Source organism: Pseudomonas umsongensis, from assembly GCF_012647205.1.
Lineage (GTDB): Bacteria > Pseudomonadota > Gammaproteobacteria > Pseudomonadales > Pseudomonadaceae > Aquipseudomonas > Aquipseudomonas umsongensis.
This window is the reverse complement of sequence record NZ_CP051487.1, coordinates 645906-761248: the sequence shown is the minus strand read 5'-3', so window position 1 is coordinate 761248 and position 115343 is coordinate 645906. Positions and strand designations below refer to the sequence as shown.

Here is a 115343-nt window from a genome sequence, read left to right as displayed (position 1 = left end):
CACCTGCCGCAAAGTGCTGGTGCAGCAATGCAGCGCCTGGGGCCTGAACGTGAGCGCGGCACCGTCGGGCAAGGAGGCATTGGCGCTGTTGCGCACCAAGGCGCACCTGCGTGACTACTTCGATGTGGTCCTGCTGGATCAGAACATGCCTGGCATGACCGGCATGCAACTGGCCGCCAAGATCAAGGAAGACCCGAGCCTGAACCATGACATCCTGCTGATCATGCTGACCGGCATCAGCAATGCGCCGAGCAAGATCATCGCGCGCAATTCGGGGATCAAACGCATCCTTGCCAAACCGGTGGCCGGCTATACGCTCAAGACGACCCTGGCCGATGAACTGACCCAGCGCAACAAAGGGCTGGCGGTGCCGCAACACCTGCCATCCGGTCCGCCTCTGCCGATCAAGGTCCCCAGCGATTTCCGCATTCTGGTCGCTGAAGACAACAGCATTTCGACCAAGGTCATCCGCGGCATGCTGGGCAAGCTCAATCTGCAACCGGACACCGCCAGCAACGGCGAAGAAGCCTTGGTGGCCATGAAGGCGCATCGCTACGACCTGGTCCTGATGGATTGCGAAATGCCGATCCTCGACGGTTTTTCGGCGACCCAGCAACTGCGCGCCTGGGAAGTCGGCAATCAAAGATCCCGCACCCCGGTAGTAGCGTTGACCGCGCACATCCTCGCTGAGCATAAGGAGCGTGCACGCCAGGCTGGCATGGATGGGCACATGGCCAAACCGGTTGAGCTCTCGCAGTTGCGCGAATTGGTCGAACACTGGGTTGCCCAGCGCGATCAGCAGAACCGCGCGACGACGCCCACGTCCTGAGCCGACAGACTCCACGGCGCCTGTTAGACTCCCCTCGACTTCCCCCACCAGTGAGCCTGCCCCATGCTCCACGTGTTGTTCAGCGTTTACCTGAAGATGTTGGTGCTCTATAGCCCGTTCTTCGTGTTGTCCTGCTTCATCAGCCTGACCCGCGGTTATTCGCGCAAGGAACAACGCCGACTGGCGTGGAAGGTGGCCATCGCCACGCTGGTCTCCAGCGTCCTGCTGTATCTGTTCGGACGCGTGATTTTCAGCGTATTCGGCATCACCGTGGATGCCTTCCGGATCGGCGCCGGCAGCGTGCTGTTCATCTCGGCGTTGGGGATGGCGCAAGGCAAGTCGGCGGTGCAGACCGATAATGTGCAGCAGGACGTGACCATCGTCCCCTTGACCATTCCGCTGACCGTCGGCCCCGGCACCATTGGCGCCCTGCTGGTGATGGGCGTTAGTCAGCCGCACTGGGACGATAAGCTCACGGCTATCGTCAGTATTGCCCTGGCCAGCTTCACCGTCGGCGTGGTGCTGTACCTGTCCAACCGTATCGAACGCATTCTAGGCGACCAGGGCTTGCAGATCGTCAGCCGGCTGATGGGCTTGTTCGTGTGTGCGTTGGCGGCGCAGATTATCTTTACCGGGGTGAAGGGGTATTTGGTGCCCTGATTGCACAAGGCACCTGCCAGGACCTGCTAAATCGTCAGGCTGGCGATCTCGAGATGTTCAGACTGCCGCCGTGCACCTAACCACTGCACGGTATCTGCCCTGTACTCGCCAAAGACGCCTGCATTGAAACGAGCGGTGTAAAAATAGGCGTTCACCGCGCCATGCAGATCACTGAAAGCAAAGTCACGCCCCGTGAATAGCCTGCCGACTGATCCGCGGGTATCAAAAAAAACCGAAGCGCTATTCAAGGACCCACGTTCATTGACCACACCAATGCACGCCCTGATGCGCTTCATCCCCTTCACATTCAGCGCTGCCTGTTGGCGGAAGATCTGCTCCAGGTTCATGTTGTCCGGCAACGCGGCGACCTTATCCAACACTGCCAGAAAAACAGTCGCCTGCTCACTATCCAGATTGTTTTCAAAGACCGTCGCAAACGCCTCTCTCAACGAGAACGTCTTTTCGGCAATGGATGTAAACGTACCGGTCGTCACATTTTGCCGATCGTAGACCCAGCCACACTCATACAAGATACTTTTGTAAGCCTCGAACCAATCCAGGCCGTTCGGCTCGTCAGGAAACTCTTCATCGGCAGCAAGCTGAGTAAAAAGCAAAGCATCAATCACATCTTGTTTCGTGGCGAACGACAATTCTTTTGATAAAGCCAGCATGCAACATCCATTGATGTAAATCGAATAGTCCATATGTCTATATCCATCGTGCAAACCAGAGGCAAACGCCTCCGGCCAAGGCTGGCTATCTTTTACTTCCTGTGCCGCGCAAATCGTTTGCTTCGCATCTCTTTGCGCCGCAACCCAAGGACAGACTCAATATCATCTTTTACTTCAGCATAGGCAAAAGGATTAAAGGTGAGATAATTCGAACCCTGGTAAATATCAACATTAGTGACTTTGAGATCAAAGAAAAGGACCTCACCACCGAACGTATTGCTTTCATGATTGATCGACGAAAAAGAAACAATAATGAGACCATTCTTTGCTTGCTCACACGGCAATATGGCCAGCTTCACACCTTTTGCTGTCACTACATCGTAATTGAATAGCTTGACTGTATCAGGTTCCTTTTCCAAAGCCGTCAAGGTAGAGTCTGCCACGGCACTCAACACCGTTGCACCGGGAATGGCGGCTACTGCCGCAGCAATCCCTGCCTGGACAATGGACGTGACGATATTTTTCATCGTCCCCGAGCCAGACTGCTTTTTGTATTCCAGACTCGCATGAATTGGAACAGAACATCCCATATCCAACATGCAATTGATAAATGCTCGATGCCAGGCCGCAGGGTTCGGATCATTTTTAGTTTCGTGATCAGCTTCCAGCTTCGAAAAACTGATGAGGTTTTCGATAATCATCATGTTCTCGAGCGAAATACCATCGCCGTAACCGATGAGTGAATTACCTAAAACCAAAGCATCCAGTTCCTTGGTAGGACTCGACGCCGCCAAATCAGCGGAACCCACCAGACCTCTTGCACGGGGAGCGTTAACCAACAGTGCCTTGGCCCTGGCAATACGCGCCTTTCCCAAATCCGTGCAACCCTTGAGAGCGCTTGAATCTTCAAAACTTTCCATATTCAACATTCCTTTAAGTTCGTCTACAGCCCTCCTGGGCGTATTAACGAATCTAACCCACCCCCTCACCGAGCAACAAACCCAATTAAATGACCATATATGTAAAGCCGGCACCACCCCGCGAACAGACGGATTATTCGAGCGAAACGACCCGAATAATCCGACCTATATGACCGCGACTTGTCTAGTTGATATCGACCAACTTGTCACCGTAGCTACGTGGCGTGTACACCCACAACGATCCCTGAGGCCGAGCAAATACGCGAGTCGTGGATGAGCCAATCAACACCATGGTTCGCATGTCGACTTGATCCGGCGTCAATTGACCGAGTGTCGTGACCCGCAACGTCTGCCCCGGGCGCCCTACATCGCGTCCCAACACGACGGGTGTGTCAGCAGCACGATGCAGCGCGACGATTTCCAGTGCACGCCCCAACTGCCAAGGCCGGGAACGTGAGATCGGGTTATAGAAAGCCATCGCCAGGTCGGCTTGCGCCGCAAGGTCCAGGCGCTTCTCGATGATGTCCCAAGGCTTGAGGTTGTCCGAAAGCGACAGTACGCAGAAATCATGCCCCAACGGGGCGCCTGCCTGGGCAGCCGTTGCCAGCGATGCCGAAACGCCCGGCAGGATTTCCAGATCAACGTTGTGCCACGCTGGATCGCGGGACTCATGCAGAGCCTCGAGTACCGCTGCGGCCATGGCAAAGACACCGGGGTCCCCGGAAGAAACGACCACTACGCAGCGACCCTGCGCCGCAAGCTCAAAGGCGTGGCGGGCACGCTGCATTTCTTCACGATTGTCGGTGCAGTGCAGGACCTGATCCGCACGGAACGGTCCCGCCATGCGCACATAGGTTTCATAACCGAGTACGTCATTGGCGCGGGCCAGCTCCGCCTTGACCGCAGGCACCATCAGATCGGCGGCGCCGGGGCCGAGACCGATCACCGCCAGGCGACCGCGAGGACGGCCAATCGACCAGGGGTCCAAAGGCTGCTTGGCAACTGCGATGGCAACGGCCTCATCGCCAAACACGGAAACAGGCTGTTCGATGGCGTTACGCATCAGGTTACTGGCCGCGCCAACATCATCGACAAAACGTAGCGGCACACCCAGCTCAAGCGCCGCTTCACGCAGTGTTGGACTCGACATTTCACTATCGGCAGCCAGCAGGCAGGCCAACGACTGCACGGCGATTTTTGCCTGATGCAAAGCCTCGCGAACTGCACCGGGAACATCAACCACGCCAGCACCGACCGCGACCAACACGTTGCGTGGATAAATCAGCAGCTCATTGGCAGCCGGCGTACGCTCGGCATGACCGACGTGAACGGCCAGCCGCGCTTGCGGGTTTTCCGGTAACTGCGCCTGCACTAACCAAGGCGCGGCCCCTTCGATTCGCACCGACTCACCGGCGAGCAAATCGGAAACGAAGCGTTTGCCCAGCTCAAGATCACCCAAGGCATAACCGCTGGGTGGATTCAGCAGGCAGGTACCAAAACGCAATTCGCCACTGGTGGTGATCGCCGCTGAAACGTCCAGTGCCGCAGCAACCTCCCGCGCCAACACGTTCACGCCAGCCAAACCACCGAGCAGCGGCACCACGGCGCTCCCGTCTTCGGCGACGGCGAGCACGGGTGGCTCGGCCCCCTTCTCCAGCAGCAACGGCGCCAGGGTGCGAATGACGATACCGGCTGCGCACAGGGCGATGATCGGCGTGTCTTGTTGATAAAGCTCACGCAATGTCGCACCGAACTCGCGGTAAGTGCGATCGGCACCGACGACACGTTCGTCCAGGCCGTGGATCAAGGCGCCGGGGTACAGTTGTTGAATGCTGCGCGCGGTGGCGAGGCTGCCATTGCCGAGAATGACAATGGCCGGAGCTGGACGAGTCATCAGCCTTGCCACCTTTCACCGGGAACGATGATCAGCGAGAAGTACGGCGACGACATAGGCTCGACCTGATCCAGCGGCACGATCTTCTGGTTGGCCATGGTCGCACGCTCCACATACAGCGCTCGCTCGGCCAATCCGAGTTCTTCCAGCACCTGACGGACTTTCGGGAAGTTACGGCCCAGTTTCATGATCACTGCCGCATCGGCGTCAGCCAGGCGACGCTTGAGATCCTCGTGAGGCAGCACGCCGGACAGCACCGACAGGCTCTGGTTGCGATACACCAACGGCGCGCCCAGTACCGAAGCACCGCCGAGCATGGAGCAGACACCCGGCACCACTTCGGCCTCATACCGTTGCGCCAGCCGATCGTGCAGGTACATGTAGGAGCCGTAGAAAAACGGATCGCCCTCGCAGATCACTGCCACGTCACGACCCGCATCGAGATGCGCGGCCAGCTCTTCACCGGCCGCATCGTAGAAATCGCTGATCACTTGCTCGTAGGACAGTGGTGCCGGCAACGCTTCGGTGGTCACCGGGTACACCAGTGGCAACAAGGTTTGGGCGTCCTGCAAATGCGCTTCGATGATGCCGAAAGCGTTGCCCTTCTTACCCTTGGCGACGAAGTACGCCACTACCGGCGATTCGCGCAGCAGGCGCAGCGCCTTGACCGTAATCAGTTCCGGGTCACCCGGCCCCACGCCAAGGCCGATCAAACGTCCAGGTTGCTGCATCATTCGATCTCCGTGGCGAGGGCATTGACGGCGGCGGCGGCCATGGCGCTACCGCCCAGCCGACCTTGCATGATAACGAACGGCACGCCACGACTGTCGGCGGCCAGTGCTGCCTTGGATTCGGCGGCGCCAACGAAGCCCACGGGGAAACCAAGGATCAACGCCGGTTTGGGCGCACCGGCGTCGAGCATTTCAAGCAGGTAAAACAGCGCTGTCGGCGCGTTACCGATCACCACGACACTGCCTTCCAGATGAGGACGCCACAGTTCCAGTGCCGCGGCGGAACGGGTGTTGCCCAGTTCACGCGCCAGCTGTGGAACGCTTTCATCTCGCAGGGTGCAGATGACCGGGTTGTTCGCTGGCAAACGCGCACGGGTTATGCCCTCGGACACCATCCGCGCATCACACAGAATCGGCGCGCCGGCGGCCAGCGCATCGCGCCCGGCCTTGCCCGCGCCCGTGGAAAACTGCAGGCCATCGATAGCATCGACCATGCCGCAAGCATGTATCACACGGACTGCGAGTTTTTCCAGATCCGCCGGAATGCGTTCGAGGCTGGCCTCGGCCCGGATGATCGCGAAGGAATTGCGATAGATCTCCTGACCGTCGCGGATGTAATCAAGCATCAAGGGGGCTCCGTGAGCGGGCATCGAGCAAGGCCGCGACCGCTTCAATAGTAAGATTGCGAGCGTGCAGCGCGCCGAAACCCGGCTGCGCGGCATCGCGAAAATAGAGGTCGTAGTGACCAGGGCGCGTCGCCAACAATGTGACGGGCGCCGTGTGCGCACACGCGCAGGAGCGCGAACAGCCAGACAAGTGAACCTGCACCTGTACGGTTTGATCACGCAGCCGTTCGGCCAGTTGCCGCGCGTCGTCCTTGGTATCCGCCAAGCCTTTGCCGCAACCGGCCGATCCGGTGCAGGCCACCAGATGGGCCAGGGTCTGATCGGCGTCGACCAGATAACCCAATGCCTGCAATTGTTGACGCAGGGCTGGTGAATCTTCATGGCGAATATTTGGCAGCAACAGGCTTTGCCAAGGGGTCAGGCGCAGGCTGGCATCGCCAAACGCCTCGGCCAGATGAGCCGCCCCCTTGAGCATCGTCGGGTCCAGTCGCCCCAGCGCAGGCACCGCGCCGACATACACAAGGCCTTCCTGACGCTGCGGATGACTGCCGATGTGCAATCGCGCACGTGCAGTCGAGCGCTGCCATGGCTCCATGGCAAACAAGGGCACGCGCTCGGCCAGCCGTTGCAACAGTGAATCCAGCGAATGCTCAGTCAGCAGATGTCGCATCCGCGTCTGATCCGGCCGTGCAAGTTCGAGAAACAACTCCAACACCGCTACCACCAACGCATGTCCGTCACGCAGCAATACCCCTGCCAACGGCGCATCGGTGGGGCACCCCGCCAGACCGAAGGCCAGCACAGGCTCGCCATTTCGATCAGCCGCACTCAGCCAGAGGTCATGGGGATGCTCGAGCATTGCCAAGGCTTCACCGCCATCCAGTTGCACGGCGAACTTGGCCGATAACTCATGGAAGCGCGCATGGGTTTGCAAGCTGTCGAGAATGTCTCGGGCCAAGGGCCTGCTGTCGATCAGCATGTGCCGGTCAATGCCGGCGCTTGGGCTGAGCATCAGATTGCGCACATCATCGCCAGCGACGTTGACCGGCCCCAACCCGACGGCCAGCAGACTCTCGATCAACGCGGTGGACTGCTGGCCAATTCCGCGAATTTGCAGATTGGCGCGGTTGGTCGCCTCTATCACGCCACCGGCATAGCGTTCGGCGGCATCAGCCACCGCCACGGCCTGATCTGCGCGAATAGCCCCGCCGGCAAGTTTGATCCGACAAATACCGCCATCCAGCGCCTGCACGACACGCAACAAACCGGGACAGGCCGATGGGCGCAAGGGACTGGATGTCTGAGGTGAATTCACGGGGATGACCGGCAACGGGACGAAGGGGCGCATTATGCCTGCTTTGTCCGGCGGGATGAAAAAGCTCAAGTGGATTGACGACGAAGCGTGCTCGCCCAAAGGTCAACGATCGCTCGCCCGAAGTCTGAAACGCCCACCGGCATTTGCGCTTCAAAGACAACTGCACAATGTATTTAACAGCCAGTAGCAGTTCTTCAAGCCAACGTTATTTTAGCCGCAGGCAGCCTGTTGTACTTTCTCCACTAGGAAGACCACTTCCTCCACTAAAATTTTATTCAAGGACTGAATATGAACAGTAGGAACTTCTCCGGCGTATTGACCGGCCCCACTCTGCTTTCAAGCATTGAGGACATATCACTTGCGGATCATGACGACCTGACCCACTGCACACAGATCGCCACCCAATCCGCCGACACGGCCTGCAGTCGCTTTGTCGATTCGACAAAGTGGCTGAATGAATACATGACGACGCTGAGTTTCCTGGGGTGGTCTGTCTTCCAGGATGCAATCTTTACCCGCACCCGTCACGATGTCTTGAGAAACGTTGCGGATTTCCTGGTCGAGAGCGCCGGGAAGATGCCCGACAGCCGACAAGGTAACGCGATGATCGACACGCTCGACGCACTGAAGCCCGACAAACCCGCGCTGCTCTCTCTGGACCAGGAAAGTCTCCGGGGTCGACACTTTCAGGTCATTCCCGCTCGCTATGACGCCAAGGGCTTTCTGGAAATTGCGGTTTTCAATCTTGAATTGGTAGCGTCTACCAATGAAAGTAACTTCCTGTACGTCGAATCAGAAAAGCGCTCCGCCACAATTATCCAGCAACGAGCTTATCTCAAACTGGATAAAAGAATACTTGAAACAAAAAGGACGCTTATTGATAAAAAGCGTCGCGAGATCAGAATGAAGAGATTCGACCTGCTAAAAAACAGCCCTAAGAAACCAGATTAAATCCCCATCGTTTTGCAGGGCAGTCATCGCCCTTGAACGCGATTTCATCGACGACGACGGGCGAATGCAATCGACACCGCGTTATGATGCCCCACCGCGCCGGTCGAGATGGACCTGGCCGCGGAGATGATTGGGCTTTGGTCGATAGAAGAGGAATGGCATGCCCCCTTGGCTGACAGTGGTAGGCATCGGTGAAGACGGCTTCAAGGGCCTGGGCAAGAACGCTCGGCACGCCCTGCTGGGCGCTTCGCGGATCATTGGCGGTCAGCGGCAACTGGATTTGCTGCCGGTGTGTATTCGTGCTGAACGGCAATTGTGGCCCAGCCCGTTTTCGCTGGCGCCGGTGCTGGAGCGGTACGGTGAGCCCGTATGCGTGCTGGCCAGCGGTGACCCCATGTTCTTTGGTGTTGGCGCCAGCCTCGCTCGGCAATTACCCAGCAGTGAAATGCTGGTCTTGCCAACGCCATCTTCTTGCTCACTTGCCGCCGCGCGGATGGGCTGGCCGTTGCAGGATGTGGTGACGCTGTCGGTGGTCGCTCGCCCCATCGCGGCGCTTAATGCACAGCTGTCCAGTGGCGTTCGTCTGCTGGTGCTGAGCAATGACGGCCAAAGTCCCGCCGCGATCGCGGCACTGTTGCGCGAACGCGGGTTCGGGCCGAGCCGCCTGAGCGTGCTGGAACATTTGGGTGGTGAGGCCGAGCGACGCATCGACGGTGCGGCCAACGACTGGGCCGACCCGGTTGTCGCCGACCTGAACCTGATCGCCATAGAATGTATCGCACAAGCAAACGCACCGCGTCTGTCGCGACTGGCCGGCCTGCCGGACTCCGCCTTCAGGCACGACGGCCAACTGACCAAACGCGATGTGCGCGCCATCACACTCGCTCGACTGGCACCGGTTCCCGGTGAGTTGTTATGGGATGTCGGTGCCGGCAGCGGCTCCATTGGCATTGAATGGATGCGCGCTCATCCCAGTTGCCGGGCGCTGGCCATCGAGGCCGACGAAGGTCGGCAGCTGTTGATCGAGCACAACCGCGACGCACTTGGCGTGCCCGGCCTGCAATTGATTCGCGGCAGTGCACCGCAGGCGCTGGTGGGACTCGAGCGTCCGGACGCGGTGTTCATCGGCGGCGGCGTCACCCGCGAAGGCGTGCTCGACGCTTGCTGGGCAGCGCTCAAGCCTGGCGGCCGCCTGATTGCCAATGCGGTCACGCTGCAAAGTGAAATGACCCTGATGGCCTGGCGGGAACAGCACGGGGGTGAGCTGACGCGTATTCATATCGCCCAGGCGCAGCCCCTGGGAGACTTCGACACCTGGCGCCAGGCGTTGCCGATTACCTTGCTGGACGTGGTCAAACCCTTCGATGCGTGACGAAACCGCCGAACAACCCGCACCACTGCGCAGCGGCCTGACCACGGGCAGCTGCGCCACCGCGACCAGCCTGGCAGCGGCTCGCCTGCTGCTCGGTGGCACTTCGTCGGATGCCGTGCACATCGTGCTGCCAAAGGGTAAGCAGGTGCAGATGCGCCTGGAGTTCTGCCGCCTGATCGACGGTGGCGCCGAGGCAGGGACGATCAAGGATGCCGGAGACGACCCCGACGTAACCCACGGTGCGTTGCTCTACTCTCAGGTGTGCCTGCGCAGCGAACCGGGTATCGGTTTTAATGCCGGGCGTGGTGTTGGTACGGTCACCCGCCCGGGGCTGGTGCTGGGCGTTGGCGAGCCGGCGATCAATCCCGTACCACGCAAGATGATCAGCGATCACCTGACGCTGCTTGCCAACGAATTCGGCTACCGCGGCGGTTTCGAGGTCACGGTGAATGTCGAGAACGGTGAGGCCCTGGCGCTGAAAACCATGAACCCGCGCCTGGGCATTCTCGGCGGCCTGTCGATCCTCGGCACCAGCGGTATTGTCCGGCCGTTTTCCTGCGCGGCCTATATCGCCTCGATCCACCAGGGCATCGACGTGGCCAAGACCAACGGCTATCTGCACATCGCCGCGTGCACCGGCAACGCCAGTGAAGACACCATGCGCCGGGTCTACAACCTGCCGGAAATCGCCCTGATCGAAATGGGCGATTTCGTCGGTGCCGTGCTCAAGCACCTGCGCAAGGTTCCGGTCGAAAAACTCAGCCTGTGCGGCGGTTTCGGCAAGATCAGCAAACTGGCGGCCGGGCACATGGACCTGCACAGTCGGCATTCGAGCATCGATCTGCCGCAACTGGCCGAATGGGCCGCCGCGGTCGGCGCCGATACGGCGCTGCAGCAAGGCATCCGTGAAGCCAATACCAGTCAACAGGCCCTGGCGATGGCCATCGCCGCCGGCATCGCCCTCGGCGATGCCGTGTGCCAACACGCCCTGGACTTTGCCCGCAGCGTGGTGCCGGCGCAGGTTCAGGTCGAAGTGTTTGCCATCGATCGCCAGGGCGGAATTGTTGGCCATGCAGGAGCTTTTCAATGAAGCGAATTCTGTTGCTGGGTGGCGTGACCGAGGCGCTGGCGATTGCCAGAACCTTCGGCCCGCAACACATCTATAGCCTGGCGGGTGTCGGTCGAGTGCCGACGGACCTGACCTGCCAGGTTCGAGTTGGCGGCTATGGGGGTGCCGAAGGGCTGGCGCAATTCATACGCGATGAAGGGATTGATCTGCTGCTCGACGCGACCCATCCCTACGCCGCCCGGATCAGTCAAAACGCCGCGACGGCGGCTCGGTTGAGCGGCATCGCCTGCTGGGCGCTGCGACGTCCGGCGTGGCAACCGCAGGCCGGCGATGACTGGCGCGAAGTCAGTGATTGGGCCGAGTTGATCGACGCGCTGAAACCCTTCCGTCGACCGCTGTTCACCCTGGGTCGCGAGCCCTTGCAACACCTGGACGAAATCCCGCCGGAGCAATTCTGGACCTTGCGCGCGCTGGACGTTTACCCCGGCAACGAACGTTGCGAAGTGATCGGTGCACGCGGACCGTTCCTGATCGACGAGGAACGCGCCTTGTTCGAACGTCGGCAGATCGACGTGCTGATCAGCAAGAACAGCGGCAGCAGCGCCACTGAGCCGAAGCTGGAGGTGGCGCGCGAGCGGGGGGTGCCGGTGCTGGTGTTGAAGCGGCCGGTGTTGCCGGTGGTAGAGCGCGAATTTGAGTCGGTGGCCGAGGTGTTGCGAGCAATGACAGAACAGGTTTTTATCTGAGAATTGTGAACGCCTTAGTACGTCTTCGCGGGCAAGCCCGCTCCCACAGGTTTTCTGTCTGGCATTGATCATGTGTCCGATGCCGATAACTGTGGGAGCGGGCTTGCCCGCGATGGCGTCATTGATAGCGATGCAAAAGTTAAAGTCTAAAAATCCACCAGCATTTACTTACACCCATTTAAAAGACGACTGACAAGTTTAAGTGACACTGGCATTTCGCTATTCGCAGCTATCATGATGGATATGAGAACCTCGTGCTGCGACACCACACCGCACGCGGTGTTTTTACTTATCGGCCCTGATCAGGCTAAATACCCACGCCTGATCGCCCACCCACCGGATTTGTCCCATGTCCCGACAACGGCTCGCAATTGCCTGGATAGCCTGCTTCGCAGTGCTGTTCAACATGCTCGCCATGCCGATGTCCGGAGCGATGGCGCAGATGGCGAAGGCGCCAGCCGAACAAGTGTTGTGGGGCAGTTTCTGCTCGTCCAGCGGCACCCGGGTGGTGGCGATCTCCTTGGGCGATATCGAGCAAAAAGCCCCGCAAAGCGACGATCATTCCAACATGCAACATTGCTGGTGCTGCAGCGGCTCCGCGCCATTGGTGGCGTTGCCCGGACATGAGCCACGGTTGTATTACACGCAGTTCGAAGCGAATCGAAGCCTGCCTCCCGCCGCATTCAATACCCCGACACCCCGCCAGCAATGGCCCAGCCTCAACCCCCGTGCCTCGCCTCTGGTGTGATGACATCTCGCAATTGATCTGCGTTTTGAATCGCCTGGAGAACTGCCATGTTGAACAGACTTATCGTTCTGGCCGCGTTGCTGCTGCCTGCCTGCTTTGCCAATGCCCACGAATACACGCTCGGCGATCTGCAGATCGCTCATCCCTGGTCGCAGGAATTGCCGCCCAATGCGCCCACCGTCGCGGCCTATTTCGTGATCCACAACGCAGGCAAGACCGCCGACCGCCTGCTCAGTGTCGACTCGCCGATCTCGGGTGAAGCGCAATTACATGAGCATGTGATGCAAAACGACCTGATGAAAATGCAGTCGGTACCGAGCGTGGAAATCCCTGCGGGTGGCGATGTCACCTTTGCACCGATGGCCTACCACGTCATGTTGCTGGGGCTGAAAGACCGAGGCCTGCTGAGCGATGGCAAGCGCTTCCCGCTGATCCTGCACTTCGAGAAGTCCGGTGACGTGACGGTCGAAGTGGCGGTGCAGAAGCAGGCGCCCGAGGCCACGCAAAAGCACGCTCACGCTCAATAATCCGCTGAGCTGAGGCCGCCCATGCGCCCGCCAGGCACCAGGTCATCCGCCCACCGTCGTCAGCCCTTGAGCCTGACGCGCGGCAGCTGGATCAGCCTGTTCGCCATGTTGATGATCTTTATCGGTCCACTGATTTCTCAGTCGATGCCGATGGATCAGCGTACCTCCATGCCCCTGGACATGAGCATGAACATGTCGATGGACATGAGCATGGACATGTCGGCGATGGATCACGCCGCTCACGCCGCTCAACCGACGGCCGAGCATTGCCCGCCAGCGTCCGGGCATCACGCAATCTGGGAAAAATGCGGCTATTGCAGCCTGCTGTTCAATTGCCCGGCGCTCACCGGTGGCGCTGCATTCACAGCGTTCGATACCCCGCTCGCCAACACGTACACCACGCCATTTCCTCGCCTGGGCCATGCCCGGCGAACCTTCTTCCCCGGCGCCCGCACCCGCGCCCCGCCCTTCGTCGCGTAAACAACCCACCTCTGGTTTCACACGGTCCTCCAGGAGCGACCGTGTCGTTTACGACTGTTCGATGGAAATTGTCATGTCCAGGTTTGCTGCTGTCCCCTGCTTGAGCGCTGCCCAAGCCACCCTTGCCCCGAACGAATCCAGCATTCGCTTCAGGCACGCCACCGCCCTCCTGTGCGGTGCCTTGCTCGCGCCTTCCGTGCTGGCCGATGAACACGCAGGTCATAGTGAAGAATTGACCCCGACGGTTATCACCGCGATTGCCCCGAACTCGCCACTGACCATCGTCACCAACCCCAGGGAGCCGCGCCAACCCGTGCCGGCCAGCGACGGGTCGGACTATCTGAAAACCATTCCGGGCTTCGCCCAGGTGCGCAATGGCGGTACCAACGGCGACCCGGTGTTGCGCGGCATGTTTGGCTCACGCCTGAACATCTTCACCAACGGCGGCATGATGCTCGGCGCGTGCCCCGGCCGAATGGACGCTCCGACCTCGTACATTTCCCCGCAAACCTACGACACACTGACCGTCATCAAAGGTCCGCAGACCGTGCTTTGGGGACCGGGGGCTTCGGCCGGCACCATCCTCTTCGACCGCGAACCGGAAAGCTTCGGTGAGCTCGGCACGCGGGTGAACGCCAGTGTGCTGGCCGGCTCCAATGGCCGTTTTGACAAGCTGGTGGACGCAGCCGCCGGCGGGCCACTGGGTTATGTGCGGGTGATCGGTAACACCGCCCAGGCCGACGACTACAAGGATGGCAACAACGACACGGTGGCATCGCGTTATGACAAGTGGAACGGCGACGTTGCGCTCGGCTGGACCCCAGACGCCGATACCCTGCTGGAGTGGACCGCCGGCAAGGGTGACGGCGAGGCACGTTATGCAGGACGCGGCATGGACGGTTCGCAGTTCAAGCGCGAGAGCCTTGGCCTGCGCTTCGAAAAGTCCAACATCAGCGACGTGCTGGAACAGCTCGAGGCGCAGGTCTACTACAACTACGCCGACCATGTGATGGACAACTACACGCTGCGAACGCCGTCCGGCACCGGGATGATGGCCGGCCCCATGGCGTCCAACGTCGACCGGCGCACTCTTGGCGCGCGAGTCAAGGCTACCTGGCGTTGGGCCGATGTGCAGTTGGTCAGTGGCATTGATGCGCAGACCAACGAGCACCGCCAACGCAGCGCCATGGGCATCGACACCTACAAGGACCAGCCGTACACCAAGGACGCCGACTTCCACAATTACGGAGTGTTCAGCGAACTGACCTGGTACGCCGCCGAGCGTGACCGACTCATTACCGGCGCACGCCTGGACCGCGCTTCGGCCAAGGATTACCGGCAAACCATCGGCTCGGGGATGATGACCCGCCCCAACCCAACCGCCGACGACACGCGTGCCGATACGCTGCCCAGTGGCTTCATGCGCTACGAACACGACCTGGCCGACAGCCCGACCACACTGTATGCGGGCCTGGGCCACACCCAGCGCTTCCCGGACTACTGGGAACTGTTTTCGCCCAATTCCGGCCCCGCCGGATCGGTGAATGCCTTCGATTCGATCAAGCCCGAGAAAACCACCCAGCTCGACTTCGGCCTGCAATACAAAGCTGAAGATCTCGAAGCCTGGGCCTCGGCCTACATCGGCCAGGTGCGCGACTACATCCTGTTCAACTACACGCCAGCCATGATGGGCATGACCTCTCAAGCACAGAACATCGATGCGCGAATCATGGGTGGCGAACTGGGTGCCGCCTACCCACTCAACGAGCACTGGAAAGCCGACGCCACCCTGGCCTACGCCTGGGGCAAGAACAGCAGCGATGGCAGCGCCTTGCCACAAATGCCGCCGCTGGACGCCCGCTTCGGCTTGACCTACAGCGAAGACAACTGGAGCACCGGCGCACTGTGGAGAGTGGTTGCCGCGCAAAACCGTATCGACCAGAACAAAGGCAACGTGGTCGGCAAGGACTTCGACAAGACCCCGGGTTTTGCCGTGTTCTCGCTCAACGGTGCCTATCGGATCAACCAGCACTGGAAGGTCAGCAGCGGCGTCGACAACCTGTTCGGCAAGGCCTACGCCGAACATTTGAACCTGGCCGGCAACGCCGGTTTCGGTTACCCGGCCAATGATCCGCAAGCCATCAAGGAACCCGGGCGCACGCTCTGGACCAGGATTGATATGAGTTTCTAACAACAAAAGTCAAAAGATCGCAGGCTCCTGCGGGAGCTGTCGAGTGAAACGAGGCTGCGATCTTTTACAGACAATTGATTCGCCAAGCGGAGCACAACCGATGAAACAGCCCAAAGTGAATTTCTACAACCTGGCCTGGCGCTGGCACTTCTATGCCGGATTGTTCGTTGCGCCATTCATGGTGATGCTGGCCCTGACCGGCACCATTTACCTGTTCAAACCGCAACTCGACTCACTGATGTACAGCAGCCTGCTCAACGTCCCTGCCGGACACCACACGGTGCCGGCCGATGACCTGCTCAACCGGGTCAAGGCCGCCTATCCACAAGGCACGATCAAACAATACCTGCCGCCGATAAACCCCCAGCGCAGTGCCCAGTTTGTCGTGCTCAACGGCGGTAACGAGCTGAATGTGTTCGTCGACCCGTATCACGGTGACATTCTCGGCGAGCAAGATGCCAAGAAGAACCTGCAGGCGGTCGCGCGAGCGATTCACGGCGAACTGATGATCGGCACCGTGGGTGACCGACTGGTGGAACTGGCCGCTGGTTGGGGGGTGGTGCTGGTGGTTTCCGGGGTGTTCCTGTGGTGGCCCCGTGGTCAGGCCGCAGGCATTCTCTGGCCTCGCCTGAACAGTCGAGGCCGGGTGTTGTGGCGTGACCTGCATGCCGTCACCGGCTTCTGGGGCGCCTCGTTGTTGCTGGTGATGCTGCTCAGCGGCATGACCTGGACCGGCTTCTGGGGCCAGCAATACGCCGCCGTCTGGAATGTCTTTCCGGCAGCGATGTGGGACAACGTGCCAAAGTCCGACGTCGAAGCGCGCAGCCTCAACAGCGCCACCCGCCAGACTGTGCCGTGGGCCATGGAAAATACGCCGATGCCGATGTCCGGCGATCATGCCGAACACATGGCCCACGGCGCAGCGCCAACCGGTCCCGCCGCGCCGACCATCAGCCTGCAGGATGTGCAGAACATCGCCGTGCAACGCAAGGTCGAGCCCGGCTACAGCATCACCTTCCCGACCACGGCCACTGGCGTATTCACCATCGCTGTGTTCGCCGATGACCCACGCAATGACGCCACCCTTCACATCGATCAGTACACTGGCGACGTCCTCGCCGACGTACGTTACGAGCACTACGGCGTCGTCGCCCGCGCCACGGAAATCGGCGTGATGCTGCACGAAGGCAAGATGTTCGGCACGCTCAACCAGATCATTGTCCTGCTGATCTGCCTGATGATCTTGCTCAGCGCGGTCAGCGGCGTCGTGATCTGGTGGAAACGCCGTCCGCAAGGCAAGTTCGGTGTCCCACCGCTGCGCCACGACCTGCCGAAATGGAAAACCGCGATGGTGATCATGTTCGCCCTGGCGGTGGCGTTCCCGTTGGTGGGGATCTCGCTGGTGGTGGTATGGCTGCTCGATCGGCTGCTGTTGTCGCGCCTGACCCGGCAAACTGAAACCGCCTCACCGTCATCCTGAGTCAGGCGAGATGCGCGGGGGCCCCGCGCATCTCACTGGCAATTGCGAATTTCCTTGCCAGCCGCACCACGACTGTAGACTCGAGATTACAGCTCATCCCGAGTCGGCTTATCGGAAACGTCGGGCACCTGTTGGCGAGCGACTCTCCAGTCCTGTCCCAGTCTGCCCGCCTGGTTCCAGTCAGCTGCCGTCTTGAGCACCCTCAGCCCACCAACAACCGCCAACTTCAGAACAAAATCTTCGGATGACGTAAAATGTCCGGTGAGTAAAAACCGGCCTTCTTCCGAGGAGTGGGTGGGGTCGTATTTGAGTAGCGCACCATGACGCGTCGAGTAGTAGAACGCGTCAATATCAAACCCTTTGGCTTTCAAGGCATGGGTGTGTGCATAGACCGACGCGGCGGACGCATACTCCACCTCCAGCGGGGCGGTGGGGATGGCGGGCGACAAGGACATCTCGTGGCCCGCCATCAGCGTGTAACCCTCAGGAAACTGTGGTGCTTTATTCCTGGGCGAAGTCGACGGGTCGTTCGCGGTGCGGAAGATACGGTGCAGCGCACCATAGGAGGAAGGTGTGTCCACAACGGGCTCCACGCCGACGTACGAACGGGTTGCGGTTTTGCCGAGCACGGCGCTGGTCAGCGCCGCGGGCTGCCCACCGACACCCGCCGCCCGATGCTGTGCATGACGAGCCGCATCGTCGGGATGGTGAAACACGGGTCCCAAAGGCAGGACGGGATTGAGTGCCCACCGTTCAGCGTCGGAAACAGCAGGCATCCGTGGAACCCAGTCGGCACCCACCACTCCCGGGCAAGACCAGTAGGGGCTTGTCACCAGGACCTCCAGTCGTCCGGCCACCGCCATGCGCCGAATGTAACCGGTCAGGCTGAACTTGCCCTGCTCGATGTCGCGCCAGTCCTCCTGCGCCTGTGCAGATGACGCGAACGGATTGTCCTTGAATTCGACCTGCCCAAACTTATCCAGTGTCATAGCCGAATCGAAGGCGCTCATCTTGAACTGTAACAAGGCACCGTCGGCGCAGGAGAAGTAAATCGACCGGTAGCCCTGGGCTGAGTTCGCAACAACACGTGCCTGACTCACATCGATTGGTGAAAAGAAGTGCCGATAATCATCGTCCGACAGATTCTGAGGCGCTTGCGCACCACACATGTACAAGCCGCTGGTGACGAAGCGGTAAGGTAACGCACCCGGAAAGACACGTTGGTAGTCGAACGTTGCGTTTCGTGCCTCAATGGGCAAGGTTGCCATGAAAGAACCGTCGCGGGCATTCCTGAGCAAGAATCCAAAACTCAGTGCGGCACGACTGCCGGCCCGCTCATGGGCACAGCGCGCGGCATCCTGCTCGCGAATATGCAACGGGCTGTAAGCGGGTTCCGACACCGCATTCCTGCGATTGCTCGGGCGGATAGCCGTTGCAAATGGCGCAAATTCTATGACCGCACGCGCATAGCCCCACAAGCGACTCCCCACGACCACTTGCAGATAACCGGACTTGGCCAGTTTTTTTACCCAGTCCGTCGGTGACAACCGGCCCAGATGGATCTGCTCCTTGATCCAGGCTCCATCCAGGTCGCTAGCCGGTTTACCCGAGGCACTCAATATCGCGCCCAGGTCGGCGCGGATTCGCTCCCACGCTCCGACTCGAAAACGGATGGTCGATCCGTCAGGTGCAAACAAGTACTCGTCGAGTGTTTGTTCCTTACGAGTAAATGCCGTGTAAACCACATCGACAGACAGCATGTTGAGATAAAGCTCTCTATCAGCGCTCGCCAATACCACAGGCAGCGCCCGCAGCACCCGTGAGCGATACCGCGCAACAATACTGCAGCCTGCCGGAAACTGGCCGGCAGTGACCGCTTCATCGGGAAACACCCACTTGATATCAAAGTCTTCCTGAGGAATGTCGATCGGATCGGTGGCTACGAAAAAACCGTCGGCGCGCTTGAGGATCAGGCCGCCAAACGCCCCTGTCTTGCCTTGCGGAACTTGCGAGCGAGCATGCAGCGCAGCGTCATCGGCCGAAAAGAAAACCGGACTCAAGGCTCGACGTTCCACGAACAGAGCTGGCGCCCAGAGGGCGTCGATCAGACCTTTCCTGTCCCAGCACTGACTGGTGCGCATCACCTGCAAGGTACCGCTGTTAGCGGCTACCCTGACAAAACCGGTCGACGTGAGCTTGCCATTGGCCAGGTGGGTTTGAATGTCTTCCAGGCCCAGGTTCGGGGCGTCGTTTTCGAACAGCTTGGAGCCCTTGCGTTGGACATACTTCAGCAGTGCCCCGTCCTGGGTAGAAATATAGAGAGGAATGGGCACAAAACCCTCCATCACCGGACGTCTTTTTGAGTTGTAAACAACAATATAAAGATCTCGTGGCACGATGAAGTGCTGGGCCAACCAACGCCTGGATTCGTCTCGCGCATGCTTGACGCGCTGACGCGAGTAAAAATAGGAATGCGGTATAAATGACTCGGGGTAGATAGTCCCCAGGGTTCTGGATTCGCTGAACAAACTGCGCAACGAATAAAGCTTGTCTCGCACACCACCAATCGGGACCAGTTCGGAGGCGACGTATTCCTCCTTGCCCTGTTGCTTGAGGATGAACCCGAACCAGGTCTGTTCCTCGTCGTGGTGCCCCGTGTCCCTGGAATAGCGATCAAGTGCCGCCTCATCGGCTGACGGGAACACCGCCCCAAAAGACACCCGCTCCGGCACGGTTCGCTCCCAGGGGCCCGGGACGCGTTCCCCGGTAATTTTGCCCCGTGGTCGCCAGCGACCGTTGCTGATGAGGACCTGCAGATTGCCGACAGCTGCCAACTCCAAAACCAGTTGTTCCGGTTTGACCGCCCCCGAGGCGAGAGCCTTGGCAAAAGCCTCCGGTTTTTCGTCCGTTCCGAGCATCTGCAGCAGCTTCAACTCGTGCGGGCTATCGGGCGTGAAACTGATCAAACTGTCTTCGGCTCCCGAAAGATAAGCCGGATAACTGGCGCTCAGGATGTTGTGCAACTCATGGACGCTGAATATCAGCAAGCTCGTCGCTGCATCTTCGACAGACCATTTCAGCTGCGCAACCTTGCCTGCGTCGAGCGTCGAAAGCGCAGGGTGAGAATAGAAACGACTGTGCAAGACGTGATTGTCGGGGATCACCTGGTGATGGGAAACGATACTGACCTGATGCTCGGCCGGTTCGGTGATGACAAATCGTAGATCGCTGCGCTGAAGGATATAGCCGAGATACCCGTAGTCGCGGCGGTGACCGACTCGCTCATGGGCATAACGGGCGGCATCGTCCGCCGACAGGAACTCCCTGGCCAGTACATGCAGTGCAGATCCCGCACCTCCCGAGTAGTGCTGTTGTGATTGTTCATCCATGAAGTGGTGCTCCTTTGATTCATTGATAGAGCCCCACTCTTGCACCGAAAAACAGTGTCCGGGCGGTACATATTTACTACCAGCAACGTTCGGCACCAGTTGGGCGCATCGCCATGCCCCACCTGCACTGTTGTGCTCGCTCACGGTGCAGGCGGCGCATTCGCCGAACGGTTTTCCCCCTCAGGTAAAGCACTTCGGGCGTTAGGCACAGCCCTTGCTAAAGACCCTTCAGTAGTCCGCATCTGCCAACCAAGAAAAATATCCAACGTTCATGGAGATCGCACAATGAAGCGTCGCAGTTTGATCAAGGCTTTCACACTCACGGCAAGCATTGCCGCGATGGGCATGACCTGGACTGTCCAGGCCGCCGAGACCATCAAGGTCGGTATCCTGCATTCGTTGTCCGGCACCATGGCGATCTCGGAAACATCGCTCAAGGACATGGCACTGATGACCATCGATGAGATCAACGCCAAGGGCGGCGTGAACGGCAAGATGCTTGAAGCGGTGGTGGTGGACCCGGCGTCGAACTGGCCTCTGTTCGCGGAAAAGGGCCGACAGCTGCTGACCCAGGACAAGGTCGCCGTGGTATTCGGTTGCTGGACGTCGGTGTCGCGTAAATCGGTGTTGCCGGTGTTCGAAGAGCTCAATGGCCTGCTGTTCTATCCGGTGCAATACGAAGGTGAAGAGATGTCGCCGAACGTGTTCTACACCGGTGCCGCGCCAAACCAGCAGGCGATCCCGGCCGTGGAATACCTGATGAGCGAAGAAGGTGGCAGTGCTAAGCGCTACTTCCTGCTCGGCACCGACTATGTCTACCCGCGGACCACCAACAAGATCCTGCGTTCGTTCCTGCACTCCAAAGGCGTGGCCGACAAGGACATCGAAGAGGTCTACACGCCGTTCGGTCACAGCGACTACCAGACCATCGTCGCTAACATCAAGAAATTCTCGGCTGGCGGCAAGACGGCGGTCATCTCGACAGTCAATGGCGATTCCAACGTGCCGTTCTACAAGGAACTGGCGAACCAGGGACTGAAAGCCACGGACGTGCCGGTCGTGGCGTTCTCGGTGGGCGAAGAAGAACTGCGCGGCATCGACACCAAGCCACTGGTGGGCAACCTCGCAGCATGGAATTACTTTGAGTCGGTGGAGAACCCGGCGAACAAGAAATTCGTCGCCGACTGGAAAGCCTATGCGAAGAAACACAACCTGCCAGGCGCCGATAAAGCCGTGACCAACGACCCGATGGAAGCCACCTACGTCGGCATCCACATGTGGGCGCAGGCCGCCGAAAAAGCCAAGTCCACCGACGTCGACAAGGTTCGCGAAGCGCTGGCCGGCCAGACCTTTGCCGCGCCGTCCGGCTACACCCTGACCATGGACAAGACCAACCACCACCTGCACAAGCCGGTGATGATCGGCGAGATCCAGGCCGACGGTCAGTTCAACGTGGTATGGCAGACCGAAGGGCCGATCCATGCCCAGCCGTGGAGCCCGTTCATCCCGGGCAACGACAAGAAGCCGGAGTATGCGGTGAAGAGCAACTGAGCCAATGGATGCCGGGCCTGACCGTACAGCTCAGGCCCGACACAGTTCCCTGTGGGAGCGAGCCTGCTCGCGAAGAGGCCCTGACAGTCGACATTGATGGTGAATGTCAGACCGCTTTCGCGAGCAGGCTCGCTCCCACATTGACCGAGTAAGGCTAACGATATGCCCACTGCCCTTTACCGCTTCATCCTCGCCATCGCACTTTTACTGCCCATGGCCACTTTCGCCGGCGATGCCGAAGACTTCGTTGCCGCCAATCCCGTGCAACAGGCAAAACTGCTGGAAGCCTGGGCCGCGCAGCCCGATCCGGCGCGTATCGAGCTGATCCACGCCCTGCAACAAGGGGTGTTGACCATCGATGGTGAACCGAAAACACTGCGTCTGAATAACCGCCTGCGGGGTCTGATCGACACCGCCCTGGCCAGCCATCAATTGCTCGCCGCCGATGCCAAAACTCGTCTGGCTGCCGCACAGCAATTGCAGAAAAGCGCCAAACCCGCGCAGCTGAAATTCCTCGACCAGCAACTCGCTGGCGAAAAAGATGAAGGCGTTCACGCCGCACTTAGCCTGGCGCTGGCCAACCTGCAACTGGTGGACACCGACCCGACGGTGCGCCTCGCGGCCGTAAGACTGCTTGGCGAAACCGGCGACCCATTGGCCCGCACCCGCCTCGAAGGATTGCTTGAGCCCGGCGTCGAAACCGATGCCAACGTGCGCACTGCTGCTGAAACCAGCCTCGCCCAAGTCAAGCGCAAACTGCTGATTGGCGAACTGCTGGGCCAGGCGTTCAGCGGTATGTCCCTGGGCTCGATCCTGTTGCTCGCCGCGCTCGGCCTGGCGATCACCTTCGGCCTGCTGGGTGTGATCAATATGGCCCACGGCGAAATGCTGATGCTTGGCGCCTACTCGACCTACGTCGTGCAGTTGATGTTCCAACGTTACGCACCGCAGGCCATCGAGTTCTATCCGCTGATCGCGCTGCCGGTGGCGTTCTTCGTCACCGCCGCCATCGGTATGGCGCTGGAGCGCACGGTCATTCGCCACCTCTACGGCCGCCCGCTGGAAACCCTGCTCGCCACCTGGGGCATCAGCCTGATGCTGATCCAGTTGGTGCGCCTGGTGTTCGGCGCGCAAAACGTCGAGGTGGCCAACCCGGCGTGGTTATCCGGCGGGATTCAAGTGCTGCCCAATCTTGTGCTGCCGTACAACCGAATCGTGATCATCGCGTTCGCGTTGTTTGTGGTGGCACTCACCTGGCTGCTGCTGAACAAGACGCGCCTGGGTTTGAACGTGCGTGCGGTCACCCAGAATCGCAACATGGCGGCCTGCTGCGGCGTGCCCACCGGGCGCGTGGACATGCTCGCCTTCGGCCTCGGCTCGGGCATTGCCGGACTCGGCGGCGTGGCGCTGAGCCAGATCGGCAACGTCGGCCCGGACCTCGGCCAAAGCTACATCATCGACTCGTTCCTGGTGGTGGTGCTCGGCGGTGTCGGGCAACTGGCAGGCAGCGTGTTGGCCGCGTTCGGCCTGGGGATCGCCAACAAGATTCTTGAACCGCAAATCGGTGCCGTGCTCGGCAAGATCCTCATCCTCGCGCTGATCATTCTGTTCATCCAGAAACGTCCGCAAGGCCTCTTCGCACTGAAAGGACGGGTGATCGACTGATGAACCAGCCCCTGATGCTCACTGCCAGCCAAAAGGCCGGTCCCAGAGTCACGATTGCCGTCGGTGCGGTAATCCTTGTTTTACTGTTGGCGTTGCCATTGCTGTCGTTGTTGTCGCCGGACAGCGTCTTCCATGTCTCGGCCTACACACTGACGTTGGTTGGCAAGATTCTTTGCTACGCCATCGTCGCCCTCGCCCTCGATCTGGTCTGGGGTTATGCCGGCCTGTTGTCCCTCGGCCATGGCCTGTTCTTCGCCCTTGGCGGTTACGCCATGGGCATGTACCTGATGCGCCAGGCCTCGGGCGATGGCTTGCCGGCCTTCATGACGTTCCTGTCGTGGTCCGAATTGCCCTGGTACTGGACCGGCACCGAAAGCTTCCTCTGGGCCATGTGCCTGGTGGTGTTGGCCCCGGGATTGCTGGCGTTGGTGTTCGGTTTCTTCGCCTTTCGCTCGCGAATCAAGGGCGTGTATTTCTCGATCATGACCCAGGCCCTGACCTTCGCCGGCATGCTCCTGTTTTTCCGCAACGAAACCGGTTTTGGCGGCAACAACGGCTTCACCAACTTCCGCACCATTCTTGGCTTTGGCATCACGGAACCTGGCACCCGTGCGGTGCTGTTTTTCGCCACGGTGCTGTTGCTGGTGGCGAGTCTGTACATCGGTTGGCGCCTGGCGCAGAGCAAGTTTGGCCGAGTGCTGACCGCACTGCGCGACGCGGAAAATCGCTTGATGTTCTGTGGCTACGACCCGCGCGGGTTCAAGTTGTTCGTGTGGGTGTTGAGCGCGGTGTTGTGCGGCCTCGCCGGTGCGTTGTACGTGCCGCAGGTGGGCATCATCAACCCGAGTGAAATGTCGCCGACCAACTCGATCGAAGCGGCGGTCTGGGTAGCCCTCGGCGGTCGCGGCACCTTGATCGGCCCCTTGCTGGGCGCGGGCGTGGTCAATGGCATGAAGAGCTGGTTCACCGTGGCCTTCCCGGAATACTGGCTGTTTTTCCTTGGCGCGCTGTTCATCATCGTCACCCTGTACCTGCCCAAGGGCGTGATCGGTTTGCTGAAGAAAAGAGGTGAACAATGAGAGTCACTGCAAGCGCTGAATTCATGCTCGAACCGGCATTTTTTCCGCCTCTGGAACCGAATAGGGACGCTGGCAGCAGCCGTGATGCCATCGGCATCGGCCAGCGTGCCGGCAAAGGCCTGAACACCCGCCACGGCACCATCCTGACCCTGGAAGACATCAGCGTCAGTTTCGATGGCTTCAAGGCATTGAACGATTTGAATCTGTACATCGGCGTGGGCGAGTTGCGCTGCATCATCGGCCCCAACGGCGCAGGCAAGACCACACTCATGGACGTGATCACCGGCAAGACCCGCCCCACCCACGGCAAGGCCTGGTTCGGCGAAACCCTGGACCTGACGCAAATGAGTGAAGTGCAGATTGCCCAGGCCGGCATCGGCCGCAAGTTCCAGAAACCGACCGTGTTCGAAGCCTTGAGTGTGTTCGAGAACCTGGAGCTGGCGCAGAAAACCGATAAATCGGTGTGGGCCAGCCTGCGGGCGCGCTTGAGCGGTGAGCAGAAAGACCGTATCGCCGAGGTGCTCGACACCATTCGCCTGACCGCGTCGGTCAATCGCCCCGCCGGTTTGCTGTCCCACGGCCAGAAGCAGTTCCTGGAAATCGGCATGTTGTTGATGCAAGACCCGCAATTGCTGCTGCTCGACGAGCCGGTGGCCGGCATGACCGACGCCGAAACCGAATTCACCGCCGAACTCTTCAAGACCCTGGCCGGCAAGCATTCGCTGATGGTGGTGGAACACGACATGGGCTTCGTCGGCTCGATCGCCGACCACGTCACCGTGTTGCACCAGGGCAGCGTGCTGGCCGAAGGGTCGCTGGAGCAGGTGCAGGACAATGAGCGGGTAATTGAGGTCTACCTCGGTCGCTAGACCTGATCGTTCCCACGCTCCGCGTGGGAATGCCGCCCGGGACGCTCCGCGTCCCACTGACAATGCAGGGCTCAATTCCTGCGCTAGGGTGACGCGAAGCGTCACGGTATGCATTCCCACGCAGAGCGTGGGAACGATCACCGGGAGAATTCGAACATGCTGCAAGTCGACAAGCTGCACCAGTACTACGGCGGTAGCCACATCCTGCGCGGCCTGACGTTTGACGTGAAGGTCGGTGAAGTCACCTGCCTGCTCGGCCGTAACGGCGTGGGCAAGACTACCCTGCTCAAATGCCTGATGGGGTTGTTGCCGGCCAAGGAAGGCGCGGTCAATTGGGAGGGTAAGCCGATCACCACGTTCAAGCCGCACCAGCGGGTGCATGCCGGCATCGCCTACGTACCGCAGGGCCGGGAAATCTTCGGCCGCCTGACCGTGGAGGAAAACCTGCTGATGGGTTTGTCGCGATTCCCAGGCTCCGAGGCGAAGGAGGTCCCGGCGTTCATCTACGAACTGTTTCCGGTGTTACTGCAAATGAAGCAACGACGCGGCGGTGATTTGTCCGGTGGCCAACAGCAGCAGCTTGCAATCGGGAGAGCCCTGGCCAGCCGTCCGCGGCTGCTGATCCTCGACGAACCCACTGAAGGCATCCAGCCGTCGGTGATCAAGGAGATTGGCGCTGTGATCAAGAAACTCGCGGCGCGCGGCGACATGGCGATTCTGCTGGTAGAGCAGTTCTACGATTTCGCGGCCGAATTGGCCGATCACTACCTGGTGATGTCCCGTGGCGAGATCGTGCAGCAGGGCCGTGGAGAAAACATGGAAGCCGAGGGTGTACGCGGCCTGGTTACGATCTAATCTGTGGCGTCTCGACGATAATCAGAAAATATGAATTTACCTCTTCCTGCTGCCCTGTTTACCCCGAGCTGGCATGCCGAGCTGGAGCTGGGCTATGCCCGATTCGGCGACAACACGCGTCCGGTCCATAGACGGCACAAAGGCCCGCTGCGCGTGCAGAAGCACCTGTATGCAGAAGGCCCCGAGGTGTGCCAGCACATCATTGTGCATCCGCCGGGCGGGATTGCCGGTGGAGACCGGCTGGACATCAGTGCCAGCGTCGGCCACGCGGCGTGGGCACAGATCACCAGTCCCGGCGCCGCCAAGTGGTATCGCGCAGCAGCGCCGGCGTATCAGAAACTCGACCTGAAAGTGGCCCAAGGGGCGACACTGGAGTGGCTGCCGCAAGAGACGATCATCTTCAGCGATGCCCGCGCCGAGCTCAGCACATCCATTGATCTGCAAGGCGATGCCCGGCTGTTCTACTGGGACGTGGTGGCGCTGGGTCGCCCGGCCAGTGGTGAGCGCTTCGATCTCGGTCATTTCCAGGCACAACTGGATATCCGCCGCGACGGCGAGTTGCTCTGGCATGAACGCCAGCGCATCGTTGGCGGTGACGGGTTGCTCGATTCGCCGATTGGCTTGGACGGGCAACCGGTCTTCGCCACGTTACTGGTGACTGGCGAGATTGATAGCCAATTGCTGGAGCAGTGCCGTTCGCTGCCCAATGACGTGCGCGGGGATTTGACTCAGTTGCCGGGGTTGCTCGTAGCCCGCTGCCTGGCCAGCGAGGCGCTGTTGGCGCGCGGCTGGTTGATTGAATTATGGCGGTTGCTCAGGCCTGCGTTGCTTGGCCGCGAAGCCGTGCCACCGAGAATATGGAGCACCTGAACAGCGCTCCTGCAAAAACCTTTTTAACTGCCGAAACTGGATGTCTACGATGGACCTGACCCCACGTGAAAAAGACAAGCTGCTGATCTTCACCGCCGGCCTCGTCGCCGAGCGGCGTTTGGCCCGCGGCGTGAAACTCAACTACCCGGAAGCCATGGCCTACATCTCCGCCGCGTTGCTCGAAGGCGCCCGCGACGGCCAGACCGTGGCCGAGCTGATGCACTACGGCACCACCCTGCTCAGCCGCGAACAAGTGATGGAAGGCATCCCGGAAATGATCCCGGAGATCCAGGTCGAAGCGACCTTCCCCGACGGCACCAAACTGGTCACCGTCCATCAACCGATCGCTTGAGGCTTCACCATGACCTACACCATTCGCGATGCCGTGCATGCCGACCTGCCGGCCATCCGTGATATCTACAACGATGCGGTGCTCAACACCACGGCGATCTGGAACGAACAGGCGGTCGACCTCGGCAACCGCCAGGCCTGGTTCAGCGCCCGGCAATCCCAGGGGTATCCGATCCTGGTCATCGTCGACAGCGAGAACAACGTGTTGGGCTACGCTTCGTTTGGTGACTGGCGACCGTTCGATGGTTTCCGACATACCGTCGAGCATTCGGTCTACGTGCGTAACGACCAGCGCGGCAACGGCCTTGGGCCGCAACTGATGGATGCCCTGGTCGAGCGCGCCAGGGCCTGCGGCAAACACGTGATGGTCGCGGCCATCGAAAGCGGCAACGCCGCCTCGATTCGCCTGCATGAGCGCATCGGATTCGTGACCACCGGGCAGATGCCTCAGGTAGGCACCAAGTTCGGTCGCTGGCTGGACCTGACCTTCATGCAACTGACCCTCAATCCTGGCGCGCAGCCTCCGGCCGCCAGCAAGGAGTGATACCCGATGAACCCCGCTCAACTGCGACGCGTCAACGTTGAAAGCTTTGCGCACTATCGCCAGGGATTGATTGACCTGCTGCTCGACGCCGTCGGATATGGCGCCAGCGTCGGCTTCATGGCCAACCTCGATGCTACGCAGGCCCGCGCGTATTTCGATGAAGTTCAGGAGAACCTGAACAAGGGCAACGTGTTGTTGTGGGTAGTGGTCAAGGACGAACAAGTGCAGGCCAGCGTACAGTTGACCCTATGCCAGAAGGCCAATGGCCTGAACCGCGCCGAGGTGCAGAAATTGCTGGTGCGCGAGCATGCGCGTCGTCGAGGCCTGGGCCAGCAATTGATGACGGCTGTGGAACAGGCTGCCCTGCAACACAAACGCGGCATGCTCTACCTCGATACCGAGGCTGGTTCCCCGGCTGAAGACTTCTACAAGGCATTGGGCTACACCCGCGCCGGTGAAATCCCCGACTACGCCTGCGACCCGAGCGGCTGCTACAAACCCACCGCCCTCTACTACAAGATTCTCCAGGGAGCCCATTGATGATTCCCGGTCAATATCAGATCCAGCCCGGCGATATCGAACTCAACGTTGGCCGCCGCACAATCAGTTTGAAGGTGGCCAACAGCGGCGACCGGCCGATCCAGGTCGGTTCGCACTACCATTTTTTCGAAACCAACGATGCCCTGACCTTCGACCGCGCCGCCAGTCGCGGCATGCGCCTGAACATCCCCGCCGGCACCGCCGTGCGTTTCGAACCGGGGCAGAGCCGCGAGGTCGAGCTTGTCGACCTGGCCGGGCACCGCCGGGTGTTCGGCTTTGCCGGCAGGATCATGGGTGACCTTGGTTAACCGATCGTTCCCACGCTCTACGTGGGCATGCATCCCGTGACGCTTCGCGTCACAAAAAGCGGACGCAGAGCGTCCACGGCGGCATTCCCACGCAGAGCGTGGGAACGATGAATTTGTGCAAGGAACTGTGATGAAAATTTCCCGTCAAGCCTACGCCGACATGTACGGCCCCACTGTCGGCGACAAGATTCGCCTGGCCGACACCGAGCTGTGGATCGAAGTGGAAAAAGACTTCACCAGCTATGGCGAAGAAGTGAAATTCGGCGGCGGCAAGGTTATCCGTGACGGCCAGGGCCAGAGCCAATTATTGGCCGCCGAAGTGGTCGACACCCTGATCACCAATGCGCTGATCATCGACCACTGGGGCATCGTCAAGGCCGATGTCGGCCTCAAGGACGGTCGCATTGCAGCCATCGGCAAGGCCGGCAACCCGGACGTGCAACCCAACGTGACTATCGCCATCGGTGCCAGCACCGAAGTCATTGCCGGTGAAGGCATGATCCTTACCGCTGGCGGCATCGACACCCACATCCACTTCATCTGCCCGCAGCAGATAGAAGAAGCGCTGATGAGCGGTGTCACCACCATGATCGGCGGCGGCACCGGGCCGGCCACCGGCACCAATGCCACGACCTGCACTTCCGGGCCATGGCACCTGGCGCGCATGCTCCAGGCCGCCGACGCCTTCCCGATGAACATCGGCTTGACCGGCAAGGGCAACGCCAGCCTGCCCGAGCCGTTGATCGAACAGGTCAAGGCCGGCGCCATTGGCCTCAAGCTCCACGAAGACTGGGGCACCACCCCGGCGAGCATCGACAACTGCCTCACCGTCGCCGACCAGTACGACGTACAAGTGGCCATTCACACCGACACCCTCAACGAATCGGGCTTCGTCGAAACCACCCTGGCCGCCTTTAAGGGCCGCACCATCCACACCTACCACACCGAGGGTGCGGGTGGCGGTCATGCCCCGGACATCATCAAGGCCTGCGGCTCCGCCAACGTGTTGCCGAGTTCGACCAACCCGACCCGACCGTTCACCCGAAACACCATCGACGAACACCTCGACATGTTGATGGTCTGCCACCATCTGGACCCAAGCATTGCCGAAGACGTAGCCTTCGCCGAAAGCCGAATCCGCCGCGAAACCATCGCTGCCGAGGACATCCTTCACGATCTCGGCGCATTCTCGATGATCAGCTCCGACAGCCAGGCCATGGGCCGCGTCGGCGAGGTGATCACGCGCACCTGGCAAACCGCCGACAAGATGAAAAAGCAGCGCGGCCCGCTGCCCCAGGACGGCGAAGGCAACGACAACTTCCGCGCCAAACGCTACATCGCCAAGTACACCATCAACCCCGCAATCACTCATGGCATCAGCCATGAAGTGGGCTCGATCGAAGTGGGCAAGTGGGCCGACCTGGTACTTTGGCGACCCGCGTTCTTCGGGGTCAAACCAACGTTGATCCTCAAGGGTGGCGCCATCGCGGCCAGCCTGATGGGCGATGCCAACGCGTCAATACCAACGCCACAACCGGTGCATTACCGCCCGATGTTCGCCAGCTACGGAGGTTCGCTGCATGCCACCAGCCTGACGTTTATCAGCCAGGCGGCCCATGAAGCCGGTCTTCCTGAAGCCTTGGGCTTGAAGAAAAAAATCGCTGTGGTCAAAGGTTGCCGCGAGGTGCAGAAAACCGACCTGATCCACAACGACTATCTGCCCGACATCGAGGTCGACCCGCAGACGTATCAGGTCAAGGCTGACGGTGTCTTGCTTTGGTGTGAACCGGCGGATGTGCTGCCGATGGCCCAGCGTTATTTTCTCTTCTGACCGGCACGCCGGCACGAAGATCGTCAGTCTTCGTGCCGGGCTGACAATCAGGGCTGCACGGTGAAGGGGATTTCCACCCGCTGCAGTTTTGCCCGGTCCATGGCCTGCTGGGTCAATGTCTTGAGCAACGTCTGTTTGCGGGCATTGAGCAGATTCATGTCGGTTTCATACGCTTGGGCGGTCATGACGCGACCGGGGGCGAACTCGCTTTCGGGTTTGCCAAGCTCCGCGGCGAGCACCCTGATCTCTTCCTTCAACTGCGCCTTTTCTTCCACGGAAAGTGACTCGGTCGCCCGTCTGTCCAGCGCCATGTAAAACTCTGTCGTCGCATCGAGCCGACGCCTGATCGCCTTGAACTCACCGCGATGGGAGCCCTGAATGTAAGACTCCCAGAAAGGCTGCTCGCTGATCGAATCGCGTAGCAGATCGCCCTCTTCCAACGCCAGCACACGTTTATAGGCCTCGTCGATCATCTGCGTGGTAACACCCGAATCCGCCCTGAACTGTAAGTCTCGCGATTGCCACGGCAAATCCAGCTTCTTGGCGAGGTCCGTCATATACGCCAGGTGAGTCTCGACTTCATCGATAGTCCCCGTGACATCCCCTTGCGCATTGATCCGTCTTAACTCCTCACCATTCTCCAGTCGCCGGGCAATTTTTTTATGGGCGATCCGACTCAACTCATCCAAACGGGATTTACCCTTGGCCAGCGACACCAGTTCGGCTTCGACCAGGCTCGGGTTAGCCAATTCGTAGGCTTCGTGAATCAGTACTTCAAGGCCCATGGCATTGAACAGCGATGCCCCGGCATCGACACAGTTGACCGGTTCACGTGCCAATTTGAAAATCTCGTTGCGCAGTTCGCTGTTCTGTTCCATGGCCTCCAGCATTCGCCAGACTTTGGCAGTCAAATCCACCCTGAAGGCGCGGTCATTTATAAAGTGGCTGGATTGGGTGAGCAGTCTTAGGTTATCGAAAAACGGCAGTGAACCGATCTCGTCTTCCACCTCATTCCATATGGGTTGTAACTCAACCCATTGCGCTCGCCTCAAGCCTTCCTCCCATTGAAGGGAGTCGCGCACGCCACGGGGCGGGTAAGGCCGATCAGGGTCCAGACCCACGGAGTGAATGTATTCTCTGAGCTGATTCAGGTTTGCTTGCGATATCCACTGCGGCTCACGGTTAAGTATCGTTCTGGCCAGCAACTCCGCTTCCATGGAACCGGGTAACACCTGAGGCACAAGGGTGATGACATTGTCCTGCAGGCTCAGATAGAAGTGCCGTAAACGGAGTATTGAAAACAGGCCAGCGGGCCAGGTATTGATCCCGGTGTTCGCCAGAATCAATGTGTGCAACATGCGCATGCGGCCGATGTTTGGCACCTGGCCCAGAGGATTGCGTCGCAGATCCACGGATTCGAGCAGGATGAGGTTGCTCAACTCGTCTGCGGTCTCCACAGTCAATTCGATCTGATTGTTGCCCAGGTACAGCTCGGTCAGAGTGCGCATCCGGCCGATCGCGGTTGGCAGCCGGGTCAGCGCATTGTCGTTCATGTTCAGGGCTCGCAGCCTCGGGAAATGCTCGAGAAACGCAGCATTGGCATCAGTCATTTCGGTATCAGGCAACTTCAGCTCGGTGACATGCTCGAAATTGGCTTCAAGCTTGGGCATTGTTTCCAAGTGCCGCCCCATGGGGATGTTGCTGAGGTCAAGGACCCAACCTCGCGGGTTTCCATGGACATCGAGGTCGCGGGGACCGCTGCGTTGCCAGCAGTTTCTGACGGCCCTGTACACACTATTACGTGACTGCCATTGTGCAACGCCTTCCGCACTCAGGCTGAACGAGTCGAGTGGCGAATCCAGCCAGCGCCGAAAGCTGCGGTTGAGTTGGTTGAACTCGGCTTCGAGGGCCACCACCCGTTCCTCGGGCGTGCTCCCGCTGTCGCTGTGTTCGAGAAATGTTTGAATATCGCCTTCGCCCCAGCCGGGGCGAAGCGACTGGATGCGCTCCTGCGCGGTCAGTTGCCCGGTGACCCGACGAAACTGTTGGGAAAAACCTTCCATGCCGCCCCGCAGCTTCATGGTTGCGGGATCGAACTTCGGTTTGCGCAAAGGATTGTCCGCCAGGATCGCCCTGAACCTGTCGTGGCTCAGCGGGAATCGCTGAACGGATTGCCTGAGCGTTCGCCATTGATTGATCTGGTAGCCCAGCGCATCGCGCTCTGCATCGGGCAAGGCATGCAGGACAGCGGCAAAAAGATTATCGGGGCCATGGAGCTCATGGTCGTCTTCATCGCGCGCCTCATACAAGCCGTCCTCGTTCTTGACCAGCACCTTGCGGATGGCGGCGTCAGCCGCTCCGATGCTGTCCTCCAGCGTGCCTGCCAGGGCATCGTTGCGCACTTCGATGCGCACGTCTTCTGACCAGCCTGGAAGCGATTCAAGCGATTGCAGAAGCAGTCTCTCAGTATCCGGGCTGTGCAGCTCATCGAGAAAAAGCCCCTCATAAGCGCGGTTCAGCCGCACCTCCAGCAACGCCGCCCGGGCCTGCTGCTTGAGACGCAAAGGTACGCGCTTGCGTTCGGCCATTACCGACAGCTCTTCTGGCGTGGCGCCCGCCAGCAGCTCCCTGGCGACGCTGGTCGGCAGCTCCTGGAACGCGTCCTGTAGCAAGGCCACGTTAGCCTCCGCTTCAACTTCTGCATTTTTATAGAATGACTTGAAGAGGCGCTTTTTCTGCTGCTCTGCACGGATGGCCAGGCGCTCCTGCAAAGCGTCGATTCGCACCTGTCTGTCACTGCCGATACTGCGGCCGAGCATCTGCTGGATTTCCTGTTCGTCGAAGCTGTCCACCACGCGCTCGGATAACTTGCCGGCTTTCAGTTCAGCAAAGGTCACCTTCACCCGGTTTGCAGCCAAGGCGCTCTGATTGCCGTGCACGATGGAGTCGCCCCATAACTGCGGCCCGCGGAAAAGCTCGATGGCCTTGGACTCGGGCCATCGCCGCAACTCCGTCATCAAGGGAGGCAAGTGATCCGCCCACTCCTGCGCCACCTGATTGAGCCGAATCTGATCCACCAGTTTGCCCACATCGGCATAAGCCTTGAAGCGCCTGAAGGTGTCGGCCAGTAACGCTGGTGGCGGCTGTGTATCCACTTGCAGCTTACGCAGCACATCTTCCTTGACGCCGCTGGCGATTCGGATCTGCTCCAGTGTTTCATCGGAGAACGCATCGGCCCGAGGGCCCAGGCGCCGCATCAGGCGGGCCTTGTCCCACTCGATGGGACGGTCGAGCTCGGTGTGCCAGGCACCCGCACCGTTATGCTCCATCCTTGGCTCATAGGCCGTCGTCCGGGCCGGATGCTTGAGTCGTGGCTGGCCGGTCTGCGGATTTTCCTTTACCTCAAAATGCTTGCCTCCCAACGGCAGGATGTCCTGGTCATTATGTCGATGGAGGCCTCGTTCGTTGGCTTTCGAATCCATGGACAACGTCACTTTGTGGTCATAGGGTCCCAGATCAGGATTCCACAGACGGGTTGTGCCATCGGGCAGCTCGATCTGTTTCAGCTGGTCGAGAAAAGGAGACGCCTTGACCGCCACCGGCTTGCCGCCTGGTAGCACGTGACCGGCCCCCATCAGCGCCAGTTGGGCGAAATTGATCAGTACCCCGGTCAAATGAGACGAGGCCTCTTCCTTGTCGCCTTTGGTCCAGTCTTCGATGCCCTCCAGGGTCTCAAGCATCATTTGGCCAACCATCACCGCCAGCACGGCTTCCCCTAACCCCGGAACCAACATGGCGCCGAAGTTGAAAACGTTCCAGCCAATGTCCAGGTAACTGGTCAGGCGTTTCCAGCGCACAGCAGCGTCTTCATCGCCAGTTGGCACGGCGATCTGTCGCGCATCGGCAATCGCCTTGTCGCTGCGCCAGAGACAGGATCGCTGCCAGAAATCGCCCTCGATCACGTTGCTGATCGGTTCGGCATCAGGATTCTCGACAGCGGTCTCGCGCCACCACGGGCCCATGTCCAGAGGCCCACGCTGAGTCCACTTGAACGTGGTAAAGCGCTCTTTGACGCGTGCAAAGAAGCGCCCCTTGTCCTTGTGAGGCACGAACCGGCTGAAGAATTGTTGGTAGTGCGCAGAGCGCAACTGGCTCGTCAGCTCCTTCATGAAGTCGGTGAACGATGCGTATTGCTTGAGGGGGTGATCCGGATCGTCGGGGATGTAGGCGATCAGGGTCCCGTCCAGCCGACTTTGTTCATGGATATCGTTGCGGCGAACCATTTCCTCGACCACACCCGTCGGGCCATTGGCAAAAAAGGCCTGAAGAATCTTGAACAGATCAAATTCCTGCCCCGGCAAAACCGCGAGGTGGCGGGACCACTCCACCAGGTGTTGCAGCTGTTCGGGCAGCAGTTGGTCAATTGCTTCTTTTATTGCCAAGGGGTCGCTCATCGCACTAAACAGCACGATGCCTGTCAACCGCGTGCCTAACAGTGAGAGTCGGTGTGCCTTTAAAGGACGGTTTCTATACAGGATGTTTTCCTGGCCATCGCGCACTTCTCCCAACTTGCCGTAGGCATAGGAATCCAGGTCGCTTTTTAACAACGCAATGAGCATGGTCTCACTGAAGGTAGCCCTCTCATGGGCCATGAAACCCCGCTCAAGTCTTGAGCGCGCAGTAACGTCAGCGGGTTCCAGAAGAGACTTTATGTGTAGCTGATACTGTTTGCCGATATCGAGCTTGCGACATAACGCGGCAAATTTTTCGACCGTTAATTCATGACGCTGCAGCTCTCCTTCAGCGTCCTTGACAAAAACACCTGATCCGTCGCGAAACGCACCGGCCACCGCTTCGGATTCCTCGAAGTTATGCAGCGCGGCTTCCAGCAGTGATGAATGCCGGATCCGACTGGCCTGGGTATCGATGCCAAACCCCAATGTGGCGGGAACGTACAGCCGCAATGAGGTCGTGGCGACGTCCAGCTCGAAGTTGAATTCATCCTTGATGGCCTGGACAAGTAGCGGTTTCGCAAAAGCGTTGATGTCCGTTTGCACGTTATCGACCCTGTCAGAGACAGTATCTTGTAAACGACAGCGCTCCTTGATGAGTTCTTGTAAATATTGACGATCAATGGGTCGAGCCTGGATATACCAATCCGGAAAATTAGGCTTTAACTCAGTTATCGATTCCAGCCTCGAAACGGGAGCGCTTTTAATCAGGCCTGGAATATTTTCCGCGAAATAAACCGAATGATTGCTATCGATTGAACCCTCAACTTTCGTAAAAGAATTCGATATGGCTTCTACCGGTACCACAGTCATTTTTGCATTTCCCTATGCGATGAACAGAATGCTCAGCTTATCCAACCTCCCTAATAACAAAAGCTTAAAAAACTGCTGGGAACTACCCGAAAAACCGGAATCAACATTGAACTTGAGAACCGTAAAATATAATTAAGTACCACCCCCGGCCCTCAGGAGGTGATCCGAATTCCCAGCGGTAGTTTTTACCCCGGCCCTAAAAAGGCTAAGATCGTCAAATTATCCAGGCAGGAATCCGGTCATGCACCTCCCCGAATTCATCAGGCAACACGCGGACCGTATCGTCGATGAATGGGAGGAGTTCGCCAGAACCATCACCCCAGCCGCCGAAAACATGGATCGAACGGCCTTGCGCGACCATGCCAAGGAGATCCTGCTGGCAGCGGCTCGGGACATGAGCAAACCTCAGACCGCCAGCGAACAACTCGCCAAGGCCAAGGGCGAGGGCCCGGAGAAAACCCCAAGCCTGGACGAAGCGGGCGCCAGTCATGGTGAATTACGCCATACGGTGGGTTTCGATCTGGTGCAGATGACCAGCGAGTTCCGCCACTTGCGTGCCTGCGTGATTCGTCTCTGGGTCGACAGCCTGGAGTCGCCGGACCTGGCCTACTTCCAGGACATGATCCGCTTCAATGAAGCCATCGATGAAGCGCTCGCAGAATCCACCGCGGCCTATGCCGAGCAGATGAGTCGCTCAAGAGATATTTTCCTGGCGATACTCGGCCACGACCTGCGCGCACCGCTGCAAGCGATGAGCATGTCGACTGAATTGCTGATGCGTAAAACAACGCTGGAAGGCGATGCGTTGGCCTGCGCGAACAACATCAAGCGCAGCGCTCGACACATGGCGGTGATGGTTAGCGACTTGTTGGAACTGGTGCGCTGTCGCCTGGGTAAGAGCCTGCCGATCGAACCGAAACCCATGGACCTTGCCGATGCCACACACGCGGCGATTGCCGAAGCCTGCGCCGGCAACCCGGAGTGCGATCCGACGGTCAGGGTGGAAGGTGACACGCGAGGCGTCTGGGATGCCGGACGGCTGGGTCAGTTACTGCAAAACCTGATCGGCAACGCTTTGCAGCATGGCCTCGACAAACGCGATGTGACAGTTACTCTCCACGGAGAACCCGACACGGTTCGCCTGACGGTCCATAACTACGGAACGCCGATTTCCGCGAATGCTATCGGCACGATCTTCGATCCACTGGTGCGCAGCGCAGATGAAGAACTGGGCCAGCCATCGACCAGCCTTGGCTTGGGGTTGTTTATCGTCAAGGAAGTGGTGGATGCCCATGCAGGGACGATCGATGTGAGCTCTAACGAAACCGATGGCACGCTGTTTACCGTAGTGTTGCCACGCAATTCCCTGTAGCTGCCGCAGGCTGCGATCTTTTGATCTTCGTGGATCAAGATCAAAAGATCGCAGCCTGCGGCATCTCCTATTCCACCAACAACCGCCCCAACCGCTGCTTGAGCATCCGGTTCTCGGCCCGCAGCTGTTGGACCTCTTCCAGCAGGTCCAGCGCAAGGGCGACACCTTCCCATTCCAGCTCCAGATCGCGCCGCAGCTTGGCGGCGCGCTTGGCCAGGGTCAGTTCGTAATCGGTGAAGCGCCAGTCCTTGGGCTGCCCTCCCTGAGGTTCGAGGATGCCGTGTTCGACGATTTCGATCACGTAGACGTCCGACAGGTCGGTCGCCTCACAGAATTCTGCCAAGTCCAGTTGAACGGTCAGGGGGCTGCTCATGATGGGCTACTCCGTCGCTGGGTTCAGAAATTTTCTCGTGGGTTGAAGGCGGCTTTTTTTGCCAGTTCCTGCCACAGCGCCTTGACTTCATCGTCTGCGGCCTTGGGCATTACGGCCTTGAACTGGATGAACAGATAACCGCGTTCACCCGCCTTGTTCATCAGGCCATGGCCCTTGGCACGCATGCGTTGGCCGTTCTGGCTGCCGGCCGGGACCTTGAGGTTGATCTTGCCGGTCAGGGTTGGCACGGCGACTTCGGTGCCCAATGCCAGTTCCCACGGTGCCAGCGGCAGCGTGATGATCAGGTTCTCGCCTTCGACGTCGAATTTCGGGTGTGGCGCAAAACGAATGATCAGGTACAGGTCGCCATTGGCGCCGCCGCCAACACCAGGAGCACCCTGGCCCTTCAGGCGAATGCGCTCGCCATCGGCCACGCCCGCCGGGATCTTCACGTTCAGGCTTTTGCTGGTGTTGCTCACATGCTGGCCAGCCGCGTTGTACTGCGGCACCTGAAAGGTGACCTTCTTCGACTCGGTCGACAGGGTTTCTTCCAGAAAAACTCCCAGTTCCATTTCCACGTCTTGCCCTCGACGTCCGGTGCTGCGACGCGAATGTTCGCCACCGCCGAAACCGGGGCCGCGATTACCGAAGATCGAACTGAAGAAGTCCGAGAAATCGCCAGTGTCCTGGCCACCGCCAAAGCCGCCACGGCTCTGCCAGCCCGGTGGTCCCTGGAATGGTTGGCCATGCTGGCCATAACGGCGCAATTCGTCGTATTCGGCGCGTTTGTCAGCACTTTTCAGTGCTTCATAGGCTTCAGAGGCGTCCTTGAACTTGGCCTCGGCGTCCTTTTCCTTGCTGACGTCAGGGTGGTATTTGCGCGCCAGCTTGCGATAGGCGGCCTTGATCGCCTTGTCGTCTGCCGTCGGCTCCACACCGAGAATCTTGTAATAGTCTTTGAAGTCCATCGCGGGAATCACCATCCGTTATCGAAATCGCGCCACCTGCCACAGCATGCGCCTGTTTGCAGCATAGACGTTGACCGATCTCAAGGTTGTGACCGGGCAGCGCGTAAGAAGTTTATCGGCAGCAGGCGGTGCGACTTTCGAGCGCTACGCGGCTACCGGCTTGATGCAGGGTAGTTTGGGGGTCACGGGCCATCTTTCAAGACATTGTTTCCAGGAATTAGCAGATAGTCGGCCTTCGAATCTGTCGCGCACTGACATACACTGCGCGGCCGTTTTTTAACCGGAACCGCAAAGACATGAACAACGCATCTCCAGCCCGTGCCGTGGGCATCGACTTTGGCACGTCCAACTCCACCGTCGGTTGGCTGCGCCCCGGCATGGAAACGCTGATTGCGCTGGAGGATGACAAGATCACCTTGCCCTCAGTGGTCTTCTTCAACATCGAAGAGCGTCGCCCGGTGTACGGCCGGTTGGCGCTGCACGAGTACCTGGAAGGTTACGAAGGCCGGTTGATGCGCTCGCTCAAGAGCCTGCTGGGCTCCAAGCTGATCAAGCACGACACCAGTGTCCTTGGCACGGCGATGCCGTTCAAGGACCTGCTGGGCCTGTTCATCGGTCAGCTCAAGAGCCGTGCCGAAGCCGCCGCCGGTCGGGAATTCGAAGAAGTGGTGCTGGGCCGTCCGGTGTTTTTTGTCGATGATGACCCGATGGCCGACAAAGAGGCCGAAGACACCCTGGTGGATGTGGCGCGCAAGATCGGCTTTAAGGAAGTCTCGTTCCAGTTTGAACCGATTGCCGCCGCGTTCGACTACGAGTCGACCATCGAAAAGGAAGAGCTGGTACTGATCGTCGACATCGGCGGTGGTACCTCCGACTTCTCGCTGGTGCGCCTGTCACCGCAGCGTCGGGGTGTGGATAACCGCCAGGATGACATTCTCGCCACGGGCGGCGTGCACATCGGCGGGACCGACTTCGACAAGCAGTTGAGCTTGCAGGGCCTGATGCCGCTGTTCGGCTATGGCAGCCGGATGAAGAGCGGCGCCTACATGCCGACCAGCCATCACATGAACCTGGCGACCTGGCACACCATCAACTCGGTGTATTCGCAGAAGTCGCAACTGGCCCTGGGCAGCATGCGCTACGACATCGAGGACACCGGTGGTATCGACCGCCTGTTCAAGCTGATCGAACAGCGCGCCGGGCACTGGCTGGCCATGGAGGTTGAAGAAACCAAGATCCAATTGACCCACGCCGACCACCGCCACGTGCCGCTGGACCGTATCGAAGCCGGCTTGAGCGTGGAGCTGAGCCGTGCACTGTTCGAATCGGCCATCGATAACCTGCTGGAGCGCGTGCGCAATAGCGTCACCCAGTTGCTGACCCAGGCCGACGTGCGGGTCGATCAGGTGGACACGGTGTTCTTCACAGGGGGTTCGAGTGGTATTCCAGCCCTGCGCAACAGCGTTTCGGCGATGTTGCCGAATGCGCGGCATGTGGAAGGGAATATCTTTGGCAGCATCGGCAGTGGTCTGGCGATTGAAGCGGCGAAGCGTTACGGGTCGATGGACTGATCCGAAAACCTGTGGCGAGGGGATTCATCCCCGTTGGGGCGCATAGCGCCCCCAAAAACCAGAAAAGCGGCGACTGCTACGCAGCCGAACGGGGATGAATCCCCTCGCCACAATTTGATCTGCTCAAACCATCCCCACCTGCTTCAACTCACTCTTCAGGTACGCGTAATAAATCGGCCCTGCCACCACCCCCGGCAGGCCGAACGCGGCTTCGAACACCAGCATTGCCAGGAGCAACTCCCACGACTTGGCACTGATCTGCCCGCCAACGATCCGCGCGTTGAGAAAATACTCAAGCTTGTGGATGACAATCAGATAGCCCAGTGCGGCCATCGCCACCCAGATCGACAGCGACAGGCCGACAATGGTGATCAGGGTGTTCGACATCAGGTTGCCGATTACTGGCAACAGGCCGAGCAGGAAGGTCAGCACGATAAGGGTCTTGGTCAGGGGCAGCTTGATACCGAACATCGGCAGCACCACTGCCAGGAATATCCCGGTAAAGAACGTGTTGAGCAGGGAAATCTTGATTTGGGCGAACACGATGTTGCGAAACGCCTGGACCAGCAAGTGCAGGCGGTCAAACAGGGCCGCGGCCAGCGGTTTGCGTTTGGTCAGGTCCGGAATTCGCTGCAAGGCGATGATCGCGCCCAGCACCATGCCGATCAGCAGCGTCACGAACATGTGCGCCGCGTCCTTGCCTACCAGTTGCAAGTCACTGAGGTGTTTACTGATCCACTCGCCAATAGCCACGCGAAACTCGGCGGCACTGGCCGGCAGGTAAGCATCGATGAAAGGTGGCAACTGACCGCGAGCGCGGTCGACCACGCCCATGAACTTGTCGAGGGATGCACCGGGGTTTTCCGCTTCGTGCAGCAGAAAGCTGATGGCACCGGCAAAGATCAGCGCCAACGCACTGACTATCAAAGTCCCCAACAATGCCACCGCCAGCCAGCGCGCACGTCGCCCTTCGATCAGCCGCTGCAATTGCGGGGTGAGCATGTTGACCAGTTCGAACACCAGCAACCCGGCCAGCAGGCTGGGCAGCAACCGTAGCGGAATCACCAACAGCAGTCCGCCGAAAATGATGACCCAGCTGATGACCAGCAAAACTTGACGCTGAGAAAACGTTGGCATACAGCCTCAAAACGAACGGCGTAAAAGGATTGGCAGTCTGCCAGCGATCCGGTGTCAGCACTAGGGATTGTGCATACCCGTATGGCCCGCGTAGATGCAACCTTAGGGCTGGTTTGCCGGCGATGGCGTCCTGCCTGCCGGACCACGTTGTACGTTTCGCCGGCGAGCCTGGCTCGTACAGGGCGTTTCTATTTTTTCTTCAGGCAATCACTCATGAACGCCTTACGTTCATCGCCCTTGAGAGCCTTGGTCGCGGCATCGGCATTGCAGGTTTTCATTTTCTCCTGCTGAGGCGTCAAGGCCTTGCCGGCATCATCGGCCGCGGGAGTCGCCTTAAGGCAGTTGCTCATGAAGGCTTTGCGCTCATCACCCTTGAGGCTTTTGGCGGTAGCGTCGGCATTACAGGTGGTCATCTTGTTCTGTTGGTCAGTGGCGGCGAAGCCTTGGGAACACAGCAGCAAACCGATCATCAAAAAAGGGACACGCAACATCTTCATGGCGTTCGCTCCTTGTTGCCGCGCCGAGCGGCGCGGCCTCAAGGGCAGTGTAGACAAGAGCTGTTACACCTTCATCCGCCAGTGCTCAATCAGCGTCCGCCTGCTCAGGCAGAAGACCTTCAAATGCGTTCAAGTAGCGGCTATACGCATCAACCCGATTTTCAATAACCGACGCGGGCAATCGCTCGAACGTAACCGGAGTACCGCCTTCCACACGGTAAGTTAGACCCAACTCCGTCACTGACGTCCACTGGGCATACGCTCCTGACTGGTAGAGCTTGTTGATTTTTATCTGCCTGAACGTGTTCGGCTCGGAAACAGCGGGTAATGTCGTCGGGCCTGGCGGGACGTCATTGATAAACGCGTATTCGGCGACGGCCGGACCTGGCGCCAGTGTTTGCACCGGCGGCATTTCAAACTCGAAGCTGCCTTTGCTGGCCAGATGCGCCGCAGGGAATTCCGGCCAGGAATCGGCGACGACCAGTCCTTCGGGATTACTCAAATCATCGCCTATTACCACATATTGATGGTCAAGCTCGGTGGCCTTGACAATGTGAATGCTCGACGTCCGGGGCTGGCTGGCGAGTATCGAAAAGGTCACTTTGGAGTTTTCCGAGCAGTTGCCGCCCTTGATTTCAATGGCTTTACGCGCCGCTTCAGCGATAGTCAGCTTCGCGGTAAAACCGCCTTCCTCCAGGTTCATCTCCCTGAGTCCCTTGATCTTGGCAATCGCCGAACCGCCCTTCTCCCACATGCTCGGCAATTGATTGCCGGAGAGAGGAATGAGCTCCTTGACGCGGCAGATTGCCTGTTGCGCCAATTTCAAGTCGTCCATGGTTCGCGGTGAAACCTGGATAGGCTCATCGGACGCCACCAGGTTTTTCGAAAGCTGATCGCCATAGCTTCGCAAATCAGCCAGTTCCGGGGTTAGCGTTACAGCGTCTTGCTGAACCGAACGCAACAGTGCCTGATAGTCATTGGCCCGTCCGGTGCGTTCCAGATTTCTCGCATTCATGGCCAGGTTGCGCCTGGTTTCTGGCAACGGGATCAGGCCATCCCTGGTGAACATCTGCTCGATCAATGGCGTGAACTGCTCGTCTGTCATGAGCTTCTCAAGATCCGGCAAGGCTTCGATGCTCTGCACGACGCGGGTATTGGCTTGTGCGTCCCGGGCTGCGTTGGCCTCGAATAATGCCTGCCAAAGTGATTGAAAGTACTCATCAGGAAAGGTGTCGTTCATCAACTTCACACCACGCAAGTAGTCATACCTTTCGTACGCCGAAACGGAAGGGTGAAATGCTCCCACAACGAGGTCCGGATAGAGATCCGCGATCCCCTGCAATGTGGCGGCCTCGCCTTCGCCAGTCGGAGCGCCGCCACGCAGGCGCATGACCCGGGGATCGAAAGTGAAGGGGTCAAGAGCGGGGAGTTCTGAAAGTACTTTGCCTAGTCGATACGGCTTCAACGCCCGGTTGCTAATCGCCTCTTTCAGTTGCCACCCTTTTCCGATGCCAATGTTCAGTGCGTTGCGCTCGGCATTCGGTAGTGCTTGCAGAATCGACAGATAAAAGTCGGAAGCAGAATTCAAGGTGTTGCCTTCAGCGTCATAAGCTTGAAAGCTCAGGTCTTCGCGTTCAACGAGGGTACGTCGAATCGTGGCGTTTTCCTTGCCGATGCTGTCGAGCAACGCTCCCCCAAAATCGAACTGGCAAACGTCGATTCGCACATCAGGATTCCAGCCGGGCAGGTTTTTCAGTGAGTGCAAGACCAGCCTGCGGGTATCGGGGTTGTCGACCGAATCCAGATACAACCCTTCATAGGCGCGAGCGTTGCGCACATCCCGAAGTGCCCATTGCGCGAGGCTTTCAAGCCTGTCGGACAGCTTGCCTTGCGCGATGTCCTGCAACTCCGAGCGAGTGGCAATCGCCAGCAACTCTTGCGCAACGGTGCCCGGCAGACCTGGCACTCGGTCCTGGATATTTCGAACCGAGGCATTCTTGGCGCTTCGGGCATTTTCAAGCTGACGGTATCGTGTGTCGAATAAGGATGTTTGCCTGTTTTTCGCCCGTTTCGCCAGTACGAGCCTCAGCTGTCGAGCATTCGCGTCGATGGTGGTTTCCGATGCGCCTGACGCCTGACCCATCAGCAATTTTGTATCAGCCTGATCAAGATGGGATAACAGCGTTTTGAGCAAATTGCCTTCGATCAAACGATCTTTTCGTATCCGCAGGGGTGCAGCATCGGCACGACCTATAACCCTTAGTACCTCGCCATCAGTCCCCGTCAGTTCGATTGCCCGACCGGGCCACACGCCGTCCAGCAGCTCAAACTGAAAGGCAAGGTCGGCTCGCAGATAGTCCTGCGGGTGATCACTGCCAATTTGTTGGATAAATGTCTGGATATCACGGTCGATCTGGAAACGCGTCACGGTATCGCTCAACAAGGGTAAAGCGCGTTCCTTGTCGACATACATTCGGCGGATTGTATTGACGTCACTGCGACTGACCGTGCGAATGTCATTGTGTGCGTCCCCTAACACTTGCATTGACTGGCCGAGTCGGTCCATCAAGGTATCGTCATCCCACAAGCGAGGCTGCTCACCCTCAACGATGAAGGCACATTCTCCATTGCTCTCGACCACGGGTTGATAGGCGTCCGGCCGAGTTGGATGCTGGACTCGATGCTTGCCGGTTTTCGCGTCTTTTTTGAGTTCGAAGTAGCGCTTACCAAGATTGAGAATGGGCTTGCCTTCGTGCCGATGCAGCCCGTATAGATCGGGCTTTGAATCGGCAGCCAGCGCCAGATTGCGCTGATAGGGACCAAGGTTCTGCCCCCACAGCCGCTTGTCCCCGTTGGCCAAAGTGACCGGTTTAGCCCCCTCGATGAACGGCGAGAGCTTGGGCAGCACCACCCCTGAAACAAGCTGCATACCGGCGCCGAACGTACCCAGCTGAATCAAACTTTCAACGAAGCCGATCAGGTGCTCGGCACCTTCCAGATAGATCCCCTCCGCCAGATCGACGACGCCTTCGATCACTTCGCTCGCCAGCTGATAAACCATGTAGGCCATCATGACTTCGCCCAGAAATGGGACAAATGGAGTTACCACCAGCAACGCGGCATTGAAGATGTCAGCCAACATCTTTGTCAGGTTATCGAACCAGGCCCCCCGCTCCTTGCGATCGGCGTCGGCAGTGGAAATCACCATCTCCCGTGCGTCGTTGAGGATTTTGTTTTGCTGCATCTGGTAGAGATACACCCACAGGTTGCCATTAAAGCGGGTTTCGGTATCTTCCTGAAATTTCAGCATGCCAAAATGAAGGCGCGGGTTTTCCACGGGAGTTTCACGCCAGACAGGCCGATCCACGCCCCATTCTTTTTCATGCTGCTTGATCTCGACCAGGCGACTGTTGAGCTCGGCAAAGAAATGCCCGCGTTGCTGATGGGCGACGAAGCGGCTGAAGAACTGCTGGTAACTGCATCGGGAGGGAAGGCCTTCAGGCGTAGACGTGGGGCCAGCGTCGCGCAACTGGCGGGTCAGTTCGAGCGCGAACTCTTCGGTCGAAGCATATTCTTTCAAGGGATGCACAGGGTCGTGAGGCACATAGGCAATGAGTCGCCTCTCGGCAACCGGGGCATCCAGGTCACCGGCGATCAGCACGATGCCGTACATTCGGGTGTCCAGTATTGTCAGGTGATAGTAACGAACCGGGAGGCCTTGCAGCTTCATGCCTTGAAGCCCTTCAAGCATGCCCATCACCACCCGATAGCCGTTGGCCGAAATATCTTTGCGCATCAAGGCCAGGTCTGTGGCGGCGCTCAGTGCGCTCTTCTGGCTTTTGGTGATTTTGTGCTGCAACACTCCCTGCGCCAGCCCATCGCTGGGGCGCAAATAATTCTCAAGATGTTTTTGGTATTGCGCGCCAATATCCAGTTCCCGACACAGGGTCTTGAACTGCTCAATAGACATCCGGTGTCTGATGTCGAGTATTTCGAAACGACCCAGTTCATCAGGCTTTGAAATAAACTGCGAGTCAGGAAGAAGCACTTCATGCCGGGCAAAGTTATGTAAAGCCGCATCCAGCATTGAGACTGTTCGAGAGCCGGCCCCACGCACAATGCTATTGGCCCACAGGGGCACACTTGCCGGAGCGAACAACTTCAGATAAGTACCTCTGACATCGACATCAATTCCATATTGCCTTTTCAAGGCCTGAATCAGCAAAGGTTCGGCAAAGTCGTAAACATCCTGTAATTCAGCCAGCATTCTGTCGACATCATTTTGCGCGTTCCAACTTGTCGTCATCGACTTTTTCAAACTTGTGTGTAATACCGCAGGGGCCTCCTTGATCCACTGAGGAATACCGGAAAGCCCCATCTTCAGCGCACCAACTCTTTTCAAGGGGGCGCCGGCCAGCCATTTTGGCAGAGCCCTCTTTATAAATTCATGATGAATACTTTTTTCTTGTTTGATGGGTTCTGCCGGTCCGCGAACCAGAACTGAATGCTCCATGCCTGATCACTCCAATGCCCCTGTAAATTCAGGCTGGAGAATACCGCGATGCCTAAAAGCTTCGGTGAGCGCATTTCAGACAAAACGTGTAGAACACCCCACAACAACGTCAATGCCAATTAAAAGCTAACAAATACTTGAACATGCAAACACACCTGAAAAACTTGCAAACATAATCTGCAAGTAGAACCATACCTCAGACAATCAAAACCCTCGGTGTCTGCGATAATGTTCCGGAGTACAACCCGCCTGGCGCTGAAACATCGCGATAAATGCCGAACCGGTGCTGTAACCCATGTCGAATGCGATTTCCTGAATGCTGCGGTGGCTGTCCAGCGCTTCGATCGACGCCAGAAATCGCAACCGCTGGCGCCACTCGCCAAAACTCATGCCCAACTCCCGGATAAATTGCCGCGCCAGGGTGCGTTCGCTGACATGTATGTTCGCGGCCCAATGCGCTAACGGCCGGTTGTCCCCCGGTCCCGCCTGCAAGGCTTCCAGAATTCCGAGCAAGCCAGGGCTGCTGGCGTAGGGTAAGTAGCGCTCGTGCACCGGCGCCTGTCGAAGTTGATCCACCAAGACCTGGGCCAGACGTTGGTCCGCTTCGTGCTCAGGGATCTTCACATCGCGGGCGGCAAAGTCCTTGAGGATCGCTTTGAGAATATCGCTGATCGCCAGGGTGCAGGCTTGCGCAGGCAGGTCACGACACACCGATGCAGCCAGGCAGACCGCACGGTAGTTGATCGGTTGGTTGCTGTAGAAGCTGTGCTCGGTCTGCGGGGGCACCCATACCGCGTATTGCGGCGGTGACATGAAGCGACTGCCGCCGATTTCCATGTGCAGCACGCCATGGGCCGAATACTCCAGCGTGCCCCACGGATGGCGGTGAGCCGAGGCATAGCGATGAGCATCAAAGTCGGCGTAGCGGAAATACACCGGGGCAGGCAGCTCACTGAACTCCAGTAGATCGATGGGTTTACGGGTCATGCTGTCCGTCATGAAGGGCGGGTTGTCTGGATCGAAGTATAGGCCTGTATCCAGACAATGGATAATTACCCCTCATTAACGTTCTGGTTTTTCCCATGCAATACGCTTACCCCCTGCTGGCCATTTTCATTTGGGCTGGCAATACCGTGATCACCAAAATGTCGGCCGGGGCGATCTATCCCGCCGAGATCGGTTTTTACCGCTGGCTCCTCGCCGGATTATTGTTCACACCCTTCATGCTCAAACCGGCTATTGCCCACTGGCCGTCGATTCGCCCGAACCTGGGCAAGATCTTTGTCCTCGGCGTGCTCGGCATGGCTGTGTACCAAAGCCTGGCGTACTTCGCCGCGAGCCTGACCTCCGCGACCAACATGGGCATCATCCTGTCATTGATGCCTCTGATGTCGCTGGCCATGGCGATCATCAGCCTTGGCCAGCGCCTGACCATCGGCGCACTGGCGGGTGCGGTGTTGTCGTTTGCCGGCGTGTTGGTGGTCGTCTCGTCCGGCAGCCTGGGTGTGCTGCTGGAACATGGGGTGAACCTGGGGGATGCGATGATGCTGATCGCCACCCTGGCCTACGCGATCTACAGCACGCTGCTGAAAAAATGGCAGCTGCGCTTGCCGCCATTGGTGTTGCTGTATTTGCAGGTACTGGTCGCGGTGGTGGTGTTGTTTCCGCTGTTTCTCGCCTCACCGAAAATCGGCCCGACCCTGCACAATATTCCACTGGTGCTTTACGCCTGCTTGCTGGCCTCGATGGTCGCACCGCTGGCGTGGATGCAAGCCGTGGTGCGTTTAGGCCCGAGCCGGACCACGCTGTTCTTCAATTTGTTGCCGTTGATTACCGCGCTGATTGCGGCAGTGGTGCTGCATGAACAGTTGGCGATGTACCACTTGGTGGGCGGTATGTTGACGTTGGGCGGGGTGATTCTTTCCGAGCGCTGGACCACCGTATTAGGCCGCAAGGTCCGTGTTGCCTGACAAAAAAAATGCCTAAAGGCCTGCAGCCTTGAGCCGAGCCGCATGTTCGACAAACAACCGGATCGGCTCCGCCCCCTTCCCCACCAGTCCCAACGACTGGTTGACGATGTCGAAATGGTCCAGCGGGTACTCGTCGCCAATCACGGTACCGAGGTGCGAGCTGTAACGCCCGACCATCCCGTCGCAATGCCCGGCCTCGCGTACGAAGGTTCTGGCAAACAACCGGCAACTGCGGTTGGTGCCATCGAACAGGTTAAGCCCACGATTGGTCTTGCCCGGCTGCAAAGTGCCGGACCAGGAGTAGTAACGCACACCGTTCACCTCTTCCGGTCCGTGCCCGCCCCAGGTATCTGGCAGCCCCTGTGGAAAACGTTGATTGAACCGTGCCACGCCTGCAGTTGTGAGCGAATGATGGGACGCAAGGATATCCACCGGCAACTTCGGTCCGCGATAGCCGGTCTCCAGCAGGCTCATCAGCGTCGCGACGCACCGTACTAGAAAGATCACCAGACGCCCTCCGACGCTGTCATGGGGATAGTGTTTGTGCAGATAGTCGGCCAGTTCCGAACCATGATTAGGCCCCGCCACCGAGGTCACCGAGGCGACCAGATCCGGGCGTTTGGCTGCCGCGTAGCGCGCGGTCAACGAGCCTTGGCTGTGACCTAGCAGATTTACCTTTTCAGTTCCGGTCTCACGCAGAATCTCTTCAATGCGCGCCAACAGTTGCTCGCCGCGCACTTCGCTGGAGTTGAGGGGCGAGACCTGCACCGCAAACACCATCGCACCACCACGACGTAACGCCTCGGCGATCCCGTACCAATACGGATAGAGCACCAAACGGATAAACCCGAGCATTCCCGGGACCAGCACTAGCGGGTAACGCGTGGCCGAATCTTGCGACATGGGCGAACATCCTTGTGATCGGTGAGGTGACGCCTGGCGACTGCAAGACTTCCGCCAAGCCTCTCCAGCGAACATGACAAACCGACGACCAGTCTAGGTCATCCGCCCTACTTCAGCCCCCCCACACCGGCCACGATCAGCCCGACCGACAGTAGCTTGACCATGGTCAGGCTTTCACCGAGCAAGATAAAGCCGAGAAACACCGTGCCCAGCGAACCGATGGCGGTCCAGATCGGGTAGGCGATGCTCACCGGCAATTCGCGCATGGCCAGGGTCAGGAAATAAATCCCGCCCACTGCCGCCACGATGGTCATCAGCGATGGCCAAAGCCGGGTAAAGCCCTCGGCGTACTTCATGCCCATGGCGAAAGTGACTTCGAACCCGGCGGCGATCAGCAAAAACAACCAGGCCACTTAGAACTCCCTGGCCAGGGCCAGCAAGCGCTGCTCTGCTTCGGCGGCAGAGACTTCGAAGGTGCGCGCCTCGGACTCCTCGCCTTCGGCAGCGATCACGGTGACATCGGTGATGCCGATGAAACCCAACGCCGTGCGTAGAAGCGTATCTGCATGGTTCATCGCCTCCAGCTCGCCGCCCGGGCCGAAGCCAAATCCGCCGCGACTGGTCACGATCAAGGCCTTTTTGCCCTGCACCAGTGGTTCGTACTGCGCGATTCCGTTATCCAGTGTGTGATTGAAGGTCAGCCCAAGCCGCACGATCTGGTCGATCCAGGCTTTCAGGCCGCTGGGCACGCTGAAATTGTGCATGGGCGTGGAAATCACCAGCACGTCGTGCCCGAGCAACTCGTCGACCAGCGTGTCGCTGAACGCCAGGTCCGCTTGCATCGACAGCGGCCGGGCATCGGGCTGGGGATAAAACGCGGCTGCCACGAATGCCTCGTTGACCGGTGGGATCAGCGCTCGCCCGACTTCGCGGCGGGTCAGTTTCGATTGCGGGTGACGGGCCTGCCAGGCCGACAGAAAGACTTCCGCCAAACGTCGGGAGTGCGAACGCTCACCTCGCGGGCTGGCATGAATCGCAAGAACTGTACTCATCTGACTCTCCTTGGGACTAAACTCAAACTGCTCGTGGCTTGCAGCTTGGCGCTCACAGCCGCCCCGCTTCAACTGAACAAAAATCAGTCGGGATGAATCCATTTCATCCATGGAGTTTCCATGTTTGCTTCGTTGCCATTGACCGCCCTGCGCGCTTTCGAGTCTGCCTCTCGACTGCTGAGTTTCAAGGCTGCCGCCGAAGAATTGTCGGTGACTCCGACCGCGGTATCCCACCAGATCCGCTCGCTGGAAACCTGGCTCGGTGTGCAGTTGTTCGAACGCCTACCGCGCCAGGTACGCCTGACCGAAGGCGGCGAGCGCTTGTTCCATAGCCTGCACGGCGCTTTCCTGGAAGTGGCGCAAAGCGTCGACACCCTGCGCCCGCATCGAAGCGGCACGAATCTGACCCTCTCCACCACCGCCGCCTTTGCGGCCTTGTGGCTGGTGCCTCGTCTGGGCCGTTTCTACGCCCGGCACCCGAACATCAGCCTGCGCCTGGACACCCATTGCGAGGTCATCGACTTGCATCAGGACGCCAGTGTCGACCTGGTAGTGCGCTACAGCCTCGATGACTATCCGAACCTGTACGGCCTTTGCCTGTTCGACGAGTCGTTCGGTGTTTACGGCTCGCCCGGGCAAGTGGCATTGGCTGCCCGCCAAACGCCAACGCTGATCAGCGTGCACTGGCACAACTCCAAGCTCTACGCCCATGGCTGGCAAGCCTGGTGTGCGCAGTCTGGCGAAGCCTGGCTGGAGGGGCAGCCAACCGTGCGCGAATACGATGAAGAGCACTACGCCCTGCAAGCGGCCATTGCCGGCCAGGGCCTGGTGCTGGCGAGCAATATCCTGGTGTCAGAAAGCGTCGCCAATGGATTGCTGGTGGCCTATCGGGGTGAAATCCAGGTCGATGGCGCCGGCTACAGCGCATTGTGCGTACCAGGACGAGAGCGACATCCGCCGGTTCGGGCTTTTTTTGCGTGGTTGCGGGAAGAGGCAACAGTATCCGGATTTGCCTTCTCGCAAGTAACGTGAGACGGCGCTGCAATATTCCAACGACTTGATATTCTGCAGCTTCCTTAGCAAACAACTCCATACAAACAATTAACCCACACCTACTGATAATTCTCAGAACGCACCACGCCGCCCTCTTTCGAAATCGACCAACAACCAGAAGTTACAATCACTCGATAGACTTCACCGAGAACAAAGTTATTATAAGAACCACAACCCATCGGTTGTCCAAATAACCAAAAGTAAAGGAATACTTATGCACATTGAAGAGCGACTCCAATTCATCGACTCACTGGCACCCCTGCCAGTTATGACAACTCGATCCTTCGCCAACGTTCCTGAGCAGTACAACGCCCAACCTCACGATATAAACAAACCAACCGCCAGTGTCATGCCTGATACAATCGACGCTTTTTTACCAGGCGTGTCAGAGCAGATGATCGACGACGTCAACCTCTGCAAATTAGTCATGCAGAATGCTGCTGACAAACTATTCCCCAAAGAAGAACAGCTTTTCGAGTGGTACAAGTGTTATGTGGATGGCCTGAGCAAGCTGGGCTGGGTCATTCAAAACAAAAACATGCAGGAGGTCCGCATCACTAAAATCGGCCTCACGATGGACCAGGTTGCCCTGGAGATTGTTGCAGGCTTGATTGGTCCTAATCCAGCAGGGATCTTGGCAAACGTCGCAAAAAAAGCGATAGAAGAGGTAAAGAAAAGCCCCAAGGCAATTGAGATATTTGATAAAAACAAAAAACTCGGAGGACAGGCAAAATTCGACATTGCGCCGGTTTGGATGGACAACATCGGGCAGGCGAACATGATCCTTAACTGCATTTCCCTGGATGCACGGGAAAGCACCCATGGCATCCTGTTCTGGAAGACCACCAGGCAATCCACCACCATAAAATCAGGTGCCGTGCGCACTTACCTGAACAATAAGACTTTCTCGGGCCTCAGAGAGACCCTGTATAAAAAGTACCTCAAGGATGCAGAAAAATTCATTATTGACCTGCCTGACTTTTAATAATCAATGACATTTAAATCGGCAAGAAATTGCCGATTTAAATAATTGTTCGCACGCCACCCAAACGGAACAAAACATGAACAAAGACAACTATGACGCCTACCTGAGCAACGGCAGCCTTATATTATTTTGCGGCAAACACACCGACTGCTTCAAAAACGATGTATTACACTCCACCTTGTACGCCAATCTCACAGCGACAATCACTAGCAACGACCATGAACTGTGGTGGCAGACTTACACTCGAAACCTAAACAGAATGGAATACCCTCTAAACAGCCGGGAGGTCCGCCAACTTGAATTCAATAATAGCCACCTTCTAAATATCGTCATTGAGAGTACGGGAAGCGCCCTCCCGGAGAAGGAACAGCAAGCACTATCCAGCGTCTTTTCATATCTGAGAAAACAACCGGAAGACTCATCAGCCATCAAGGCAATCATCACTAGACTTCAGGCTAATGCTTACAATGGAGCTGAAGGCATTGCTGGCGCCAGGACCGAAAACCAATCGATCTCAACAGCAACGGTGCTGACGATCGTGCGCAACGATAAAGCCCTGCTGACCCTGCAAATCTCCTTCAAGACCAAGGGAGGGATCACACCGGGGATCCTGAATGAACCTGTGCTCACGACAATAAAGGATGGAAAAAACAATATTCGCCTGTTACGCAGCTCACTGAACGAACTTAAATACGACCTGATCAGAGAGACCGTTATTACTAAACTGGGCAAAAAACCGCAAACAGACTTGCTTCACCTCACCCCCTCTGCCCTCCCAGAATTGCAATGATTCAGGCGAGCCTGAAGTTGCCTTGGCTCAGTTCTTTACTGTTTTAGGCGCCTTACCCGACTTCATCTGCTCGAGCAACGGCGCGCACTGATTCGGTTCTCCGCCGCTCGGCGCCACCAAGGCCAATAATCCCGCCGCCGGTGCGGCGATCACACCCAGTGCAACCATTCCAGCCCCTCGCAACATCAAGGGTACGGCTTTCACCCCGGCGTCGGGCTTGATGAATTTGCCCCGCACATACAGCGGCGAACGCAACGAGATCAGCCGCCAGCCCTTGGATTCCGGCGTGATGGTCAGGTCCAACTGCTCTGTGGCCATGTTTGCCGTGCCATCAATGTAGATAATTGCGTTCTCGGTATCGAAGACGAACAGCTGCGTAGTGGCCAGGCCAGCCTTTATGTCGAAGTCGGCGGCGGCGCAGTTGATCTTCACTTCCTTGTCGCCAAAGATCTTGCCGACCACATAGTTGCCAACATTCAGACCCGCCAGTTCCATCAGCTCGCGACTGATAGCGCCATCGTTGATCAGCATTTTCAACTTGCCGTTAGCGCTGCCCAGCAACTTGGCCACTGAATTGCCGCGCCCGGTAATATCCGCATCGCCGTTGAGCTCACCGAAGCTGGTTTTCATCGGCTCGAACGTCGGGAACAACTGCTTGAGCTTGAAGCCTCGAGCGGTCAGTTTTGCCCGGCCTTCCAGCGGTTCGGTGTGACCATTCAGGCGAATCTGTGCATCCAGCTTGCCACCGGCCACGCCAAATCGCAGCGGCTCAAGACTGAGCACGCCATCGGTGAGCACCAAGTGCGTGTAGAGATCGTTGAACGGTAACTTTTCGCTATGGACGATGCGCTTTCCAGTGAATTCGACATCCGCATCCATGTCGCGCCAGCGATCGGTCTTGAACTCCTCGACCGGCAGCACCTTGTCCGCCGGTTGCTTGCTCTCGCCGCCGCGGGCTTTCTGCTTGGCATTGGAATCGGCGCCGATCAAAGGGGCCAGGTCGGCGAACAACAATTGATTGGATAACAGCGAGCCGCTGAGTTTAGGACGGGGCTGGCCGGCGACATAAGCCAGGCTGCCATGGATGTCGCTCGAGCCGATCGTGCCGTTGAACGCTTCATAACGAAATACTGCACCGCCCGGCTCATGCAGCTTGGCAATCAGATGGCCGTCGGTGGCATACGGCGGCGTATCCGGCAGGGTCACACCGGTCAGGGGATAAAGATTGCCCAGGCTGGTGCCGGCCAGTTTCAGGCGTAAATCCAGGGCGCCCAGATTCATCGGATCGGTCAACGTGCCCGCCAACTCTATGCTGGTATCGCCGATCTTCGCTTGCGCCTGAAGCGGAAACGGCCGAGCCGCGTCCTGCAGCGCCAGCAGCCCACCGATTTTGCCCTGCCCCGTGAGTTTCTGAGCGTGGTACTGGCCTTTGACCTTTAGCGCAAACGCGTAATCCTGCGGCGCACTGCCCTGCCCGGAGGCCGTTTTCGCCGCTTTGTCGCCAACGATTTCGCTGAAGGGGATCGGCTTGCCCAGCGGGTCGATCAGCAGGTCCAGTTGAGTCTTCAGGTTCTGGTCGTCAAGAGTGACATGTCCTTTGTCGAAGCCGATCGCCCCGATATCCACTACCCAGGACGAGGGCTCGGCGTTCGGGTCTTTCGGATCGAACTTGAACGTCCAGTTGGCACGACCGTCGGCCAGGCGCTGCAACGCGGCATTGGGTTCGGTGAGGTCGATGCGCGGGATCACCACACGCTGCGCCAACAAGGCCAGGGGTGAAATGCGCAATTCGACGCGCTTGAGGCTGGCCATCTGCGGCGCCTTCGACCAGTCCGGGTTGCCCAGGCTCAGATCCTCGGCCACCACATGCGGCCAGGGCACCCAGGCACGCCAGCCGCCCTCGTCGCGCTCGCGCTGCCAAACCACCGCCAGATTGCCGTTGATCGCGAATGGACGGTGCAGTTCTTCGGATACTTTGGCGTTCAGGGACGGTTTGATCCGGTTCCAGTCGAAGAACACGATGACCAGCACCAGCACGGCCAGCAGGACAACAAGGCTGGTCACGACCCAGGCGAGAATTTTACGAGTGCGCGTCATTGCACAGAGCTCCTGATACGACTGGACTGAGCGTCACGATCGCGATGCTCAGTGGAAACGCAGGGCCAGAACCGGCCCGTCATGGAATCTACGACTGGCAAATGGCCCGCAGGTTTAATTGAAAATCCGATTTTGCCGCCGTTGGCGATTGAACATGGCGCCCCTCCTCCCGGACAGCGTTACCGGAGCCGCACTTTTGCGTGGCGCGGTTGAGTCGAAAATACCCACCTCGGTGCGCCGCAAAGGCCCGGTTTAGAAGGGCTGTAGAGAACAATCAATTCCGTTGATTATTAACATTGCGTTTATGAACTTTTATATCGACTTATCAAGAGTAGCATTGCCTTCGTACCCAATTTATCGCACTCCTACGGAGCACCCCATCATGAAACGCCAACTTCTGCTTAGCCTTACACTTTCAATGCTCGCCAGCACCGCTTTTGCACTGCCGGCCGCTGACCAGGCCACTCCGCAAGTGAAAGACACTCACTCGGTGTTCAGCCAAACCGTTGCCGCTGATGGCTCCGACCGTACCCCAGGTCAAACCGTCGCTGCTGATGGCTCCGACCGCACTCCGGGTCAAACCATCGCCGCTGATGGCTCCGACCGCACCCCAGGGCAAACCGTCGCCGAAGGTGGTAACGATCGCCTGAGAGAAAAAGGCCTGATCGCTGAAGACGGCTACGACCAGACTCCACAAGGTCAAACGGTTGCCGCTGACGGTTCCGACCGCACTCCAGGTCAAACCGTTGCTGAAGGCGGTGGTGACCGTGTCATCGAACGCAACAGCACTATGAGCTAAGCCCATGGTGGCCTTGGAAAAAAGCCCAATCAACAGATTGGGCTTTTGATTTTCTGGTCATTGCCTTTTGTAGAATTCGCACCGCCCCGCCTGATCCCGCCTATGTCGTTCGACGCCGGCAAAGCCGATTTGCTAGAGTGCGCCGCAGTCCTATTCAGAAAACGTCATTGCGATGCTGCCCCGCGCCGAACAGAAACAACAAACCCGCAACGCCTTGATGGACGCTGCCCGCCATTTGATGGAGGGCGGCCGAGGATTTGGCAGCCTGAGCCTGCGTGAAGTCGCGAAAACCGCCGGAATCGTCCCCACCGGCTTTTATCGGCATTTCGCCGACATGGATGAACTCGGCCTGGTGTTGGTGAGCGAGGTCGGCCAGACCTTCCGTGAAACCATTCGCCTGGTGCGGCACAACGAGTTTGTCATGGGCGGCATTATCGACGCGTCCGTGCGGATATTTCTCGATGTGGTGTCGGCCAACCGTTCGCAATTCCTGTTTCTCGCCAGAGAACAGTACGGCGGTTCGTTGCCGGTACGCCTGGCCATTGGTCGCTTGCGCGAGAACATCAGTTCGGACCTGGCTGCCGACCTGTCCTTGATGCCGAAACTGCAACACCTGGACATGGCCGGCTTGAGCGTCATGGCCGATCTGATCGTCAAGAGCGTGTTCGCCACTTTGCCGGACATCATCGACCCGCCAGCCGACGCGCTGCCTGAACACTTGACGCCGCAAGCAAAGATCACCCAGCAGCTGCGGTTCATCTTTATCGGCCTCAAGCATTGGCAGGGGCTTGGAAGTACCGAGTAACGCTTAAGAAGATCGCAGGCTTGGGCAGCGCCTACACTGCGCCGCGCCACTGTGCCATCTCTGTTCGCCACAAATTGGTGCAGTTTGAAAAATCTGCGCACCAATTTCAGTCAAGATCCTGAGCACCTCGAAACTTTTCCTACGCTGCCTACAGGTATTTCCTACACGCCCCCAGATTGGCAAGCCCCTTGCTCTAGCCTGAGCATTGTCCATTGCTGGAAGCTTTCCGATGCTGGTGATTCATCGCAGAATCGACCCTCAACCCGACTGGGCCGCCGAATTGCACCTGACCTTCGAGGCCAGGAGCAAAAGCCGCTTGCGCTGTTTCAGTGCCGAAGGTGAGGACGTCGGTTTGTTTTTGGAGCGCGGTCAACCACCCTTGTATGACGGCGAATGTCTGCAAGCCGAAGACGGCCGCGTGGTACGCGTCTGTGCCCGTCCCGAACAATTGCTGCACGTCACCTGCACCAATGCCTACGAATTGACGCGTGCCGCCTATCACCTGGGTAATCGCCATGTCGCCCTGCAAGTGGGCGACGGCTGGTTGCGCTTGCTCGACGACTACGTGCTCAAGGCCATGCTCGAACAACTTGGCGCGCAAGCCGAACCCATCGAAGCGGCCTTTCAACCTGAACACGGCGCCTACGGCGGCGGCCATCACCATTCCCGCCACGGCGACGAAGACTTCAACTATCCGCCAAAACTGCATCAGTTCGGCGTGCGCCCATGAACCCTGCATGGGCCCTGCTGCGCCTGGCCAGTCCGCAATTGCCGATTGGCGGCTACAGCTATTCCCAAGGCCTGGAAATGGCGGTGGACAACGGCCAAGTGCACAATCCCGACAGCGCGCGGCGCTGGATCAGCGATCAGTTGCTGCTCAATCTCGCCCGCTTCGAGGCGCCGCTACTGCTCGCCCATTGCGTGGCCGCGGTCGAGGAGAATTGGAGCGAACTGCTGCAGCGCTGCGAAGAACACCGTGCCAGCCGGGAAACCCGCGAACAGCATCAGGAGAGCCGGCAAATGGGCTACTCCTTGCAGCAGTTACTCAACGGCCTGCCTGAACTCGATGCACCGGCCCGCGCCTTCCTTGAACAACGACCAGAACCACACCTGGCCCTGGGCTGGGCGCTGGCCGCTCGCGCCTGGCGGATCAGCCCGCAGGATGCACTGGCCGCGTGGCTCTGGAGCTGGCTGGAAAACCAACTGGCGGTATTGATGAAAACCTTGCCACTGGGCCAACAGGCTGCGCAGCGCTTGACCAGTGAACTGCTGCCGCTGCTGCAACAGGCCCAGCAGGATGCTACCCGAATCAACCCCGAACACTTTGGCAGTGCCGCGTTTGGCCTGTCCCTGGCGTGCATGGCCCACGAGCGCCAGTACAGCCGTCTGTTCCGTTCCTAAGGACCCCTTATTCTGGAGAATCACATGAACACACAACCCTTGCGCGTCGGCATCGGCGGCCCCGTCGGTTCCGGTAAAACCGCCCTGACCCTGGCCCTGTGCCTGGCCCTGCGCGAACGCTACAACCTGGCAGTGGTGACCAACGACATCTATACCCGCGAAGACGCTGATTTCCTGGTGCGCAACGAAGCGCTGGCGCCGGAACGCATCATCGGCGTGGAGACCGGCGGCTGCCCGCACACGGCGATCCGCGAAGACGCCTCGATCAATCTTGAAGCCGTGGATCAATTAAACCGCCGTTTTCCGGGCCTGGACCTGATCCTGGTGGAATCCGGTGGCGACAATCTCTCGGCCACCTTCAGCCCGGAACTGTCCGACCTGACCATCTACGTGATTGACGTGTCCGCTGGCGACAAGTTGCCGCGCAAAGGCGGGCCGGGGATCTGCAAATCCGATCTGCTGGTGATCAACAAAATTGACCTGGCGCCCCTGGTGGGAGCGTCGCTGACGCTGATGGACAGCGATACCACGCGTATGCGCAACGGCAAGCCGTTCGTGTTCAGCAACCAGAAAACCGGCCAGGGACTGGACGCGATCATCGCCTTCATCGAACGCCAGGGCCTGCTGACGGCAGCCTGATCAAGACTTATCAACAAGGAAGCTTCTCGATGACACTCAAACGCATTCTGGGCGCAATGACCCTGCTGTTGACACCGACCATTGCGTTGGCCCACCCAGGGCACGGGGACAATGGCTTGGTCGCGGGCATCAGCCACCCGCTCGGTGGACTCGATCATCTGCTGGCAATGCTCGCGGTCGGCCTGTGGGCGGCTCAGCACAAAGGTGCGGCGCGTTGGGCGCTGCCGTGCACCTTCATTGTCACCCTGCTGATCGGCGGTCTGCTGGGTTTTGCAGGGCTGGAACTGCCGGCGCTGGAAGGTGGCATTGCCGCGTCTGTGTTGGCGCTGGGCCTGGCGGTGGCCTTGGCGGTGCGTCCACCGTTGAGCCTGGCAATGGCCGCAACGGCGTTGTTTGCGCTGTTCCATGGCGTGGCGCATGGCCTGGAGTTGCCGGACATGACGAGCCCTTGGGGATATGCCACGGGATTTGTCGCGGCGACCGCGGTGTTGCATGCGGCAGGTTATGCGTTGGTACGGGTGTTGCCGCAAGCTGCTGCGCCTTTAGTGAGACTGGCGGGGGCGGCTTCGGCGGCGACTGGCGTGTGGTTGTTGGCAAGCTAAATCTCTATTGCCCGTGATGGCGTCTTCGCGAGCAGGCTCGCTCCCTCATTTGCCCTGCGTACACAGTTTCATTGTGGGAGCGAGCCTGCTCGCGAAAGCGGCCTGAGAGACAACACAGCTCTAAGGCCTGCTAACATGTCGCGCAATCAACCCTGCCGTGACGACGCCAGCCAATGCCGCCTGTTTCCCGCTCCGCCTCCCAGCCTGAACTGACCGCCCTGTTTGCCTCGGTGCAACAGCACTTCCAGGACGTGATCGTGCCGCTTTGGCAAGGTCCCGGCTGGAATGCCGAGTTGGCGCTGCCCTATGAGGCGCTGGACGCCGAGCACCACCCATTGCCTCCACAACGCTACCGGGCCATGGCCTGCGCGCGGCAGCTGTATCTGTTTGCCAGCCTGATCGGCCAGGTGCCAGGCGCTCAAGAGCGCGCGGCAGCGCTGTTCCGTTCCTTGCAGCGGCACTTCCACGATGCCGAGCATGGCGGCTGGTTCTACAGCATCGACCCGCAGGGCGCGCCACTGGATCAGCGTAAAGATCTCTACACCCACGCATTCATTCTGTTCGCCTGCGCCCACTACTGGGACAAAGTCCGCGAGCCGCTGGTGGAATCGGTGCTCAACGCAGCCCTGGAAGTGATCGCGCAACGTTTCGCCAGCGGTGACGGCCTCTACGAAGCGAGCCTCGATCGTGACTGGTCATCGTTGAACAGCGGACCGCTGCAAAACCCGTTGATGCACCTGGCTGAAGCCTTCCTTGCCACGCTGTCGGTGCGTGAAGACCTCGCTGTGCAACAGGCGCTCGTGGACTTATGCACAGGGATGCAGCGGCGGTTTATCGATCCGCAACACGGCGTGTTGATGGAAAAACCGCTGGGTGCTGTGGATAACTGGTTCGAACCCGGGCATCAGTTCGAGTGGTATTTCCTGCTCGAGTCGTCCGACCTGCTGCGTGGTTCTCCACTACATGCTTCGCTGGAGCGCGCTTTTGCCTTCACCGAACAACTGGGCGTCGACCCACACACCGGTGCCGTGCGGGCCATGCTGGACCTGGGTCCGGATGGCGGCTCACGGGACGCGACTCAACGGATCTGGGCCCAGGCCGAATACCTGCGCGCCTTGACCCTGCGACCAGGCAGTGAGGCTTCGGTGCTGCGTCAATTGCAGGCGTTGCAGCAGCGCTCGCTGCACGCGGGCGGCTGGTATGAATGCCGCGACGAACAGGGTGAAGTGAGCCGGCGGGACATGCCATCGACTACGCCTTATCACTTGGCGACCTGTTATCGCGGGTTGGCTGAGTATCTTGGTTGACTGAACGATCGTTGTCGCGGGCAAGTCGGATCGCCGCACCGCTCGCGCCTACATTGCGAGGAATCCACCAGGTTTCACGCAATCCACTTGCGGTCCCCGGTAAAACTGATGGTCAGCCACCTCGCCGCATCAGGTTTGCCGAGCTTCGCGGAGATCTCCTCTCGTAGCGCATCCAGTTGCACCACGCTGCGCAGCGGATAATTTGTCGGCAACACGATGTGAATCTCGATAAAACACGCCCGACCGTGCTTCTGCACGTAGGAAATATAGTCGTCGAAACCATGCTCGATCTTCGCCTCTTCCATCACCTGGCGCACCTTGTCGTCCAGTTGATCCGGGGCGATTCCCAGCACATCGCGTAACGCCGGGCCGATGATCTTGAACGCCGGAGGGAGCATGCCCAGGGCCAGCAGAATCAGAATCATCGGGTCGACATACAACGCCCATTTTTCGTAGCCCTGGGTCTTTAGCAACAGCGCAATAAGAAAGCTCACCAACAGGCCGGCCGAGAGCATCGCGTCCACCAGCCAACTGATGTTGTCGAACTGGATCAGCGATGACTTGAGCGTGCGATTTCGATGGCGAACGTAGAAAAAGTAAATGAGCTCGACGACGGTGAATACCGCCGCGTAGAAGATCACCAAGCCAAGCTCGACATCGCGTCCACCACTGATGATGCCGAACACTCCGTTGAGAAAGGCATAAATGGCCACCAGCAACAGGAAACTGCCTTCGATCACCAGCACCATGGGTTCCAGGTGCCAGGAGCCGAACTGGAAGCGTTGATTGCTTTCCTTGGCGATCAGCCTGGCGGTGATCAGCATCAGGACCTTGATGAAGGTTGCAACCAGCGAAAAGAATCCATCGAACAGGATGGATTGGGCACCCGAGGCAAACCCGGTGATGATCCCGGCGAATGTCACCACCAGCATCAGGAAGGTCGATTGCTTGAGCAGCGCCTGCTCGCCTCGATTGCTCACATGGTCTCCTCGAAAACCTTGAACCGCAGGGCGCGGCGAGGTTGTTGGATGAGGAGTCTAGCTGATGTCCGGCGTTGTCAGTTCCGGCCCCTTCGCGAGCAGGCTCGCTCCCACAGGTTCACCAAAGTCCCTGTGGGAGCGAGCCTGCTCGCGAAGGGCCGTAACGCGGTCTTACGCCTTGCCACCACTGCGATCAATCGCAAACCCGGCCCAGGTCTGGCTCACCGGCATCAGCTCGACGCTGTTGATGTTGATGTGCGCCGGGGCATTGAGGACCCAGAAAATGGTCTCGGCAATGTCTTGCGGCTGGATCGGGTCGGCACCCGCATAGGTGGCGTTGTAACGCTCCTGGTCACCGGCAAAGCGCACCAGAGAGAACTCGCTTTCGCACAGGCCCGGTTCGATGTTGCTGACCCGCACGCCGGTGCCCTGGAGGTCACAGCGCAGGTTCAGGGAGAACTGTTTGACGAACGCCTTGCTCGCGCCATACACATGGCTGCCCGGGTAGGGGTAGTTGCCGGCAATGGAGCCGAGGTTGACGATACCGGCGCCGCGACCATGAGCGATCAGGCGTGGCAGCAGCAGGCGGGTGCTGTACATCAGGCCTTTGACGTTGGTATCGACCATGGTGTCCCAATCGTCCAGGTCGCATTTGGGCGCCGGATCGACCCCCAAGGCCAGGCCAGCATTGTTGATAAGTCCACGCAGCTTGGCGAAGGATGGCGGCAGGTTCGCAATGGCTTCTTCCATGGCCTGGCGGTCACGCACATCAAGCACCAGCCCGTGCACCTCGGTCTGCTTCGACAGTTCGGCGCACAGGGCGTTAAGGCGCTCTTCACGACGCCCTGTCAGCACCAGTTTCCAGCCGGCCTCGGCAAAACGACGGGCACAGGCTTCACCGAAACCGGAAGTCGCGCCGGTAATAAACAGGGTGTTGGACATGGTGTTCTCCTTGCTACGGCTGATCGGCAGCCATTGGAATAGAAAATCAGCAGGCAGCATGCCCGGCCTTGCGCACAGCGGCAACCGGCGCGCTTTCTGTACAAAAAACGAACAAAACTTGCAACGCCTTGCCGGCCGTGGCTTGCAGCCATATGCACGCACCTTATCCACAGCCCCATCCACACATTCCGGGGGCAAGTGGAAAAGCTGAAAGCCGCTATCCACAAGGCTTTGCGGGCCGATTTGAAACTTTTTTGCTTGACCCCAATCGGCCTGCTGTGTAGCCCAGGGTCATTTTCCCGACCGCGCGGTCAATCCAGCGATGGCGCCAAGCCAGTAACTACGGCCCTCAGCCAAGTCTTTCCAGAGTTTAACCACAGACTTATCCACAGGCTTGTTCACTGCATTCAGGCGCTCTTTGTACGCTAAGAAAAAGGTTGACAACGCTGCCTTGAAGACAAGAAAAAGCGCCTGATCAAAAAACAACCATCGCGCTGCAAGCCACGGATTCAAAGGCGCTCAGCCAGCTACTCCCACGTTATTCACAGCCAGTTCCACAGCAAACGGGGACAAGTCAAAACCATGATAAAACAACAATTTGCAGCGGCTTTATGTCGCGCTTTCAGAGGTCGACAATTTTGTTTTCCACAATTTCACTTTACCTCACACCACCGCTCTTGTAGGAGCTGCCGCAGGCTGCGATCTTTTGATCTTGATTCTTAAAAAACAAGATCAAAAGGTCGCAGCCTCGTTTCACTCGACAGCTCCTACCAGCTTTTACAGGGGCGAAAAAAAACGCCCTGATCTCGTCAGGGCGTTTTCATTGGACGCTAAAGTTTAGTGCCCGCCAAGATAGGCGTTGCGCACATCCTCGTTGACCAACAACTCCTTCCCTGTACCGCTCATGCGAATCTCGCCGTTGACCATCACATAGGCTCGGTCCGACAGGCGCAGCGCGTGGTTGGCGTTCTGCTCGACCAGGAAAATGGTCATGCCGGTCTTGGCCAGCTCCCGCAGCGTCGCGAAGATCTGCTTGACCACAATGGGCGCCAACCCAAGGCTCGGCTCATCGAGCAACAGCAATTTCGGCCGGCTCATCAGGGCTCGTGCGATGGCCAGCATCTGCTGCTCGCCACCCGACATGGTCATCGCCCGCTGGGTGCGTCGCTCCTCAAGGCGCGGGAACAGCTTGAACATGCGTTGCATGTCTTCCTTGGCGTACTTGTCGCCGATGGGGATGGTGCCCATCAGCAGGTTTTCCTCGACAGTCATGTCGGGGAACACCCGCCGTCCTTCCGGCGACTGGGCAATGCCGTTGGAGGCGATGTAGTGCGACGACTTGTGGGTGATGTCCACGCCCTGGTAAAGGATCTGTCCGTCCGCCGCGCGTGGCTGACCGAAGATCGACATCAGCAGGGTCGACTTGCCGGCGCCGTTGGAGCCAATCAGGCTGACGGTCTCCCCTTCGTTGATGTGCAGCGAGACATTCTTCAGGGCCTGGATGGGCCCGTAGAACACGTCCAGGTCCTTGAGTTCGAGGATGGGTTTGCTCATACCACCTCCTCTTCATCGGCACCCAGGTAGGCGGCAATCACTTTCGGGTCGTTGCGAATCGCATCGGGACCGCCCTCGGCGATCACGACGCCGTGGTCCAGCACCACAATGTGGTCGGAAATACTCATTACCATGCCCATGTCGTGTTCGATCAGCACTACGGTCAGATCATGCTCGTCGCGCAGCAGCCGGATCATCGCGCTCAGCGCTTCGGTTTCCTGAGGGTTGAGGCCGGCGGCCGGTTCGTCGAGGCAGATGATCTGCGGACGGGTGCACATGGCCCGGGCGATTTCCAGACGACGTTGCTGGCCGTAGGACAGCTCACCGGCCAGGCGGTTGGCGCAGTCCACCAGGTCCACCACTTCCAGCCAATAGAAGGCGTGGTCCAGCGCATCGCTTTCGGCCTTGCGGTAGCCCTTGGTGTTGAGGATGCCCGCCAGCAGATTGCGGTTGACCCACATGTGCTGGGCCACCAGCAGGTTTTCCAGCACCGACATTTCCTTGAACAGGCGAATGTTCTGGAACGTCCGCGCCAGCCCGGCGCGGTTCACCAGGTGGGTGCCGCCGAACATCTTGTAGCGCAGGCGACTGATAAAGCTTTTTGGCGAGACGAAATCGGTAGGCTTGAACGGTTCGCCGAGCATTTTGATGACGTTGGTTCGCTGCCCCCGCACGTTCAGTTCGATCTTGCCACCGGAGGCCTTGTAGAACCCGGTCAGGCAGTTGAACACTGTGGTCTTGCCGGCGCCGTTCGGGCCGATCAGGGCGAAGATCGAGTTGCGCTTGACCTTCAGGCTGACATCATTCAACGCCTTGATGCCGCCGAAGTGCATCATCAGCTTCTCTACGGAGAGTACGACTTCGCTCATGGCGCTACTCCTTTACGCGGGGTCACACCGGTACGGCTGATTCGAATCAGGCCGCGCGGTCGCCATATCATCATCAACACCATCAGGATGCCGAACAGCAAAACGCGGTATTCGGCGAAGCCACGCAGCAGTTCCGGAGCAACGGTCAATACGAAGGCCGCAATCACCACGCCGATGGTCGAGCCCATGCCGCCGAGCACCACGATGGCGAGGATCAGGGCCGATTCGAAGAAGGTGAACGAGGTCGGGTTGACGAAGCCCTGGTAGGTGGCGAAGAACACGCCAGCCAGGCCGGCCGTCGATGCGCCGATGGTGAATGCCGAGAGCTTGACCAGAACGTGGTTCAGGCCCATGGAACGGCAGGCGATTTCATCCTCGCGCAGCGCTTCCCAGGCACGGCCGACGGGCATGCGGGTCAGGCGATGCTTGATGTACAACACAGCCAGTACCACCAGGAACAGTACCGCGTAGATGAAGTAGTACTTCACGTCCGGGTTGTAGGCGATGCCGAAGAACTCATGGAACGGCACGCCCCCGTCCTTCGCGCGCTTGCCGAATTCCAGGCCGAAGAAGGTCGGCAGTGGTGCCGGCATACCGTTCGGACCACCGGTCAGGGACAGCCAGTTGTTGAGGATCAGGCGAATGATTTCACCGAAGCCCAGGGTCACGATCGCCAGATAGTCGCCGTGCAGGCGCAGCACCGGGAAACCGAGGATGCAACCGGCCAGCCCAGCGGTGATCGCCGCCAGCGGCAGCACCGTCCAGAAGCCCAGCCCCAGGTACTGATAACCGAGCGCAAGGCCATAGGCGCCGATGGCGTAGAACGCCACGTAACCCAGGTCGAGCAAGCCGGCCAGGCCCACTACGATGTTCAGCCCAAGCCCCAACAGCACATAGATCAGCCCGAGAATGACCACGCCCAGCAGGTAGGAGTTGGAGAAAAACGGGAACACCACGGCGATGACGATCACCAACGGGATGATCCAGCGCAACCGCGATTTGTAATCCGGCGCCAGCACATGCACCCCGGAACCCGTGCTTTCAAAACCTTCGAGGATGCTCAAGCCCTTGGGGGTTTGCAGGAACATGCTCAAGGCAAAGCGACCGGCCATGACAATGGCGACAATCCACGCCACGCGGGTGGTTTCCAGGTTGAAGCCGTAGCCATCGAGAACGACACCGACAATCGGCCCGAACACGATCAGGGCAATGAGGCCGGCAAGAATCGCGTCAACCAGACTTTTCTTGATATCAATGGTTTTTTTAGTGGTTGAGGACATCGCTTACACCTTCGACACAAGAGGACGGCCGAGCAGGCCTTGGGGCCGAAAGACCAGAACGAGAACCAGCAGCGAGAAGCTGAAAACGTCTTTGTAGTCCGAGTTCACCAGGCCAGAGAACAGCGACTCGGAAATCCCGAGGATGATCCCGCCCAGCATGGCGCCTGGCAGTGAGCCGATCCCGCCGAGCACCGCGGCGGTGAACGCCTTGATGCCGATGATGAAGCCGGCATAGAAGTCGAACGTGCCGTAGTTCATGGTGATCAGCACGCCGGCCAGGGCCGCCATCGCTGCACCGATGATGAACACATAGGAAATCACCCGGTCGGTGTTGATCCCCAGGATCGAAGCCATCTTGCGGTCTTGCTGGGTTGCACGGCACATGCGGCCGAGCTTGGTGTACTTGATGACGTAGGTCAGCAGGGCCATCCCGACAAACGCTGCGACCAGGATGAACACCTTGGTGTAGGTCAACTGCACGAAACCTGTGCCGACTTCCACGCGCCACGCTCCGCTGAGCAAGGTTGGAACACCTTGTTGCTTGGCGCCCTGGGCGATCTGCGCATAGTTTTGCAGAATCAGCGAGATACCAATGGCGCTGATCAGCGGTGCCAGTCGGGTGGAGTTACGCAGGGGTTTGTAGGCGACGCGCTCGATGACCCAGCCATACACCGCCGTGACGACGATGGTGAAGATCAGGGTGCCGAGCATCAGCAGAGGGAAGGATTCAATACCGAAGTATGCCAGCAGAGCCAGACTGATTGCCGCGAGGTAAGCGGAAATCATGTAAACCTCGCCGTGGGCGAAGTTGATCATGCCGATGATGCCATAGACCATTGTGTAGCCGATGGCGATCAGGCCATAGACCGACCCGAGGGTCAGGCCGTTGACCAGTTGCTGCAGGAAAATACCATCCATAACGCAATCTCACGCAATGAGAACCTGTCCACCTGCCGGTGCGGTTCTTCTAAGGAAAATACAGATATACGTCGGAGCAATGTCAGCCACGATCAGCCCGGCCCACACCGTCCCCTGTGGGAGCTGGCTTGCCAGCGATAGCGGTAGAACATTCGACAAAATTGTCTCCTGCAAGTCCGCCATCGCGGGCAAGCCCGCTCCCACGAGGATCTGTGGGTTCAGGTGATTGAGTCAGCCCTTACTTCTGTTTTTCCAGCTGGTGGTATTTGCCATCCTTGTCCCACTGGTAAACCACGTAGTCGGAGACTTTCAGGTCGCCCTTGCTGTCCCAGGTCTTCTCGCCCATGACGGTCTTGACCGGATTTTTCTTCAACCACGCAGCCGCTTCTTCGCCCTTGTTGGATTTGGCGCCGTTGAAGGCAGCCGCCAGGGTCTGCACCGAAGCGTAGGCGTACAGGGTGTAGCCTTCAGGCTCGGTACCGGCCTTGCGGAAGGCGTCTACCACGGTCTTGCTGTCTGGGAGCAGGCGTGGGTCGGCACCGAAGGTCATCAGCACGCCATCCACGAATTGCGGACCGCCTGCGGTGGTCACCAGTTCGTCGGTCACGATGCCGTCGTCGGACATGAACTTGACGTCTTTCAGGCCTTGTTCACGCAGCTGGCGAACCAGAGGACCGGCTTCCGGGTGCAGGCCACCGAAGTAGACGACGTCAGCGCCGGCACCACGGATCTTGGTCACGATGGTGCTGAAGTCTTTCTCGCCACGGGTCAGGCCTTCATACAGCACTGGCGTTACGCCGCGCTTGACCAGCTGGGCCTTGGTGGCGTCAGCCAGGCCTTGGCCGTAGGTGTCCTTGTCGTGCAGAACCACGACCTTCTTGCCCTTGAGCACGTCGACGATGTAGTCGCCGGCCACGATGCCTTGCTGGTCGTCACGACCGCACATGCGGAACATGGCGCTCAGGCCGCGTTCGGTCACCTGTGGGTTGGTGGAGCCTGGAGTGATGGCGATGATGCCCGCTTCGTCGTAGATCTCGGAAGCCGGGATGGTCGAGGAGGAGCAGAAGTGGCCAACCACGCCGGCGACTTTCTGGTTGGTCAGGTCCTTGGCGACCGTCACAGCCTGTTTCGGTTCGCAGGCGTCATCGCCCTTGACCAGTACGATTTTTTCCCCGTTTACGCCGCCCGCTGCGTTGACCGCATCGGCTGCTGCCTGTGCACCCTTCATGTACTGCTCGCCGAATGCCGCATTGGCACCCGTCATTGGACCCGCTACGCCGATCTTGATGTCAGCCTGAGCAAACGCAGAAACACCCAACGCAGCTGCCACTGCGAGGGCCAGAAAGCCTTTCTTGTAAAACGTCTGGGACATGAGGTGGTGCTCCATGGTTTTTTTAATTGGCACTGCGACTTCACTGATTGCTCAGAGCAAGGGCCGTGCCATCGGTTTTTTATTCTTAAAAAAGTCGCTGCTTTATTCTTATTTCGACTATCTCGGGCCCATTTTCATTGGGCGTGCAACCGTCTAAACCGCGGAAGGTAAAACCATTATTTTTTTGAGGCGCAACCCGCCCGCGCCATCATTGCAACCGCGGCACTAAACGAAGTGCAACCAGCCTGTAACAACGTGCGTCACCGAAGTGCACACTGCTGGTGCGGGACTGCTACAACCCGCACCACTACAGGCTAGCTGCTGATCAAAAAAGCGCCGCTTTCAACAGCAAAAATCAACATTCAGATCACGATCCGCAGGCACTGGCCTGCGTGATACAGCGAAAAACCGGCCTCGTATAAACAACTACGCAATCCCACCCCTGCCAGTGGCTGCATTGGAGCGAAGGGAATGGGTAGCGCTTGAGGATTTCCGTTACACAAATAATCGGCGAATGCCTTGCCAACCACCGTCCCGGTGGTCACGCCCCGACCGTTGTAGCCGGTCACTGCCACTATTCCGGGTGCCGGTTCGAACAGGCGCATCAAGTGATCCGGGGTGAAGGCGATGCGCCCCGTCCAGGTGCACTCCCACTCCACCGGCTTGAGGTAAGGAAAGTAATGTTGCTGCACGCGATCGGCCCAGGCCTTGAGAAACCAGGCCGGTTTCTGATTGCCATTGCCGAGACTGCCAAGCAGCAGGCGCCCGTCCTTGTCCCGGCGAATACTGCTGAGCACCTGGCGGGTGTCCCAGGAACCCTGGCCACCGGGCAAGATTTGCCGGGCCGCGTCTTCGGTCAGCGGGACCGAGGCCACCTGATAGTAATAACCGGGGAAGAAATTGCGTCGCAACTCGGTCCAGTCACCTTCGGTGTAGGCATTGGAAGCGATCACCACTTGCTCGGCCAGGACCGACCCCTGCGCAGTTTGCACCGACCAGCGTTGCCCCTGCCGTTCGAGGCGGGTCACCGGGGAATGATCGAACAACTGACCGCCCAGGCCCATTGCCGCCTTGGCCAAGCCGGTGGTGTAAGCCATCGGGTTGAGCGTGCCAGCACGACGATCGAGCAATGCCGCGGCGATTTTTTTGGTGCCTGTGGCTTGCTCACAAGCTTTACCGGTCAGCAATTCGACGGGGGCGCCACGGCGCTTCCATTGTTCTTCACGACTGCGCAAGTCAGCTTCGCCACGGGCGTTGTGCCCCATGTGCAATGTGCCTTCGCGGCGCAACTGGCAATCGATGTTGTACTTGTCCACAAGGCTGAACACCAATGAAGGTGCTGCGCCGAGCATTCGGTTGAGCTGACTGCCGACCGCCTCGCCAAACCCGGCTTCGATCTCGTCCGGGGGAATCCACATGCCGGCATTGACCAGCCCGACGTTGCGCCCCGAACCGCCGTGGCCTGCGCGGTGTGCTTCGAGCACGCACACCGTTTTGCCCTGCTCCAACAAATGCACCGCCGCCGACAGCCCGGTAAAACCTGCGCCAATGACGCAGACATCGACTTTCACCTCACCCTTGAGCGCCGAGTTGTCGGGCCTTTGCGGCGTCAGTTTTTCCCACAGACACTCTTCGCGTAACGGCATTGCCAGACTCCAACGGAAACCTAACCAACACACACAAATCAGTGTGGGAGCGAGCCTGCTCGCGAAAGCGGTTTATCAGTCACCGTTGATGTCGACTGACAGATTGCATTCGCGAGCAGGCTCGCTCCCACAGGGATCACTGCCTCGCTGAAATATCAGTCAAAGGTAATGCCCTGCGCCAACGGCAACTCCAGCGAATAGTTCACGGTGTTGGTCTGACGACGCATGTACCCGCGCCATGCATCAGAACCGGACTCACGACCACCGCCCGTTTCTTTCTCACCACCAAACGCACCGCCGATTTCCGCGCCGCTCGGACCGATGTTGACGTTGGCGATGCCACAGTCACTGCCCACCGCCGACATGAACTGCTCGGCTTCACGCACGTCGGTGGTGAAGATGCACGAGGACAGGCCTTGCGGTACAGCGTTGTTCAAACGCAGGGCTTCGTTGAAATCGTTGTAGCCGACCACGTAGAGGATCGGTGCGAACGTTTCATGGCAGACCACATCGCTCTGCTCCGGCATTTCGACGATGGCCGGCGAAACGTAGTAGGCATTCGGGAATTTGTCTTCAAGCTGACGCTTGCCGCCGAACACCCGACCGCCTTCGCTCAGCGCCTGCTCCAGTGCGTCCTGCATGTTGTCGAAGCTTTGCTTGTCGATCAGCGGACCGATCAGGTTACCTTCCAGCGGGTGGCCGATACGCACTTTGGAGTAGGCGGCCTTGAGGCGGGTGACGATTTCTTCCTTCACCGATTCATGAGCGATCAGGCGGCGCAGCGTGGTGCAGCGCTGACCGGCGGTGCCGACGGCGCTGAACAGGATCGCGCGAACGGCCATGTCCAGATCGGCGCTTGGGCCAAGGATCATCGCGTTGTTGCCGCCCAGTTCGAGAATGCTGCGGGCAAAACGCGCAGCGATTTTTGGCGCCACTTCACGGCCCATGCGGGTGCTGCCGGTAGCGCTGACCAGCGCGACACGCGGGTCATCGACCAAGGCTTCACCGGCATCGCGACCGCCAATGACCACCTGGCTCAAGTGCGGTGGCGCATCGCTGAAATTCTTCAGCACGCGGTCGAACAGTGCCTGGCAGGCCAATGCGGTCAGTGGGGTTTTTTCCGACGGCTTCCAGATCACCGGGTTGCCGCAAACCAGCGCCAACGTGGCGTTCCAGGCCCAGACCGCCACCGGGAAGTTAAAGGCGCTGATCACGCCGACGATGCCCAGCGGGTGCCAGGTTTCGCGCATGTGGTGGCCAGGACGCTCGGAGGCGATGGTCAAGCCGTACAGTTGGCGGGACAGGCCGACGGCGAAATCGCAGATGTCGATCATTTCCTGAACTTCACCCAGGCCTTCCTGGGTGATCTTGCCCGCTTCCCAGGACACCAACTCGCCGAGATCGGCCTTGTATTCGCGCAGGATGTCACCCAGTTGCCGCACCAGCTCACCGCGACGCGGCGCCGGCACCTTGCGCCACAATTCGAATGCATGATCTGCACGACTGATGTGCTGCTCGACTTCAGCGGCACCTTCCCAGTTGACGGCGGCAATCGTGCTGCCATCGATTGGCGAATGCACCGGCACTTTGCCGTTCTGGTACAGGGCCGGGTTCACACCAAGACGATCAAGCAATGCGGCAACCATGGGTCACTCCTCAAGCAAAAAACGGAACGTGTGCAGCCGCCGAATCACGACTGATCAGACCTGTAGTTTTAGCGCTACCGAGGTTACTCAACAAACGACCATTAAGAGAGATATCATTCCGTTTATTCATGCTGTGCATTGTTGGCAATAAAGAGACAAGTACAAAGGACCGCCCATGCTGAACAAACGCTATTTGCCCTCGATCGCTGCACTGCAGTGTTTCGAAGCCGTGACCCGCCACCTGAGCTTTACCCGGGCCGCGGAAGAGCTAAACCTGACCCAGAGCGCCGTCAGTAAACAGGTGGCGCAACTTGAAGAGCTGTTGCAGCACCTGCTGTTTCGCCGGGTTCGCCGACGCCTGCAAATGACGCCAGCGGGCGATCTGTACCTGGTGGAGGTACGAAAAATCCTCACCCAGGTCGAGATGTCGACCCATTACTTGCGTTCCTACGGTGGTGAAACCGAAGTCTTGCGCGTCTCGACACCCTCGACCTTCGGCGCTCGCTGGCTGGTGCCACGCCTCAAGGGCTGGCGTCTGCGCCATCCGTCGATCCATTTGGACCTGTGCAATGAGCAGGAAGCCGACGACCTCCTACAGGGGCGCAGCGACCTGGCGTTCTACTTCGGCCAGGGTTCTCGCCCTGGTACCGAATGCCTGAAGTTGTTCAGCGAAGAGCTGGTGCCGGTCTGTGCGCCAGGCAGCCTGCCCGACACGCCATTCACCGACCCGACGCAACTCACCGACCTGGTCCTGCTGCAAAACGCCTCCCGTCCCCAGGCCTGGCACGACTGGTTCGACAGTCAGGGCTACCACACCGAACACAGCTACCACGGCCCGCGCTTCGAAACCTTCTACATGTGCATCCGCGCGGCGCAAGTCGGCTGCGGCGTGGCATTGCTGCCACGGTTTCTGGTGGAAGAGGAACTGGCCGACGGCAAACTGGTCATTCCCTGGCAGCATGCAATGCCCAGCACCGATGCCTATTACCTGGCATACCCGGAACATTCGGCGGAAGTGCCCAAGGTGCGCGATTTCGTCAAGTGGATGCTGGAGCAGGTGTAGGGCGGTGCAAAAATCGCTGGCAATACCCACCACCGATATGCGCCACTAGCCTTATTCCATGTGGAGAACCCCCGTTATGAGCGAGAGTGTGTTTGCCGATCGCATCGTGCAGAACCTGCTCGACACCGACTTCTACAAACTGACGATGATGCAGGCGGTGCTGCACAACTACCCGAACGTAGAAGTCGAATGGGAGTTTCGTTGCCGTAACAGCGAAGATTTGCGCCCGTATCTGGCAGAGATCCGCTTCCAGATCGAACGGCTGGCCGAATTGAGCCTGAGCGCCGATCAATTGAGTTTCCTGGAGCGCATCAGCTTCCTGAAACCGGATTTCCTGCGCTTTCTCGGGCTGTTTCGCTTTAACCTGCGCTATATCCACACCGGCATCGAAAACGGCGAATTGTTCATCCGTTTGCGGGGGCCGTGGTTGCACGTGATCCTGTTCGAGGTACCGATTCTGGCAATCGTCAGTGAGGTGCGTAACCGATACCGCTATCGGGAGATTGTCCTGGAACAGGCGCGCGAGCAGCTCTATCGCAAGTTCGACTGGCTGACCGCCAACGCCAGCAGCGACGAATTGTCCGAATTGCAGGTAGCCGATTTCGGCACCCGTCGTCGTTTTTCCTACCGTGTGCAGGAAGAAGTGGTGAACGTGCTCAAGCATGATTTCCCCGGGCGCTTCGTTGGTACCAGCAATGTGCACCTGTCCCGGGAACTGGACATGAAACCGCTGGGCACCATGGCCCACGAATGGATCATGGCCCACCAGCAACTCGGCCCGCGGCTGATCGACAGCCAGATCGCCGCCCTCGATTGCTGGGTCCGCGAATACCGTGGCCTGCTAGGGATTGCGCTGACCGACTGCATCACCATCGATGCATTCCTGGGCGATTTCGACCTGTTTTTCGCCAAACTGTTCGACGGTTTGCGCCACGATTCGGGCGATCCGGTGGTATGGGCGGAAAAAGCCATCGCGCACTACCACAAGCTCGGCATCGACCCCATGAGCAAGACGCTGACCTTTTCCGACAGCCTGACGCTGCCCAAGTCCCTGGAGATTTTTCGGGCGTTGCGGGGTCGAATCAACGTCAGCTTCGGTATCGGCACCAACCTGACGTGTGATATTCCGGGTGTCGAACCGATGAGCATCGTGCTTAAAATGACCGCCTGCAACGGCGCGCCGGTGGCGAAGATCTCCGACGAGCCCGGCAAGACTCACTGCAAAGACCCGAATTTCGTCGCGTATCTGCGACACGTTTTCCAAGTTCCTGCCCCCCTCTAGCAAGGAGTGAATTCATGCAAGCCGTACAGCGTGAGATTGCTGAACAGCTCAAGGTTCAACCGCCGTTCGCCGACGAAGCCGCCCTCGAAGCGGAAGTCGCCCGGCGGATTACCTTCATCCAGGATTGCCTGGTCAATTCCGGGCTCAAGACCCTGGTGCTCGGCATCAGTGGCGGCGTCGACTCGCTGACTGCCGGGCTGCTGGCCCAGCGTGCGGTCCGTGAACTGCGTCAGCGCAGCGGTGATGCCGCCTACAAGTTCATCGCCGTGCGGCTGCCGTACGAAACCCAGTTCGATGAACATGACGCCCAGGCCTCTGTGGATTTCATCAAGCCGGATGAGCGCCACACGGTGAACATCGGCCCGGCGGTCAAATCCCTGGCCAACGAAGTCGCGGCGTTCGAAGGCAAACACGCGGTGTCGGTGGACTTCGTGCTCGGCAACACCAAGGCGCGCATGCGCATGGTCGCCCAGTACACCATCGCCGGCGCGGCCCATGGCCTGGTGATCGGCACCGATCATGCCGCGGAAGCTGTGATGGGTTTCTTCACCAAGTTCGGTGACGGCGCCTGCGACCTGGCACCGCTCAGTGGCCTGGTGAAAAACCAGGTCCGTGCCATCGCCCGCAGCTTCGGCGCGCCGGAGGCGCTGGTGGAGAAAATCCCGACCGCCGACCTTGAAGACCTGTCACCGGGCAAACCGGATGAAGCGTCCCATGGCGTGACGTACGCCGAGATCGACGCCTTCCTGCACGGCGAGCCGGTGCGCGAGGAAGCGTTCAAGATCATTGTCGACACGTACAACAAGACTCATCACAAGCGCGTGATGCCATTTGCGCCTTGAGGCGTGAGTGAATGAAAAAGCCCGCTGAGGAGTGATTCTCAGCGGGCTTTTCTTTGGCCAGCACATTTGCTGAAGCCGATGGCCCATTCGTCGGAACGCCGCCCGGAGCCGGCTCGCTCCCACATTTGATCGCGGTCTAATTGTGGGAGCGAGCCTGCTCGCGAAGAACGATAACGCGGTGAACCTGCTTATTTCAGGGTCACAGTGCCTTTCATCATCGAGATGTGGCCCGGGAACGAGCAGAAGAAGCCGTATTTCTCGTTGGCATCGAGCTTGGACACGTCGAAGGTCACCGAGTCGGTTTCCTTGGCGCCGATGACCTTGGTGTGAGCGATGACGCGGGCGTCGCCTTCCTTCAGGTAGTTCTTGTCGATGCCAGCACTCAGGCCGTCGGTGGCGATCGGCTGCATGTCGGCTTCTTTACTGATCACCAGGTTATGGCCCATGACGTTTTTCGGCAGGCTGCCAGAATGGGTCAATTCAACGGTGAAGGTCTTGCAACTCTTGTCGATTTCAATGGCCTTGGTGTTGAAGGACATTTGGTCAGTAGAGTCAACGGTGACTTTGCATTCGGCAGCCATCAATTGGCTGCTCGCCAGTGTCAACAGGGATACCGCAACAAGTTTGGCAAACATGGTGAATCTCCAAGGCAGGGTGAATGAACATGCGAATGAACAGAAGACTGCCTGAAAACTTCGCAAGTTCCTATGACCTGAAGCAAAAATTGTATACAACTTTCGGGCTATGGGACCGATCGAGACAATCTACCAGCCAGGTGTCTGCCCCGGCCCTATCATCAGAGCGTCCTCATTTTTCGGAGCGCCTGTCGTGTCTATCAATACCCTGTTGTGCAGCTTGCTCGCCGCGTATGCCTGTGGGGCCAGCGGAACCTGCGAAACGCCCAAGCGCGAAGTTTAGCCCTTGGAGCGCAGCGCGCCTGCCTTTACTCTGTGGCCCTGATCGACCCAGGAGTAATGCATGTCTTTAGCATCCGTTTGTGTGTTCTGCGGCGCCAGCACTGGCACCCACCCCGCTTACCGTGAAGCAGCCGTGGCGCTTGGCCAGGCGTTGGCCGAACGCAAGTTGACCCTGGTCTACGGTGGTGGAGCGGTGGGCCTGATGGGCGTCGTCGCCGATGCGGCACTGGCGGCAGGTGGCGAAGTGATCGGCATCATTCCGCAGAGCCTAAAGGACAAGGAAATCGGCCACAGTGGCCTGACCCGCTTGGAAGTGGTCGACGGCATGCATGCGCGCAAGGCGCGGATGGCTGAACTCAGCGATGCTTTCATCGCTTTGCCCGGCGGCCTGGGCACCCTGGAAGAGTTGTTCGAAGTGTGGACCTGGGGCCAGCTGGGTTACCACGGCAAACCGATGGGCTTGCTTGAAGTGAACGGCTTCTACAGCAAACTCACTGGTTTTCTCGATCATATCGTCGGCGAAGGCTTCGTTCGCGCGGCACACCGTGACATGCTGCAGGTGAGCGAATCGCCACAGACGCTGCTCGACGCCCTGGATCGCTGGCAACCGACCGTTGCGCCAAAATGGGTCGAGCAAAAACCCGACTAACGACTCGACACCGATACAGGGCAGAATACGCGCCGCTCAAACCTCACCTTCGACCCCAGAGGATCGCCCATGGCCAAACCCAATTACTCCTTCGCCAAACGTCAGAGAGACCTGGCCAAGGAACAGAAGAAAGAGGAAAAGCTTCAGCGCAAGAAAGCAATGGCTGAAGAAGACGCAGCGGCACTGAACCCGGATGCAGAAGGTGAAGTGGCGGCAGAAAGTGATGTAGAGGCACCGAAAGATCAGGCGCCCGACGCCTGAGCCCCTCCGGGCCGGATGATTTGATCGGGCCCACGGATCTGTGACCGGGGTTGGCGGCGATGCTGCCGGCCCTCACTGTCCATTCCGAAATACTGCATATTCCTTTGTGGGAGCGGGCTTGCTCGCGAAGACGGCGGCACATCCAGTATTTATGTAACTGAAGGATCGCTTTCGCGAGCAAGCCCGCTCCCACATTGTGATCGTCGTTACTCCAACGGCATCACTGTGACCCGAACTTCGGGATCATGATTGCCGCCCCCCAGAATGACTCCACGTAACGGCGACACATCGGAAAAGTCCCGGCCCCAGGCCAGGGTGATGTGTTCCAGCGCCGGTTGCACATTGTTGGTCGGATCGAAGTCCACCCAGCCCGACACCGGACAAAACACTGACACCCAGGCATGGGACGCATCGGCGCCGATCAATCGCGGCTGACCGGGCGGCGGCTGGGTCAACAGGTAGCCGCTGACATAGCGCGCAGCCAACCCACGAGAGCGTACGCATGCGAGCATCAGGTGGGCGAAATCCTGGCAAACCCCGCGCCGTCGCTCCAGCACTTCCACCAGGGGGGTCGCGACCTGCGTCGCTTCGGCATCGAAAGTGAACTCACTGAAGATTTTCTCCATCAAGGCCTGGACCCCGAGCAACAGCGGCCGCCCCGCCGGAAAACAGCTCTCGGAAAATTCAACGAAGTTGCGCTTCAGATGCACATAAGGTGATTCGAACCGGTATCGGCAGGCTTCAAGCAACTGCGGCGAAAGCGCCTGGCTGCTGTAGGTCAGCACGTTGCGGGTATCTTCCCACGCTGGGGATCGATTGAAATCGACCCGGGACCGGGGCAGTACCTCAATCGTCAGGCTAGCATTGACCAGCAGTTCATCATGGGGGCGCTCGAACGCCAACCGGGTCAACGGGTTTCCGAACACATCCAGCTCATCGCGGCGTGAAGTCGGGTCCGGACTGATCTGCAATTGCTGGTCGCTGCATCGCTGCCATTCACAAGGCCTGGGCCACAAATGCGCCAGTTGCTGGGCCAAGGACACCGGACTGTCGTAGTGATAATGGGTATCGTGGAAAATCTGGTAATGAGCGCTCATCAGACGGACACCGTGCGCTGGCTGACATCATCGACGTGGGCGAAGTGACGCAAGGCCAGGCGATCCGATACCTGCCCGCTCGCATCGGCAATCTCTTGCAGCAGATCAGCCAGCCCTTCGACGGCAGCACGCACGCTGGCGGCGCCAAACAACGGGTTTTCCAGGCAGCCCAGATCGAAACGCGCCAGACGCTCCACCAACTGTGGCAGGCCCGCTTCGCGAGGTACGCCAAAGTCGTCGCACAGGCGCTTGAGCGTGCGGGTCACCAGCTTCAACTGGAACAGCACCGCGTGCGGGTTCTGCTCATCAAGCAATAACAGGTCGAGTACCGGGATCAATTGCGCCACCGCCAGGTACCGCGACCGATAGGTAATGCTGCTGTTGCCCAGCTCCAGCAACCACTCCAGCCCTGCCTGATCAAAAGCCCCGGCGCCACGCAGGAACGCTGCCAGGCTAGCGCTTAGAAATTGCAGGCGCTCGATCCGCCGACCGATCATCAGGAATCGCCAGCCTTCGTCCCGGGTCATGTCGTCCAGGGCAAAACCGGACAGCGCCGCCAAGGACATCACCAGCCGGTTGAGGAAGTCGAGTAACTCGCCGAAGTCCGGTTCTTCGGTCTCGAGTTCCATCGCTTCGCGTTGCAACTCCACCAACGCCTGCCAATTCTCCCGCGAGAGCTTGCCACGCACTTGCGAGGCCGCCCATTGCAAACGTTGCAGGTTGGAACGCAGGCTGAACGGCCAGTCATCGCCGAGTATCGCCGCCAGCAACCGCTCCGGCAGCTCACCTTCGTCAGGCAACAACATCAATCGTTCGCCAAGATCGACCGCAGCCTCCAGGGCCTGCGGGTCATCGCCGTCGACATAACGTGCCAGCATGATTCGCAGCAATCGGGCGCTGTCATCGCAGCGTTCGCAGTAACGGCCGAACCAGAACAGGTTTTCCACCACCCGCGATGGCAGGTAAGGATCACGGCGCACCAGGTCATGCACGCCGATATTGCGCTGGGCTTTCCACTGTTCGCCGTTCGGTGGACGTTCGCCCAGCACCCAGGTGTCCTTGCTCGCCCCGCCGCGCTGCATCGATACCACCTCGGCATCCGCCTGCGCGGCCACTCGGGTCAAGCCACCCGGCAGCACCCGATAGCCGTCGCGACTGGCCACCGCATACACACGCATGCCGATGGCCCGGGGTTGCAGTTGACCGTCCTCGGCTTGCCATATCGGCGCTTGGGACAATTGCGCGAGTTCTTGCGCAACATAAGCATAGGGCCGCGCCTGCATGCGCTCGGCCAGGACCTGACGCTGCTTTTCACTCAAATCGCGGCCAAATACCGGTGCAAAGCTTTGGGACGGAAACGCCGGTTTAATCAGCAATTCCGGTAGTTTTTCCAGGGCCTGGGCCAGCACCGGCGCCTCACCGCACCACCAGGTGGCTATGGACGGCAGGATCAATTCTTCGCCAAACAGGTACTGGTTGATCTTCGGCAGGAAACCCAGCAAGCCTGGCGACTCCAGCACGCCACTGCCGAGTGCGTTGGCCACCAGCACCCGCCCCTGGCGCACGGCTTCGAGCAGGCCCGGAACGCCCAGGGCCGAGTCGGTGCGCAACTCCAGCGGGTCGCAGAAGTCGTCGTCGAGCCGACGCATGATCGCGTGGACCCGGCGCAAGCCACTCAGGGTCTTCAGGTAGACCGTGGCATCGCGCACCGTGAGGTCGCCACCTTCCACCAACGGATAGCCGAGCTGACGAGCCAGGTACAGGTGTTCGAAATAGCTTTCGTTGAACCGCCCCGGCGTCAGCAGGACCACCAGCGGTGCGTCATCGTCGCTTGGCGCCTGACGCGCCAGTGTTTCCTGGAGGGTGCGGAAGAACCCCGCCAGGTGCTGCACCTTCAAATCACGGTACAACTCGGGAAAGGCCCGGGACACGATGGTGCGGTTTTCCAGGGCGTAGCCAGCCCCGGACGGCGCTTGCGTGCGATCGGCGGTTACCCACCAGCGGCCATCGGGCGTGCGCGCCAGATCAACGGCGAACAGATGCAAAAAAGCACCGTCAGGCGGCTTGATGCCCTGGCAGGGCCAGAGGAAATTGTTGTGGCCAAATACCAGTTCGGCCGGCAGCAGACCTTCGGCGATCAAGCGTTGAGGGCCATAGAGATCGGCCAGTACTGCATTGAGCAAGCGCGCACGCTGGGCGATACCGGCCGACAACTGCTCCCACTCATCGGCGGCAATCACATGGGGCAACAAGTCCAGCTCCCATGGCCGATCGGCGCCCTTGGGATCGGCGTAGACGTTATAGGTGACGCCGTTTTCCTGGATTTGTCGGGTCAGCAACGCCTGACGCTGCACCAACTGCGCGGGTGTGCTGCGCTGCAATTGGTCGAACAGTCGACGCCAGTGCGGCCGAATGGCACCGCTGTCGTCGAGCAGTTCGTGATAGGTGCCCGCCGTCAGCGGGTAGCGGTCTAGCAAGTCAGGCATGGAAAGCTCGGCAGACAGCAGTGATCGGTCAGACTAACGCACGCTCATGACACCCGGATAGACGAAAAATCCGGGCGTCGTGTACGAATTAGAAACGTCGTAAATCGAGCGTCATCGGCAGCTCGTCGTTAATTTCCATCTTCGGTATCGGAAGTTTCCCCGGCGTGTGTCCGATACGGAAGAACCGCGCCATTCGCCGGCTCTCGGCTTCATTGGCGTTCACGGGCAATGCCTCGTAGTTGCGCCCGCCAGGATGGGCAACGTGATACTGGCAACCGCCCAGCGAACGCCCCATCCAGGTGTCGAGCAGGTCAAACACCAGCGGCGCATGGACCGGGATGGTCGGTTGCAGGCAGTTGGCCGGTTGCCAGGCACGGAAGCGCACACCGGCGACGAATTCGCCGACCCGCCCAGTGGGCTGCAACGGCACAGGTATACCGTTGCAGGTCAGCAGGTAGCGTTGCGGCGGCAATCCACTGAGCTTGACCTGCAGGCGCTCCAGGGACGAGTCGACGTAACGCACCGTACCGCCGACCGCGCCCTCCTCGCCCAACACATGCCACGGCTCAAGTGCCTGGCGCAGTTCCAGGGCGATGCCATTGACAGCGTAGTCTCCGACCTTGGGAAAACGGAACTGCAGGTGCGCCGCGAACCACTCTGCCCGCACTGGATAACCGGCGACATTGAGATCGGCAATAACGTCAGCAAAATCCTGCTCGATAAAATGCGGCAACAGGAACCGGTCGTGCAGCTCGGTGCCCCAGCGCGCCAGCTTCGGCGGTGCATAAGGCTCACGCCAGAACCGTGCTACCAACGCCCGCAGCAAGAGCTGCTGGGCCAGACTCATGCGTGCATGGGGTGGCATTTCAAAGGCGCGCAGCTCCAGCAAGCCCAGGCGACCGGTCGCGCCATCCGGTGAATAGAGCTTGTCGATGCAGAACTCGGCGCGATGGGTGTTGCCGGTCACGTCGATCAACAGGTTACGCAGCAGTCGATCCACCAGCCAGGGCGCGCACTCCTCGCCCGGCCCGGGCATCTGGGCGAAGGCGATTTCCAGTTCATACAAGGCGTCGTTGCGCGCTTCGTCGACCCGCGGGGCCTGGGACGTCGGGCCGATAAACAAGCCGGAAAACAGGTAGGACAAGGACGGATGATTATGCCAGTAGCTGATCAGGCTGCGCAGCAGATCCGGACGCCGCAGAAACGGTGAATCCGCCGGTGTCGCGCCTCCCAGTACGAAGTGGTTGCCCCCACCGGTGCCGGTGTGTCGGCCGTCGATCAGGAATTTTTCGGTGGTGAGTCGGGTCTGGCGCGCTTCTTCGTAAAGAAACTCGGTGCGTTCGACCAACTCGTCCCACGTCGCGGATGGCTGCACGTTGACTTCGATCACGCCGGGATCGGGGGTGATGCGAAAGTTGCCCAGGCGCGGATCGCCCGGCGGTTCGTATCCCTCCAGCAATACCGGGCAATCGAGCTCCCGGGCCGTGGCTTCGATGGCTGTCACTAACTCCAGATAGTCTTCGACCCGCTCCAGCGGCGGCATGAACAGGTACAACCGGCCGTCCCGCGCTTCGGCGCAGAAGGCGGTGCGGGTCAGCCAATCGGCGGACTCATCGACCTTGGGGGCCCGATCTTCAATCAGCGCCGCCGCACCTTGGCGCTGTATTTGCTCCGTGCCAGGCAGCGCCGGGAAATCCTGGTTGGGATCATTTGGATGAATGAACGGATACTCTGCCGCCTTCACCCACGGCTGCGAACCCAGCGGCAGACGATAGCCCAATGGCGAGTCTCCCGGCACCAGGCGGCAATGTTCGTCACGCAGATACCAGCGGCCGCTTTGCCACTGATCACCCTTGGCGGTGCGCGCTAACGGCAGGACTTGGCCAATCACCTTGTCGAGGCCCTGACTGAAGACTTTGCGCAAACGCGCACGCTCCAGCGGCTCTTCGAGTCGTGAGTCTTCGGCGCTGACATTTTGCGGCAAAGCCCCTTCGCGCCAGAGGTAATAGAAATTGTCTTCGTAGGCTGGAAACACAAAGCGCGTAGGAATGTTCAAGCGCTCGGCGACACTCGCCAGAAAACGCCCGGCCAACTCGCCATCGGCGCCATAATCTTGTTGCTCGTCGGCAATTAGCGCGCTGTCGTGCCAGATCGGCACGCCGTCGCGGCGCCAATAGCAATTGAGCGACCAGCGCGGCAGTTGTTCACCGGGATACCATTTGCCCTGGCCATAATGCACCAGGCCTTGCGGGGCATAACGGTTTCGCATGCGCTGGAACAGTTCGGCGGACAGTCGACGCTTGTTCGGTCCCAGCGCTGCGGTGTTCCACTCGGCACCGTCCGGGTCGTCGATGGACACAAAGGTCGGCTCACCGCCCATGGTCAGGCGCACGTCGCCTTCGAGCAGGTCGGCATCGATCTGCCGGCCCAGGGCCTGGATCGCCAGCCACTGCTCTTCGGTGTAGGGCTTTGTGACCCGCGGGGCTTCCCAGATCCGCTCCACCGACATTTCATGGCTGAATTCGCACTCGCACGGCTCCACCAAGCCGCTGATCGGTGCCGCAGAGGAGGGATCGGGACTACAGGCCAACGGAATATGCCCTTCACCGGCAAACAGCCCTGAGGTTGCATCCAGGCCGATCCAGCCAGCACCGGGCAGGTACACCTCGCACCAGGCGTGCAGGTCGGTGAAGTCCACTTCCGTCCCGGAAGGACCGTCGAGGCTTTTCAGGTCGGCGGTCAATTGGATCAGGTAACCCGACACGAAACGTGCGGCCAGCCCCAGGTGACGCAGCAGTTGCACCAGCAGCCACGCTGAATCGCGACAGGAACCGGAGGCCTGCTCCAGGGTGTGCTCGGGCGTTTGCACTCCCGGTTCCATGCGGATCAGGTAGTTGATGTCTTCGCTAAGACGCTGGTTGAGCGCGACGAGGAAATCCACAGCGGGCAATGGCGTGCGGTCGATGCCGTCCAGATAAGCCTTGAACTTTGGCGTCAGGGGCAAGGTTTCCAGGTATGGCGCCAGCTCCTTGCGCTCGTCGGTGGCGTAAGTGAAGGGAATCTTTTCGGCGTAGGGCTCGAGGAAAAAGTCGAACGGATTGAACACCGCCATTTCCGCCAACAGATCGACCTCGATCCGCAATTCGTTGGTTTTTTCCGGAAACACCAGCCGTGCCAGGTAATTACCCTGGGGGTCCTGCTGCCAATTGATGAAATGCTGCTCGGGCGAAATTTTCAGCGCATAGGACAGTATCCGCGTGCGGCTGTGGGCGGCGGGACGCAGGCGAACGATCTGCGGTCCCAATTCGACAGCGCGGTCATAGCGGTAATGTGTGACGTGGTGCAATGCGACATGAATCGACACGGCGTGCCTCCTGCGAGCCCTAAGCGTATTGGAAAGCGCGCAAGACTTATGCCATCCAGCAGTGCTGGCGCTTTCTCCCGTTGCAGGAGGCAGTACAGCACCAAAATCGGGCGATGAAGGAAATTGGCTGGAGAGGATTGCACGGATTTGTGGCGAAAGGGCGGCAATCGTTCCCACGCTCCGCGTGGGAATGCAGCCCGTGACGCTCAGCGTCACTGGACGCGGAGCGTCCCTTGAGGCATTCCCACGCGGAGCGTGGGAACGATCAGGTTGGCGTTCTGTTCAGCTCAAGCGAGGTTTAGCGCGGCACGACCGGCTTGCGCGCAGGCTTGGGCCCTTTGCCCTTGGCTGCTTCCTTGCGCTCCTTGGCCGCCTGCTGGTTGCGAGCGAATGCCGCCGCCTTGGCCTGCTCACGCTTGTCCCACGGGTTGCCGCCATCGCTGGCGCGTGGAGGCAGGCCGGTGTGCTGGGTCAGGATCTTGGTGGTCTTTTCCCCTGCAACCTTGTGGCTGCCCGCCGGCGTCGAGTTCTTGCGACGGGCACTCTGATAGCTGTCGGTGGACGGCTGGTGCAGCGGGATCAACTGGTTCTTGCCCGGCCCGATCAGGTCCGCGCGGCCCATGCGGGTCAACGCCTCACGCAGCATCGGCCAGCCTTTCGGATCGTGATAACGCAGGAACGCCTTGTGCAGGCGACGCTGCTCCTCGCTCTTGACGATGGTGACCGCGTCACTCTTGTAGGTGACCTTGCGCAGCGGGTTCTTGCCCGAGTGGTACATCGCGGTGGCAGTGGCCATCGGCGACGGGTAGAACGCCTGCACCTGGTCGGCACGGAAACCGTTGCCCTTGAGCCACAGGGCCAGGTTCATCATGTCTTCGTCGGTGGTGCCCGGGTGGGCGGCGATGAAGTACGGAATCAGGTACTGCTCTTTCCCGGCTTCCTTGGAATACTTCTCGAACATGCGCTTGAACTTGTCATAGCTGCCGATGCCCGGTTTCATCATCTGGTTGAGCGGACCTTCCTCGGTATGTTCCGGGGCGATCTTCAGGTAGCCACCAACGTGGTGGGTCACCAGCTCTTTAACGTATTCCGGGGACTCGACAGCGAGGTCGTAGCGCAGGCCGGAGGCGATCAGGATCTTCTTCACACCCGGCAATTCACGGGCGCTGCGGTACAACTGGATCAGCGCCGAGTGGTCGGTGTTCAGGTTCGGGCAGATGCCCGGGAACACGCAAGACGGCTTGCGGCACGCGGATTCGATTTCCGGGGTCTTGCAGGCGATGCGGTACATATTCGCCGTCGGACCACCCAGGTCGGAGATCACGCCGGTAAAACCGGGAACCTTGTCACGAATTTCCTCGATCTCACGTATAATCGATTCGTGGGAGCGGTTCTGGATGATCCGGCCTTCGTGCTCGGTGATCGAGCAGAAAGTGCAGCCGCCGAAGCAGCCACGCATGATATTCACCGAGAAACGGATCATGTCGTAGGCCGGGATCTTCTCCTTGCCATACGCTGGGTGCGGAACGCGTGCGTAAGGCATGCCGAAGACGTAGTCCATCTCTTCGGTGGTCATCGGAATCGGTGGCGGGTTGAACCAGACATCGACTTCGCCGTGCTTCTGCACCAGGGCACGGGCATTGCCCGGGTTGGTTTCCAGGTGCAACACGCGGTTGGCGTGGGCGTAGAGCACAGCGTCATTGCGGACCTTTTCCACCGACGGAAGACGAATCACAGTCTTGTCGCGGGTCATCTTCGGGCTGGCCAGGATCTGCACGACCTTGGCTTCCTGTGGATCCTCAACCGGACCTTTTTCCTGCTCGATGGCGCAGGCCTGGGTGTCCTGGGTGTTCACGTACGGGTTGATGATCTTGTCGATCTTGCCCGGACGGTCGATACGCGTAGAGTCGACTTCGTACCAGTCTTTCGGTGTATCGCGACGGATGAACGCGGTGCCGCGCACATCGGTGATGTCTTCGATCTTGTGACCGTAGGACAGACGCTGCGCAACTTCGACGATCGCACGTTCGGCGTTGCCGTAGAGCAGGATGTCGGCGCAGGCGTCGATCAGGATCGAGTTACGCACCCGGTCCTGCCAGTAATCGTAGTGGGCGATGCGGCGCAGGGACGCTTCAATGCCACCCAGCACGATCGGCACGTGCTTGTAGGCTTCCTTGCAGCGCTGGCTGTAGACCAGGCTCGCGCGATCCGGACGTTTGCCCGCCAGGCCACCCGGGGTGTAGGCGTCGTCGGAACGGATTTTCTTGTCGGCGGTGTAGCGATTGATCATCGAGTCCATGTTGCCGGCCGCGACACCGAAGAACAGGTTCGGCTCGCCGAGCTTCATGAAGTCGTCCTTGGACTGCCAGTTCGGTTGGGCAATGATCCCGACGCGGAAGCCCTGGGACTCCAGCAGCCGGCCGATGATCGCCATGCCGAACGACGGGTGATCGACGTAGGCATCACCGGTGACGATGATGATGTCGCAGGAATCCCAGCCGAGCTGATCCATCTCCTCCCTGCTCATTGGCAGGAATGGCGCTGGTCCGAAACATTCGGCCCAGTACTTTGGATAGTCAAATAACGGTTTGGCTGCTTGCATGTCGATAACCGGTGTTGGCTTTCATTGAATTTCGCGGGCGCGGAATATAGCACAAATTTTGACCAATTCCGACGACTGTGGTCGGAAATTGCGCCACCCCCATTCGCGAGCAGGCTCGCTCCCACAGAGATCACACTGAACCTGTGGGAGCGAGCCTGCTCGCGAAGAGGCCATGGCAGACGCTATAACTTATTCGTCGTCGTCGAAGTTGTAGCTACCGGGCGCCAGGTTCTCGAACCGCGTGTATTTGCCGATAAAGGCCAGGCGAATAAAGCCGATCGGCCCGTTCCGCTGCTTACCGATGATGATCTCGGCAATGCCTTTGTGCTCGGTCTCCGGGTGATACACCTCGTCGCGGTACACGAACATAATCACGTCGGCGTCCTGCTCGATCGCTCCGGATTCACGCAAGTCGGAGTTCACCGGGCGCTTGTTCGGGCGTTGTTCCAGGGAACGGTTCAGCTGGGACAGCGCAACGACCGGGCAGTTGAATTCCTTGGCCAGGGCTTTCAGGGACCGGGAGATCTCGGAAATCTCGTTGGTCCGGTTGTCACCGCTGGAGCCCGGGATCTGCATGAGTTGCAGGTAGTCGATCATGATCAAGCCGACTTCGCCATGCTCACGCACCAGGCGGCGGGTTCGTGCACGCATTTCCGAGGGGCTGATGCCGGCGGTATCGTCGATGAACAGCTTGCGATCGTTGAGCAGGTTGACCGCCGAGGTCAGGCGTGGCCAATCGTCATCTTCCAACTGGCCGGAACGTACCTTGGTCTGGTCGATTCGGCCGAGGGACGACAGCATACGCATGATCAGCGATTCGCCTGGCATCTCCAGCGAGTAAACCAGAACCGCTTTCTCGCTGCGCAATACGGCATTTTCCACCAGGTTCATGGCAAAGGTGGTCTTACCCATGGACGGACGGCCGGCGACGATGATCAAGTCCGCCGGCTGCAGGCCGCTGGTCTTCTCGTCGAGGTCGGTGTAGCCGGTGGAGAGGCCAGTGATGGCGTTGTCAGTGTTGAACAGGGTGTCGATGCGATCGATGGCCTTGGTCAGCAGGTCATTCACACCCACCGGGCCACCGGTTTTCGGCCGGGCCTCGGCGATCTGGAAGATCTGCCGCTCGGCTTCATCGAGAATCTCGGCGGCGGTACGGCCTTCCGGGTTGAAGGCACTGTCGGCGATCTCGGTGCTGATACCGATCAACTGACGCAGGGTGGCCCGCTCACGAACGATTTGCGCGTAGGCCTTGATGTTGGCGACCGAAGGCGTGTTTTTCGCCAGTTCGCCCAGGTAACCCAGGCCACCGACTTGCGAGGTCTGACCTTCCTTGTCCAACTGCTCGGACAGGGTCACGACGTCGATCGGCATGTTCTGATCGGCCAGCTTGGCGATCGCACGGAAAATCAGGCGGTGGTCATGTCGATAGAAATCGCCGTCGGAGACTTGATCAAGCACGCGCTCCCAGGCGTTGTTGTCCAGCATCAGACCACCGAGTACAGCCTGTTCGGCTTCGATGGAATGGGGCGGCACCTTCAGCGCGGCGGTTTGCAGATCGTATTGCTCGGGAGCAGAGATTTCGTTCATGGCCACTTGGTTGTTTGAGGAAAAGCAGGGATTGAAAACGGGCGTTACCAGAAAGACAAAGGGCACGACCTGTGAACAGGATCGTGCCCGATGTTACCGGCAAGCACCCGAGGGTGCCAGCCGACAAGTGCTGCTTAAGCTGCTACCACGACAACGCGTACAGTGGCTTCAACTTCGGCGTGCAGGTGCACGGCTACGTCGAATTCACCTACGTTACGGATAGTGCCGTTCGGCAGACGAACTTCGCTTTTCGCTACTTCAACGCCGGAGGCGGTCAGTGCGTCAGCGATGTCGTGAGTACCGATCGAACCGAACAGCTTGCCTTCGTCGCCAGCGGTGGCAGTGATGGTCACTTCCAGCTCGGCCAGTTGGGCAGCGCGGCTTTCAGCCGACGATTTACGATCTGCTGCGGCTTTTTCCAGCTCAGCACGACGCTCTTCGAACGCAGCCAGGTTGGCTGGGGTCGCAGCGGTAGCTTTGCCGTAAGGCAGCAGGTAGTTACGACCGTAACCAGCCTTAACGTTCACTTTGTCACCCAGGTTGCCCAGGTTGGTGACTTTTTCCAGAAGGATCAGTTGCATGTGAAAATCCTCTTAACTTTTAACCTTCACCGTTCGCGTCATCGGCGTCTTTCGGCGCGAGACGACCGCGAAAATCAATCAGGCTGTCGACGATGGCCAAGACCACCAGCAACGGATAGATCAGCTGCATGAACAGCAACAGCGTGACGTACAACCCCACCAGCCAGAATTTGGCCAGTCGCTTTTGCGCCACCAACCCGTGAATCAGGGCCAGCCCGGCGAAAACCAGCGGTACGCTGCACAGCGGTACCAGCATGGACATCTGGACACCAAGGTTCGGTGTCACAACCATGCCCGCCAGCAGCAACATCGCGGGACCCAGCGGGATTCGGACGGCGCGAAACTCGCGACCAAAACCACCGGGGTTGTACAACAACGCCTGCCAGTAGCGCCCGACAATCAGGCTCAGCACACTGACGATTTGCAACAAGGCCGCAATCAGGCCGGTCAGGATCGGTGTAATCAGGGACGCGAAACGCGCTTGCTCGTCTACCGACATTTGCTGGTAGACCTCACCGAGTAGCGACGGCATGACTTTTATCAAAGCCTGCGCCAGCATCTCGATCTGGGGACCAAAAACCGCCCCCAGCACCACTGAAAACACCACTCCCATTGCTATGCTGACCAGCAGCACGCGGTTCCAGGACTCGCTTGCGCGCAAAACCAACGCAAGGCTCGCAGACCCCAGCAGCACCAGAAGTGCCCGTGGGTCGTCGGAGTAAAGCCACCAGATCAACGCTGGCAGCAGTCCCAGAGCAAGAACGCCCAGGGCGTCCTTCAATCCGCGCCGCAGGAGCACAAGGCATCCGGCGGCAGCACCCAACCAATACAACAACGGCAATGCCGCGCATCCAGCCACTACGAGAGTGGCCTGCATACGGCCCCGCATGATGAACTCAGCTAAGGCACGCATACATTCAATCCTTTGCTACGTGTCGACTGCCCGGTCTCAGCGGCCGTGGCTGTCGGTGTAGGCCAGCAGGGCCAGGAAGCGGGCGCGCTTGATAGCGGTGGCCAGCTGACGCTGATAACGTGCTTTGGTACCGGTGATGCGGCTTGGAACGATTTTGCCGGTCTCGGATACATAAGCTTTCAGAGTGTTGAGATCTTTGTAATCGATCTCTTTCACGTCTTCAGCGGTGAAGCGGCAGAATTTACGACGACGGAAGAAACGTGCCATTTGATAGGCTCCTTAAAAGGTCCGTGGATTACTCGTCAGCGTTATCGCTGTTGTCGCTGTCATCACTATCAGCGCTTTCAGCGCCTTCGTGCTCAGGACGGTCGCGACGCTCACGGCGCTCACTGCGGTTTTCTTCAGCCTTGAGCATCTCGGATTGGCCGGTAACGGCTTCTTCGCGACGGATGACCAGGTTACGGATCACTGCATCGTTGTAGCGGAAGTTGTCTTCCAGCTCGGCCAGGGCCTTGCCAGTGCACTCAACGTTCAGCATCACGTAGTGAGCCTTGTGAACATTGTTGATTGCGTAGGCCAGTTGACGACGGCCCCAATCTTCCAGACGGTGGATTTTGCCGCCGTCTTCTTCGATCAGCTTGGTGTAACGCTCAACCATGCCGCCGACTTGCTCGCTTTGATCCGGGTGGACCAAAAAGATGATTTCGTAATGACGCATGAATGCTCCTTACGGGTTGTAGCCTGCCGCTCAAAAGCGGTCAGACAAGGAGTGAATGACACTTATGGACTTGTGGACGCTAGACACGTTGGTGCCTGCCATCACAGCAAGGGGCGCAATTGTAGAGAAGGGGCGTGGGAGGCGCAAGGGAATTGGTGATTATTTGAACAACCCTCAATTCATGCCACACCACAAAACACTGTAGGAGCGAGCTTGCTCGCGATTGAGGCGCTACATTCAACATTGATGCTGAATGTTACTCCGATATCGCCAGCAAGCCGGCTCCTACAGTTGGTTTTTCAATCAGGGCTTTTTGGCGGCAGCCTTGGCTTTGACACTGCGCTGACGCTGCGCTTCGAACAGGCATACGCCCGTCGCCACGGAAACGTTGAGACTGCTGACGCTACCGGCCATCGGCAAGTTCACCAGATAATCGCAATGCTCGCGGGTCAGGCGGCGCATGCCTTTGCCTTCGGCGCCCATGATCAGGATGGTCGGACCGGTCAGGTCCTGGTCATACAGACTGACCTCGGCCTCCCCTGCCGTGCCCACGACCCACAGGCCACGCTGCTGGAGTTTTTCCAGGGTACGCGCCAGGTTGGTCACGGCCACCAGCGGAATCACTTCCGCCGCCCCGCACGCAACCTTTCGCACGACCGGCGTCAGGGTTGCGGACTTGTCCTTCGGCACGATCACCGCCAGCGCACCCGCCGCATCGGCAGAACGCAGGCAGGCGCCCAGGTTGTGCGGATCGGTCACGCCGTCGAGTACCAGCAGCAACGGTGCGCCTTCGGTGCGATCGAGTAGCTCGTCGAGCATCGCCTCGCCCCAGACCTGGCTCGGACTGACGTCCGCAACCACGCCCTGGTGCACGCCCTCGACCCAGGCGTCCATTTCACGACGCTCGGCCTGGCCGACCTGCACACGATTTTCGTTGGCCAACTCGATCAACGTCTGCACCCGCGGATCACCGCGGCCTTCAGCCAGCCAGATCTGCTTCACGCGCTTCGGGTGATGACGCAACAATGCTTCTACAGCGTGTACGCCGTAGATCTTTTCCAACTGACTCATGACTTGGCCTTAGGTTTACGCGCCCCGCCGCTTTTCGCTGGGGCCGAGCCCGCTTTTGGCGGACCTTTACGATGCTTGCTCGGTTTGGCTGGCTTGCCGCCGACAGCCTTGTCAGGCGCCGACCGACTGGTCTTTCCCGCAGACGCCGCTTTACCGCCGCTTTTCGCGCCGGCGAGCAACGCCTGCTTCATTTCACGGCTCTTGCGCACTTCGGCATTTTTCGCCGCCGCATCGCTCGGACGATAGGCCTCGACTGCCTTTTCCTTGGCGGGACGACGACCGGTTTTCGCCGGCGCCGGCTCTGCTTCGGCTTTGCCAGCAGGTGCCGCGGTTTCGCTGCCACGTTTTTTGCGGCCGATCGGCGCGCTGATGGTTTTTTCGGCCATCTCGAAGTCGATCTTGCGCTCGTCGAGGTCGACGCGCATGACGCGTACTTCAACGGTGTCGCCAAGGCGGAAGCTACGACCGGTTCGCTCACCCGCCAGGCGGTGATGCACAGGATCGAAGTGGTAGTAATCGCCCGGCAGCGCGGTGACGTGCACCAGGCCTTCGACGTAAATGTCAGTCAGTTCGACGAACAGGCCAAAGCCGGTGACCGCAGTGATCACACCCGGGAACGACTCGCCAACGCGATCTTTCATGAACTCGCACTTGAGCCAGTTCACGACATCGCGGGTCGCTTCATCGGCACGGCGCTCGCTCATCGAGCACTGCTCGCCGAGCTGCTCCAGGGCTGCTTCGTCGTACGGATAGATGCGCGCCTTCGGAATGGTCATCGCACCGGCACGGCGAACGTGCGGGGTGTCCTGCTTCGAATGGATCACGCTGCGGATCGCCCGGTGAGTGAGCAAGTCCGGGTAGCGGCGGATCGGCGAGGTGAAGTGGGTGTACGCCTCGTAATTCAGGCCGAAGTGACCCTGGTTATCGGCGCTGTACACCGCCTGGCTCAACGAACGCAGCATCACGGTCTGGATCAGGTGGAAATCCGGACGATCCTTGATACCAGCCAGCAGTGCCTGGTAATCCTTCGGCGACGGGCCATCCTTGCCTTTGTGCAGGGACAGGCCGAGTTCGCCGAGGAACGCGCGCAATTTTTCCAGGCGCTCCGGCGGCGGGCCGTCGTGAACGCGGTACAACGCAGGAATTTCGTGCTTCTTGAGGAACTCGGCGGTGGCCACGTTGGCCGCCAACATGCATTCCTCGATCAGCTTGTGTGCGTCATTGCGGATGGTCGGACGGATTTCCGCGATCTTGCGCTCGGAGCCGAAGATGATCCGGGTTTCCTGGGTTTCAAAATCGATCGCGCCACGCACGTGACGAGCCGCCAGCAATACCTTGTACAACGAATACAGCTGCTTGAGGTGCGGCACCACGTCAGTGTATTCACCACGCAGCTTGCGGGCTTCGCTGGCTTTGGGCGTTTCCAGCATCGCGCTGACCTTGTTGTAGGTCAGGCGGGCGTGGGAGTGGATCACCGCTTCGTAGAAGCAGTAGTCGGTCATTTCGCCGGATTTGGAGATAGTCATCTCGCAAACCATGGCCAGGCGATCGACCTGCGGGTTCAACGAGCACAATCCGTTGGACAGCTGCTCAGGCAGCATCGGGATCACGCGCTCGGGGAAGTACACCGAGTTGCCACGAACCTGAGCTTCGGCATCCAGTGCCGAACCGAGCTTCACGTAGCTGGAAACGTCGGCAATCGCCACGTACAACTTCCAGCCGCCGGAGAACAGGCGCAGCTTGCCCGGCTTGGCTTCGCAGTAGACCGCATCATCGAAGTCGCGGGCATCTTCGCCGTCGATGGTGACGAACGGCAGATGACGTAGGTCGATGCGCTTCTCTTTGTCTTTCTCTTCGACTTCCGGCTTGAGCTTGCTGGCTTCCTTGAGTACGGCATCAGGCCAGACATGAGGAATGTCGTAGGTACGCAGGGCAACGTCGATCTCCATGCCCGGCGCCATGTAGTTGCCCACGACTTCGACCACATCGCCTTGCGGCTGGAAGCGTGGTGTCGGCCAGTGAGTGATCTTCACTTCGACGAACTGACCGATCTGCGCGTTCGCGTTACGACCCGGCGTCACCAGCACTTCCTGCTGGATCTTCGGATTATCTGCGACGACGAATCCGATGCCACCTTCTTCGAAGTAACGACCGACGATGGTCTCGTGAGCACGGGACACCACTTCGACGATCATGCCTTCGCGGCGACCGCGACGATCCAGCCCGGAAACACGCGCCAGTGCACGGTCGCCGTCAAACACCAGGCGCATTTGCGCCGGGCTCATGAACAGGTCGTCACTGCCGTCGTCCGGCACCAGGAAGCCGAAGCCGTCGCGGTGACCGCTGATGCGGCCCAGGATCAGGTCGAGCTTGTCCACCGGCGCATAAGTGCCGCGACGGGTATAGATGAGTTGAGCATCGCGCTCCATGGCGCGCAGGCGGCGGCGCAGGGCTTCGATCTGGTCTTCCGTGGTCAGACCAAACTCTTCGACCAGTTGCTCGCGGTTAGCAGGCGAACCTCGATCAGCAAGGTGCTGAAGGATCAGTTCGCGGCTAGGAATGGGGTTTTCATATTTTTCCGCTTCACGAGCGGCCTCGGGATCGAGGGACTGCCAATCGGCCATTAGAGAGTTTTCACCTTGTCTATATACGGGTTAGTTTGGCATAGGCGTAATGAAACGGGAAATTTCAGGCTAAGACGCCTCATCTAAAGCCCTATATCGACACCAGGATGTTGATTTAAATACCGCTGGTGAAATTTTTCAGGTTTTTTTGGTGTCGGGGGTTTACAGTTAAAAAGACGCTCCGTATAGTGCGCGCCATCGACGACGGACAACGTTGCCGATACTGCCCAGATGGTGAAATTGGTAGACACGCCAGCTTCAGGTGCTGGTGACCGCAAGGTCGTGGAAGTTCGAGTCTTCTTCTGGGCACCAATTTCGAGCTTGAGATTAGTTCAATTTCAAAGCTCACACAAAACCCGCGAAAGCGGGTTTTTTGCATTCTGGGACCTTGATTAATTAAATTTAAAATCAGGGGTTTACAGATCAAATTGCTCTCCGTATAGTGCGCCACATCAACAGCGGCAACGCTCGCGATGAATGCCCAGATGGTGAAATTGGTAGACACGCCAGCTTCAGGTGCTGGTGACCGCAAGGTCGTGGAAGTTCGAGTCTTCTTCTGGGCACCAATTCAAATTCAAGGTCACGACCTTGAATTTCACAGAAACCCGCGAAAGCGGGTTTTTGCGTTTCTGGCCCCTGTAGGAGCTGCCGAAGGTTGCGATCTTTTGATTTTGGTTTTTAAGATCAAAAGATCGCAACCTTCGGCAGCTCCTACAGATCAATTGCTCCGCCCAGAGCGCATATGAGAAACAATATCGTTTATCATTGTTGCAAGATTTTGCAATGCGACAGTGAGGAACCCTGCGAATGATGTTTCGAAATACCCTGCGCCGCGGCCTGACCACCACTCTGCTTGGCCTGGCACTCGCCACCCCCCTCACCCAGGCTGCCGATCCAGTCTCCCTTACACTCTATAACGGCCAACACAAGGAAGTCGGCGATGCGGTCGCCAAAGCCTTCGAAGCCAAGACAGGCATTCACGTCAATGTGCGCAAGGGCAGCAGCAACCAGCTTGCCAGCCAAGTCGTCGAAGAAGGCGATCGCTCTCCCGCCGATGTGATCTACACCGAAGAGTCGCCGCCACTGAACAAACTCGGCGAGCAAGGCGTTCTGGCCAAGGCCGACGACACCACGCTGGCCGTTCTGCCCAAGGACTATGTCGCCGCTGACGGCACCTGGATTGGCGTCACCGCTCGGGTGCGTGTCGTCGCATTCAACCCGAAGTTGATTGACGAAAAAGACCTGCCGAAATCGGTGATGGAATTCTCCGATCCAAAATGGCAAGGCAAGGTCGGCTTCGTCCCTACCAGCGGCGCCTTCCAGGAACAAGCCGTGGCGATCATCAAGGTGCACGGCATGGAGGCTGCGGAAGAATGGCTGACCGGCTTGCGCGCTTTCGGCAAGACCTACAGCAACAACATGGTTGCCCTAAAAGCCGTGGAAAACGGCGAAGTCGCGACGGTGCTGGTAAACAACTACTACTGGTTCGCCTTGCAGCGCGAAAAGGGCCAGCTCGATTCGAAACTGCATTACTTCACTGGCGGCGACGTCGGCGGCCTGATTACCGTATCGAGTGCGGCCGTGCTGAAATCCAGCAAACATCCAAAAGAAGCCCAGCAACTGCTCGCCTACATGGCCAGTGAAGAGGGCCAGCGCGTGATCACCCAGACCACCGCCGAATACCCGCTACACAAAGGCATGCAATCGGATCGCGGCCTCAAGCCTTTCAGCGAACTGCAAGCACCGAACGTCACGCCCGCCGACCTCGGCAATGCCGAAGAAGCCTTGGACCTGGAACGCGAGGTTGGCCTGAACTGATGAGCGCATCGCTATCCGCCTCCGCCTCGCACGGTCGATACGTACCAGGGCGCAGGCGGCCTTCCATCTGGTTGATTCTGCCGGTGTTACTGCTGGTCGTGCTCAGCTTGCTTCCCCTGGCCTACGTCGGCCTGAAGGCCTGGCAAGCGGGTTGGGCCCAGGCGCTGCATCTGCTGTGGCGGCCTTATGTGTTTGGCCTGCTGCGCAATACCCTGGCGCTGATGATTGGCGTGACACTGACTTGCGGCGTGATCGGCCTGTCGCTGGCATGGCTGCTGGAGCGCAGCAATCTGCCGGGGCGACGCCTGTGGGGCGTGATTCTGTGTTTACCGTTCGCCGTACCGGCGTTTGTCAGCAGTTTTACCTGGGTGTCGCTGAGCGCACATTTCGAAGGGCTCGGCGGGGCTATCCTGGTGATGAGCCTGTCCAAATACCCGCTGATCTTCTTGCCGGTGGCCGCCACCCTGCGCAATCTCGACCCCTCACTGGAAGAGTCTGCCCGCACCCTGGGGCAGAATCGCCGGGGAGTGTTTTTCCGCGTCACCCTACCGCTGCTCTGGCCTTCGCTGCTGGCGGGATCGCTACTGATTGCCCTGCACATGCTGGTGGAATTCGGTGCACTGTCGATCATTGGCCTGCAAACCTTCACCACCGCCATTTACCAACAGTTCGAGTTGGAGTTCAGCAACGCCAACGCCGCGATGCTCTCGGCGGTGTTGCTGGCGCTGTGCTTGATGTTGCTGTGGCTGGAACTGCGCGTTCGCGGCAAAGGCCGGCATGTACGTACAGGCCAGGGCGCGGCGCGACAGGCAGAACAGGTCAGATTGGGCCCCTGGATGATGGCTGGGCAGCTTTACTGCCTGTTGCTGGCGATCATCGGCAGCGGCATTCCTCTGGGAATGCTGGCGTACTGGCTGGCCGTGGGCTCGTCGGCGGCATTCCCGATCGCCGCGATCAGCGAGGCGCTGCTTTCCTCCCTGGCCCTGTCCTTGGGCGGCGCGGCGTTTTGTCTGCTGCTGGCGTTGCCGGTGGGGTTGCTGGTGGTGCGCTATAAAGGGCCACTGGCAATCTGGGCAGAACGTTTGCCGTATCTGCTGCACGCGCTGCCAGGCCTGGTGATTGCACTGACCCTGGTGTATTTCGCGCTCCACTATGTGCCGGTGCTGTACCAGACTTCGACACTGCTGCTGATTGCTTATGCGCTGCTGTTTCTACCGCTGGCCCAGGCACCGATTCGCACAGCACTGAACAAGGCTGCGCCGCAACTGGAAGAGGCGGCGCGCACGCTGGGGGCATCTTCGTTCAGTGCGTTTTGCCGGATAACGCTGCCAATCATTTTTCCGGCGCTGGGAGCAGCGTTTGCATTGGTATTTCTGGATGCGATGAAGGAATTGACGGCGACCTTGCTGTTGAGCCCAACCGGGCTCAACACGCTGGCCACTGAGGTGTGGGCGCATACCGCGAATGTGGAGTTTGCGGCGGCGGCGCCTTATGCGGCGTTGTTGATATTGGTGTCGGGGCTGCCTGTATATCTATTAACAACCCGGATGTATTTGAGCCGCTGAGATCGCTTTCGCGAGCAGGCTCGCTCCCACAGGGCTCGGTAGATCACCTGTGGGAGCGAGCCTGCTCGCGAAGAGGCCAGGCCAGGCCAGGCAAAACATCAAGCCCTGAACTGCCCCAAGCTGGCTTTGAGCTGCGCCGCCAGGCCATCGAGCACCTTGCCGCTGGCCGTGGTTTCCACCACCGCCTGGGCCGCCTTTTCGGCTTGCACATGAATGGTCTCGACCCGACCTCGCACAGCCTGTGCTCCCCGAGCCTGATGCTCGGCAGCCTGGGTCGCCAGGCCGATTGCCGTGTGCACCTGCTCGACCGAAGCCTGCACCGATTGCTGCAACCGCGCGCTGTCACGCAGAACCAACAGGCCTTCACTGGCCTGGCGCCCGGCCTGGCCGATTGCCGCTACGGCCTCGCGGGCACCTTGCTGCAACGCTACGATGTGCGCCTGGATATCGCCGGTGGAGCTTTGCGTCTTGCTCGCCAACGCGCGCACTTCATCTGCCACCACCGCAAAGCCGCGACCGGTTTCGCCGGCGCGCGCTGCCTCAATGGCCGCGTTCAGCGCCAGCAGGTTGGTCTGTTCGGCAATCCCATGAATGACCGTCAGCACTACCTCAATCTGCTCACTCTGCTGTGCCAGGCGCTCAATCACTTGCGCGCCAGTCTCAACCTGGCCCGCCAACGCTTCAATCAGAGTGCCGACTTTCGCCGAAGTCCGGGTGTTTTCGTCGGTGGCCTGGCGGATATCCACCACCTGCTTCAATGCCGCTTGCATGGCCTGGCTTTCCGACTGCGCCTCATCCGCCATTCGTGACAAGGCCCGCAGGCTTTCAGCCACCTCATCGCGCTGCATGCCCGCCGCCGCATCCGCCCCCGCGTTGCGCAATGTCATGGCGCCAATTTCCACACCGGTACGCTGGGCGACATCACCCGCCTCGCGCACTATCGGCTGCAATTTGTCGACGAAGCGATTGACCGCCGACGCCATATCGCCGATTTCGTCCCTGCTGCTGATCTGCACACGCTTGGTCAGATCGCCCTCACCCGCCGCCAGGTCATCCATGGCGACAATCAACATCCTCAGGCGGTTGACGACTCGGCGCCCGAGCACGACCGCCAGCAACAGCAGGACACCAAAGCCCACCAAAGCCAGGCTCACTCCAATACGCCAGCGCAGGGTTGTCGCGGCCTCCTGCACGGTGGCGGTGGTATTGGCTTTCATTTCAGCGGCCGTGGACTGCGCCGATTGCAGACGTGCACCCATGGCCGCTGCGCTGTCGGCCGCCGCGCCTTTGAGGCTGTCGCCCACCAACTGGTCGCCACTGGCAATCAACGCCGAGAAGCGCTTGTCCAGTGCCGCCAGGTCGGCCTCTACCGACGCCGTCGAGACGCCCATCAAGACCTTGCCGATCTCCACGCCATTAGGGTTGATCGAGGCCTCGACGTAGAAGACCGACGGATCGTTCTTCGCCGCGTCCAGCACCTTGTCCAGTGCGCGCTCGCCCTGGCCTTTTTCCAGCAGCGCCTTGTTGATCGGGTTTTCCCGGTTGAGGTAACGCGTCAGATGCTGGCCCGTGGCGTCGTCGTACACCACGAACAGGACATTGGGGTTGCGCTGGGCCCGACGGGCAAACTCGGACAAGGTCGGCACGTCGTTATCCCACATGGCGCGAGGCGCCACCGAGGCCAGAAGCTGTGCCATGTCGCTGGCGGAATCCTTCAGGTCTTTTTCCAGGGTCGAACGCAACTGGGCCTGCTCGTCCTTCAATCGCGAAGACAAGCCAGCCGTGAGGCGTTGACGCGTACTGGCAGACAGGCTGTCCAGGCTCGACGTGACTTCACGCCCCGCCTGCTCGAGCTCACCGGACAGTTTTTGACTGTCCGCCCCCAGGCGCTGGGCGAGATCGGCTTCCAGCGCCGTCACAGTGCTCCGGGTCAGCGCGACCGCCACCAGCACCTGCACCAAAAGGGCGATACCAAGGGTAACGAATACAGGCCGCAACAAACGGCTTTGTAACAACGAGAGAACAGCTGACACTTGAAATCCCTCTGCATTTGCGCCATTAAATTGATGGCACGCCCGAAAGTGACGCTTTAGGCAAAGGTAATAGCAAAGGTCATGCCGTCCTACAGACATATACGACAAAGGCCCCTATTGAGGGGCCTTTGTGTTTTACATCAACAGCTTATCAAGCGAACGGATGGCGCAGAACGATGGTTTCGTTGCGGTCCGGACCCGTCGAAATAATGTCGATCGGCGCGCCGATCAGCTCTTCGACGCGTTTGATGTAAGCACGGGCGTTAGCTGGCAGCTCTTCCAGGGTTTTGGCACCCACGGTCGACTCGGTCCAGCCCGGCACCTCTTCGTACACAGGCTGCAGGCCCACGTAGCTGTCAGCATCAGTCGGGGCAACGGCGTTGCCTTGCGCATCTTTGTAGCCGACGCAGATGTTGATGGTTTCCAGACCGTCGAGCACGTCCAGCTTGGTCAGGCAGATGCCCGAGATGCTGTTCACATCGATAGCGCGACGCAGGATAACAGCGTCGAACCAACCACAACGCCGAGCACGGCCGGTAGTCGCGCCGAACTCGTGACCTTGTTTAGCCAGGTGCGCACCGACTTCGTCGAACAACTCAGTCGGGAATGGACCCGAACCTACACGCGTGGTGTAAGCCTTGGTAATGCCCAGGATGTAGTCCAGGAACATAGGGCCAACACCCGAACCGGTAGCTACGCCGCCAGCGGTGGTGTTAGAGCTGGTCACGTACGGGTAGGTACCGTGGTCGATGTCCAGCAGGGAGCCTTGGGCGCCTTCGAACATGATGTCTTTGCCAGCGCGACGCAGGTCGTGCAACTCGGCAGTCACGTCCAGCATCAGCGGCTTGAGCAGCTCCGCGTACTCTTTGCATTCGGCCAGGGTCTTGTCGAAGTCGATGGCCGGCTCTTTGTAGTAACCCACCAGCATGAAGTTGTGGTATTCCACCAGTTCACGCAGTTTGTCTTCAAAGCGCGGCATGTTGAGCAGATCGCCCACGCGCAGGCCACGGCGTGCAACCTTGTCTTCGTAAGCCGGGCCGATGCCGCGACCGGTGGTGCCGATCTTCAGCTCGCCACGGGCCTTTTCACGGGCCTGGTCCAACGCAACGTGGAAGGACAGGATCAGTGGGCAGGACGGGCTGATACGCAGGCGCTCGCGCACCGGTACGCCTTTTTCTTCCAGCTTGGTGATCTCGCGCAGCAGGGCGTCAGGTGCAACCACCACGCCGTTGCCGATCAGGCACTGCACGCCTTCGCGCAATACGCCCGAAGGGATCAGGTGCAAGACAGTTTTTTCACCGTCGATCACCAAGGTGTGACCGGCGTTGTGGCCACCCTGGTAGCGCACTACGGCGGCAGCATGTTCGGTCAGCAGATCAACGATCTTGCCTTTGCCCTCATCACCCCACTGGGTGCCCAGGACTACGACATTCTTACCCATAACACTTGTCCTCATTCGCGCAAACTTGGTGCCGGCGGCAGCCGGCAGGAAAACTCAAGAAGCCAGTGGCGATACTTGCCAAAGCCCGTTCTGCTGAATCAATTGCCGGTCGCAGTCCGCTTCACGGGCGGCGGCCAAAGGTTGCCCAGGCAATGCCTGGACAACACGCTGACCCTCACTGCGCAACTGGCAAACCTGCTGCCAGAGTGCCGCATCCGTACTGTCAGGCATCCAGATACCGCCAGACGGTAGCTGGATCTCAGCACGCCCCAGGGTCACCAGGGTTTTCAAATCGGTAGAGAAGCCGGTTGCCGGACGAGCGCGACCGAAGTCGGCGCCGATGTCGTCGTAACGACCACCCTGGGCAATGGACTGGCCCACACCCGGCACGAACACGGCGAACACTACACCGGTGTGGTAGTGGTAACCGCGCAACTCGCCCAGGTCGAAGTACAGTGGCAACTGCGGGAAACGCACGGACAAACGCTCGGCGATTGCCAACAAGTCATCCAATGCCGCCAACACTGCAGCCGGGGCCTTGGCCAGACGCTCACGCGCAGCCGCCAGCACTTCACGGCCACCACACAAGTCGACCAGGGCGCGCAGCATGCCCGACAGGTCAGCCGGCAAGCCTTCGGTCAAGGTAATGACCTCATCGATGGCTTTGCGTTGCAACGCATCGAACAACTGCTGTTCAACTTCACCGGACAGACCGGCGGCGCGGGCCAGGCCGCGGTAGATACCGACATGCCCCAGGTCCATGTGGACATCCGGTACATCAGCCAGTTGCAGCATGGCGAGCATCAGGCTGATGACTTCCACGTCGCTGCTCGGGCTGGCATCGCCATACAACTCGGCGCCCAACTGGATCGGGCTGCGCGAGGACGACAAGGCACGTGGCTGGGCATGCAGTACGCTACCGGCGTAGCACAGGCGACTTGGCCCTTCGCGGCGCAAGGTATGCGCATCGATGCGCGCCACTTGCGGCGTGATGTCGGCACGGAACCCCATCTGCCGGCCCGATTGCGGGTCAATGACCTTGAAGGTACGCAGATCCAGGTCCTGGCCCGCGCCGGTCAGCAGGGACTCCAGGTACTCGATATGGGGAGTCACGACAAACTCGTAACCCCAGCTCTGGAACAGATCCAACACCTGGCGACGCGCTACTTCGATACGCGCCGCTTCCGGTGGCAGTACTTCTTCGATGCCATCTGGCAATAGCCAGCGGTCTACCGTTGCCATTACGCCTTCCCCTGTATCCGGGCGGCCAGCCTGCGGCCGAGCCTTGAGTGAAGCAGAAAATGATCAGCCCATGTTCATAAATCAGGCGCAGGAGCAACGAAGCGAAACGCCTGTTACCGGCTTCGCCAATCACTTTCCTCGAAAAACCTGTCGAGCATTCAGCTCGGGCACCTGCACAAAACAGCATTCAAACATGCAGACGCAAAAAAGCCGGGAATTTCCCGGCTGCCGCATCATACACACGTTTTCCCAAAGGATCACCCCGCCAGAGGTATTAGCCGCCCGGCGGGATGAATCAGGTCAACGTTGTATCAAGGCTTGGCTTTTTCCAGGTAATGGAAGAAGTCACTGCTTGGGTCCAGGACCATGACGTCGGATTTGTTCGCGAAGCTTTCACGGTAGGCACGCAGGCTACGGTAGAACGCGTAGAACTCCTGATCCTGACCGTAGGCCTTGGAGTAGATCGAAGCGGCCTCAGCGTCACCATCACCGCGAATCTCTTCGGATTCACGATAGGCTTCAGCCAACAGCACGCGACGTTGACGATCGGCGTCGGCACGGATGCCTTCAGCCAGCTCGTTACCCTTGGCGCGATGCTCGCGAGCTTCACGCTCACGCTCGGTGCTCATACGTTCGAACACGCTGCGGTTCACTTCCTTCGGCAAGTCGATGGTCTTGACCCGAACATCGACAACCTCGATGCCCAACTCCTTTTCAGCCATCTTGTTCAGCGAAGCGGTGATATCCGCCATCAGCGCATCACGCTCACCGGACACGACTTCGTGCAAGGTGCGCTTACCGAACTGGTCACGCAGGCCCGATTCGAGACGACGGGACAGACGCTCGTCGGCAATCTGCTTCAGACCGGAGGTCGCGGTGTAGAAACGCTCGGCGTCCTTCACCCGCCACTTGGCGAACGCATCGACCATCACGGCCTTCTTTTCCAGCGTCAGGAAGCGTTGCGTCGGTGCATCCAGCGTCATCAGGCGAGCATCAAATTTACGCACCTGGTTAACGTAAGGCACCTTCACATGCAGGCCTGGCTGAACATCGGCCTGGACCACGCGACCGAACTGCAGCAACACCGCACGCTCGGTCTGAGCCACGATGTAGAAGCAGTTCCAGGCTGCGATCGCCACGACGACGCCGACAATAAGGGCGATCAGCGATTTATTGCTCATCAGCGACTCTCCCTGGTACGTGCTTGCTGTTGCTGCAGATCAGCTGCCGCACGCGCATTCGCTTCATTGCTGGTGGCTGCCGCGCCGGTCACCTGGGTGCTGGTGCTGCGACCACTTTCGACCATTTTGTCCAGCGGCAGGTACAGCAGGTTGCTCTGGCCATTCTTGTTACCGGTCACGAGAACCTTGCTGGTGTTACTGAAGACTTCCTGCATGGTGTCCAGGTACAGACGCTGGCGGGTGACTTCAGGTGCCTTGCGGTACTCGGCGACCAGCTTGCTGAAGCGATCGGCCTCACCCTTGGCACGCGAGACGGTTTCGTCACGGTAGCCATTGGCATCTTCAAGGATGCGCTGGGCCTGACCACGAGCTTCCGGCACGACGCCGTTGGCATAGGTTTCAGCCTGGTTGCGCGAACGCTGCTCGTCTTCACGGGCGCGGATCACGTCATCGAAGGCTTCCTGTACTTCGCGCGGTGCCGCTGCGCTCTGTACGTTCACCTGGGTAACGGTGATACCGGTGCGATAGGTATCCATGAAGCGTTGCAGGCGCTCCTTGATCTCGCTGGCCATCAATTCACGACCTTCGGTCAACACCTGGTCCATCGCGGTGGAACCCACCACATGGCGCAGGGCGCTGTCGGTCGCGTGCTGCAGGCTGATTTCCGGCTGATCGACGCTCAGCACGAAGTCCTGCAGGTTGCTGATCTTGTACTGCACGGTCAGCGGCACTTCGACGATGTTTTCGTCTTCAGTCAGCATTTGACCTTGCTTGGTGTACGCACGCTCACGCGTGACGTTTTCCATGTACTTCTTGTCGATCGGCGGGAAGTAGATATTCAGGCCGGGGCCGACGGTTTCGTAGTACTTGCCGAAGCGCAGCACCACGGCTTGCTCCTGCTCGTCGACGACATAGACCGCGCTGTACAGCCAAACGGCTGCCAATACGACCAGGCCGATGCCCAGCAGGCCGCCGAAGCCGCCGCTCTTGCCCGAACCACCACCATCATCCCCGCGTTTCTTGCCACCACCGAACAACCCATTCAGGCTTTCCTGCAGCTTTCGGAAGGCCTCGTCGAGATCCGGCGGCCCCTTGCGGTCGCCGTTATTACGACGCTTGCCACCCCAAGGATCCTGATTATTCGAGTTGCCACCCGGCTCATTCCAAGCCATAGCGCTCTCCATCTGATAAAGCAAAGACGCACCCACGGCGCGCCGACCAATGCTACAGAATGCCTGTCACCACGGCACAACCGCTTTCTCAGGCTTTTATTGCAAAGTGTGTTGCTCGATGAATTCCACCGGTTGCAAACCTTCGCGGCTCACCAGCCGATTCAACTCGGCGCGTGGCAAACGAACGGCCAGCAAACTGATGCCTTCGTCGTCATGTTCTTCCTTCTGTACCGCCCCGAGTTCGAAGAACTGCGCACGCAGTCGAGCAAATCGGTTGGGCAAGCGCAAGGTGCCAACAAACAAATCATCCCCAAGCAGTTCGGCCACGGCCTGCCTGAGCAGGTCCAGGCCTGTACCGTCCTTGGCCGACAACCAGACCCGCTGCGGCTTGCCATCGGCATCGCGCTGGATCTGCGGCTCCACGCCCTCAAGCAAATCGAGTTTGTTATAGACCTCCAGGATCGGCAAGTCTTGAGCCCCGATCTCCCCAAGCACCACCATGACCTGTTCAATCTGGGCCATGCGCTCGGGCTCATGGGAGTCGATCACATGCAGCAGCAGGTCGGAATTGCTCGACTCTTCGAGCGTAGCCCGAAATGCCTCGACCAGCTTGTGCGGCAGGTGACGAATGAAACCCACGGTGTCGGCCAGCACGATCGGCCCGAGGTCATCGAGTTCGAGTCGGCGCAAGGTCGGGTCGAGGGTGGCGAAGAGTTGGTCGGCGGCGAAAACTTCGGAATCGGTCACCGAGTTGAACAACGTCGACTTGCCGGCGTTGGTGTAGCCCACCAGTGAAACCGTCGGTATGTCAGCCCGCTTGCGGCCACGACGCGACTGCTCGCGCTGGCTGCGGACCTTTTCCAGGCGCCCCTTGATCTGCCGCAGGCGAACCCGCAACAGACGCCGGTCGGTTTCCAGCTGGGTTTCACCCGGACCGCGCAAGCCGATACCACCCTTCTGCCGCTCAAGGTGAGTCCAGCCGCGAACCAGCCGCGTACTCATGTATTCAAGCTGGGCCAGTTCAACCTGGAGCTTGCCTTCATGGGTGCGGGCGCGTTGGGCGAAGATATCGAGAATCAGACCCGTACGGTCGATCACGCGACACTCGAAAGCGCGTTCGAGGTTACGTTCCTGACTGGGCGTGAGGGTGTGATTGAAAATCACCAGATCTACCTGCTCGGCTTTGACCAGATCGCGTAATTCCTCGACCTTGCCACTGCCAATCAGGTATTTGGCGGATGGCCGATGACGCGGCACGTTGAAAAACGCGACGGTCTCGGCGCCAGCCGAAATTGCCAACTCCTGAAACTCCTGCGGATCTTCGCGCGCCTCAGGGTCCTGTCCATCCAAGTGAACGAGAATGGCCCGTTCACCACCACCGTGGCGCTCAAAGAACAAAGGAGACTCCTATCAGGCGTTACCTGGCTCAGCATCACCTGCTTCGGATTCGGTTGCGCTAGGCAGACGAATTGGACGAACCGGCACTACTGTAGAGATAGCGTGTTTGTAGACCATTTGGCTGACGGTGTTTTTCAGCAGGATAACGAATTGGTCGAAAGACTCGATCGTACCTTGCAGTTTAATCCCGTTGACCAGGTAGATGGACACCCCAACTTTCTCTTTACGTAAAGTATTCAAGTAAGGGTCTTGTAGCGAATGCCCTTTTGACATGTGCCGCACTCCTTTAAGGATTCAATATAAAAAAATAGGTAAACAGATGGCTTTGGCCGCCCCACCCCCAAGGATAGACGGCAATTGCAAGGACTCAGCTCAATATGGAGATGGTCCCCAGGTATTTCAAGGCGCGCGGCAGATTGTCGCAATCGAGACTGTCCAGCCAGTGTAAATCAGCCCAACTGCGAAGCCAGGTGAACTGGCGCTTCGCCAATTGGCGCGTGGCAATGATTCCACGCTCCTGCATCTCGGCTGACGTCAGCTTGCCATCCAGGTAATCCCAGACTTGGCGGTAGCCCACCGCACGTATAGACGGCAACCCTGTATGCAGGTCACTTCTATTACGCAGGACTAGGACCTCGTCGATGAATCCCTGTTCCAACATTAAGGTGAATCTTTGTTTAATTCGCTCGTGCAGTACCTGGCGATTCGCCGGAGCAATGGCCAAGTTCGCGACAGTATAGGGCAATTGTTGCCGTCCCGAAGCGGCTGCTTCAGTACTTTGCGCAGATTGTCGCAAGCGAAGCGCAGTCATGCTTTGACCGCTGACACGGTAAACTTCCAGCGCTCGACTCAAACGCTGCGGATCGTTCGGATGAATACGTGCCGCGGAAACCGGGTCAATAACCGCCAATTGCTCGTGCAGCGCCTGCCAGCCAAGGCGTGCAGCCTCTTCCTCGATCTGCGCGCGGACCTCCGGGTCGGCGGCCGGCATATCCGCAAGCCCTTCAACCAACGCCTTGTAATAGAGCATTGTGCCGCCGACCAGCAGCGGAATTTTGCCCCGCGCGGTGATCTCGGCCATGGCTTGCAGGGCATCGCGACGGAAATCTGCCGCCGAGTAGGCCTCGGCCGGGTCGAGAATATCGATCAAACGGTGCGGGAACTCTGCCAACAGCTCTTTTGATGGCTTGGCGGTACCAATGTCCATGCCGCGGTAGACCAGCGCCGAATCGACACTGATCAGCTCGCAGGGCAGCACTTTGGTGAGCTCGATGGCCAGGTCGGTCTTGCCGGCGGCGGTCGGGCCCATCAGGAAAATCGCAGGGGGGAACTGGTTCATCAACGACCGCGCAAGAACAGTTTGTCCAGATCGTCCAGGCCCAGCTGGGTCCAGGTCGGTCGGCCATGGTTGCATTGACCGCTGCGCTCGGTGTTTTCCATGTCGCGCAGCAGACCGTTCATTTCCGGCAGGGCCAGGCGCCGATTGGCCCGGACCGCGCCATGGCAGGCCATGGTGCCGAGCAATTCGTTGAGGTGCGCCTGAATCCGGTCGCTGGTGCCATATTCCATCAAGTCGGCTAACACGTCACCCACCAGTCGATTGGCCTCAGCCTGTTTGAGCAAGGCTGGTATCTGCCGAATGGCCAGGGTTTCCGGGCCGAGGCGCTGCAGTTCGAAGCCCAGGCGCTGGAACCAGGCAACATGCTCTTCGGCGCAATCGGCTTCACGTTGACTGAGTGCCAGGGTTTCGGGCACCAGCAGCGGTTGCCCGCTCAAGCCTTCGCTGGCCATGGCGACTTTCAGGCGTTCGTACATGATCCGCTCATGAGCGGCATGCATGTCTACCAGCACCAGCCCCTGGGCGTTTTCCGAAAGGATGTAGATGCCTTTGAGCTGCGCCAGCGCGTAGCCCAGCGGCGGAATGTCGTCCTGACCAGCTGGCAGCGCTACCGCATTGGCCTCGGGCAACGGCGCGAAGAATTCGCGATAGGCGGCCTGTGCTTCTGCAACCGGAACAGCTGACTGGGGACGCGGGGTGTATTGATATTGATATCCAGCCCCTGCCCCCGAACCGGCGGGCGCATTGAACGAAGGCTGTGCCTGAGGCTGTTCCAGCAGCGCATTGGCGGCCAGGCGCATCTCACCCTGCGGGCCGAACTCACCGGCTTCGAGGCCGGTAGGCCGCACTGCGGCTGTCGCAACCGGCGCCGCCAGATGATCGTCCGGCCGCACATCGCCCAAGGCACGGTGCAGGGTGCCATAGAGAAAATCGTGAACCATGCGCCCTTCACGGAAGCGCACTTCGTGCTTGGTGGGGTGCACGTTGACATCGACGCCCGTCGGGTCGACCTCGAAGAACAGCACGAACGTCGGATGCCGGCCGTTGAACAATACGTCGCGATAAGCCTGGCGCACGGCGTGTGCCACCAGCTTGTCGCGCACGGCACGACCATTGACAAAGAAATACTGTAAGTCCGCCTGGCTGCGGTTGAAGGTCGGCAACCCTACCCAGCCCCACAGATGCAGGCCATTGCGCTCGATTTCGATCGGTAGCGCCTGCTCCAGGAAACCGGGTCCGCAAATGGCCGCCACGCGCCGGGCGCGAGCTGCATCGTCGCGGGCTTCGTGCAGGCTGAGGATGGTCTTGCCGTTATGACGCAGATGAAAGGCCACGTCGAACCGCGCCAGGGCCAGGCGCCTGATGACTTCCTGCAGGTGATCGAATTCGGTTTTTTCGGTCTTGAGAAACTTGCGGCGTGCTGGAGTATTAAAGAACAGGTCACGCACCTCGACCGAGGTACCCACCGGATGAGCCGCAGGCTGCACCCGCGGCGCCATGTCACGGCCCTCGGTCTCGACTTGCCAGGCCTGCTCGGCATCGCGGGTGCGCGACGTCAGGGTCAGGCGCGCAACCGAACTGATCGATGCCAATGCCTCACCGCGAAAGCCCAGGCTCATGACCTGTTCAAGATCTTCCAGGTTGCGGATCTTGCTGGTGGCGTGTCGCGCCAGGGCCAGCGGCAGGTCATCGGCGGAAATGCCGCTGCCATCGTCGCGCACCCGGAGCAACTTGACGCCACCCTGCTCCACGTCGACATCGATGCGCTTGGCGCCGGAGTCGAGGCTGTTTTCCAGCAACTCCTTGATCACCGAAGCCGGCCGTTCAACCACTTCGCCAGCGGCGATCTGGTTCGCCAACCGTGGGCTGAGCAGCTCGATGCGAGCGCTGTTGTTCACGACTTCGTTCATTCCTTGGCCGCCAGTTCAGTGCCTGGGATGGTCAGGTGCTGGCCGATCTTGAGCTCATCGCTCGACAGGTTGTTGGCACTGCGCAGGGTCGCTGGGGACACTTGATAGCGCACCGCGATCATCGCCAGCGTCTCGCCCGGGTTTACCCGATGGTCACGAGGACCTTGAGCGATTTTTCCGGAATCACGCAGCCAGGCAATGTAAGTGCCCGGTGGCGGATTCTGCTGGAAGAACTGGCGCACGCCGCTGCTGATGGAGCGCGCCAGCGCCTGCTGGTGGCTCGACGCAGCCAGCTTCGAGGCTTCGTTGGCGTTGGAGATAAACCCGGTTTCGACCAGGATCGACGGGATGTCCGGCGACTTCAGCACCATGAACCCGGCCTGCTCGACGCGTTGCTTGTGCAGTGGCGTGACCCGGCCGATGTTGCTCAGCACTTTCTGGCCGACGTTCAGGCTGGAGGTCAGGGACGCGGTCATCGACAGATCGAGCAATACGCCAGCCAGCATGCGGTCCTTATCGTCGAGGCTGACGTTGCCGGCACCACCGATCAGGTCGGAACGGTTTTCGCTGTCGGCCAGCCAGCGCGCGGTTTCCGAAGTGGCACCACGATCGGACAGGGCGAACACCGAGGCACCGAACGCCGCGGCAGAAGGCGCGGCGTCGGCGTGAATCGAGACGAACAGGTCGGCGCCTTTCTTGCGGGCAATTTCCGTACGGCCACGCAATGGAATGAAGTAGTCGCCGGTGCGCGTCAGCTCCGCGCGAAAGCCTTTCATGCCATTGACCTGGCGCTGCGTTTCACGGGCGATCTGCAGCACCACGTCCTTCTCGCGCTGACCACGGGAGCCGGAGGCGCCCGGGTCTTCACCACCGTGACCGGCATCGATTACCACAACGATGTCGCGCTTGCCGGCCGGTGCGGGAGGCAGCTTGATCGAAGGTTCGGATGGCGTGACCGGAACGGCCGGCACCGTGGCCACCGATGGCGTCGGCACTGGTGGCGGTGGCGCGGCATCGGCCGGGTTATCGAACAGATCGACCACCAGGCGATTGCCATACTGGGCGTTGGGCGCCAAGGAGAAGCTTTTTGGCGTCACCGCCTTTTTCAGGTCGATGACCACCCGCAAGTCGGTCGGCGTACGTTGTGCCGAGCGCATCGCGGTGATCGGGGTGTTGGACGAGTTGACGTTCAACGGCGCACCGAGGCTCGCGCCATTGATGTCGATGACCAGGCGATCCGGGGCCGTCAGCGTAAAGACGCTGTGCTGCACCGGACCGGACAGGTCGAACACCAGCCGCGTGTTGTCCGGAGCCCGCCACAGGCGAACACTGTTGACCTTCGTCTCGGCCACAGCGTCGACGGTCACCGCCAGAAACATCACCCCTACGGCAGCAACCAACGCGCGAAAGCGCATACCTAACCCCATCATCTATTTGGATTCCAATGCCAAAGCGGCACACCAGGCCTCGCCACGCGAACCCCTGGGTAAAATTTTCAGCGAACGCCCGCTGTCTTGCGGGCTAATGGTAATGGTCAGGTCGGGCTTTGGCAAAAAGCCTGCACCTTTATCGGGCCATTCGATCAGGCACAGCGCATCGTCCTCGAAATAGTCGCGGATGCCGAGAAATTCCAGCTCCTCCGGATCGACCAGGCGATACAAGTCGAAATGGAAGGCACGAATGTCGCCGATCTCATAGGGTTCGACCAGGGTGAAGGTCGGGCTTTTGACCGCCCCGACATGCCCCAAACCACGAATGATACCCCGGGACAATGTGGTTTTCCCCATCCCCAGATTACCTTCGAGGAAGATCAGGCCATGCCCCTCGGTGATACGGGCGATACGTGCGCCAAAGTCGCTCATGGCCTGCTCATCGGCCAGGTACAGGGTTACTTCAGACACGGTGCTTGCTCCTCCAACAACTGACGAATGGCTGGTATCAAATCACTGGCCGCCAGTCCACGGCCGAATTTACCTTGGCGTTCACCGGCATTGGCGTGTAGCCAGACGGCCAGGCAAGTCGCATCGAACGCGTCCATGCCCTGGGCCAGCAGCGCACCCACCAGACCCGCCAGCACGTCGCCCAGACCGGCGGCAGCCATTGCCGGATGACCTTGATGACACACGGCAAGCCGCCCGTCAGGACAGGCGATCAGACTGCCGGCCCCCTTGAGCACCACCACTGCTGTGTATTTTTTGCTCAGTGCATGGGCCGCCGCGGGGCGATCGGCCTGAACCTGGGCAGTGCTGAGTCCCAGCAACCGAGCGGCTTCTCCCGGATGCGGCGTGATCACGCACCCCTTGGGCAAGCTCACCCGGCCTTCCGCCAGCAGGTTCAGCGCATCGGCGTCCCAGACTTGCGGCAGGGGTGCGTTGGCGGCGGCCGACAACAAGCTTCTCCCCCATGCACCCTGCCCCAGTCCAGGGCCGACCACCAATACGGACACCTTTTGAAGCAAATCCATCAGTTGATTGGCCGACGCAGCGCCCAGCGCCATCGCCTCGGGGATCCGGGCCAGGGCAGCCGGCACATGCTCGGGGCGGGTCGCCAGCGACACCATGCCCGCGCCGCTGCGCAATGCACTTTGCGCGCTCAACAGGATTGCCCCGCCCAGCCCGCGATCGCCACCGATCAGCAATACGTGGCCGAACTGGCCCTTATGGGAAGCGCCCCTGCGGGCGGCCAGGCGCGGCAGGTTGCCGGCTGTCAGGCGTCGGGCGGTAATCGGCGCCCCCTCGAGCAGCCGGGGATCGGCGTGCAGGTCATTGAACACCCGCTCGCCCACCACATTTGCCGCGTCGCCGGTGAATAACCCCAACTTCAGGCCGATAAAGGTTACCGTCAGATCGGCTCGCACGGCACAACCGAGGATGCGCCCGGTATCAGCGCATAGCCCGGAGGGGATATCCACCGCCACCACCGGAAGGCCGCTGGCGTTGATCGCGGCGATGACACTGGCGTACGGCTCGCGCACATCACCGGCCAAGCCGGTACCGAGCAAGGCGTCGAGGACAATGCCCCGGTAGTCCGATTGCGCGCTCCACGCTTCGATGACCACGTTTTCGGACACCGCTTCGGCATGGGCCGAAGCCGCATCACCGCGCAGCTGCCGGGGATCGCCTGCCGCCAGAACCCGTACCGTCCACCCGCCGCGCTTGGCCAGCACGGCAACCAGGTAACCGTCGCCAGCGTTATTGCCGTGGCCTGCGACCACCGTTAATTCATTCGCCGCCGGCCAATGCCGGACCAGCGCTCGCCAGGTGGCCCGTGCGGCGCGATGCATCAATTCGAAGCCCGATGTGCCAGCCGCGATCAGGCTCGCATCGAGCCCTCGGACCTGCGCGGCGCTGTACAGCGCGTCGGGTAAATCATCTTTAGTGTGCGGCATGCGTCTACGGGCTCCGATGTCTGGCAGAATTATACGCACCTCAGCTCCGGTTTCTCTCGCCTCATGCCCGCTATTACCACAGATCTGCCTGCCCTCGCCCAATCCATCAAGGACTGGGGCCGTGAGCTGGGCTTTCAACAAGTCGGCATCAGCGGCCTGGACCTCGCCGAGCATGAGCAGCACCTGGAACGCTGGCTTGCAGCCGGCTACCACGGCGAAATGGAATACATGGGCGCCCACGGCAGCAAACGCTCGCACCCCGAAGAACTGGTACCAGGCACTTTGCGCGTGGTATCGCTGCGCATGGACTACCTGTCGGGCGATACCAGAATGGCGCAATTGCTCGCCCAACCGGAAAAAGCCTACGTCTCGCGTTATGCCTTGGGCCGCGATTACCACAAATTGATCCGCAAACGCGTGCAACAACTGGCGGAAAAAATCCAGGCCGAGATTGGTCCGTTTGGTTATCGCGCGTTTGTCGACAGCGCTCCCGTGCTGGAAAAAGCCATCGCAGAGAAAGCGGGTCTGGGCTGGATCGGCAAAAACACCCTGGTCTTGAATCGCAAGGCTGGCAGTTATTTCTTCCTGGCCGAACTGTTCGTCGACCTGCCGTTGCCCGTGGATCCACCCCATGCCACCGAACACTGCGGCCGCTGCAGCGCCTGTCTCGACATCTGCCCGACCAACGCCTTCGTCGGCCCCTATGTGCTGGACGCCCGGCGCTGTATTTCCTATTTGACCATCGAACTCAAGGGCGCCATCCCCGAAGAGCTGCGACCGCTGATCGGTAATCGGGTGTTCGGTTGCGATGACTGCCAGATCGTCTGCCCGTGGAACCGCTTTGCCCGTCCGTCCGGCGAAAGCGATTTCAAGCCACGGCACAACCTGGACAACGCCGGACTGGCCGAGTTGTTCATGTGGGACGAGGATAAATTCCTCAGCAGCACCGAAGGTTCTCCCTTGCGCCGGGCCGGCTACGAAAACTGGCTGCGCAACTTGGCGGTGGGCTTGGGAAATGCGCCTTCAACGATTCCGGTACTGGAGGCATTGAAGGCGCGACGCGAACATCCGTCCGAACTGGTGCGCGAGCATGTCGAGTGGGCATTGAAACAACACGGTCTTGTGTAGGAGCTGCCGCAGGCTGCGATCTTTTGACCTTGATTTTTTAAGGTCAAAAGATCGCAGCCTGCGGCAGCTCCTACAGGGGATCGCAGCGTTACGCTTCGTCGTTGTAGACGAACTTGGGCATTTCCCAATGGAAGCGGATCGCCAGCAGGCGTAGTAGGAAGCCGCCGAACAATGTAATCAGGATCGCCTGCTCTCCAGGAAGATTCAGATACAGGCAGAGCATGTAGCACCACGCCGCCGCGAAGGAAACACTGGCGTACAACTCGCGCCGAAAGATCAGCGGAATGTCGTTGCAGAAGATATCCCGCAGGATGCCGCCGAAAACCCCGGTGATCACACCGCTGACCGACGCAACCAACATGCCATGCCCCATTTCCAGGGCGGTCATGCAGCCAATCAGTGTAAACGCCACCAGGCCCACGGCGTCGAGCACCAGGAACAACGAGCGCAGATGGCGCAACCAGCGTACGGTGAACACCGTGATCATCGCTGCAATGGTGGTCAGCACCAGATATTCCGGGTGCTTCACCCAGGTCAGCGGATAGTGGCCTAGCAGCACATCGCGCACCGAACCACCGCCCAGCGCCGTGACGCACGCGATCAGCACCACGCCGAACCAGTCCATGCCGCGGCGGCCGGCAGACAGGGCACCGGTCATGGCTTCGGCGGTGATGGCGATCAGGTAAAGCATCAGCAACATGGTGGCAGTCCTTGCGAAAAGGCGCGCAGTCTACGCACTTCGCCCGAGCACCAAAAGAGGGCAGCACACACATCACAAACCTTTGGCGTTACCCCTCAACCTGATCAAACCTTGATGAAATGCTGGCGGTAATGCTGCAGCTCAGCGATTGACTCGCGGATATCGTCCAGCGCCAGGTGGGTGCTACCCTTTTTGAAGCTGTCACGCACGTCCGGCGCCCAGCGAGCGGCAAGCTCCTTGAGGGTCGAAACGTCGAGGTTGCGGTAGTGGAAATAGCTTTCCAGGGATTTCATGTGCGTATAGAGGAAGCGCCGATCCTGGCAGATGCTGTTGCCACAGATTGGCGACTTGCCCTTGGGTACCCACTTCTCCAGGAAGGCGATGGTTTGCGCCTCAGCTTCAGCCATGCTGATGCGGCTGTCGCGAACGCGCTGGGTCAGGCCCGAACCGCCATGTTGACGAGTGTTCCACTCGTCCATGCCGGCAAGAATTTCGTCACTGTGGTGGATCGCGATCACCGGACCTTCGGCCAAAGTGTTCAGGT

At 59.4% G+C, this 115343-nt stretch carries 96 protein-coding genes and 2 tRNA genes (2 of these 98 cut by a window edge); 45 read left to right on the top strand and 53 right to left on the bottom strand.

Translation table 11 applies throughout. The features are described 5' to 3' along the window. Both HGP31_RS03320 and HGP31_RS03315 read left to right on the top strand, forming a co-directional pair. Positions 1-829, top strand: partial view of a hybrid sensor histidine kinase/response regulator gene (locus HGP31_RS03320; RefSeq protein WP_168757173.1) — the 3' end only. 1949 nt of this gene lie to the left of the window's left edge; the window shows 829 of its 2778 coding nt (coding positions 1950-2778); the start codon falls outside the window, past its left edge; it ends in the stop codon at positions 827-829. A gap of 63 nt (positions 830-892) precedes the next feature. Next, entirely contained in the window at positions 893-1489 is a 597-nt protein-coding gene (locus HGP31_RS03315; protein ID WP_008058841.1) for a MarC family protein, read from the top strand. A gap of 26 nt (positions 1490-1515) precedes the next feature. Here HGP31_RS03315 and HGP31_RS03310 read toward each other — a convergent pair whose 3' ends face one another. From HGP31_RS03310 to cobG, 6 genes are all read right to left on the bottom strand, one after another. Further along, positions 1516-2193, bottom strand: a complete 678-nt coding sequence (locus tag HGP31_RS03310) for a hypothetical protein (RefSeq protein WP_168757172.1) — start codon at positions 2191-2193, stop codon at positions 1516-1518. Between the two features lie 59 nt (positions 2194-2252). Then, positions 2253-3080 (bottom strand): hypothetical protein, encoded by an 828-nt coding sequence (locus tag HGP31_RS03305; protein ID WP_168757171.1) that lies wholly within the window; start codon positions 3078-3080, stop codon positions 2253-2255. Positions 3081-3264: 184 nt separating this feature from the next. Beyond that, the gene (gene cobJ, locus HGP31_RS03300) at positions 3265-4974 is read right to left on the bottom strand and encodes a precorrin-3B C(17)-methyltransferase (protein ID WP_168757170.1); all 1710 of its coding nucleotides are present in this window, start codon (positions 4972-4974) and stop codon (positions 3265-3267) included. Continuing rightward, positions 4974-5705, bottom strand: a complete 732-nt coding sequence (locus HGP31_RS03295) for a precorrin-2 C(20)-methyltransferase (RefSeq protein WP_033043996.1) — start codon at positions 5703-5705, stop codon at positions 4974-4976. The genes cobJ and HGP31_RS03295 overlap by 1 nt, the downstream gene beginning before the upstream one ends. After that, a complete protein-coding gene (locus tag HGP31_RS03290) occupies positions 5705-6331 on the bottom strand; it encodes a precorrin-8X methylmutase (RefSeq protein WP_168757169.1) in 627 nt (208 codons plus the stop codon). Before HGP31_RS03290 ends, HGP31_RS03295 begins: the two co-directional genes overlap by 1 nt. Next, on the bottom strand, positions 6324-7679 hold the full coding sequence (gene cobG, locus HGP31_RS03285; RefSeq protein WP_240963518.1) for a precorrin-3B synthase: 1356 nt from the start codon (positions 7677-7679) through the stop codon (positions 6324-6326). The genes HGP31_RS03290 and cobG overlap by 8 nt, the downstream gene beginning before the upstream one ends. 255 nt (positions 7680-7934) lie before the next feature. Between cobG and HGP31_RS03280 the strand changes: the two genes are divergently transcribed. From HGP31_RS03280 to HGP31_RS03240, 9 genes are all read left to right on the top strand, one after another. Next, positions 7935-8597, top strand: a complete 663-nt coding sequence (locus HGP31_RS03280) for a hypothetical protein (protein ID WP_168757168.1) — start codon at positions 7935-7937, stop codon at positions 8595-8597. Between the two features lie 160 nt (positions 8598-8757). Next, complete coding sequence (gene cbiE, locus HGP31_RS03275; protein ID WP_168757167.1) at positions 8758-9969, top strand: precorrin-6y C5,15-methyltransferase (decarboxylating) subunit CbiE; 1212 nt, start codon at positions 8758-8760, stop codon at positions 9967-9969. Continuing rightward, a complete protein-coding gene (locus tag HGP31_RS03270) occupies positions 9962-11059 on the top strand; it encodes a cobalt-precorrin-5B (C(1))-methyltransferase (RefSeq protein ID WP_168757166.1) in 1098 nt (365 codons plus the stop codon). Before cbiE ends, HGP31_RS03270 begins: the two co-directional genes overlap by 8 nt. Continuing rightward, a complete protein-coding gene (locus tag HGP31_RS03265) occupies positions 11056-11784 on the top strand; it encodes a cobalt-precorrin-6A reductase (protein ID WP_168757165.1) in 729 nt (242 codons plus the stop codon). The genes HGP31_RS03270 and HGP31_RS03265 overlap by 4 nt, the downstream gene beginning before the upstream one ends. A 349-nt stretch (positions 11785-12133) precedes the next feature. Then, the gene (locus HGP31_RS03260) at positions 12134-12532 is read left to right on the top strand and encodes a DUF2946 domain-containing protein (protein ID WP_168757164.1); all 399 of its coding nucleotides are present in this window, start codon (positions 12134-12136) and stop codon (positions 12530-12532) included. A gap of 47 nt (positions 12533-12579) precedes the next feature. Next, positions 12580-13059: a copper chaperone PCu(A)C gene (locus tag HGP31_RS03255; RefSeq protein WP_168757163.1), complete on the top strand. Its 480-nt coding sequence runs from the start codon at positions 12580-12582 to the stop codon at positions 13057-13059. Between the two features lie 21 nt (positions 13060-13080). Next, on the top strand, positions 13081-13539 hold the full coding sequence (locus tag HGP31_RS03250) for a DUF2946 domain-containing protein (RefSeq protein WP_168757162.1): 459 nt from the start codon (positions 13081-13083) through the stop codon (positions 13537-13539). A 73-nt stretch (positions 13540-13612) separates the two neighbouring features. Next, entirely contained in the window at positions 13613-15730 is a 2118-nt protein-coding gene (locus HGP31_RS03245) for a TonB-dependent copper receptor (RefSeq protein ID WP_168757161.1), read from the top strand. Between the two features lie 100 nt (positions 15731-15830). Continuing rightward, positions 15831-17210 (top strand): PepSY-associated TM helix domain-containing protein, encoded by a 1380-nt coding sequence (locus tag HGP31_RS03240; RefSeq protein WP_168757160.1) that lies wholly within the window; start codon positions 15831-15833, stop codon positions 17208-17210. An 86-nt stretch (positions 17211-17296) separates the two neighbouring features. Here HGP31_RS03240 and HGP31_RS03235 read toward each other — a convergent pair whose 3' ends face one another. Further along, entirely contained in the window at positions 17297-20599 is a 3303-nt protein-coding gene (locus tag HGP31_RS03235) for a hypothetical protein (RefSeq protein WP_168757159.1), read from the bottom strand. 285 nt (positions 20600-20884) lie between these two features. Here HGP31_RS03235 and urtA point away from each other — a divergent pair, with 285 nt between their 5' ends. From urtA to ureC, 11 genes are all read left to right on the top strand, one after another. Then, complete coding sequence (urtA, locus tag HGP31_RS03230; protein ID WP_168757158.1) at positions 20885-22150, top strand: urea ABC transporter substrate-binding protein; 1266 nt, start codon at positions 20885-20887, stop codon at positions 22148-22150. Positions 22151-22312: 162 nt separating this feature from the next. After that, positions 22313-23815, top strand: a complete 1503-nt coding sequence (gene urtB / locus HGP31_RS03225) for an urea ABC transporter permease subunit UrtB (RefSeq protein ID WP_168757157.1) — start codon at positions 22313-22315, stop codon at positions 23813-23815. After that, positions 23815-24894 (top strand): urea ABC transporter permease subunit UrtC, encoded by a 1080-nt coding sequence (gene urtC / locus HGP31_RS03220; protein ID WP_168757156.1) that lies wholly within the window; start codon positions 23815-23817, stop codon positions 24892-24894. The genes urtB and urtC overlap by 1 nt, the downstream gene beginning before the upstream one ends. Next, positions 24891-25763 (top strand): urea ABC transporter ATP-binding protein UrtD, encoded by an 873-nt coding sequence (gene urtD, locus HGP31_RS03215; protein ID WP_168757155.1) that lies wholly within the window; start codon positions 24891-24893, stop codon positions 25761-25763. The genes urtC and urtD overlap by 4 nt, the downstream gene beginning before the upstream one ends. 156 nt (positions 25764-25919) lie before the next feature. Beyond that, positions 25920-26618, top strand: coding sequence for an urea ABC transporter ATP-binding subunit UrtE (gene urtE, locus HGP31_RS03210; RefSeq protein WP_110753270.1), 699 nt, complete (start codon positions 25920-25922; stop codon positions 26616-26618). Positions 26619-26648: 30 nt separating this feature from the next. Continuing rightward, a complete protein-coding gene (locus tag HGP31_RS03205; protein WP_168757154.1) occupies positions 26649-27488 on the top strand; it encodes an urease accessory protein UreD in 840 nt (279 codons plus the stop codon). A gap of 49 nt (positions 27489-27537) precedes the next feature. After that, positions 27538-27840 carry an urease subunit gamma gene (ureA, locus tag HGP31_RS03200; protein ID WP_007937143.1) on the top strand — a complete coding sequence of 101 codons (303 nt, stop codon included), beginning with the start codon at positions 27538-27540 and terminating at the stop codon, positions 27838-27840. Between the two features lie 9 nt (positions 27841-27849). Beyond that, positions 27850-28383: a GNAT family N-acetyltransferase gene (locus tag HGP31_RS03195; protein ID WP_168757153.1), complete on the top strand. Its 534-nt coding sequence runs from the start codon at positions 27850-27852 to the stop codon at positions 28381-28383. 6 nt (positions 28384-28389) lie between these two features. Further along, a complete protein-coding gene (locus HGP31_RS03190; protein WP_168757152.1) occupies positions 28390-28923 on the top strand; it encodes a GNAT family N-acetyltransferase in 534 nt (177 codons plus the stop codon). Beyond that, positions 28923-29231, top strand: a complete 309-nt coding sequence (locus HGP31_RS03185) for an urease subunit beta (RefSeq protein ID WP_033041282.1) — start codon at positions 28923-28925, stop codon at positions 29229-29231. The genes HGP31_RS03190 and HGP31_RS03185 overlap by 1 nt, the downstream gene beginning before the upstream one ends. A gap of 130 nt (positions 29232-29361) precedes the next feature. Then, the gene (ureC, locus tag HGP31_RS03180) at positions 29362-31062 is read left to right on the top strand and encodes an urease subunit alpha (RefSeq protein WP_168757151.1); all 1701 of its coding nucleotides are present in this window, start codon (positions 29362-29364) and stop codon (positions 31060-31062) included. 47 nt (positions 31063-31109) lie between these two features. Here the strand turns inward: ureC and HGP31_RS03175 are convergent, their stop codons facing one another. Beyond that, positions 31110-36386, bottom strand: a complete 5277-nt coding sequence (locus HGP31_RS03175; protein WP_168757150.1) for an NEL-type E3 ubiquitin ligase domain-containing protein — start codon at positions 36384-36386, stop codon at positions 31110-31112. 241 nt (positions 36387-36627) lie between these two features. Between HGP31_RS03175 and HGP31_RS03170 the strand changes: the two genes are divergently transcribed. After that, positions 36628-37758 carry a sensor histidine kinase gene (locus HGP31_RS03170; RefSeq protein WP_168757149.1) on the top strand — a complete coding sequence of 377 codons (1131 nt, stop codon included), beginning with the start codon at positions 36628-36630 and terminating at the stop codon, positions 37756-37758. Between the two features lie 67 nt (positions 37759-37825). On the opposite strand, the gene HGP31_RS03165 is transcribed toward HGP31_RS03170, so the two are convergent. Both HGP31_RS03165 and HGP31_RS03160 read right to left on the bottom strand, forming a co-directional pair. Beyond that, on the bottom strand, positions 37826-38131 hold the full coding sequence (locus HGP31_RS03165) for a chaperone modulator CbpM (protein WP_020797593.1): 306 nt from the start codon (positions 38129-38131) through the stop codon (positions 37826-37828). Between the two features lie 23 nt (positions 38132-38154). Further along, positions 38155-39099 carry a DnaJ C-terminal domain-containing protein gene (locus HGP31_RS03160; protein WP_033040324.1) on the bottom strand — a complete coding sequence of 315 codons (945 nt, stop codon included), beginning with the start codon at positions 39097-39099 and terminating at the stop codon, positions 38155-38157. A gap of 296 nt (positions 39100-39395) precedes the next feature. Between HGP31_RS03160 and HGP31_RS03155 the strand changes: the two genes are divergently transcribed. Further along, positions 39396-40670 (top strand): Hsp70 family protein, encoded by a 1275-nt coding sequence (locus HGP31_RS03155; protein WP_020797595.1) that lies wholly within the window; start codon positions 39396-39398, stop codon positions 40668-40670. Positions 40671-40793: 123 nt separating this feature from the next. Here the strand turns inward: HGP31_RS03155 and HGP31_RS03150 are convergent, their stop codons facing one another. The 4 genes from HGP31_RS03150 to HGP31_RS03135 form a co-directional block, all read right to left on the bottom strand. After that, positions 40794-41807, bottom strand: a complete 1014-nt coding sequence (locus tag HGP31_RS03150; RefSeq protein ID WP_020797596.1) for an AI-2E family transporter — start codon at positions 41805-41807, stop codon at positions 40794-40796. A 188-nt stretch (positions 41808-41995) separates the two neighbouring features. Then, entirely contained in the window at positions 41996-42304 is a 309-nt protein-coding gene (locus tag HGP31_RS03145; RefSeq protein WP_020797597.1) for a PsiF family protein, read from the bottom strand. An 85-nt stretch (positions 42305-42389) separates the two neighbouring features. Next, the gene (locus HGP31_RS03140) at positions 42390-46817 is read right to left on the bottom strand and encodes a dermonecrotic toxin domain-containing protein (protein WP_168757148.1); all 4428 of its coding nucleotides are present in this window, start codon (positions 46815-46817) and stop codon (positions 42390-42392) included. 204 nt (positions 46818-47021) lie between these two features. Further along, a complete protein-coding gene (locus HGP31_RS03135) occupies positions 47022-47804 on the bottom strand; it encodes an AraC family transcriptional regulator (protein ID WP_205896189.1) in 783 nt (260 codons plus the stop codon). Between the two features lie 95 nt (positions 47805-47899). On the opposite strand from HGP31_RS03135, the gene HGP31_RS03130 reads away from it, so the two are divergent. After that, positions 47900-48787: a DMT family transporter gene (locus tag HGP31_RS03130; protein ID WP_168757146.1), complete on the top strand. Its 888-nt coding sequence runs from the start codon at positions 47900-47902 to the stop codon at positions 48785-48787. A 12-nt stretch (positions 48788-48799) separates the two neighbouring features. Here HGP31_RS03130 and HGP31_RS03125 read toward each other — a convergent pair whose 3' ends face one another. The 3 genes from HGP31_RS03125 to HGP31_RS03115 form a co-directional block, all read right to left on the bottom strand. Further along, positions 48800-49690, bottom strand: a complete 891-nt coding sequence (locus HGP31_RS03125; RefSeq protein WP_168757145.1) for an esterase/lipase family protein — start codon at positions 49688-49690, stop codon at positions 48800-48802. 107 nt (positions 49691-49797) lie between these two features. Further along, entirely contained in the window at positions 49798-50103 is a 306-nt protein-coding gene (locus tag HGP31_RS03120; RefSeq protein ID WP_168757144.1) for a DMT family transporter, read from the bottom strand. Further along, a complete protein-coding gene (locus tag HGP31_RS03115; protein WP_168757143.1) occupies positions 50104-50742 on the bottom strand; it encodes an FMN-dependent NADH-azoreductase in 639 nt (212 codons plus the stop codon). It lies immediately after the preceding gene. 120 nt (positions 50743-50862) lie between these two features. On the opposite strand from HGP31_RS03115, the gene HGP31_RS03110 reads away from it, so the two are divergent. The 3 genes from HGP31_RS03110 to HGP31_RS03100 all read left to right on the top strand — a co-directional run bounded on the left by HGP31_RS03110 (position 50863) and on the right by HGP31_RS03100 (position 53570). Next, the gene (locus tag HGP31_RS03110) at positions 50863-51774 is read left to right on the top strand and encodes a LysR substrate-binding domain-containing protein (RefSeq protein WP_083350068.1); all 912 of its coding nucleotides are present in this window, start codon (positions 50863-50865) and stop codon (positions 51772-51774) included. Positions 51775-52009: 235 nt separating this feature from the next. Then, the gene (locus HGP31_RS03105) at positions 52010-52780 is read left to right on the top strand and encodes a hypothetical protein (protein ID WP_083350067.1); all 771 of its coding nucleotides are present in this window, start codon (positions 52010-52012) and stop codon (positions 52778-52780) included. A gap of 76 nt (positions 52781-52856) precedes the next feature. Next, a complete protein-coding gene (locus tag HGP31_RS03100) occupies positions 52857-53570 on the top strand; it encodes a hypothetical protein (protein ID WP_083350066.1) in 714 nt (237 codons plus the stop codon). A gap of 27 nt (positions 53571-53597) precedes the next feature. Here the strand turns inward: HGP31_RS03100 and HGP31_RS03095 are convergent, their stop codons facing one another. Continuing rightward, positions 53598-55667, bottom strand: coding sequence for an AsmA family protein (locus HGP31_RS03095; RefSeq protein WP_168757142.1), 2070 nt, complete (start codon positions 55665-55667; stop codon positions 53598-53600). A gap of 382 nt (positions 55668-56049) precedes the next feature. Here HGP31_RS03095 and HGP31_RS03090 point away from each other — a divergent pair, with 382 nt between their 5' ends. From HGP31_RS03090 to HGP31_RS03060, 7 genes are all read left to right on the top strand, one after another. Beyond that, on the top strand, positions 56050-56466 hold the full coding sequence (locus HGP31_RS03090) for a hypothetical protein (protein WP_168757141.1): 417 nt from the start codon (positions 56050-56052) through the stop codon (positions 56464-56466). A 172-nt stretch (positions 56467-56638) separates the two neighbouring features. Then, entirely contained in the window at positions 56639-57271 is a 633-nt protein-coding gene (locus HGP31_RS03085) for a TetR family transcriptional regulator (RefSeq protein ID WP_020797609.1), read from the top strand. A gap of 229 nt (positions 57272-57500) precedes the next feature. After that, positions 57501-58001 (top strand): urease accessory protein UreE, encoded by a 501-nt coding sequence (gene ureE / locus HGP31_RS03080; protein ID WP_020797610.1) that lies wholly within the window; start codon positions 57501-57503, stop codon positions 57999-58001. Next, positions 57998-58672: an urease accessory protein UreF gene (locus HGP31_RS03075; protein WP_168757140.1), complete on the top strand. Its 675-nt coding sequence runs from the start codon at positions 57998-58000 to the stop codon at positions 58670-58672. The genes ureE and HGP31_RS03075 overlap by 4 nt, the downstream gene beginning before the upstream one ends. A gap of 24 nt (positions 58673-58696) precedes the next feature. Beyond that, complete coding sequence (ureG, locus tag HGP31_RS03070; RefSeq protein ID WP_008058937.1) at positions 58697-59311, top strand: urease accessory protein UreG; 615 nt, start codon at positions 58697-58699, stop codon at positions 59309-59311. A 29-nt stretch (positions 59312-59340) separates the two neighbouring features. Further along, complete coding sequence (locus HGP31_RS03065; protein ID WP_020797612.1) at positions 59341-59913, top strand: HupE/UreJ family protein; 573 nt, start codon at positions 59341-59343, stop codon at positions 59911-59913. A gap of 173 nt (positions 59914-60086) precedes the next feature. After that, the gene (locus HGP31_RS03060; protein ID WP_168757139.1) at positions 60087-61220 is read left to right on the top strand and encodes an AGE family epimerase/isomerase; all 1134 of its coding nucleotides are present in this window, start codon (positions 60087-60089) and stop codon (positions 61218-61220) included. A gap of 74 nt (positions 61221-61294) precedes the next feature. Here the strand turns inward: HGP31_RS03060 and HGP31_RS03055 are convergent, their stop codons facing one another. The 9 genes from HGP31_RS03055 to amaB all read right to left on the bottom strand — a co-directional run bounded on the left by HGP31_RS03055 (position 61295) and on the right by amaB (position 72427). After that, positions 61295-62200 (bottom strand): cation diffusion facilitator family transporter, encoded by a 906-nt coding sequence (locus HGP31_RS03055; RefSeq protein WP_020797614.1) that lies wholly within the window; start codon positions 62198-62200, stop codon positions 61295-61297. Between the two features lie 171 nt (positions 62201-62371). Then, a complete protein-coding gene (locus HGP31_RS03050) occupies positions 62372-63142 on the bottom strand; it encodes an SDR family oxidoreductase (RefSeq protein WP_033042202.1) in 771 nt (256 codons plus the stop codon). A gap of 837 nt (positions 63143-63979) precedes the next feature. Continuing rightward, complete coding sequence (locus tag HGP31_RS03045) at positions 63980-64696, bottom strand: ABC transporter ATP-binding protein (RefSeq protein WP_020797616.1); 717 nt, start codon at positions 64694-64696, stop codon at positions 63980-63982. Next, positions 64693-65565, bottom strand: coding sequence for an ABC transporter ATP-binding protein (locus tag HGP31_RS03040; protein ID WP_020797617.1), 873 nt, complete (start codon positions 65563-65565; stop codon positions 64693-64695). The genes HGP31_RS03045 and HGP31_RS03040 overlap by 4 nt, the downstream gene beginning before the upstream one ends. Continuing rightward, on the bottom strand, positions 65562-66845 hold the full coding sequence (gene livM, locus HGP31_RS03035) for a high-affinity branched-chain amino acid ABC transporter permease LivM (RefSeq protein WP_083350062.1): 1284 nt from the start codon (positions 66843-66845) through the stop codon (positions 65562-65564). The genes HGP31_RS03040 and livM overlap by 4 nt, the downstream gene beginning before the upstream one ends. Before the next feature lie 3 nt (positions 66846-66848). Continuing rightward, positions 66849-67763: an ABC transporter permease subunit gene (locus tag HGP31_RS03030; protein WP_008058951.1), complete on the bottom strand. Its 915-nt coding sequence runs from the start codon at positions 67761-67763 to the stop codon at positions 66849-66851. Positions 67764-68001: 238 nt separating this feature from the next. After that, positions 68002-69135, bottom strand: coding sequence for a branched-chain amino acid ABC transporter substrate-binding protein (locus HGP31_RS03025; RefSeq protein WP_020797619.1), 1134 nt, complete (start codon positions 69133-69135; stop codon positions 68002-68004). Positions 69136-69497: 362 nt separating this feature from the next. Further along, on the bottom strand, positions 69498-70781 hold the full coding sequence (amaA, locus tag HGP31_RS03020) for an L-pipecolate oxidase (protein WP_020797620.1): 1284 nt from the start codon (positions 70779-70781) through the stop codon (positions 69498-69500). Between the two features lie 155 nt (positions 70782-70936). Continuing rightward, the gene (gene amaB / locus HGP31_RS03015; RefSeq protein WP_020797621.1) at positions 70937-72427 is read right to left on the bottom strand and encodes an L-piperidine-6-carboxylate dehydrogenase; all 1491 of its coding nucleotides are present in this window, start codon (positions 72425-72427) and stop codon (positions 70937-70939) included. Between the two features lie 175 nt (positions 72428-72602). Between amaB and HGP31_RS03010 the strand changes: the two genes are divergently transcribed. The 3 genes from HGP31_RS03010 to nadE all read left to right on the top strand — a co-directional run bounded on the left by HGP31_RS03010 (position 72603) and on the right by nadE (position 75614). Then, positions 72603-73490, top strand: a complete 888-nt coding sequence (locus HGP31_RS03010; protein WP_020797622.1) for a LysR family transcriptional regulator — start codon at positions 72603-72605, stop codon at positions 73488-73490. A 76-nt stretch (positions 73491-73566) separates the two neighbouring features. Next, positions 73567-74772, top strand: coding sequence for a nicotinate phosphoribosyltransferase (pncB, locus tag HGP31_RS03005; protein ID WP_020797623.1), 1206 nt, complete (start codon positions 73567-73569; stop codon positions 74770-74772). A gap of 14 nt (positions 74773-74786) precedes the next feature. Continuing rightward, complete coding sequence (gene nadE / locus HGP31_RS03000; protein WP_168757138.1) at positions 74787-75614, top strand: ammonia-dependent NAD(+) synthetase; 828 nt, start codon at positions 74787-74789, stop codon at positions 75612-75614. Between the two features lie 188 nt (positions 75615-75802). Here nadE and azu read toward each other — a convergent pair whose 3' ends face one another. Beyond that, the gene (gene azu, locus HGP31_RS02995) at positions 75803-76249 is read right to left on the bottom strand and encodes an azurin (RefSeq protein WP_020797692.1); all 447 of its coding nucleotides are present in this window, start codon (positions 76247-76249) and stop codon (positions 75803-75805) included. A gap of 343 nt (positions 76250-76592) precedes the next feature. Between azu and HGP31_RS02990 the strand changes: the two genes are divergently transcribed. Together HGP31_RS02990 and HGP31_RS02985 are read left to right on the top strand one after the other, a co-directional pair. Further along, positions 76593-77180: an LOG family protein gene (locus HGP31_RS02990; RefSeq protein ID WP_168757137.1), complete on the top strand. Its 588-nt coding sequence runs from the start codon at positions 76593-76595 to the stop codon at positions 77178-77180. A 69-nt stretch (positions 77181-77249) separates the two neighbouring features. Next, a complete protein-coding gene (locus tag HGP31_RS02985; protein ID WP_020797694.1) occupies positions 77250-77441 on the top strand; it encodes a hypothetical protein in 192 nt (63 codons plus the stop codon). Between the two features lie 206 nt (positions 77442-77647). On the opposite strand, the gene HGP31_RS02980 is transcribed toward HGP31_RS02985, so the two are convergent. The 11 genes from HGP31_RS02980 to rnr form a co-directional block, all read right to left on the bottom strand. Further along, positions 77648-78538: a transglutaminase family protein gene (locus tag HGP31_RS02980; RefSeq protein ID WP_020797695.1), complete on the bottom strand. Its 891-nt coding sequence runs from the start codon at positions 78536-78538 to the stop codon at positions 77648-77650. Next, positions 78538-81024, bottom strand: a complete 2487-nt coding sequence (locus HGP31_RS02975) for a circularly permuted type 2 ATP-grasp protein (protein WP_033045255.1) — start codon at positions 81022-81024, stop codon at positions 78538-78540. The genes HGP31_RS02980 and HGP31_RS02975 overlap by 1 nt, the downstream gene beginning before the upstream one ends. An 88-nt stretch (positions 81025-81112) precedes the next feature. Beyond that, complete coding sequence (locus tag HGP31_RS02970) at positions 81113-84388, bottom strand: transglutaminase family protein (protein ID WP_020797697.1); 3276 nt, start codon at positions 84386-84388, stop codon at positions 81113-81115. A 298-nt stretch (positions 84389-84686) separates the two neighbouring features. Next, the gene (locus HGP31_RS02965) at positions 84687-86990 is read right to left on the bottom strand and encodes a YgiQ family radical SAM protein (RefSeq protein WP_020797698.1); all 2304 of its coding nucleotides are present in this window, start codon (positions 86988-86990) and stop codon (positions 84687-84689) included. 189 nt (positions 86991-87179) lie between these two features. After that, positions 87180-88577 (bottom strand): replicative DNA helicase, encoded by a 1398-nt coding sequence (dnaB, locus tag HGP31_RS02960; RefSeq protein ID WP_008058980.1) that lies wholly within the window; start codon positions 88575-88577, stop codon positions 87180-87182. A 134-nt stretch (positions 88578-88711) separates the two neighbouring features. Continuing rightward, positions 88712-89158 (bottom strand): 50S ribosomal protein L9, encoded by a 447-nt coding sequence (gene rplI, locus HGP31_RS02955; protein ID WP_008058981.1) that lies wholly within the window; start codon positions 89156-89158, stop codon positions 88712-88714. 19 nt (positions 89159-89177) lie between these two features. Next, positions 89178-90071, bottom strand: a complete 894-nt coding sequence (locus HGP31_RS02950) for a YybS family protein (protein ID WP_020797699.1) — start codon at positions 90069-90071, stop codon at positions 89178-89180. Between the two features lie 36 nt (positions 90072-90107). Beyond that, on the bottom strand, positions 90108-90338 hold the full coding sequence (gene rpsR, locus HGP31_RS02945) for a 30S ribosomal protein S18 (protein ID WP_002551829.1): 231 nt from the start codon (positions 90336-90338) through the stop codon (positions 90108-90110). Between the two features lie 28 nt (positions 90339-90366). After that, entirely contained in the window at positions 90367-90789 is a 423-nt protein-coding gene (rpsF, locus tag HGP31_RS02940; protein ID WP_003217491.1) for a 30S ribosomal protein S6, read from the bottom strand. A 303-nt stretch (positions 90790-91092) separates the two neighbouring features. Continuing rightward, on the bottom strand, positions 91093-91860 hold the full coding sequence (gene rlmB, locus HGP31_RS02935; protein WP_020797700.1) for a 23S rRNA (guanosine(2251)-2'-O)-methyltransferase RlmB: 768 nt from the start codon (positions 91858-91860) through the stop codon (positions 91093-91095). Further along, the gene (gene rnr, locus HGP31_RS02930) at positions 91857-94484 is read right to left on the bottom strand and encodes a ribonuclease R (RefSeq protein ID WP_020797701.1); all 2628 of its coding nucleotides are present in this window, start codon (positions 94482-94484) and stop codon (positions 91857-91859) included. Before rnr ends, rlmB begins: the two co-directional genes overlap by 4 nt. Positions 94485-94709: 225 nt before the next feature. Between rnr and HGP31_RS02925 the strand changes: the two genes are divergently transcribed. The 4 genes from HGP31_RS02925 to HGP31_RS02910 all read left to right on the top strand — a co-directional run bounded on the left by HGP31_RS02925 (position 94710) and on the right by HGP31_RS02910 (position 97867). Further along, positions 94710-94796, top strand: a tRNA-Leu gene (locus HGP31_RS02925). 167 nt (positions 94797-94963) lie between these two features. Further along, positions 94964-95050 (top strand) — tRNA-Leu (locus HGP31_RS02920). Positions 95051-95291: 241 nt separating this feature from the next. Continuing rightward, complete coding sequence (locus HGP31_RS02915) at positions 95292-96302, top strand: extracellular solute-binding protein (RefSeq protein WP_020797702.1); 1011 nt, start codon at positions 95292-95294, stop codon at positions 96300-96302. Further along, the gene (locus HGP31_RS02910) at positions 96302-97867 is read left to right on the top strand and encodes an ABC transporter permease (RefSeq protein WP_168757136.1); all 1566 of its coding nucleotides are present in this window, start codon (positions 96302-96304) and stop codon (positions 97865-97867) included. The genes HGP31_RS02915 and HGP31_RS02910 overlap by 1 nt, the downstream gene beginning before the upstream one ends. 98 nt (positions 97868-97965) lie before the next feature. Here the strand turns inward: HGP31_RS02910 and HGP31_RS02905 are convergent, their stop codons facing one another. The 12 genes from HGP31_RS02905 to HGP31_RS02850 all read right to left on the bottom strand — a co-directional run bounded on the left by HGP31_RS02905 (position 97966) and on the right by HGP31_RS02850 (position 112971). Then, positions 97966-99900: a methyl-accepting chemotaxis protein gene (locus HGP31_RS02905; RefSeq protein ID WP_033040616.1), complete on the bottom strand. Its 1935-nt coding sequence runs from the start codon at positions 99898-99900 to the stop codon at positions 97966-97968. A 151-nt stretch (positions 99901-100051) separates the two neighbouring features. Then, positions 100052-101341 carry an adenylosuccinate synthase gene (locus tag HGP31_RS02900; protein ID WP_020797705.1) on the bottom strand — a complete coding sequence of 430 codons (1290 nt, stop codon included), beginning with the start codon at positions 101339-101341 and terminating at the stop codon, positions 100052-100054. A gap of 54 nt (positions 101342-101395) precedes the next feature. Next, positions 101396-102583: an ATP phosphoribosyltransferase regulatory subunit gene (locus HGP31_RS02895; RefSeq protein ID WP_020797706.1), complete on the bottom strand. Its 1188-nt coding sequence runs from the start codon at positions 102581-102583 to the stop codon at positions 101396-101398. 311 nt (positions 102584-102894) lie between these two features. Then, positions 102895-103764: a protease modulator HflC gene (gene hflC / locus HGP31_RS02890; protein WP_020797707.1), complete on the bottom strand. Its 870-nt coding sequence runs from the start codon at positions 103762-103764 to the stop codon at positions 102895-102897. Further along, entirely contained in the window at positions 103764-104936 is a 1173-nt protein-coding gene (gene hflK, locus HGP31_RS02885; RefSeq protein WP_033040620.1) for an FtsH protease activity modulator HflK, read from the bottom strand. Before hflK ends, hflC begins: the two co-directional genes overlap by 1 nt. 96 nt (positions 104937-105032) lie before the next feature. Next, complete coding sequence (gene hflX / locus HGP31_RS02880; protein ID WP_008064113.1) at positions 105033-106334, bottom strand: ribosome rescue GTPase HflX; 1302 nt, start codon at positions 106332-106334, stop codon at positions 105033-105035. 12 nt (positions 106335-106346) lie between these two features. Continuing rightward, the gene (gene hfq / locus HGP31_RS02875) at positions 106347-106607 is read right to left on the bottom strand and encodes an RNA chaperone Hfq (protein WP_007902656.1); all 261 of its coding nucleotides are present in this window, start codon (positions 106605-106607) and stop codon (positions 106347-106349) included. Between the two features lie 94 nt (positions 106608-106701). Beyond that, positions 106702-107673, bottom strand: coding sequence for a tRNA (adenosine(37)-N6)-dimethylallyltransferase MiaA (gene miaA, locus HGP31_RS02870; protein ID WP_168759126.1), 972 nt, complete (start codon positions 107671-107673; stop codon positions 106702-106704). Beyond that, complete coding sequence (mutL, locus tag HGP31_RS02865) at positions 107673-109583, bottom strand: DNA mismatch repair endonuclease MutL (RefSeq protein WP_020797710.1); 1911 nt, start codon at positions 109581-109583, stop codon at positions 107673-107675. Before mutL ends, miaA begins: the two co-directional genes overlap by 1 nt. After that, entirely contained in the window at positions 109580-110962 is a 1383-nt protein-coding gene (locus HGP31_RS02860) for an N-acetylmuramoyl-L-alanine amidase (RefSeq protein WP_404821820.1), read from the bottom strand. Before HGP31_RS02860 ends, mutL begins: the two co-directional genes overlap by 4 nt. Before the next feature lie 51 nt (positions 110963-111013). Beyond that, entirely contained in the window at positions 111014-111484 is a 471-nt protein-coding gene (gene tsaE, locus HGP31_RS02855; protein ID WP_033040627.1) for a tRNA (adenosine(37)-N6)-threonylcarbamoyltransferase complex ATPase subunit type 1 TsaE, read from the bottom strand. Next, on the bottom strand, positions 111472-112971 hold the full coding sequence (locus tag HGP31_RS02850; RefSeq protein ID WP_033040629.1) for a bifunctional ADP-dependent NAD(P)H-hydrate dehydratase/NAD(P)H-hydrate epimerase: 1500 nt from the start codon (positions 112969-112971) through the stop codon (positions 111472-111474). Before HGP31_RS02850 ends, tsaE begins: the two co-directional genes overlap by 13 nt. Before the next feature lie 63 nt (positions 112972-113034). On the opposite strand from HGP31_RS02850, the gene queG reads away from it, so the two are divergent. After that, a complete protein-coding gene (gene queG / locus HGP31_RS02845; RefSeq protein ID WP_020801357.1) occupies positions 113035-114099 on the top strand; it encodes a tRNA epoxyqueuosine(34) reductase QueG in 1065 nt (354 codons plus the stop codon). An 88-nt stretch (positions 114100-114187) separates the two neighbouring features. On the opposite strand, the gene HGP31_RS02840 is transcribed toward queG, so the two are convergent. Both HGP31_RS02840 and orn read right to left on the bottom strand, forming a co-directional pair. Then, entirely contained in the window at positions 114188-114799 is a 612-nt protein-coding gene (locus HGP31_RS02840; RefSeq protein ID WP_168757135.1) for a trimeric intracellular cation channel family protein, read from the bottom strand. A 104-nt stretch (positions 114800-114903) separates the two neighbouring features. Next, positions 114904-115343 carry the 3' portion of an oligoribonuclease gene (gene orn / locus HGP31_RS02835; RefSeq protein ID WP_020798550.1) on the bottom strand. 103 nt of this gene lie beyond the right edge of the window, so 440 of the gene's 543 nt are visible here — the last part of the coding sequence; the start codon falls outside the window, past its right edge; the stop codon is at positions 114904-114906.

Coding starts and splice junctions, on each gene's coding strand:
- ureC (WP_168757151.1), top strand. CDS start 29,362: ATGAAAATTTCCCGTCAAGCCTACGCCGACATGTACGGCCCCACTGTC.
- cobJ (WP_168757170.1), bottom strand. CDS start 4,974: ATGACTCGTCCAGCTCCGGCCATTGTCATTCTCGGCAATGGCAGCCTC.
- HGP31_RS03145 (WP_020797597.1), bottom strand. CDS start 42,304: ATGAAGATGTTGCGTGTCCCTTTTTTGATGATCGGTTTGCTGCTGTGT.
- HGP31_RS02975 (WP_033045255.1), bottom strand. CDS start 81,024: ATGCCTGACTTGCTAGACCGCTACCCGCTGACGGCGGGCACCTATCAC.
- rnr (WP_020797701.1), bottom strand. CDS start 94,484: ATGGCCGATTGGCAGTCCCTCGATCCCGAGGCCGCTCGTGAAGCGGAA.
- HGP31_RS02950 (WP_020797699.1), bottom strand. CDS start 90,071: ATGCGTGCCTTAGCTGAGTTCATCATGCGGGGCCGTATGCAGGCCACT.
- HGP31_RS03075 (WP_168757140.1), top strand. CDS start 57,998: ATGAACCCTGCATGGGCCCTGCTGCGCCTGGCCAGTCCGCAATTGCCG.
- amaB (WP_020797621.1), bottom strand. CDS start 72,427: ATGGTTGCCGCATTGCTTGATCGTCTTGGTGTGAACCCGGCCCTGTAC.
- HGP31_RS03205 (WP_168757154.1), top strand. CDS start 26,649: ATGAATTTACCTCTTCCTGCTGCCCTGTTTACCCCGAGCTGGCATGCC.
- hflK (WP_033040620.1), bottom strand. CDS start 104,936: ATGGCTTGGAATGAGCCGGGTGGCAACTCGAATAATCAGGATCCTTGG.
- HGP31_RS03160 (WP_033040324.1), bottom strand. CDS start 39,099: ATGGACTTCAAAGACTATTACAAGATTCTCGGTGTGGAGCCGACGGCA.
- HGP31_RS03195 (WP_168757153.1), top strand. CDS start 27,850: ATGACCTACACCATTCGCGATGCCGTGCATGCCGACCTGCCGGCCATC.
- HGP31_RS03010 (WP_020797622.1), top strand. CDS start 72,603: ATGCTGAACAAACGCTATTTGCCCTCGATCGCTGCACTGCAGTGTTTC.
- hfq (WP_007902656.1), bottom strand. CDS start 106,607: ATGTCAAAAGGGCATTCGCTACAAGACCCTTACTTGAATACTTTACGT.
- miaA (WP_168759126.1), bottom strand. CDS start 107,673: ATGAACCAGTTCCCCCCTGCGATTTTCCTGATGGGCCCGACCGCCGCC.
- HGP31_RS03165 (WP_020797593.1), bottom strand. CDS start 38,131: ATGAGCAGCCCCCTGACCGTTCAACTGGACTTGGCAGAATTCTGTGAG.
- HGP31_RS03090 (WP_168757141.1), top strand. CDS start 56,050: ATGAAACGCCAACTTCTGCTTAGCCTTACACTTTCAATGCTCGCCAGC.
- HGP31_RS02990 (WP_168757137.1), top strand. CDS start 76,593: ATGTCTTTAGCATCCGTTTGTGTGTTCTGCGGCGCCAGCACTGGCACC.
- HGP31_RS03115 (WP_168757143.1), bottom strand. CDS start 50,742: ATGAGTACAGTTCTTGCGATTCATGCCAGCCCGCGAGGTGAGCGTTCG.
- HGP31_RS03040 (WP_020797617.1), bottom strand. CDS start 65,565: ATGAGCGAAGTCGTACTCTCCGTAGAGAAGCTGATGATGCACTTCGGC.
- rpsF (WP_003217491.1), bottom strand. CDS start 90,789: ATGCGTCATTACGAAATCATCTTTTTGGTCCACCCGGATCAAAGCGAG.
- HGP31_RS03250 (WP_168757162.1), top strand. CDS start 13,081: ATGCGCCCGCCAGGCACCAGGTCATCCGCCCACCGTCGTCAGCCCTTG.
- HGP31_RS03050 (WP_033042202.1), bottom strand. CDS start 63,142: ATGTCCAACACCCTGTTTATTACCGGCGCGACTTCCGGTTTCGGTGAA.
- HGP31_RS02895 (WP_020797706.1), bottom strand. CDS start 102,583: ATGGCAACGGTAGACCGCTGGCTATTGCCAGATGGCATCGAAGAAGTA.
- HGP31_RS02985 (WP_020797694.1), top strand. CDS start 77,250: ATGGCCAAACCCAATTACTCCTTCGCCAAACGTCAGAGAGACCTGGCC.
- HGP31_RS03095 (WP_168757142.1), bottom strand. CDS start 55,667: ATGACGCGCACTCGTAAAATTCTCGCCTGGGTCGTGACCAGCCTTGTT.
- rpsR (WP_002551829.1), bottom strand. CDS start 90,338: ATGGCACGTTTCTTCCGTCGTCGTAAATTCTGCCGCTTCACCGCTGAA.
- queG (WP_020801357.1), top strand. CDS start 113,035: ATGCCCGCTATTACCACAGATCTGCCTGCCCTCGCCCAATCCATCAAG.
- HGP31_RS03260 (WP_168757164.1), top strand. CDS start 12,134: ATGTCCCGACAACGGCTCGCAATTGCCTGGATAGCCTGCTTCGCAGTG.
- HGP31_RS03100 (WP_083350066.1), top strand. CDS start 52,857: ATGAACAAAGACAACTATGACGCCTACCTGAGCAACGGCAGCCTTATA.
- HGP31_RS03110 (WP_083350068.1), top strand. CDS start 50,863: ATGTTTGCTTCGTTGCCATTGACCGCCCTGCGCGCTTTCGAGTCTGCC.
- pncB (WP_020797623.1), top strand. CDS start 73,567: ATGAGCGAGAGTGTGTTTGCCGATCGCATCGTGCAGAACCTGCTCGAC.
- HGP31_RS03255 (WP_168757163.1), top strand. CDS start 12,580: ATGTTGAACAGACTTATCGTTCTGGCCGCGTTGCTGCTGCCTGCCTGC.
- HGP31_RS03240 (WP_168757160.1), top strand. CDS start 15,831: ATGAAACAGCCCAAAGTGAATTTCTACAACCTGGCCTGGCGCTGGCAC.
- hflC (WP_020797707.1), bottom strand. CDS start 103,764: ATGAGCAATAAATCGCTGATCGCCCTTATTGTCGGCGTCGTCGTGGCG.
- cobG (WP_240963518.1), bottom strand. CDS start 7,679: ATGCGCCCCTTCGTCCCGTTGCCGGTCATCCCCGTGAATTCACCTCAG.
- cbiE (WP_168757167.1), top strand. CDS start 8,758: ATGCCCCCTTGGCTGACAGTGGTAGGCATCGGTGAAGACGGCTTCAAG.
- urtA (WP_168757158.1), top strand. CDS start 20,885: ATGAAGCGTCGCAGTTTGATCAAGGCTTTCACACTCACGGCAAGCATT.
- rplI (WP_008058981.1), bottom strand. CDS start 89,158: ATGCAACTGATCCTTCTGGAAAAAGTCACCAACCTGGGCAACCTGGGT.
- HGP31_RS03105 (WP_083350067.1), top strand. CDS start 52,010: ATGCACATTGAAGAGCGACTCCAATTCATCGACTCACTGGCACCCCTG.
- HGP31_RS02980 (WP_020797695.1), bottom strand. CDS start 78,538: ATGAGCGCTCATTACCAGATTTTCCACGATACCCATTATCACTACGAC.
- HGP31_RS03315 (WP_008058841.1), top strand. CDS start 893: ATGCTCCACGTGTTGTTCAGCGTTTACCTGAAGATGTTGGTGCTCTAT.
- amaA (WP_020797620.1), bottom strand. CDS start 70,781: ATGCCGTTACGCGAAGAGTGTCTGTGGGAAAAACTGACGCCGCAAAGG.
- HGP31_RS03245 (WP_168757161.1), top strand. CDS start 13,613: ATGTCCAGGTTTGCTGCTGTCCCCTGCTTGAGCGCTGCCCAAGCCACC.
- HGP31_RS02910 (WP_168757136.1), top strand. CDS start 96,302: ATGAGCGCATCGCTATCCGCCTCCGCCTCGCACGGTCGATACGTACCA.
- HGP31_RS03030 (WP_008058951.1), bottom strand. CDS start 67,763: ATGGATGGTATTTTCCTGCAGCAACTGGTCAACGGCCTGACCCTCGGG.
- HGP31_RS03265 (WP_168757165.1), top strand. CDS start 11,056: ATGAAGCGAATTCTGTTGCTGGGTGGCGTGACCGAGGCGCTGGCGATT.
- ureA (WP_007937143.1), top strand. CDS start 27,538: ATGGACCTGACCCCACGTGAAAAAGACAAGCTGCTGATCTTCACCGCC.
- HGP31_RS03235 (WP_168757159.1), bottom strand. CDS start 20,599: ATGGATGAACAATCACAACAGCACTACTCGGGAGGTGCGGGATCTGCA.
- HGP31_RS03045 (WP_020797616.1), bottom strand. CDS start 64,696: ATGAGCAAACCCATCCTCGAACTCAAGGACCTGGACGTGTTCTACGGG.
- azu (WP_020797692.1), bottom strand. CDS start 76,249: ATGTTTGCCAAACTTGTTGCGGTATCCCTGTTGACACTGGCGAGCAGC.
- mutL (WP_020797710.1), bottom strand. CDS start 109,583: ATGAACGAAGTCGTGAACAACAGCGCTCGCATCGAGCTGCTCAGCCCA.
- HGP31_RS03280 (WP_168757168.1), top strand. CDS start 7,935: ATGAACAGTAGGAACTTCTCCGGCGTATTGACCGGCCCCACTCTGCTT.
- HGP31_RS03025 (WP_020797619.1), bottom strand. CDS start 69,135: ATGTCCCAGACGTTTTACAAGAAAGGCTTTCTGGCCCTCGCAGTGGCA.
- HGP31_RS02900 (WP_020797705.1), bottom strand. CDS start 101,341: ATGGGTAAGAATGTCGTAGTCCTGGGCACCCAGTGGGGTGATGAGGGC.
- HGP31_RS03135 (WP_205896189.1), bottom strand. CDS start 47,804: ATGACCCGTAAACCCATCGATCTACTGGAGTTCAGTGAGCTGCCTGCC.
- HGP31_RS03190 (WP_168757152.1), top strand. CDS start 28,390: ATGAACCCCGCTCAACTGCGACGCGTCAACGTTGAAAGCTTTGCGCAC.
- HGP31_RS03150 (WP_020797596.1), bottom strand. CDS start 41,807: ATGCCAACGTTTTCTCAGCGTCAAGTTTTGCTGGTCATCAGCTGGGTC.
- HGP31_RS03065 (WP_020797612.1), top strand. CDS start 59,341: ATGACACTCAAACGCATTCTGGGCGCAATGACCCTGCTGTTGACACCG.
- HGP31_RS03155 (WP_020797595.1), top strand. CDS start 39,396: ATGAACAACGCATCTCCAGCCCGTGCCGTGGGCATCGACTTTGGCACG.
- HGP31_RS03295 (WP_033043996.1), bottom strand. CDS start 5,705: ATGCAGCAACCTGGACGTTTGATCGGCCTTGGCGTGGGGCCGGGTGAC.
- HGP31_RS03060 (WP_168757139.1), top strand. CDS start 60,087: ATGCCGCCTGTTTCCCGCTCCGCCTCCCAGCCTGAACTGACCGCCCTG.
- ureE (WP_020797610.1), top strand. CDS start 57,501: ATGCTGGTGATTCATCGCAGAATCGACCCTCAACCCGACTGGGCCGCC.
- livM (WP_083350062.1), bottom strand. CDS start 66,845: ATGTCCTCAACCACTAAAAAAACCATTGATATCAAGAAAAGTCTGGTT.
- HGP31_RS03130 (WP_168757146.1), top strand. CDS start 47,900: ATGCAATACGCTTACCCCCTGCTGGCCATTTTCATTTGGGCTGGCAAT.
- HGP31_RS02850 (WP_033040629.1), bottom strand. CDS start 112,971: ATGCCGCACACTAAAGATGATTTACCCGACGCGCTGTACAGCGCCGCG.
- nadE (WP_168757138.1), top strand. CDS start 74,787: ATGCAAGCCGTACAGCGTGAGATTGCTGAACAGCTCAAGGTTCAACCG.
- urtE (WP_110753270.1), top strand. CDS start 25,920: ATGCTGCAAGTCGACAAGCTGCACCAGTACTACGGCGGTAGCCACATC.
- HGP31_RS02860 (WP_404821820.1), bottom strand. CDS start 110,962: ATGTTTCTGGCGGTGACCGTCGACGCTGTGGCCGAGACGAAGGTCAAC.
- HGP31_RS03185 (WP_033041282.1), top strand. CDS start 28,923: ATGATTCCCGGTCAATATCAGATCCAGCCCGGCGATATCGAACTCAAC.
- HGP31_RS03175 (WP_168757150.1), bottom strand. CDS start 36,386: ATGACTGTGGTACCGGTAGAAGCCATATCGAATTCTTTTACGAAAGTT.
- urtB (WP_168757157.1), top strand. CDS start 22,313: ATGCCCACTGCCCTTTACCGCTTCATCCTCGCCATCGCACTTTTACTG.
- HGP31_RS03140 (WP_168757148.1), bottom strand. CDS start 46,817: ATGGAGCATTCAGTTCTGGTTCGCGGACCGGCAGAACCCATCAAACAA.
- urtC (WP_168757156.1), top strand. CDS start 23,815: ATGAACCAGCCCCTGATGCTCACTGCCAGCCAAAAGGCCGGTCCCAGA.
- HGP31_RS03310 (WP_168757172.1), bottom strand. CDS start 2,193: ATGGACTATTCGATTTACATCAATGGATGTTGCATGCTGGCTTTATCA.
- rlmB (WP_020797700.1), bottom strand. CDS start 91,860: ATGAGTCAGTTGGAAAAGATCTACGGCGTACACGCTGTAGAAGCATTG.
- HGP31_RS03170 (WP_168757149.1), top strand. CDS start 36,628: ATGCACCTCCCCGAATTCATCAGGCAACACGCGGACCGTATCGTCGAT.
- HGP31_RS02840 (WP_168757135.1), bottom strand. CDS start 114,799: ATGTTGCTGATGCTTTACCTGATCGCCATCACCGCCGAAGCCATGACC.
- HGP31_RS03125 (WP_168757145.1), bottom strand. CDS start 49,690: ATGTCGCAAGATTCGGCCACGCGTTACCCGCTAGTGCTGGTCCCGGGA.
- HGP31_RS03085 (WP_020797609.1), top strand. CDS start 56,639: ATGCTGCCCCGCGCCGAACAGAAACAACAAACCCGCAACGCCTTGATG.
- HGP31_RS03305 (WP_168757171.1), bottom strand. CDS start 3,080: ATGGAAAGTTTTGAAGATTCAAGCGCTCTCAAGGGTTGCACGGATTTG.
- dnaB (WP_008058980.1), bottom strand. CDS start 88,577: ATGAACGAAATCTCTGCTCCCGAGCAATACGATCTGCAAACCGCCGCG.
- HGP31_RS03270 (WP_168757166.1), top strand. CDS start 9,962: ATGCGTGACGAAACCGCCGAACAACCCGCACCACTGCGCAGCGGCCTG.
- HGP31_RS02915 (WP_020797702.1), top strand. CDS start 95,292: ATGATGTTTCGAAATACCCTGCGCCGCGGCCTGACCACCACTCTGCTT.
- HGP31_RS02965 (WP_020797698.1), bottom strand. CDS start 86,990: ATGCAAGCAGCCAAACCGTTATTTGACTATCCAAAGTACTGGGCCGAA.
- ureG (WP_008058937.1), top strand. CDS start 58,697: ATGAACACACAACCCTTGCGCGTCGGCATCGGCGGCCCCGTCGGTTCC.
- HGP31_RS03290 (WP_168757169.1), bottom strand. CDS start 6,331: ATGCTTGATTACATCCGCGACGGTCAGGAGATCTATCGCAATTCCTTC.
- urtD (WP_168757155.1), top strand. CDS start 24,891: ATGAGAGTCACTGCAAGCGCTGAATTCATGCTCGAACCGGCATTTTTT.